The following is a 114,728-nucleotide window of genomic DNA, read 5'->3' as shown; positions in this document are numbered from 1 at the left end:
CGCCGCCTTCTACGAGAAGACGGTCGGCCTCCACATCGAGAACCGCGACGACAAGTCGGTGTATCTGCGCGCCAGCGAGGAGCACCAGCATCACTCGGTGGTGCTGCGCAAGGCGCCGAAGGCGGCCTGCAACCGGCTTGGCTTCAAGGTCGGCAACGACGGCGACCTCGACAAGGCCGCCGCCTTCTTCTCCGAGAACGGCATCGCCTACGCTTTCGTCGACCAGCCGTTCCAGGGCCGCACCCTGCAATTCACCGATCCGTTCGGCTTCCAGATCGAGCTTTACGCTACGATGGAGAAGCGCCCCCATCTCTTGCGGCGCTACGATCTCTACAAGGGCTGCCATCCGCAGCGGCTCGACCATTTCAACGTGTTCGCCGCCGAGGTGCAGGACACAGTCGATTTCTACGCCCGGCTCGGCTTCCGCCTCACCGAATATGCCGAGGAGGACGGCGACAACGGCCGCATCGCAGCCGCCTGGATGCACCGCAAGGGCAATGTCCACGACTTCGCCATCACCAACGGCCGCGGCCCGCGCCTGCACCACATCGCCTATTGGGTACCGACCGCGATGAACATCGTGCATCTCTGCGACGTGATGGCCTCCTCCGGCTACCTCAAGAACATCGAGCGCGGCCCTGGCCGGCACGGCATCTCCAACGCCTTCTTCCTGTACATCCGCGATCCCGACGGCCACCGCATCGAGCTCTACACCAGCGATTATTTCACCGGCGATCACGACCATGAGCCGCTGCGCTGGTCGCTGCGCGATCCGCGCCGCCAGACGCTGTGGGGCGCGCCGGCGCCGCGCTCCTGGTTCGAGGAAGGCTCGACCTTCGCCGGCCAAGCGGTGCGCGAGCCGCGCTTCGTCGCCGACGTGCTGGTCGCGGACTAGTGCGCGCCTTCCTCCTCACGTCGTCCCTGCTTTCGCACTAGCGTGTCTACACGGTTTTGGGGCGCGACAGATTGACTCGGTGCAGCAAGAAGTGGCGTCTCTGCAGCATGTTGTATGATTCTCTCACTGGCGCTTTGATTCGAAGGAGCGCCAGCGATGCAGCCGGATTTGTCTTTGGGTGAGTTCGGGGACGTTCGTCTCGACAAAAGGGGGCGACGCTTCTCCGGGCTATGCTTTGCACGCGCAGCGTCTGCTTGCGCCAGATGGCCCGGGGCGATTGGGCTGCCAATATGGCGTTCTGGCGGTTTGTGAACAACCCCCAAGTCACGATCGATAAATTGATTGAGGGCTGGAGCACGCAGACGCGGACTGCGGTCAGCGGGCGTCATGTGCTGGCGATCCAGGATACGAGCGAGGTCAAGTTCCAGACCCAGGCGGGACGGCGGCGCGGGCTGGGCAAAGTCGGCAAGGGCAATGCTCGCGGCGTGCTGTTGCATGCGATGATGGCGGTGGATGCCGACAGCGGGGTCTGTCTTGGCCTTACTGGCGGCAACGTTTGGACGCGCAAAGGCAAGGTAAAAATCCCGCATGAGCGGCGCGCCTTGGCCGACAAGGAGTCGGCGCGCTGGGTGACGGCCGCCGAGCAAGGCCGCGACGTCCTGGCAGATGCCCGCATGATCACCGTCGTCAACGACCGCGAGGGGGATTTCTTTGCTCACTGGGCGCTGACGCCAGCTGAGAATGTCCATCTTCTGTCGCGTGCCATGCACGACCATGCGCTGGTCGATGGCGACACACTTTATCAGGCGGTCGAGCGGAGCCGCTTCTGCGACAACGCGGTGATCGATCTGCCGCAGCGAATGGATCGGCGCGGCCGGCAGGCCCATCTCTCGATGCGCTTCGGAACCGTCGTGCTCAAGCGGCCGCAGAGGCCCGGCGTCACCGACTTGGCGGAGGGCATCAAACTCAGCTTCGTAGAAGTGGTCGAGTTGCATCCGCCGAGAGGTGCGGAGCCCATTCGCTGGCTGCTCCTGACCACTCATCCGGTCGCCACCGCTAAAGACGCCTGGCAGATCGTCTCCTGGTACCGCCAGCGCTGGATCATTGAGCAACTCTTTCGCTCGCTGAAGAGCCAGGGTTTGCGCATCGAGGATAGTCAGATCGAGAGCGCCGAAGGCCTGATCAAGCTCGTGGCGGTCGCCACCAGAGCGGCATGTATCGTCATTCAACTCGTTCAGGCCCGCAACAGTGGCGAAGAATTGCCGGCTGAATTTGTCTTCACCGCAGAAGAGATCGAGACGCTCAGGGCCATCAACAAAACCATGAAAGGTCGCACCGAGCTTCAGAAAAACCACCATCGCCCCAACACCCTTGCTTGGGCGGCATGGATCATCGCAAAACTCGGCGGATGGACCGGCTACGCCTCCCACCGTCCACCTGGACCAATCACCTTCCACACCGGAATGGCCCGCTTCCAAATCCTCGCAAATGGCCCGACAAACGTGTAGATGCACTAGTGCTTTCGCAGGGACGACACCAATTATGGGACTACTAATGCCCTCTCCTCGCCTCGCCACCTATTCCTTCAACGGCGCCACCAGCTATGGCGTCGTCACCGACACCGGCATCGTCGACCTCTCGTCGCGCTTCGCCAAGGACTATCCGACGCTGCGCGAGGCGATCGCCGCCGGCGCGCTGAGCAGGCTCGTGGAGGATGCCGCCAGGCGCGCGCCCGACCATGCGCTCGACGCAGTCGACTGGCAACCGCCGATCCCGGCGCCGGAAAAGATCATCTGCATCGGCGTCAACTACCCGGACCGCAATGCCGAATACAAGGACGGCTCGGACGCGCCGAAATACCCGAGCATGTTCCTGCGGGTGCCGCGCTCCTTCGTCGGCCACAACACGCCGGTGGTGCGGCCGCGCATCTCGCCGCAGCTCGACTATGAGGGCGAGCTGGTCCTGGTGATCGGCAAGGCCGGCCGGGACATTGCGGAGAGCGCCGCGCTCGATCACATCGCCGCGGTCACGCTCTGCAATGAAGGCACCATCCGCGACTGGGTGCGGCACGCCAAGTTCAACGTCACCCAGGGCAAGAACTTCGATTCCACCGGCAGCCTCGGCCCGTGGATCGTGCCCTACACCGGTGAAGCGCAGATCGCCGATATCCGCCTGACCACGCGGGTGAACGGCGAGACCCGCCAGGACGACCGCACCTCGCGCTTGATCTTCGGCTTCCGCTACCTCATCAACTACATCTCGACCTTCACGACGCTGGTTCCCGGCGACATCATCGTCACGGGCACCCCGACCGGTGCAGGTGCGCGGTTCGATCCGCCGCGCTATCTGAAGCCCGGCGATGTCGTCGAGGTCGAGGCCGAAGGCGTCGGCATCCTGCGCAACAGCGTCGTCGACGAAGCCACCTAACCTCACCAGCAAAGTGGACAGTGCCATGACCTCAACATCCGGCGGCGAAGCGATCGTCAACGGCCTCGTCGCCCACGGCGTCGACACCGTGTTCGGCCTGCCCGGCGCGCAGATCTATGGCCTGTTCGATGCCTTCCACCAGGCCCAGCTCAAGGTGATCGGCGCCCGGCATGAGCAGGCCTGCGGCTACATGGCGTTCGGCTATGCGCGCTCCAGCGGCAAGCCCGGCGTGTTCAGCGTGGTGCCCGGCCCGGGCGTGCTCAACGCCTCGGCGGCGCTGCTCACCGCATTCGGCTGCAACGAGCCGGTGCTGTGCCTGACCGGTCAGGTGCCGACGCAGTTCCTCGGCAAGGGCCGCGGTCATCTGCACGAGATGCCGGACCAGCTCGCGACGCTGCGCACCTTCGTGAAATGGGCCGACCGGATCGAATACCCTGATAACGCCCCCGCGCTGGTGTCGCGCGCGTTCCAGGAGATGCTGTCGGGCCGGCGCGGCCCGGCCTCGCTGGAGATGCCGTGGGACGTGTTCACCCAGCGCACCCAGGTCGCAGCCGTCAAGCCGTTCGATCCGTTGCCGGCACCGCAGCCCGATGCGGACCGCATCAAGGCCGCCGCCGACCTGATCGCCGGCAGCAAGGCGCCGATGATCTTCGTCGGCAGCGGCGCCATCGAGGCGCGCGAGGAGATCCTCGAATTGGCCGAGATGATCGACGCGCCTGTCGTCGCCTTCCGCAGCGGCCGCGGCATCGTCTCCAACGCGCATGAACTCGGGCTCACCATGGCTTCGGCCTACAAGCTCTGGCCGAAGACCGACCTGATGATCGGCATCGGCACGCGCCTCGAGCTGCCGACGATGTCGCGCTGGCCCTACCAGCCCGCCGGACTGAAATGCGTGCGCATCGACATCGATCCGGTCGAGCTGCGGCGCTGGCCGGCCGATGCCGGCGTGATCGCGGACGCCAAGGCCGGCACCGCCGATCTCGCCGCCGCTGTGCGCAAGGTGGGCTACCGCAGGACCTCCGGCCGCCGCGCCGCGATCCGCGAGGCGACGGCCGCGACCGAGCAGGAGATCCAGCGCATCCAGCCGCAGATGGCCTATCTGAAGATCCTGCGCGAGGTGCTGCCGGCGAGCGCCATTGTCACCGACGAGCTGTCGCAGGTCGGTTTCGCCTCCTGGTACGGCTTTCCGATCTACGAGCCGCGGACCTTCGTTACCTCGGGCTATCAGGGCACGCTCGGCTCGGGTTTCCCGACCGCGCTTGGCGCCAAGGTCGCCAATCCGGACAAGCCGGTGGTCGCGATCACTGGCGACGGCGGCTTCATGTTCGGCGTGCAGGAGCTTGCCACCGCCGTGCAGTTCAAGATCGCCGTGGTGACGCTGGTGTTCAACAACAACGCCTATGGCAATGTCCGCCGCGACCAGCGCGAGCGCTTCGACGGCCGCGTCGTCGCCTCCGACCTGGTGAATCCGGATTTCGTGAAGCTTGCAGAATCCTTCGGCGTCGGCGCCGCGCGGGTCACCTCGCCGGATCACTTCCGCCCCGTGCTGGAGAAGGCGCTGGCCGACGGCGGGCCTTACGTGATCTCGGTGGAAGTGCCGACGGATTCGGAAGTCTCGCCCTGGGCGTTCATCCATCCGGCGCGGAATAACTAAGCCAAACGCTCGTCATTCCGGGGCGATGCGCAGCATCGAACCCGGAATCTCGAGATTCCGGGTTCGTTTCGCGCCACGGGAATGACGACGCTAAGCGCTCTTCACCCCGTGTTGCAGCCGTGACGCGGCGATCACGAGCAGGCCGGCGCCGGCGACCGACCAGCAGGCGACCGGCGCCCAATGCACCAGCGGCGCATAGTCCGGCATCTTCTGCAGGCCGCCCGCGACCGCCGCCATCCGCGCAAAGGTCGCAAGCGCCAGCGCCGAGAACACGAGGCCGGTGACCTTGCCTTCCGCGCCGGTCTCCCCGATCGCGAGCGCCGCGGACACCGCGCTCATCAGCATGCAGCCCCAAGCGGCCCCCGCCATGAATTGCGCCACGATCAGGACGTTGAGACTGCCGGCGATCTCGGCGGCGATGATCGCAAAGGCACCGAGCAGTCCCGCCGCGCCCATCACGATCAGGCCGCCGCGATGCTTGACGACGATGCTTGCCGGAAACATCGCGATGTTGAAGCCGATCCAGAATACCGGCATCAGCCATTGCAGCTCGTCCGCCTTGGCAAAGCGCAAATAGAACGGCGCGCTGTTGATGTTGAAGTGCAGCTGGTAGCCGAGCGACAGCAGCACCATCGATCCGATCAGGAACATCGGCACCGCCCCGAGCCGCTTCGCCGGGGGCGCCAGCCGCGCCGGCTGCGCCTCTGCCGCGATGCGGCGCTCGACGCCTGAGAAGGCGAGCGCGGTCAGTAGCAGCACCGCGCCTGACAGCACGAACGGCAGCCGTGCATCCTGGTTGCGCAGCACGACGCCAAGATAGGGCGAGACCGCGCCCGCGATGCCATAACCCAGCATCGCCAGCGCCGCGAGGAACGGCACCGAGGGTTGCGCGCGATACTTGCTGAGCAGCGTCAGCGGCGGCGCCCGCAAGGCCGACGACGTCACGGCCCAGATCACGATCAGCACGATCAGCCAGACCCTCGCGCCCGGCCCGGTGCCGGCGACGTAAGGCAATGCGACGAAGGCGGCGCAGGAGATCGCGGCAAGGATACCGACAAACAAGCCAAGGCGGCCGACCAGGCTCGAGATCCTGTCGGCGGCCATGCCCATCGCCGTGTCGGTGACGGTGAAGATGCCTTGATCCATCATCAGGATCAGGATCACGGTCGACGGCGCGATGCCGACATCGGCGCACAGCTTCGGCAGATAGATCAGATAAGTGGTCCAGCCCAGCGTGAAGACGAGCTGCAGCACGGCGAGATAGACGCCGGTACGGTTGACGGCGCGGTCGGCCTTGGTGGTCATCCGCCAAGTCTAGACCACCCGGCGGTTCAGCGCACCTTGCGGAAGGTCAAATTGATGCGCTGGCGGCCGAGCACGCTGTGCTCGCCATCTGCGAGCGGTGCCACGCCGTGATAAAATAGCCGTGACGAGCCGCCCCACACCGCAACGTCGCCATGTTCGAGTCGATAGCGGCGCGGCGTGTCGCTGCGCTGCAGGCCGCCGAACAGGAAGATCGCCGGCAGCCCGAGCGAGATCGACACGATCGGTGCGCGGTAGTCGAGCTCGTCCTTGTCCTGATGCAGCGACAGTTTTGCGCCGGGGACGTAGCGATTGATCAGGCAGGCCTCAGGCGCGAAGCCGTTGAAGCCGGCTTCATCAGCGGCGTCGGCGGCGAGCCTGCGCAACACCTCCGGCATTTCAGGCCAGGGTTGTCCCGAGACGGGATCGATCGGATCATAGCGATAGCCGCTGGGATCGGAGACCCAGCCGACGCTGCCGCAATTGGTCATCGCGACCGACATGCGGTGGCCGCCCGGCGTGATCAGATGCCGGAACGGCGCCTGCTTGACGATGGCACGCAAGGCCGGGATCAGCTCGGCCTCGAACGGCCGGACAAAGCCGCGCAACAGCACCGCGCCATCCGCGATCGTCTCGCGCGATGGCCGGGCATCGCCAATGGTCTCGAACAGATCGGTGGCCACGCCTCTCTCGCACTCACTTCGCGTCGTGGAAGATCACACCAACGGTGTGGCGATGGCCGGAGCGAATCCTGCTGACGCCGTGGCGCAGATTGACACGATACGGTCCGCGCGTCCCCTGCACCGGTCGATGATGCACGGCAAAGGCCACCGCATCGCCCTTGGTGAGCGGCACCACCTCGGGCCGCGACTGCATCCGCGGCCGCTGCTCGGTCAGCACGAATTCGCCACCCGTAAAATCGCGCCCGGGCTGCGACAGCAGGATCGCGACCTGGATCGGGAACACGTGCTCGCCATAGAGATCCTGGTGCAGGCAGTTGTAGTCGCCCTCGCCATATTGCAGCAGCAGCGGCGTCGGCCGCGTCTGTCCGGCGTCATGGCAACGCTTCAGGAACGCCGCATGCGACGGAGGATTTCGGATATCGATCCCCATCGTCTCGTTCCAGCGATTGGCTGTCGCGGTCAGCCGCGTATAGAGCGCCGGCCGCAGCTCCGCGATCAAATCCGGCAGCGGATAGGAGAAATACTTGTACTCGCCGCGACCGAAGCCGTGACGGCCCATCACGATCCGGCTACGGAACTGGCTGTCGTCGGGATACAGCGCGGCGATGGCATCGCATTCCTCAGGCGTCAGCAGGCTGTTGAGGACGGCGCATCCCTGCCCATCGAGATCGGTCGTGATCCGGTCCCAGTCGAGCCCGTCGACGCGGGCCGGGATGCCGGTGGGTGGACGGGTGATGGTTTTGGCTGTTGCTGTCACGGGACGGAATCTGGCCCCTGATTGCGGCCCGCGCCACCCGATTTCTGACAGAAAGATGCAGAGAACGTCACCACAATTACGGTGTCGTCCCGGCGAAAGCCGGGACCCATAGCCACCGTCGTCAGTTGTTGAGATCGGTGGGGCCACAGCGTGCCAACCACAACACTCTGTGGTTATGGGTCCCGGCTTTCGCCGGGACGACGCACGTGGAGAAAGCGTCGGTCATCTCCCTCACAACAACAACGCGGCGAGCAATCAGCCCCTCACCGGCAGCGTCACCACATCGTAGCCGTGGCTGATCTTCCGCTTCAGCACCGGGTCTTCCAGCTCGAACTCGAACCGGCTGGCCGGGCGGATGCCGCCCTTGGCCGCGAAGGTGCCGCCGAACATGGCGCAGCCGTCGGGCAGCGCACCTTGGTCGAAGCCGCGCGCGATCAGGTCCTTCACCGGCAGCATGTGATCGAGCGTGCCTTCCTGGTAGAGCACGCGCTGGCCGCCGATCACGGCCCAGGAACGCAGCACCAGCTGGTCCCAGTGGCCGATCACGTCCTCGAGTTCCCACAGCTCCGATGCCATCGGCTTGTCGCACATCTGCTTCGACACCGTGACGCTGTAGCTCTCGACCTTGCGGTCGGTGTGGTCGGAGCCGCAGCCGACGAAAATGCGGCCCTGCCAGCCGATCAGCACGAACTCGACCTCGCCGCTCGAGTCCTCTCCGCAGACTTCGATGGCATCGGCGAAGGTGAGCCGGCGCGCCGAGCAACGGTAGTAGATCGGCGTGGTCGCGGGCCGTGCGATGCCGAGCGCCTCGAGCTCGGCGATGTGCTTGTCGCGCGCCACCGGATCGCGGCCGGTCCAGCCGGCGATCACGGCCTGCCTGATTTCCAGTGTGAGCGGAGTGGCGACGCCCTTGTCGTCGACATTGAAGGTGAGATCAAACACGGATCACGGTCTCCATTCCGGCAGCGAGCTCGAAAATGCGCCGATCCGAACCGCCCGCGGCGGCGAGCATCAGGCCGACCGGCGCCTCGCCCTCGTGATGCGCGGGCAGCGAGATCGCGCAGCCGTCGAGCACATTGATCAGCGTGCAATTGCGCAGCGCGCGCAAATTCTCGGTGGCGAACGCCTTGTCGTCGGCGAGGCTGGCGATCGTAGGCGGCAGGTTCGCCGTGGTCGGCAGCACCATCGCATCATAGGGCGCGATCCGCTTCTCGGTACGGGCGATGAAGGAGCGGCGTGCGTTGAGCAGATCGATGTAGTCGGCGGCCGGAAAGCCCTCGCCGCGCTGGATGCGCACGGCGACGCGCGGATCGTAGATGTCGCCCTTGCTGGCCAGCAGGAAGCGATGCCAGGCATAGCTTTCGGCGGCGGCAAAGCCGCCCTTGACGTTCATGACGCCGACATCGAGCAATTCGGGCACCTCGATCCGCTCGATCAAGGCGCCTGCGCGCGACAACGAAGCAAGCGCGCGCTCGAAGGTTTTTGCGACGGCATCGTCGAGGTCGTCGAGCGCGACCGTGGTCGGCACCGCGAGCCGCATGCCCTTCACCGGGCGCGACGTGATCGGCGTCACCGGTTGATCCGCCAGCACCGCGTCGAGCGCGGCGCAGCAGGCCACCGAATTGGCCAGCGGGCCGTAGCTGTCGAGCGTGAACGACAGCGGCACGCCGCCATCGAGCGGAATCCGGCGTTGCGTCGGCTTGTAGCCGACGATGCCGTTGAAGGCGGCGGGAATCCGGCACGAGCCGCCGGTATCGGTACCGAGCGCGCCGAACGCCATGCCGTCCGCGATCGAGACCGCCGCCCCCGAGGACGAGCCGCCCGGCACGTGGCCGGCGCTCCGGTTCCAGGCGCTCTTCGGCGTGCCGTAATGCGGATTGATGCCGATGCCGGAATAGGCGAACTCGGTCATGTTGGTGCGGCCGATCACGATGAAGCCGGCGCGCTTGAGCCGCGCCACGACAGGTGCATCGGCATCCGCCGGCGCGGAATCCTCCAGCGCGCGCGAGCCCGCCCGCGTCACCTGCCCCTTGATGTCGAAAAGGTCCTTGATCGAAACCGGAATGCCGGCAAATGGCGACGGCGCGGCATTGGCCTTGCGCAGCCGGTCCATGGCGTCGGCGGCCTCCAGCGCGGCGTCGCGGTCGACATGGATGAAGGTGCGTTGGCCCTCGCCTGAGGGATCAGCGATTTTGGCGATGCACTGCTCGACGAGCTTGCGGGCAGAGGTCGCGCCGCCGGCGAGATCGGCGGCCAGGGAGGCGAGTGTCGGATTCTTGGGCATGGCTTTCACTTCACGGCTTGCACTTCATGGCTTGCAGTTGATTGTCGCGCGAACCGAGGCCGATTTCCAGCCCGCCGGCGCCTCACCTCGCATCACTTCAGCCCGAAATAGGCGCGGTGCAGCTCTTCATTGCCGCTCATCTCGGCAACCGTGCCGGAGAAGCGGATCCGCCCGCCTTCCAGCACGAATACGCGGGTGGCAATCTCGAGAAAACCGATATTTTGCTCCGCGATCAAGAGTGCCAGTCCGCGGCCCTGCAGGCTCGACAAGGCGCGCAGCACCTCCTTGACGAACAGCGGCGACAGCCCGGCCGAGGGCTCGTCCATCACCAGCAGCTTCGGCTCGGCCGACAGCGCCTTGGCGATGCCGAGCATCTTTCGCTGACCGCCGGACAGGCTGGACGCGGGATCGCGGCGCTTGTCGCGCAGCACCGGGAACAGGCCGTACAGTTCGTCGACCCGCGCCCCCGGATTGGCATGGCCCAGCGCCTGCGCGCCGACGCGGATATTTTCCTCGATCGACAGGTCGGGAAACACCGCAAGCTCCGACATGTAGGTCATGCCGCGCTTCATGCGGTCCGACGAGCGCATCCTGGTGATGTCCTCACCGCCGAGCTTGATGTGGCCGCTGCGGGCCTCGATCAGGCCGACCAGCGACTTCAGGAACGTGGTCTTGCCCGCGCCGTTGGCGCCGAGCAGCAGCACGGTCTCGCCGGGGCGGACGTCGAGATCGACGCCCCACAGCACCTGCATGGTGCCGTAGCCGGCATCGACGCCCCTCGTGTCCAGAAGCGACACCGCATCAGTGGGCATGCTCGCCTCCCAAAAATACCTCGATCACCTGCGGCTCGCGTACCGCGGTCGCCAGCGTGCCCTCGAAGATCTCCTTGCCCGCATTGAGCACGATGACGCGGTCGGTGATCTGTTCGATGAAGCCCATCAGATGCTCGACCACGATGATCGCCATGCCGGTCGCGGCCAAGGCCTTGATGCGGCCGGCGATCCAGTCGAGCTCCGCCGGGTTGAGGCCGGCCGCGAGTTCGTCGAGCAGCAGCAGCCGCGGCCGCGTGGCGAGCGCACGGGTCAGATCGAGCATCTTCTGCTGCGCGCTGTTGAGATCGGCGGCCGGACGGTCGGCGACCTCCTTCAGCCTGAAATCCTCGAGCAGTTCGGCAATCGACGGCGCACCGGTCGCGCCGCCATAGGCCAGCGCCACCTGGATGTTCTCGCGTACCGTGAGCGACAGGAACGGCTTCGGCACCTGGAAGGTGCGGTTGATGCCGCGGTGAACGAGCTTGTGCGAGGCGACGCCGCCGGCGGACGCGCCGTCGAACACGATCTCGCCGCCATCTGGCGCATAGAGACCGGAGATCACATTGATCGCCGTGGTCTTGCCGGAGCCGTTCGGGCCGACCAAACCGAGGATCTCGCCCGGCACGACGTGAAAGCTGAGGCCGTCGAGCGCGTGGAAACCGCCGAAGCGCTTGACCAGCTTCGAGACCTTGAGGATCGGGTTTTTCTCAGGGGACATGCCACCCCCTGCGGGTTGCCAGCGACACCAGTCCAGAGGGCAGGAACAGCACCAGGCCCATGATCAGGAGACCATAGATCAGCTGGAAATATTGCGGCGTGGTGAAGCCGATCAGATTGTAGATGCCGTAGAGAATCAGCACGCCGACGATCGGTCCGGTGATGGTGGCAACGCCGCCGAACAGCGCGAACACGATCGCGAAGATGCTGAACTCGCCGGAGAACACGTTGTCCGGATAGAACACCGAGACGTACCAGGCATAGATGCCGCCGGCGAGGCCGGCGACCAGCGCCGAGGCGAGCCAGGCAATCACCCGCATCTTCACGATATTGACGCCGGCCATCGAGGCCGACACCGCATCCTCGCGCACGGCCTGCAGCGCCAGCCCGAACGGCGAGTTCTTCAGATAGACCACCGCACCGACCGTCAGCGCCATCACGACGACCGCGGCATAGTACGCATGGGTCGGGTTGAACGTGCCGGTGAGCGACACGCCGTAGGGACCCTTGGTGATCCCCTCCAGCGCCGGGTTGGCGACGAAGTGCAGCACCGCGAGCGAGGCCGCGAGATTGGCGATCGCGAAATACGCACCCGACAGCCGCAGCAGCGGTGTCAGCAACAGGCCGAGCGCCACCGCCACGACGCCGCCGACCAGCACCGCCAGCGGCGCCGGTGTATGCAGATGCATCACCATGATGGCGAAGCCATAGGCGCCGGCGCCGAAGAAGCCGACATAGCCGAACGGCAGATAGCCGGTGAAGCCATAGATGATGTTCACGCCTTGCGCGAGGATCAGGAAGATCACGAAGTTGAACAGCAGCAGATGGTTTTGATACACGCCGGGCAGCAGTGCGAACACCACCACCAGCGGCGCCAGGATGAACAGCAGGTGTTTCGAGGCGTTATGCAACGCGCACCCGCCTTCCGAGCAGACCGCTCGGACGCAACAACAGGATCACGATCAACAACACATAGGGCAGCAAGTCGGCCCAGGAACTGAGATAGGTCTGCACCAGCATGTAGCAGAGACCGTAGACGACACCGCCGAGCGCGGTGCCGAGCGGATTGCCGAGCGAACCCAGCACGACGATCGCAAACGACGTCACGGTCGCGTCGGCGCCGAACGCCGGCGTCACCGAGCCGAACATGAAGGGCGCGAACACGCCGGCGACCGCCGCGATGCCGAGTCCGATGCCGAACGCCGCCGCCGAGACGCGATCGACGTCGATGCCGGTCGCCAAGGCCTCGTCGCGCCGTGACATCACCGCGCGGGTCAGGGTACCGAGCCTTGTGTGGTAGAGATAGAGGTAGACCAGCGCGATCGCGATCAGACTGGTGATGGCCGCGATCACCCACGGCGCGGGAAAGCCCTGGCCGAAGATCTGGATCGGCCCTGCGCCGCCCGCCTTGCCGCCGAACCATTTCACCTTGATGGTCGTGAACACGGTGCCGAGCAGCCGGCTCTGGATCGAGCGCTCGCTGGTGCCGGCGAAGATCGTGGTGACGGCCTCGATCACCTGCGACAGGCCGAAGAACAGGATGATCGACAGCATTTCCGGATTGGCCGAGCCCTGCAGCCGCGGCACCAGCACCCAGTATAGCAGCACGCCCACCAGCACGAACACTACGAAGGCCAGGGGCACCGCGAACAGCGGGTCGATGCCGGCGATGCCGACCACGCCGAGCGCGATGAAGGCGCCCAGCATCAGGATGTCGCCATGCGCAAGGTTGACGATGCGCATGACGCCGAACACGAGATTGAGACCGATGCCGACCAGGCTGAAATACAGCCCGAACAGCACGCCGGCAACGAGCGCATAGGTCATGCTACCGCTCGCCGCCGACGGTTACGCCTGCCGCACCCACCTGCATCACGGCGCCGGGTAGATCGGCTTGCCGGTGGCGGTCTCGTGCGGATAGATCGAGACGAACTTGATGTGATCGTGCTCGTCGACCGTGAGCTGGCCGAGCGGCGTGAGTTCGCCGATCTGGCCGCCGGTCTCATCCAGCGCGAAGGTGCCGTCCAGCGTCTTGAGCTGGCCGCTGAGCGAGAACACCGCGCGGCGCAGCTCCATCTGGTCGAGGCTGGTCGCTACCGACAGCGTCTTCTCGATCACCAGCGCCGTGGTGTAGCCGGCCACCGCGTTGAAGCCGAACTCCATCTTGCCGTCGTTGTACTTTTTGGTCCAGGCGGCGCGGAAATCCTTCATGTTCATCCCGAAATTGACGGGATAGTCCAATTCGGACGGCGGCACATAGGTCCAGATGTGCTCGAGACCCTTGGCGCCGACGTTCTTCTCGAGCAACTCGGTCTCGAGGCCGGCATAGATCGCGAACAGCATCTTGAACTTGGTGCCGACGTCCTGGACGTTGCGCAGGAAGGCGATGTCGTTCGGCGCATAGCCGAAATGGATCACCGCGTCGGGATTGGCGTTGCTGATGTTGTTGATGATGACGTTGTAGTTGGTGGTCTCGGTCGGAACGCCCTGGTCATAGACGATCTCGATCGGCGCGCCGGACTCCTTGACGAACTTGCGGAACGCGTTGGCCTGGGTGCCGGTGAACTCGTTGGTCGAATAGAGGATCGCGACCTTCTTGATGCCGAGGCCAGGACCGTCATGGCTGATGAAGTCGGCGACCGGCTTCGGCCACACCGTCGACACCGGATCGGCCATCAGCGCGATGTAGGGATTGTCCTTCGAGAAGAAGCTCGCGCCGGTGCCGGTCTGGTCGAACAGGAACATCTTGTGATCGCGCGCGATCGCAACCGCGGGCGCCGTCAGCACCGATCCGGAATCGGCGACCAGGAGATCGACCTTATCCTGGGTGACGAGCTGATTATAAAGCGTCGAGGCGGTCGCGGTGTTGCTCTGGTCGTCATAGGAGACGAGCTTGATCGGGATCTTCTTGTCGAACGCCTTCACGAAGACGCCGCCCTCGGCGTTCTTCTGCTCGACCCACAATTTCAGCGAGCTGTAGACCGGCATCGAGATCGAGGCGTAGCGCCCCGAGGATGCGTAGAGCGTGCCGATCTTGATCTCCAACGGTGCGTCGGCGGCCATCGCCTGCGTGGCGAATGCGAGGCTGGCAGCGAGTGCCGCGCCGATGATCCTCAGCATCATATGTTCCTCCCGGCTATCTTGAACGTGTCTTGGACGTATCTTGGACGCGGCCCTTCTACGCGCCGGATCGGAGCGACACAAGCAGCGCGGCCTTAGCAATTGTGCGAGGGGCGGAATATGCGGCATGCGCGGGACACAGGCCGCTGCGCGGAGCATGGATGGACCGTTGACGGGCCTTGGTTCAATGTCGCATCAAGACTGTAACGATTTCGGGAGGAGACATCAGACATGGCCGAGCCCGCGCGCGCGAAACCAAAGCCGACACCGGAGACCCAGCATTTCTGGGATGGCACCAAGGCTGGCGAGCTGCGCCTGCAGCGCTGCGATGCCTGCGCCAATGTCTACTTTCCGCCGCGGCCGTTCTGCCCCTCCTGCGCCTCGCGCAAGGTCTCGATCTTCAAGGCCAGCGGCAAGGGCAAGCTCTACAGCTACGTCATCAACCACCGTCCCGCAGCGCCCGGCTTCACGCCGCCTTATGCGATCGCGGTCGTCGAGCTCGACGAGGGCCCGCGCATGATGAGCAACATCATCGATTGTCCGCAGACGCCGGAAGCGCTCGAGCTCGACATGCGGCTCGAGGTCGCCTTCGAGGCGCTCGACGACAAGATCACCCTTCCCTTGTTCCGTCCGGCAAAGGGGTAATGTGATGCGCAGGAACCAGGTTGCCGTCGTCGGTGCGGCCGAAACCACCGAACTCGGCGTCATCCCGAACATTTCGCAGATCCAGCTGCACGCGGACGCGGCGCTGAATGCGATCGCGGACGCCGGCCTGAAGCTATGCGACATCGACGGCTTCGCTACTGCGGTCGAGACCCCGCAGCAGATGGCGCACTATCTCGGCATCACGCCGACCTGGGTCGACGGCACCTCGGTCGGCGGCTGCTCCTTCATGCTGCATGTCCGCCACGCCGCTGCGGCGATCGAGGCCGGCCTGTGCAAGACCGTTCTGATCACGCATGCCGAAAGCGGCAAGTCGATGATCGGCAAGCAGCCGCGCTTCACGCCGGCCGACAGCCTCAACGGCCAGTTCGAGGCGCCGTTCGGCGTCTACGGGCCGCCGAGCATGTTTCCGATTCCCGTGCTGCGGTTCATGAAGACCCACGGCATCACGCATGAGCAGCTCGCGATGGTCGCGGTGGTGCAGCGCGAATGGGCGGGGAAGAACCCGCGCGCGACCATGAAGGACCCGATCACCGTCGCCGACGTCCTGAACTCGCGGATGATCGCCTATCCGTTCCGGCTGCTGCAATGCTGCCTCGTCACCGACGGCGGCGGCGCGCTGATCCTCACCTCGGCCGACCGCGCCAAGGATTTCCCGAACAAGCCGGTCTACATCCTCGGCACCGGCGAGAGCGTGGAAACGCCGATGGTCAGCCAAATGAAGACGTTCGACTCATCGCGCGCCTTCAAAGTGGCAGGGCCGCTGGCCTTCAAGGAGGCCGGCATCACCCACAAGGACGTCGATCATCTGATGATCTACGATGCATTCGCGCATCTGCCGCTCTACGGCCTCGGCGACCTCGGCTTCATGCCGTATGAGGAGACCGGCAAGTTCATCGCCGACGGCAACACCCGCCCCGGCGGCAAGCTGCCGCTCAACACCAATGGCGGCGGCCTCAGCTACATGCACTCCGGCATGTACGGCATGTACGCGCTGCAGGAGAGCGTGCGGCAGATGCGCGGTATCGCGCCGGCGCAGGTGCCGAACGCAAAGATCTCGGTCTGCCACGGCGTCGGCGGCATGTTCGCCGCAAGTGGCACGATCATCTTTACGAACGAGAAGTAACAACTCCGTCGTTCCGGGGCGCGCGAAGCGCGAACCCGGAACCTCGAGATTCCGGGTCTGGTGCTTCGCACCATCCCGGAATGACGGAGAGCAAACCAGGAGAACCGACATGGCAAAATCACTGCAGGATAAAGTCATCATCGTCACCGGCGCGGGGCGCGGCATCGGCCGCGAAATCGCGCTGCTCTGCGCGGCGGAAGGCGCCAAGGTCGTGGTCAACGATCCCGGCGGCGCCGCCGATGGCGCCGGCACGAGTGCCGCGCCCGCCGAGGAGGTGGTCGAGGAGATCAAGAAGCGCGGCGGCACCGCGGTCGCCAATTTCGAGTCGGTGGCGGAAGCCATTCCCGCCAGCAAGATCGTGAAGACCGCGACCGATCATTTCGGCCGGCTCGACGGCGTCGTCAACAATGCCGGCATCCTGCGCGACATGATCTTCCACAAGATGAGCGTGGAAGCGTTCGAGGCCGTCATCAAGGTGCATCTGATGGGCTCGTTCTATGTCAGCCACGCCGCGGCGCGGATCTATCGCGAGCAGGAGTCGGGCTCCTTCGTGCACTTCACCTCGACCTCCGGCCTGATCGGCAATTACGGCCAGGCCAACTACGCCGCCGCCAAGCTCGGCATCGTCGGCCTGTCGAAATCGATTGCGCTCGACATGGGCCGCTTCAACGTGCGCTCGAACTGCGTGTCGCCGTTCGCCTGGACCCGCATGATCGGCACCATCCCGACCGAGACCGACGCCGAGAAGGCGCGTGTCGAGAAGATCAAGCAGATGGGCCCGGAGAAGATCGCGCCGGTCTGCGCCTATCTGCTCTCGGACGCGGCCAAGGACGTCACCGGACAGATCTTCGGCGTGCGCATGAACGAGATCTTCCTGTTCGGCCAGCATCGTCCGGTGCGCTCGGTGCATCGCGGCGAAGGCTGGACGCCCGAGACCGTTGCCGAACACGGCATGCCGGCGCTGAAGGGATCGTTCGCCAAGCTCGACCGCTCGGCCGACGTCTTCACCTGGGATCCGATCTGAACTTGATCTGATCCTCCGATCCGATCTGACAGTTTTATGAAATCGTCGCCTCCGCGAACTCCGCGCGCAATCGCGCTAGGCGGGGGCGACACACTCTTTGGTTGTTTCATCATGGCGTGCCCGCATTGTGCCAGAATTGCGGGGGTATGGTCGTCCTCCCGATAACAAAAAAGCCTGGGAGGACTTTCGTGACAAATCCAAGCAACATTCAGAAACACGAGGGCGACGGTGCGAAGGCGTTCGACCGTCGGACAATCTTGCGCGGTGCAACCGCGCTTGCTGCAACCGCGATGGCCGCATCCGATGCCGCAGCGCGCGACTTCGGCCCCAACGCGGAGCCGCAGCGCTATCCCGATCCAGACATCGTCGTGATCGACGACAAGCGCTTCAAGGCCAAGGTCGGCAACACCGCGATCAAGCGGCTCTACACCGGCTGCCTGTGGGCGGAAGGCCCGGCCTGGAACGCGCAGGGCCAGTATCTGGTCTGGAGCGATATCCCGGCCAACCGGCAGTTGCGCTATCTCGACGATGACGGCCACATCTCCGAGCAATTCCACAAGCCGTCAAACGAGGCCAACGGCTCGACCTTCGATTTCGAGGGCCGCCAGATCACCGCCGAGCGCACCCGGCTGGTGCGCTACGAGCACGACGGAACCGTCACGCCCTTGGCGGAGCAGGCCAATGGCAAGCAGCTCAACGGGCCGAACGACATGGTCGTGCATCCCAACGACAAGTCGATCTGGTTCACCGATCCCGGCTATGGCGCGATCTCGATCTATGAGGGCCAACTGGCCAACACGGGATCGAAGCAGCCCTACCAGAAGGAAGCCGTGTATCGCATCGATGCTGCGACCGGTCAGATCACCAAGGTTGCCGACGAGCCGTTCAAGCCGAACGGCATCGCCTTCAGCCACGACTACAAGAAGGTCTATGTCTGCGACACCGGCATCACGCACTATCCGAATGCCAAGAACATCGTCTGGCAGTACGACCTCAACGGCGACAAGCTCTCCAACCCGCGCACGCTGATCGACATGACGCTGGACGGCAAGTCAGGCTTCCCGGACGGCCTGCGTGTCGACGTCGACGGCAATATCTGGGTCGGCGCCGGCTGGGTCGGACCGGGCTACGACGGCGTGCAAGTGTTTGCGCCCGACGGCCAGCGGATCGGCCAGATCCTGCTGCCGGAGACCTGCGCCAACCTCACCTTCGGCGGCAAGAAGCGCAACCGCCTGTTCATGACGGCAAGCCAGTCGCTCTACGCGGTCTATGTCGAGACGAAGGGCGCGCACAACTGTTGACCTAACCGTCGTCCCGGCGAAGGCCGGGACCCATTACCACTGTAGTTGGTTGTTGAAGAAAGCTGGGGCCCACATCGTTCACGACACTCCCGGTCGTGGTTATGGGTCCCGGCCTTCGCCGGGACGACAGCTAGCTAGCCGCTATTCCTCAGCCCCGCCGAAATCCCGTTGATCGTGATCTGAATCCCGCGCAGCACCTGCTCGTCCGGGTTCTGCGCGCGATACTCCTTCAACAGCTCGACCTGCACGTGATTGAGCGGATCCATGTACGGGAAGCGGTTGCGGATGCCGCGCTCCAGCAGCGGGTTGCCCTGCAGCAGCCGGTCATGCCCCATGATGTCGAGCAGCGTCTCGATCGACAGGTGCCATTCGCGGCGGATCTGGCCGAAAATCTTCTCGCGCAACGCGACGTCAGGCACCAGCTCGGCATAGCGCGAGGCGATCGCGATCGAGCTCTTCGCCAGCACCATATCCATGTTGGAGAGCAGCGTGCGGAAGAACGGCCATTCCCGATAGAGCTCCTGCAGGAACGCCATGCCCTGCTCCGGATGCTCTGATATCCAGCTCTCGACCGCGCTGCCGAAACCATACCATCCCGGCAGCATCAGCCGGCATTGCGCCCAGGAGAACACCCACGGAATGGCGCGCAGGTCCTCGATCTCGCGGGTCTTCTTGCGCGAGGCCGGGCGGCTGCCGATGTTCAGCGTCGCGATCTCGTTGATGACGGTCGAGCCCCAGAAATAATCGGCGAAGCCTTCGGTCTCATAGACAAGGCCGCGATAGGCCTTGAAGGCGAGCGCGGAAATCTCCTCCATCGCCTTGAGATATTCGGGGCGCGGCGCGCTCTGCCGAGGCTGCAGCAGACTGGTTTCCAGCGTCGCCGCGGCGAGGATTTCCAGATTGCTGCGGCCGACCTCGGCATTGGAATATTTCGACGAGATGATCTCGCCCTGCTCCGTGATGCGGATCTGGCCGTTCACGGCGCCGCCGGGCTGCGCGATGATCGCGTCATAGCTCGGGCCGCCGCCGCGGCCGACCGAACCGCCGCGGCCGTGGAACAGGCGCAGCCGCACGCCGTGGCGCTCGAACACCTCGACGAGGCCGATCTCTGCCTTGTAGAGCTCCCAACCCGAGGTGACGAAGCCGCCATCCTTGTTGCTGTCGGAATAGCCGAGCATCACCTCCTGCACGCTGCCGAGACTGTCGACCAGCTTGCGATAGTCGTGCAGCACCAGCATGCGGTCCATGATGCCGCTGGAGGCCTGCAGATCCTCGATGGTTTCGAACAGCGGCACGATGTTGACGGCGCTGCGGCCGGACGGGTTGACGAGCCCGACCTCCTTCAGCAACACCGCGACCTCAAGCATGTCGGACATGCCCTGGCACATCGAGATGATGCATTGAGAGATCACCTCCGGCCCGAACCTGGCGTGCGCCTCGGCCGCGGCTCGGAACACGGCGAGCTCGCTCTGGGTCTCCTCGGAATATTTCACGAAGGGCGAGGCCAGCGGCCGCGCATTGCGCAGCTCGCCGAGCAGCAGGCTGACGCGGGCGTCCTCGCCGAGCGCCAAATAGGACATCCCCGGATTGGCGGTGTCGAACAGTTCGGCGATGGTGCGCTCGTGCACCGCCGAGTTCTGGCGGATGTCGAGTCGCGCCAGATGGAAGCCGAAGCAATCCACCGCCCGCCGCAACAGCCGCAGCCGGCCGCGCGCGATCACGCTGGAATTGTTCGCAATCAGCGAGCGGTTGAGCACGTCGAGATCGGCCTGGAATTCCCTGGCGCGCGCATAGGGCTCGGCCTTGCCGACCGGCGGCCGCGTGGTCTCGACCTCGAGCCGGGAGGCTGTCGCCGCAAGTCTCGCATAGATGCCCGATACGGCCAGACGATACGGCTCGCCGCTGCGATGCGGTGAGGTGTCGGGCGAACGCTCGGCGAGGCTCCGCAGCTCGTCCGAGACGTCGGCGAGATGCGCCGCCAGCGACAATTCGGCGCCAAGCGCATGCAGCTCCTCGAGGTAGAAGTTGAGCGCCTGGCTCGACTGCAGGCGCAGCGTGCCGCGCATCACCTCCGCGGTGACAAAGGGATTGCCGTCGCGGTCGCCGCCGATCCAGCTTCCCATCCTGAGGAAGGAAGCGAGTTCGCCGGCCTCGCCGCCCTCCTTGTTCAGGCGGTCCTCCAGCGCGCAATGCAGCCGCGGCACCTCCTGCAGGAAGGTGTAGTCGTAGAACGACAGGCCGTTGGCGACCTCGTCGAGGACGGTCAATTTGGTCCGGCGCAGCAGATTGGTCTGCCACAACGTCACCACGGCGCGGCGAAGCTGCTCGTCGCTGGCCTCGCTCTCGTCCGGCGTCATCTGCAGCCGCTCGCGGCGGTCGAGCAGATCGGCGATCTCCATCTCGCGGTCCATCGTGCTCTTGCGGCGGACCTCGGTCGGATGCGCGGTCAATACCGGGCTGACCAGTGCACTCTTGAAGAAGCTGCGCAAATCGGCCGGGCTGATGCCGGCCTGACGGGCATGCACCAGCGTCTGTTCCAGCGTGCTCGGCCGCGGCGCCCCGCTCGGGCCGCGGCTGCGCATCTGGCGGATGTTGTTCTGGTCCTCGGCGATGTTGGCGAGGTGGGAGAAATAGCTGAAGGCGCGGACGATCCGCAGCGTCTCGGCAATCGACATGCCGTCGAGGATGCTCTCCAGCTCCCGCCGCGCCAGCTTGTCCTCGTCGCGATGGAAGCGAACCGAGGTCTGGCGGATGCGCTCGACCAAGTCGAATGCATCGGCCCCTTCCTGGTCGCGCACGGTGTCGCCGAGAACGCGCCCCAGCAGGCGGATGTCGTTCCGGAGCCGCGCATCCTCCTCCTGCGCAGTCGCTTCCAGAAGGCTGGCCTCTGCGGCACGTTTGGCGCGGATTTCCGTCTCGGGCGGCATGGTCTGGGGAGGCATTACCTGGGGAGACATGGCTCGGCTACTCCGGAGGCTGCCCGGCTCCTCCCGAGTGTGCGCTTTTTTTGCCGCAGCGCAAGATGAACTTGGTGGCGGTGCACACACACCAATGTCGTCCCGGCGAAAGCTGGGACCCATCACCACCGGCGGCTGCGGTCGAAGCAAGCTGGGGCTACTGCAGCGCGCAACACGGAGATTGGTGGTTATGGGTCCCGGGTCGCGCGGAGCCTGTCATCAGGCGGCGCTTCGCGCCGACCCGTTGGCTTGCCCGGGACGACGGCGAGTTTTGTGGGGCTAGATCCTCCGCCCCGCCCGCTCCCAATAGGGATCGCGCAGCCGGCGCTTGAAGATTTTTCCGGAATCCTCGCGCGGCAGGCTGGTCTGGATCTCGATGTGCTTGGGCACCTTGTAATCGGCGAGCGCGGTCTTCAGCTGGGCGCGGACGGAGGCGATGTCGAGCGCGACGCCGGGCTGCGGCTCGACCACCGCCATCAGCGCCTCGCCGAACTCGGCATCGGGAATGCCGAACACCGCGCAGTCGTGCACGCCGGGGACGGCATGCAGCACCGCCTCGATCTCGGCCGGATAGATGTTGACGCCGCCCGAGATCACCATGTCGCGCTTGCGATCGCAGATGAAGACGTAGCCGTCGGCATCGATATAGCCGACGTCGCCCGAGGTGATGAATCCCTGCCGGTCGATCTCGGCGCGCTTCTCGGCCTTGTTGTGATAGGTGAAATCGGGATTGCCCTTGATCCGCGAATAGATCTCGCCGATCTGGCCCTGCGGCACCTCCTTGCCGTCGTCGCCGATGAAGCGCAGCTCGGCGCCGGGCGAGATCTTTCCGACCGTGCCGGGCTTCTTCAGCGCGTCCTCGGAATTGGCGAAGGTCACCGCGCCTGACTCGGTCGAGCCATAGAATTCATAGATCACCGGCCCCCACCATTCGATCATGGCGCGCTTGACGTCGGGCGGACAGGGCGCGGCGGCATGGATGATGTGACGCAGCGATGACATGTCGTACTTGCGGCGCACCTCCTCGGGCAGCTTCATCAGGCGGATGAACATCGTCGGCACCATGAAGATGGTGTCGATCCGCTCGCGCGCGATCAACTGCAGAAACTCCTCCGCGTCGAAGCGCGGCATGAGCACCAGCGCGCCGCCGAGCTTGCCCGAGCGCAAGCCGAAGGAATTCGGCGCGGAATGGTAGAGCGGTCCGGGCAGGATCGCGCGTGCACCGGGCTTCAGGCCGTAGATCATCGCGCGCATTGCTTCCGCATTGGCGGTCTGCTCCGGCGTCGGCGCGAAGCGGCGCACGCCCTTCGGATGGCCTGTGGTGCCCGAGGTGTAGATCATGTTCTGCGGCTGCGGCACTACCGGGCCGTCATAGCGCGGGAATTGCGCCAGCCAGGCTTCGAAATTGATCGCGAAATCCGGTGTCGCCAGATGATCGGGATTGATCTTGTAGTTGGCGAGGATTTCCGGTGGCGTCGGCACGCTGAGCACGATGACGCCGGGCGGGATCGCGCCGCGCAGCGGATGCAGCATGTCGGCATGACCGATCAAGACGCGCGTGCCGGAATCCGTCAGCACATAGTTGATCTCCTCCGGCTTGAAGTGCCAGTTGATCGGCACGCCATAGGCGCCGAGCCGCATCGCGGCATAGGCAGCCTCGATGAAGGCGATGTCGTTGCGCATCAGCATGCAGACGCTGTCGCCCGGCTTGACGCCGAGCTCGTTGAGGCCGCTGGCAATACGGTCGGCGCGCTCGGCCACTGCAGCGTGATCGCGCCGGCGACCGCCGCTGACGATGCCGAGGAAGGGCTGGGACGTTTCCATTGTCGTTGTCCGATCTTTCGTCGGGTTAAATGTCATTCCGGGGCGCGCAGAGCGCGAACGCGGAATCTCGAGATTCTCCGGTGCGCAATTGCGCACCATGGTTCGATGCTGCGCACCGCTGCGGAATGACTGCGGTCGTTACCCCGCATCCACAAACCTTGGCGCGCGCTTCTCCAGATTGGCGCGCACGGATTCGGTCTGGTTCGGGCTGCCGAGCAATTTCTGCTGCTCGACCGATTCCGCGAGCAGCGCGGCCGCCGGGTCGACCGACAGATTGTTGAGCACGCGCTTGGCGGCACGGATCGCATCCGGGCTCTTGCCGGCGATCTCGCGCGCGACTTCGAGCGCCGCGGCGCGCGGGTCGTCGCAGACGCGGGTGGCAAGGCCGTAACTTTGGGCCTCCTGCGCCGAGAAGATGCGACCGGTATAGGTGAGCTCGCGCAGGATGTCGTCGCGCACGAGGCTCGCCAGAATCGGCGTGCCCGCCATGTCGGGCACAAGACCCCATTTGATTTCCATGATCGACATCCGTGCATCCTGCGAGAGGAAGCGCATGTCGGCGCCGAGCGCGAGCTGGAAGCCGCCGCCGAACGCGACACCGTGAACCGCTGCGATCACGGGCACCGGAAGCTGGCGCCAGCCCCAGACCGCCTGCTGCGGGAAATTGGCCTTGCCGTGGGTGCGGACGGTGAGATCGCGCTTCTCGCCGCCCGGCACTCCGTTACCGCCATCCTTCATGGCGGCGAAACGGCCCATGTCGAGCCCGGCGCAGAACGCCCGGCCCTCGCCGGACAGCACCACCACCCGAACGGCTTTTTCCCTGGAAAGCCGGTCGGTTGCGGCCACCAATGCCTCGAACATCGCGGCGTCGAGCGCGTTCATCTTGTCCGCCCGCACCAGGCGGACATCGGCGATACCGTCCGAAATCGATATCGAAACGCGATCTTCCATTGAAATCTCCTCCGCTGTTCCTTGTTGGCGCTTTACAGAAAGGCCGTTGTCCGCTTTTAGTCAATCGACCAATTAACTGACAACCCCCGTGGAGGAAACGATGTTCTCTGATCAGCTTCTTGCCGGGCGGCGCATACTGGTAACCGGTGGTGGCACCGGCCTCGGCAAGTCCATGGCCTCGCGGTTCCTGCAGCTCGGGGCCGAGGTGCATATCTGCGGCCGCCGCAAGAGCGTGTGCGACGAAACCGCCACCGAGCTGATGGCCGAGCATGGCGGGCGCGTGGTCAGCCACGGCGTCGATATCCGCAACGCCATGGCGGTCGACGAGATGATCGAGGCGATCTGGACCACCAGCGGCCCCCTCACCGATCTCATCAACAACGCCGCCGGCAATTTCATCTCGCGCTCGGAAGAATTGTCGCCGCGCGGCTTCGATGCGGTCGCCAATATCGTGATGCACGGCACCTTCTACGTGACGCACGCGGTGGGCCGGCGCTGGATCGCCGGCGGCCATCGCGGCAACGTGGTGTCGATCACCGTGACCTGGGTGCGCAACGGCTCGCCCTATGTGGTGCCGTCGGCCATGAGCAAGTCGGCGATCCACGCCATGACCATGTCGCTTGCGATCGAATGGGGCCGTCACGGCATCCGCCTCAACACCATCGCGCCCGGCGAGATCCCGACCGAGGGCATGAGCAAGCGCATCAAGCCCGGCGACGAGGCCGGTGCGCGCACCAAGGCGATGAACCCGATGGGCCGCGTCGGCACCATGGAGGAATTGCAGAACCTCGCGGTGTTCCTGATCTCCGGCGGCTGCGACTGGATCAACGGCGAGACCATCGCCATGGACGGCGCGCAGGCGCTCGCGATGGGCGGTAATTTCTATCAGCTCCGCGACTGGAGCGACGACGACTGGACCAAGGCGCGCGAGTCGATCAAGGCGCAGAACGAGAAGGATCGCGCGGCGCGGGGCTGAGGCCCGCGCTTGCTCCTCAATCACTACTGTCGTCCCTGCGAAAGTGTTTGGTCCCGTATGATTGGCGAGGGCCCGCATTGGGGCCTGGTAGCGGAGGCATTTGAGCCTGGTTCGATTGTAGTCGTGGACGAATTTGGCGATGAAGGTGTCTCGATCGGCGTGATCGATGAAGGTCCGCCGGGCGCTGCCACGCTTTGTTTCGCGGCCAATGGCTTCGGCGATGCGCCGGTTGAAACGTTCGACGAGGCCGTTGGTCTGCGGATGGTAGGGCTTGGTCAGGCGATGCTGGATGGCGCACTGTCGGCAGAGTTGATCAAAGGGGTGGTCGCCGGAAGGCTTCCCGGGCGGCTTGTTCTTCTTGTCGACGGCGAAGCGGTCGGTGAACTCGGCACCGTTGTCGGTGAGGATAGTGTGAACCTGGTGCGGAAAATCAGCCAGGAAGCGCTTAAGGAAACCGGTCGCGGTCGCTCCGTCCCGCTTGGAATGGACCTCGACAAAGACGTAGCGGGTGGCTCGGTCGATGGCGACAAAGGCATAGCTAGTGCGGCGCTGCAGTGCCGGCAGATACTTCACGTCGATATGGATGAAGCCGATACTGGCATTCTCGAAGACGCCGGCTTTGGGCTTGTCAGGCTTGGCAAGCCGGCTGATGCCATTGCGCTGCAGGCAGCGGTGAATAGCACTACGGGACAGCTTGGCGTTGATGCATCGCCGCATCACCTCAACGATGTCGTCCAGCGGCAATTGGAGCGACGTCCGCAGTTCGCAAACGGCCCTTTCTTCAACCGCGGAGAGGCTGGTCGTGAGGTTCTTCGGCCGGTGCGAGCGGTCTTCGACCGTCGTGCGGCTGCGCCAGCGATAAATCGTGGTCTCGCTGACCCCCAGTTCGGCCGCCAACTGAGCGACCGACTTCCGGCTGCGCTGGATGTAGGCACGTGTCTTCGGCGTCGTCGTGGCGTTCGCGTGCAAGCTCAGTTCCATGACACGAGGCGCTCCCTAACAAAGGCCACGCCTCGTTCTACACCGATTCCATCCAACCAATCTGCAGGGACCAAACACGAAAGCAGGGCCCATAACCACCGCTGCGCGTTGTCGAGCTCGCTGTGGCTCCAGCGTCGCGCCACATACAGATTCGTGGTTATGGGTCCCCTGAGTTCACAAACGAAGTGCAACACTTCCTTGAGGAGGTGTTGCCATGGGGCGGACTTACAAGCAGCTCTCTCTGGACGACCGATGCGAGATTGCCTGCCTATCGGCCAATGGCAGCTCGGTCCGGCAAATCGCGGCAGCTCTGGATCGCTCGCCATCAACGATCTCTCGGGAACTGAGGCGCAATCGGGGGAGCCAGGTCGGCTACAAGCCGAGCTATGCCCAGCACCAGATGCGAGCGCGGCGCTGGACGGGCGGACGCCTCGAACGGGAGCCCGGCCTGCGCCGCGCGGTGTTGCAACGCCTTCGCTGCGGCTGGTCGCCCGAGCAGGTCGCTGGCCGGCTGGCCCGCGAGTACGGGCGCAAGGTGATCTCCCACGAGACCATCTACCGCTTCATCTATCGCCAACTCAGGCGCACCACGGACTTCAACTGGCGGCGCTATCTGCCGCGCGCCAAGAGCAAGCGCGGCTGCCGCGGCAAGCGGGGCGGCAGCCCCGCAAGCTTCATCGAAGGCCGTGTATCCCTGGCAAATCGGCCGCTCGAAGCGGCCGACCGCAGCGTGCCCGGACACTGGGAGGCCGACCTGATGATGTTCTCGAAATACGGTCAGGCCGTGCTGACCGTGCATGAGCGCACCTCGCGGCTGTTGCTCGGCATCCGCCTTGCCAGCAAGGTCGCGCGCGGTGTCGCCCGCCATCTCGTGGGCTTCTTCGCGCCCCTTCCACAAGAGCTGCGCCAGAGCGTTACCTTCGACAACGGCACCGAGTTCGCCGCTCACCTGGCGCTGCACCGCCTCTCGATCGCGACCTTCTTCTGCGATCCCCATGCCCCTGGCAGAAGGGTGGCATCGAGAACGCCATCGGCAGGATGCGCCGCTTTATTCCCCGCAAGACGGATCTCGTAACCCTCTCGACCGCCAGATTCCGCCAGTTCATCGCCGCCTACAACAACACCCCGCGCAAATGCCTTGACTACCGCACGCCTGCCGAGTCCTTTGCTCAAGTGTTGCACTTCGAATGTGAATCCACCTCCCGGCCTTCGCCGGGACGACGATGTTGAAACAGCGCGGCCAATTCCTCCGTATTGTTTTTCCCGCGCGATGCCGCCACACTCCGTGCAACCAAAACAAGACGTCACGGGGGAACATGTCCGACGCGCAGAAACTAACCAATCTTGCCGACATGGTGCGCGAGCGCGCCAAGAGCCGCGGCGACGCGCTGGCCTATGAATTCGAGGGACGGCAAACCAGCTTCGCCGGGTTCGACATCAAGACCAACCGCGTCGCCAACGCGCTGATCGCGATGGGCGTCGAGAAGGGTGAGCGCATCGCCTATCTCGGCAAGAACAGTGACTTCTATTTCGAGCTGTTGATGGGCGCGATGAAGGCCGGTGTGGTGATGGCGCCGGTGAACTGGCGCCTTGCAGGCCCCGAAGTCGCCTTCATCGTCGACGACTGCAAGGCCCCCGTCCTGTTCGTCGGCCCCGAATTCATCACGCAGGCGCGCAACATCCGCGACAAGCTGCCGAGCGTTCGCACCATCATCACGACCGAGGGCGGCGCGCCGGAATGGCCCGCCTTCGTCGCCTGGCGCGATGCGCAGGGCGGCGACGACCCGCGCGTTGCGATCGAGCCGAAGGACATCGCGATCCAGCTCTACACCTCGGGCACGACGGGCAAGCCGAAAGGCGCGATGCTGTCACACGCCAACTTCCTCAACCTCGTGCAAAGCGGCAACGAGGCCGAGAAGCCGGAATGGAACCGCTGGACCACCGACGACGTTTCGCTGGTCGCGATGCCGATCTTCCACATCGGCGGCTCCGGCTGGGGCGTGATGGGGCTCTATCACGGCGCCCGCGGCGTGATCGCGCGCGAGTTCGACCCGACCAAGGTGCTCGACTTCTTCGAGCAGTCCGGCATCACAAAGCTGTTCATGGTGCCGGCCGCGATGCAGTTCGTGGTGCGGCAGCCGCGCGCGCGGCAGGTCGACTTCTCCCGCCTGAAATACATGCTCTATGGCGCCTCCCCGATTCCGGCGGCACTGCTGAAGGAGTGCATCGAAGTCTTCAAATGCGGCTTCGTGCAGATGTACGGCATGACCGAGACCACCGGTACCATCGTCGCGCTGCCGCCGGAGGACCATATCGAAGGGCTCGATCGCATGCGCTCCGCCGGCAAGGCGTTGCCCGGCATCGAGCTTGCGATTCTCGATCCGGACGGCAAGCCGCTGCCGCCGGGCGAAGTCGGCGAAATCGCCACCCGCTCCGGCTCCAACATGGCCGGCTACTGGAATCTGCCCGAGGCCACCGCGCGCACCATCGACAGCGACGGCTGGCTGCGCACCGGCGACGCCGGCTACATGGACAAGGACGGCTATCTCTACATCCACGACCGCATCAAGGACATGATCATCTCCGGGGGCGAGAATATCTATCCGGCCGAGGTCGAGAGCGCGCTGTGCGACCATCCGGACGTGGCGGAAGCGGCCGTGATCGGCATCCCCGACGACAAATGGGGCGAGGCGGTGAAGGCCGTGGTGGTGATGAAGCCGGGCAAGAGCGCGACCGCGACCGACATCATCAACTTCACCCGCGAGCGGATCGCCGGCTACAAGACGCCGAAATCGGTCGACTTCATCCCGGCACTGCCGCGCAACCCGTCGGGCAAGATCCTGCGGCGGAGCCTGCGTGAACCTTACTGGGCGGGCAAGGACCGGCAGGTGAACTAGCGGTCTCTGTCGTCCCGGCCAAGCGAAGCGCGAGCCGGACCCATAACCATCGTTGTTCATTGTCTGTCGACGCTGGGGCCACATCTCGTTCAACCAATAGCCGACTGTGGTTATGGGTCCCTGCTTTCGCCTGCTTTCGCAGGGACGACGGTGGAGGGAGTGTCGCACTTCACTTCTTCCCCGTCCTCTCCCGCAAGACGCGCCACCGCTCCTGCGCCTCTTTCGGCCAGACCTCTTTCCGATCGTAATACTCGGCGAACACTTTCGCGCCCGGCGGGAACGTCACCCAGGGCTGCTTCGACGAGGTGAAGATGTGAGCATCCGGCGGGCACTGGCTCGGATCATCCAGCGTGCCGACGCGGACGAAGCGTACCGCCGGTCCCGCGCCTGGATAGTTGCTCCACACCGCGACCTTGCAGATGGGGCAACGCGCGATCTTCTGTCCCTTGCCGCTCGCCGAGGGCGTGTCGACGATCTCGGGCTCGGCCGCGATATGCTCGACCCGCTCGGCCTCGTACAACGCGTTGAGCGCGTGCACGGTGCCGGTCTCGCGCTGGCACCAGGTGCAGTGGCAGGCGTGCACGATCAGCGGCCTGCCGGTCAGGCGGTAGCGGACGTTTCTGCAGGTGCATCCACCTTCCATGCTCATGCCGCCTCCTCTGCGTTAGTGCTTGCCGGCTCCCATGTAGCCGAACAGGAAGCCCGCCACTTTGCGCTTCTGGATCTCCTCGCTGCCTTCCGTGATGCGATAGCGGCGGTGATGGCGGTAGATGTGCTCGAACGGCTTGTGGCGCGAATAGCCCATGCCGCCATGCACCTGCATCGCGCGGTCGGCGGCTTCGCAGCACAGACGGTTTGCCCAGAAATTGCACATCGAGACCCGGTCGGACAGCGTGTGCTCGACCTGCGCCTGGGTCAGTTGATCCATCTCCCAGGCGGTCTTGCGGATCAACAGCCGCAGCATCTCGGCCTGGGTCGCGAGCTCGACCAGCGGCCACTGGATCGCCTGGTTCTCGGCCAGCGCCTTGCCGAACGGCTTGCGCTCGCGAGCATATTTCACGGTCTCATTGATGCAGTACACCGCAGCGCCGAGCGAGCTCGCCGCCTGGCGGATGCGGTTCTCGTGCACGAAGCATTGCGCCAGCGACAGGCCGCGGCCGACCTCGCCGAACTGCGCATCCTCCGGCACGAACACATCGGTGAAGCTGACCCGCGGATGGTCGGTCGGCATGTTGAAGGTCCACATATACTCTTCGACCTTCACCCCCGCCGATTTCGCCGGCACCAGGAAGCAGCTGATGCCGCGCGCGTCGCCGTCATTGCCCGAGGTGCGGGCAAACAGCGCGCAGTGCGTGGCGACATGCATGCCTGTCGTCCACATCTTCTCGCCGTTGATGATCCAGCCCTTGACGTTGTCGCGCGTGGCCTGAACCGCTTTGGTTTCCATATGGGTGGCGTCCGAGCCGTGCTCGGGCTCGGTCAGACCGAACGTGATGCGGTACTTGCCGGTGATCGAGCCGTCGATCATCGCCTTCTGCTCGTCGGTTCCGTAGCGGTCGAGCATGGTCACGATCGGCAGATTGCCGACGATCGAGTGTTCGTTCTGCAGGTCGTTGTGCAAACCGAGACCCTTTGAGGCAAAATGTTCGCGGATCACGGCCATCCACAGGTTGGAGCCGTCCTTGCCGCCATAGCGCTTCGGGATCGCGAAGCGCAGATGGCCGGCGGCATCGGCCAGGTTCTTGGCCTTGCGCAGCAAGAGCTCCCATTCATGGCGCGGCAGGCCGCCCTTGTCGAAATCGGTGCGCGCCCATTCACGGCGATGGTCGAAGAAGCGGATGTTGTCGTCAGCCTCTTCCAGCGGCTTGATCTCGCGTTCGATGAAGCGATCGAGCTCAGCGAGATAGGCTGTCAGGTCAGCCGGCAAGTTGAAATCCAAGGCGGTCTCTCCCGGAAATATTGTTGATTCTGATTTTGCGTCTAGACGCTGTCGCGCATCCGCGTTCGGATCGATTAAGGTGAGAAGCCTGTCGCCAAGTCAAGCAGGCGAGCGAGGCTTGCACGCGCGGTCGCCTTGCGTAATTGGATGGCACGGAACGACGCGCAGGCGCTAGGATATCAGCAATATTCTTCGCCGCAGAAAATCGACGGGAGCAAACATGGATCTGAAATTCTCCAAGGTGACGCGCAGGGGTCCCATCACCATCGTGACGCTGTCGCGGCCCGAGGTCTACAACGCGCTGCATATCGACGCGCATTTCGAGCTCAACAAGGTGTTCGACGAGTTCTCCGCCGATCCCGAGCAGTGGGTCGCGATCGTCACCGGCGCCGGCGACAAGGCGTTCTGCGCCGGCAACGACCTGAAATGGCAGGCTGCCGGAGGCAAGCGCGGCTGGGACAAGGGCGGCTTCGCCGGCCTGACCACCCGCTTCGACTGCGACAAGCCGATCATCGCCGCAGTCAACGGCGTCGCGATGGGCGGCGGCTTCGAGATCGCATTGGCCTGCGATCTGATCATCGCTTCCGAGAATGCGACCTTCGCCCTGCCCGAGCCGCGCGTCGGCCTCGCTGCGCTGGCCGGCGGCCTGCACCGGCTGCCGCGCCAGATCGGGCTGAAGCGCGCCATGGGCATGATCCTGACCGCCCGCCATGTCAGCGCCAAGGAAGGCCTCGAACTCGGCTTCGTCAACGAGGTGGTGCCGCAGGGCGAGGCGCTGGCAGCCGCCGAGCGCTGGGCCGAGACCATCACCAAGAACTCGCCGATGTCGATCCGCGCCTCCAAGCAGGCGATCCAGAAGGGTCTCGAAGTCTCGCTCGAGCAGGCACTGGCCGAGCAGCGCGACTATCCGGCGGTGAAGGCGATGGCCGCCTCGCAGGATTACATCGAGGGCCCGAAGGCGTTTTCAGAGAAGCGCCCGCCGAAGTGGCTGGGGCGGTAGCACGTCCCTTCTGTCATTCCGGGGCGATGCGAAGCATCGAACCCGGAATCTCGAGATTCCGGGTCTGGTGCTGACGCACCATCCCGGAATGACGGCAATCCTGTCATGACGACGTGGGATGGGTAGAGCGTAGCGAAACCCATCGAGGCTTGGCGCGTGGTCCTGATGGGTTTCGCTTCGCTCTACCCATCCTACTTTCCGAGCTCCCGCTTGTAGGACGCGTAGTTCGGCTGGTCGACGGCGAGCTTGTCCATCGTGGTCTGCCAGAGATGCTCCGATAGCCCCGGCGTTTTCAGATCGACCTCGCCACCTGCGATCTTCCCCGACAGCACGCGGTTCAGCTCCATCAGCGTCCCGTCGGTGCCCAGCAATTGCTTCAGCCGCGCGGCCTCGGTCGCATCGCCGGCCTCGGCGAGCGCGAGCTGCCGCGTCACCAGGTCGAGCGCGTTGATGCCGACGCGCAGCTTGAAGCCGTTGTGCCCCTTGATCGCGGGCGCGATCTCGCTGCGCAGGAAGTCGGCGACGGCCTTGATCAGTTCGGTGGGTGTCGGTTCGTCCTGCATGTCACTTGCTCTCTTTCTTGCGCATGATCGATTCCGAAGACCGGTCTCCACGTTTCGGGATCATGCGCGCGGCGCCAGCAACCGCAGCAGATCGATCTCGGTCTCCGACGCGCGCCGCCCGATCATCGCGCGCTCCATCGAGTGATCCGGGCCGCTTCGGAAGCGCTGCATCATGCCGCAACACATCACGCCCCAGCGCAGCGTGCCCATCACTTCCCAGAACATCACGCGCTCGGGGTCGGCCCTGCGGCCGGCTTCCTCATAGCCCGCGAACAAATCTTCGCGCGTGCCGAAACCGCCGACCGGCTTGTCGATCTCGCCGAAGCGCCATGAGTTGACGCAGATCCATCCGAGATCCTCCATCGGATCGCCGGTATGCGCGAGCTCCCAGTCGAGCACCGCGCGCACCCCATCGGGACCGATGATCAGATTACCGTGGCGGAAATCGCCATGCACCAGCGTCGTCTCCGACGACGGACCGGGATCGTGATCGCGCAGCCAGCGCAGCGCCAATTCGAACACCGGCCGCGGCCAGTTGAAGCTGTGATACTCGCGGGAGAGATCCTCGATCTCCCTGGTCGCGGTCAGGCTGCGCAGCTTCGGCAGCTTGGCCTTCGGCAGGCCATGGATGCCGGCGATGACGCGGCCGAGCTGGCGGGCGAGAATCGGCCGCGCGCCGGCAAATCCCTCGTCGCGCAAAATTTTCCGCGCGATGGTCTCGCCTTCGACCCGCGCCATGATGAAGCCGCGGCCAAGGCCGTCCTCCGGCCTCAAGACATGCATCACCTTCGGCGACGGCAGGCCCGCGTCATGCGCGAGCTGCATCAGCGTCGCCTCGGCATCGAGGCCGGCGGCGCGGCCCGGCGCGGCACCGTAGCCCGGCGGCGCGCGGCGCAGGATCGCGCCGACAGTGCCGTTCGGGTGCACGATGTCGAACGACCAGGTCTCCTGGCTGGCGCCGCCGGAGAGTTTTGCGGCGCCGGTGACGCCGGTTGCGCCTGGATGAAACGAGGCGACGCAGCGGGTGAGCTCGGTCTCGATCATTTGCCCTTGAACTTCGCCGGCCGCTTCTCGAGGAATGCGGTGACACCTTCCTTGAAATCCTCGGCGCTACCGGCAAGGCGCTGCGACTCGAATTCCAGATTGAGCTGATCCTCGAGGGTATTTTCCGGGCTGTCCCAATAGAGCTTGCGGATCAGCGACAACGCCACCGTCGGGCCGTTGGCGAGATCGTGCGCGAGCTTCATGGTTTCTTCCATCAGCGCGGCGTCGTCATAGACGCGGTTGACGAGACCCCACTCCAGCGCCTTCTCGGCCGGCAGCCGCTCGCCGAGCAGCGACAGCTCGACCGAGCGCGCCTTGCCGATCAGCCGGGGCAACAGCCAGGTCGAGCCGCAATCCGGCACCAGGCCGATGCGGCGGAACGCCTGCAGGAAATAGGACGAGCGCGCGCACAGGATGAGGTCGCCCATCAGGGCGAAGCTCATGCCGGCGCCGGCGGCCGGACCGTTCACCGCCGTCACGATCGGACAGTGCAGCTTACGCAATCGGCGCAGGAACGGATGGAACGCGGTCTCCAGCGCCGCGCCGGCATTGCTCTTGCCGGGCTTCTGCTGGTTGCGGCCCTGCAGATTGGCGCCGGTGCAGAAGGCGCGGCCCGCGCCCGTGATCACCAGGCAGCGCACCTCATCGCGCCTGTCGTCGATCGCATCGAGCGCTTCTGCAAGCCCGCCCAGCATGTCGATCGAAACCGCGTTCATGACTTCCTGGTGGTCGAGCCTCAGGATCGCGACCGATCCGTCGAAGTCGAGCGTGACGTGCTTGAACTGCATGGTTTCCTCTTCACGTTGTTTCGGCGGCGGGTACCGCGGTAGGTCGATGCTTCGACCCATATTTGATTTTTGTGCCGGGCTTGTCCATGGTCGGCGGCAAGCCCATCCGTGAACGCGTGATTAGCGCGCACCAAACCAAATGGAAACCCCAATGAGTGGCATCTTCGATCTCACCGGCCGCGTCGCTGTCATCACCGGCGGCAACGGCGGCATCGGCCTCGGCATCGCGCAGGCGCTGAACGCCGCCGGCTGCAACGTCTCGATCTGGGGCCGCAACGCGGAAAAAAACGCCAACGCCGCGGCCTCGATGAAGGCCGGCCCCGGCAAGGTCGCGACGCAATTCTGCGACGTCAGCGATCCCGGCTCGGTCAAGACCGCGATGAAGGCAACCCTGGACACCTTCGGCCGCGTCGACGGCTGCTTCGCCAACGCCGGCATCGGCGGCGGCGGACGTAGAGCCTTCATCGACCGCACCGAGGAGGAATGGCGCAAGATGTTCGCGACCAATCTCGACGGCGTGTTTCACGTATTCCAGGCTGCGGCACGCCACATGACCGACCGCGCCGAGGCCGGCGACAAGTTCGGCCGGCTGGTCGCCACCTCGAGCCTCGCCTCGCTGTTCGGCACCGCGCGCAATGAGCACTATGCCGGCACCAAGGCGGCGCTGAACGCGCTGTGCCGCGCACTCGGCGTCGAGCTCGCGCGCCACGGCGTCACGGCGAACGCGATCCTGCCCGGCTGGATCAAGAGCGACATGACCGCCGGCATCATGGCCAACGACAAGTTCGTCGCCAATGTGATGCCGCGCATCCCCCTGCGCCGCTTCGGCGAGCCGAGCGATTTCGGCGGCATCGCCGTCTACATCATGAGCAAGGCGTCGTCCTATCATACGGCGGATTGTTTTGTGATCGACGGCGGGTACACGGCGTTCTAGCCCGGCTCTTGCCGCATCAACGCCGTCGTCCTGGCGAAGGCCGGGACCCATACGCCGCGGCGGATGTTGTGAACGGGACTCGTCGTACCAGCATCGCACCACAAATGACATCGGTAGTTATGGGTCCCGGCCTTCAACGGGACGACGCTGAATATGTGGCGCGCGGTTGAGTCATACATCCGCACTCTCGCGGCGCAGTTGCGCGGCGTGGAATGACGGCCGGAGAGCGACGGATAGAACAACGCGCGACGCAGCGTCGCTTCCGTCGCGGCAAAACTGCTGCTAGCGTTTGAGCCGCAAGGGACGCAATGAGGCGGCTTTTAACAAGCAGGGAGGATATTTCAGATGTTTTCACACGTGATGGTTGGCACCAACGATCTGGACAAGGCCAAGGCGTTCTATGATGCGCTGCTCGGCACGCTCGATGTCCGGCCGGCCCGGGTTGACGGTCACCGCATCATGTACCTCACCAAGGCCGGCATTTTCATGGTGTCCAAGCCGATCAACGGCGAACCGGCGACGCATGCCAATGGCGGCACGATCGGCTTTGCCTGCTCTTCGCCGGAGCAGGTCCATGCCTGGCACGCGGCCGGCGTCGCCAATGGCGGCAAGCCTTGCGAGGACCCGCCGGGCGTACGGGAAGGTTCTGGCGTGAAGCTCTATCTTGCCTATCTGCGCGACCTCGACGGCAACAAGATCTGCGCGATGCACCGGATGAGCTAACCGGCGTCCGCCGGAATCTTTCACGCTGCACGCGGCGGCGTTCAAACAACGTTTGAAACGCCGTCGCTAAATTCCGCGATGCGGTAGAGGTGATCGGAAAATCGGTACTCGCGCTTGGCGTCGCACGCGTCTATTGTCCGCCGCGAAACGCGCCTTCGCGAGGGAGAAAAGACAGTGAAACATGCCTATGTGCCGCGCACCACGAACTACACGCTCAGTCCGGGCGACGAGCTCAATGACCTGCGCATGTCGGACAAGGTCCGCCCGCTCTACGACCATGTGAAGCAGTTCATCCGCGACACGGTCGACCCGATGTCGGTCGAGTTCTATCGCGCCGGCGAGAAGAAGACCAACCGCTGGAGCTTCACGGACGAGCAGCTCGCGATCCTGCAGAAGGCCAAGGACAAGGCCAAGGAAGTCGGCCTCTGGAACTTCTTCCTGCCCGATGCAGAAACCGGCGAAGGCCTCAACAACCTCGACTACGCCTACATCGCCGCCGAGCTCGGGAAGAGCCCGCTGGCCTCCGAGACCATGAACTGCTCGGCGCCCGACACCGGCAACATGGAGGTGCTGGAGCGCGTCGGCACCAAGGCGCAGAAGGAGAAGTGGCTGAAGCCGCTGCTCAATGGCGAGATCCGCTCGGCCTATGCGATGACCGAGCCGAACGTCGCCTCCTCCGACGCCAAGAACATCTCGACCACCGCAAAGCTCGTCGGCGACGAGTGGGTGATCAACGGCGAGAAGTATTACATCTCCGGCGCCGGCGATCCGCGCTGCAAGATCATGATTGTGATGGTGAAGACCAATCCCGATGCCGCGCCGAGCAAGCAGCAGTCGCAGATCCTGGTGCCGATCGACACCCCCGGCGTCGAGATCCTCGGGCCCATGCATGTGTTCGGCCACGACCACGCGCCGCGCGGCCACATGCATCTGCGCTTCAACAATTGCAAGGTGCCGAAGGAAAACATGCTGCTCGGCGAAGGCCGCGGCTTCGAGATCTCGCAGGTCCGCCTCGGACCGGGCCGCATCCATCACTGCATGCGCACCATCGGCAAGGCCGAGAAGGCGCTCGACATGATGGTGCAGCGCGGCCTGACCCGCGAGGCCTTCGGCAAGAAGATCGCCCATCTCGGCGGCAACATGCAGATCATCGCCCAGGCGCGTTGCGAGATCGAGGCGATGCGGCTGATGGTGCTGAAGGCGGCCAAGGCGATGGACGTACTCGGCAACAAGGAAGCCCGGGTCTGGGTTTCGATGGTCAAGGCCATGGTGCCCGAACGCGCCTGCAAGGTGATCGACCAGGCGATCCAGATGCACGGCGCCACCGGCATCTCGCAGTGGTCGCCGCTCGGCGAAATGTACCAGGACGTCCGCCATCTCCGCTTCGCCGACGGTCCGGACGAGGTGCACTGGATGGTGGTCGGCCGCCACGAACTGAGCATGCCGTAGTCGCTTCTTCTCCTTCTCCCCGCTCTTGTGGGGAGAAGGCCGGGATGAGGGGCTGCCTCCGCAAGCACGGTGAGAGATAGTCTCGCGGAGAATCCCCCTCACCCGGATCGCATCTGACGATGCGATCCGACCTCTCCCCGCAGGCGGGGCGAGGTAAGGGAAGAGCGCTCCAAGGAACAAAAACAAACAAGCAAGTCTGCAAGGCGGGTTCGCGCGAGCGTAACCCGCCTTTTGCTTTGCGGTCCGCTCGCGGCGGGTTACCCTTCGCTAACCCGCCCTACGAACTTCCGGACATCCCATGGAATATTCCCCAAGCGACCTCACCCAGCGCGAACGCTACAAGGTGCTGACCTCCTTCGTGCTGCCGCGGCCGATCGCCTGGGTGACGAGCACGAGCGCGGACGGCGTGGTCAATGCGGCGCCGTTCTCGTTCTTCAATGTGTTCTGCGAGGATCCGCCGCTCTGCATGTTCGCGGTCAACCGCAGGCCCGACGGCCGCGAGAAGGACACCCTGGTCAACATCCAGCGTCTCGGCGAATTCGTGGTCAACCTGACCGACGAGCCGCTGGCGCGCGCGATGCATGAGACCTCCGGCGACTTCCCGCCCGAGATCGGCGAGCCCGATTATCTCGGCCTCAAGCTCGCGCCCTCAAGCAAGATCGCAGTCCCTCGCCTCGCCCAGGCGCCGTTCGCGATGGAGTGCAAGACCTGGAAGCTGATCGACGTCAATGGCGACCGCCAGCTGATCATGGGCGAAGGCATCCATTTCCACATTCGCGACGAATTGTGGGACCGCGAGGCGATGCGCGTCCACATGGAGCGCTACCACCCGATCGGCCGCATGTTCGCCGACCGCTACTGCCGCACCGACGACCGCGTGGTGTTTCCCGCGGCCGAGGGCACAAAGAAATAGAGGATCAGACAATGAGCGAAACATTCCGCGACAACGAAGCGCAGAGCCGGTTCGAGCTCGCCGTCGACGGCTCAACCGCTTTCGTGCTCTACCGAAAGACGCCGGACACGATCACGCTTGTGCACACCGAGGTGCCGCCGGAGCTTGGCGGCCGCGGGATCGGCTCCAAGCTCGCACGCGCCACGCTCGACGCCGTCCGCGCGCAGGGCATCAAGCTCGTCGTGAAATGCGAATTCATCCAGGGCTTCATGAAGAAGCATCCGGAGTATGACGATCTGTTGGGGTGATCGCAGGGCGGGTTGGCAAAGCTGTCATTTCGTCATGGCCGGGCTTGTCCCGGCCATGACGCGTTTCGTCACGACGCCACCGGCTCGCCGATCTTGTCCTGCGTCTTCGTTTCGAAATCGCTGGCGTCGTGGCGCTCATGGAGCTGGCTCGACGGCTCGCCCCAGGTGCGGTTGACCATGCGTCCGCGCTTCACCGCGGGCCGTGCCGCGATCGCATCGGTCCAGCGCTGCACGTTCTTGTAGTCCTGCACCGAGAGGAATTCGCCGCCGCCGTAAAGCAGACCCTTGGCGAGGCTGCCGTACCAGGGCCACACCGCCATGTCGGCGATGGTGTAGACATCGCCCGAGAGATACTCGTTGTCGGCGAGCCGGCGGTCGAGCACGTCGAGCTGGCGCTTCACCTCCATCGCGAAGCGGTCGATGGCGTATTCGATCTTGGTCGGCGCATAGGCGTAGAAATGGCCGAAGCCGCCGCCGAGATAGGGCGCGGCGCCCATCTGCCAGAACAGCCAGGAGAAGGTTTCGGCGCGGGTCTTGACGTCGGTCGGCAGGAACGCGCCGAACTTTTCCGCGAGGTACACCAGGATCGAGCCCGACTCGAACACCCTGATCGGCTCCTTTCCGCTGCGGTCCATCAGCGCCGGGATCTTCGAGTTCGGATTGACCGCGACGAAGCCGCTGCCGAACTGGTTGCCGTCGATCTTGATCAGCCAGGCGTCGTATTCCGCGCCCTTGTGACCCGCCGCCAGCAGCTCTTCCAGCATCACGGTGACCTTGACGCCGTTCGGCGTCGCCAGCGAGTAGAGTTGCAGCGGATGGCGGCCGACCGGCAGTTCCTTGTCGTGGGTGGGACCGGCGATCGGCCGGTTGATGCTGGCGAAGCGCCCACCGCTCTCCTTGTTCCAGGTCCAGACTTTCGGCGGCTCGTAGGCAGGAATGTCATTCACGTCGTTGGCTCCCGATTCATGTTCTTGCCAGGTGGCGCGGCGGCGCCGTACCCATCCCCATGTCCGCACTAGATGGTGCGCGGGCTGCGCTTTGCCCACCCCGCGGATCGCATTTTCTATCCAGCGGAATGCGCTGCGAGGGATGCAGCCGGAGCAGCGCCTGCACGCAAGATCGCCGTGGCCGAAACCCGCTTGGCTTCGCGGACCGTGATGCGCTAGCGTTGCAGCGGCTGACGCCAACAAGCACAAGAAGCAGCCGCCGGGAGAGAACCAGTCCATGAAATCACCGATCTGCGATATGCTGGGGATAGACTTCCCCCTGCTCGCTTTCAGCCATTGCCGCGACGTGGTGGCGGCGGTCAGCCGCGCCGGCGGCTTCGGCGTGCTAGGCGCGACCGCGCATTCGCCAGAGACGCTGGAGCAGGAGTTGACGTGGATCGACGCGCATGTCGACGGCAAGCCTTATGGCATCGACGTGCTGATCCCGGAAAACATCTCGACCGCGGGCGAGAAGAACGTCACCTGGAAGAGCCTCGAGGCGCGGGTCTCGCAGGAGCATCGCGACTTCACCCGCAATCTCTTGAAGAAATACGACATCGAGCTGACCAGCCGGAACGTCGCCGACAACCAGCCGCAGCCGTTCGACGCCGAGACCGCGCTGCAACTGCTCGAGGTCTCGTTCCGGCATCCGATCCGGCTGATCGCGAATGCGCTCGGCGTACCGCCGAAGGCGATGATCGAGATGGGGCGCAAGCACGGCGTGCCGGTGGCGGCGTTGGTCGGCTCCAAGGAGCACGCGCTGCGCCAGGTCGCGGCCGGTGTCGATATCCTGGTCGCGCAGGGCACCGAGGCCGGCGGCCATTGCGGCGAGGTCTCGACCATGGTGCTGGTGCCGGAGGTGATCAAGGCGGTCAAAAAGATCCGCGACGTGCCGGTGCTCGCCGCCGGCGGCATCATGACCGGCAGCCAGATGGCGGCCTGCATGGCGATGGGCGCGGCCGGCGCCTGGACCGGCTCGGTGTGGCTGGCCACGGTGGAATCGGAGACCTCGGAGATCTTCCGCGAGAAGATGATCGCGGCCTCCTCGCGCGACGCGGTGCGCTCCAAGGGCCGCACCGGCAAGCCGGCGCGGCAGCTCCGCTCGGTCTGGACCGACGCCTGGGACCGCGCGCCGGAGAGCCCCGGCGCGCTGCCGATGCCGCTGCAAAGCATCATCAGCCGCGACGCCTTCAACGCGATCGACCGCGCCGCAGCTGGTGGTAACGAGAAGGCCCGCGATCTCGTCAGCTATTTCGTCGGCCAAGGCGTCGGCCTGATCGACAGCGTCAAATCCGCCGGCGCCGTGGTGCAGGAGTTCAAGGAAGAGTTCGTCGAAGCTGTCGAGCACATGAACGCGCTGGTGGCGGAGTGACGATCCCTCCCCGCCGTCATTGCGAGGAGCGAAGCGACGAAGCAATCCACCTTTCCCCGTGTCGGAACATGGATTGCTTCGCTTCGCTCGCAATGACGCCCATAACAACCATCGAGCCCAAGACTGCAGAGTGAACCAACAAGAATGTCGAACAGCATCCCCGAAGACCGCATTCCCGTCATCGTCGGCGTCGGCGAAATTGTCGATCGTCCGAAGGACATCGCCGCCGGCCTCGAGCCGCTCACGCTGCTTGAGGAGGCGCTGAAGCGCGCCGAGGCGGACAGCGGCGCCAGGCTGCTGTCCGACGTGCAGTCGCTCGACGTCGTCAACTTCCTGAGCTGGCGCTACCGTGATCCCGAGAAGCAGCTCGCCGCACGGCTCGGCATTCAGCCTTCGCATCTCTATTACGGCCCGGTCGGCGGCGAGAGTCCGATCCGCTATCTGCACGAGGCTGCGCAACGCATTGCGCGCGGCGAATGCAGCGTCGCCGCGGTCTGTGGCGCGGAGGCGCAGTCGACGGCGACCAAGGCGCAGCGTGCCGGCGTGGAGCTGCCGTGGACGCCGTTCGCGCACGACGTGGAGGAGCCGAAGCGCGGCGCCGCGTTCCAGAAGCCGATGGCCGTGAGCCTCGGCGTGTTCAGGCCGATCACGGTCTATCCGCTCTATGAATCCGCAACATCGGCGCATTGGGGCCAGACGCCGCGCGACGCGCTGAAGGAATCGGGCGAGCTATGGTCGACCTATGCGCGCGTCGCGGCCGACAATCCGAACTCGTGGCTGAAGAAGACGTTCACCGGCGACGAGATCACCACGGCCACGCCCGACAACCGGATGATCGCCTGGCCGTATACAAAGCTGATGGTGGCGAACCCGACGGTGAACATGGGCGGCGCGCTGATCCTGACCAGCCTCGCGAAGGCGCGCGCGGCCGGCGTGCCGGAGGACAAGCTGATCTATCCGCTCGGCGGCGCCTCGGCGGAAGAGCCGCGCGACTATCTGATCCGCGATCAGTTCGTCGAAAGCCACGCGCAGACCGCGGTGCTGAAGGCGGTGATGGATCTCGTCGGCGGCGATGGCAAGAAGTTCGACGCGATCGAGCTCTATAGCTGCTTCCCCTGTGTACCCAAGATGGCGCGCCGGACGCTCGGCCTCGGTGCCGACGTGCAGCCGACCGTGACGGGTGGTCTGACGTTCTTCGGCGCGCCGCTCAACACCTACATGACGCACTCGGCCTGCGCGATGGTGCGCAAGCTCCGAAGCGGCGGCACGCTCGGCCTGCTCTATGGCCAGGGCGGCTTCGTCACCAAGCATCATGGCCTCGTGCTGTCGCGCGCGGCGCCGAACGTCGCGCTCAAGCAGGACACGTCCGTGCAGGCGGAGGCCGACCGCAACAGGCGCAACGTGCCCGACTTCACCGCCGAGGCTGCGGGAAAGGGCAAGATCGAGGCCTTCACCGTGATCTATCGCGCCAATGGCGAAGTCGAGCATGGCGTCACCATGCTGCGCACCGAGGACGGCCGGCGCACGCTCGGCCGCATCCCGGCGAGCGACACGGCGACGCTGGCCTATCTGCAGGACATGGACCGCACGCCGGTCGGTACCACCGGCGACATCGTCACCGCCGGCGATGGCATGCTGGAATGGCGGGTGGGCTGACAATTCCTACCACGCCGCAAAATCCGCCGTCATCCTGAGGTGCGAGCGGAGCGAGCCTCGAAGGATGGGCTGCGAACACCGTCGTGATCCCATCCTTCGAGGCGCGCAAGGGCGCGCACCTCAGGATGACGGCAGAGCAAGCGGCTTGAGGTGAGAGGCAGGAACGAGCTTACCTGTCCTCCCCTACCCCTTCACGTCCTGCTTTTCGGATGCCGTGGTCGGCTTGCCCTTGGCGCCGGCACCAGTGACGCGGACATGGTCGCCGTCGGCGAGGCCGTCCGGCGGGGCGGTGATGATGCGATCGTCGGGCGCGAGGCCGGTGGCGATCTCGATCTCCTTGCCGAGGTCGCGGCCAATCTTCACGGTCTTGAACAGCACCTTGTCGTCAGGACCGACGGTTGCGACCCGCAGGCCACTGCTGTTGAAGATCAGCGCGCTGGCGGGAATGCTGAGCGGCGTGGATTCGCGCTGCAGATTGAGCTTCACGCTGGCATAGCTGCCCGGCATCAATTCGCCGGAGGAGTTGTCGAGCCCGAGTTGCATCCGCGTCGTGCCGGAGGCGATATCGACCGCCTGCGAGGAGGCTTCCACCGTCGCCTGGAAGGTGCGGTTCGGGTAATCCGGCAGCGCCAGCGTCGCCTTGGCGCCGATCTTGATCGCCGGGACGTAGTTCTGCGGCACGTTGACATAGACGCGCAGCTTGGTGATGTCCGAGATCGTGAACATCGCCGGGCCCGAGTTGCCGCCGGCGTTGATCAGCGCGCCGACGTCGGTGTCGCGCGAGGTCACCACGCCGTCGAACGGCGCCGTGATCTTCTTGTATCCGGCGAGCGCTTCCAGCCGCTCGACATTGGCCTGGCCGGCCTTGACCGCACCGTTCTTGTTGGAAAGGTCGGCGGTGCGCTCGTCGATCTCCTGGGCGGAGACGAAGTTCGAGGCCACCAGCGTCTTGCGCCGGTTCAACGTGGCCTCGGAGAGCTTGGCCGAGGCCTGGGCGCTGGCGAGATCGGCGCGCGCCTGCAGCAATTGCTGGTCGAGGTCGGGCGCCTCGATCTCGGCGATCACCTGGCCGGCCTTGACGCGGGCGCCGATGTCGGCGTCCCAGTTCTTGAGATAGCCGGACACCCGGGCATAGATCGGCGCGCGGGAATAGGCCTCGAGCCGGCCCGGCAGGTCGATCGTGGGGCTCAGCGCCTTGGCATTGGGCAGCGCCACCGCGACGGTCGGAATGGCCTGGTCGTCGGTCCATTCCTTCAGCCGGGTGTCCTGTTCCTCACGGGCGCGGATCCCGGTGCCGACGATCAGGCCCGCCCCTACCAGGGCCACCACGCCGAAGATGCCCAGCTTCCGGCGTGAGACCGGGGGGCGCTTTTCAGTGGGCGGCATGCGGAATCTCCGATGAGGCGGCGGCTTTGGCGCCTTGCTTCTTGTGTACCATACTGAATACCACGGGAACAAACATCAGCGTCGCGAAGGTGGCGAAGATCAGGCCGCCGATCACGGCCCGGCCCAACGGCGCGTTCTGCTCGCCGCCCTCGCCCAGCCCCAGCGCCATCGGCGCCATGCCGATGATCATGGCAAGCGCGGTCATCAGCACCGGGCGGAACCGGACGAAGCCGGCTTCCAGGGCCGCCGCGACGGGATCGCCGAGTTCCTCATAGCGCTCGCGGGCGAAGCTGATCACGAGCACGCTGTTGGCCGTCGCCACACCCATGCACATGATGGCGCCGGTGAGCGCCGGAACCGACAGCGTGGTCTCCGTCGTGAACAGCATCCAGACAATGCCGGCGAGCGCAGCGGGCAGCGCCGTGATGATCACGAACGGGTCCGACCAGGACTGGAAGTTCACGACGATCAGGAAGTAGATCAGCACGACGGCGCCGAGCAGGCCGAACAAGAGGCCGGTGAAGGCCGAATTCATGGTCTGCACCTGGCCGAGCAGCACCACGGACGAGCCCTTCGGCACCTCCTTGGCAGTGTCGGCGATCAGCTTGCGCACGTCGGTCGCGACGCCGCCGAGATCCCGGCCTTGCGTCGTGGCGTAGATCTGCACCAGCGACTGGATGTCATATTGCGACACCACCGCACTCGAGGTCGCGCGCTTGATGTCGGCGATGCCGCCGAGGATCGGTGCCTGGGTGTTGCCGGTCGCGGTGATCGGCAGGGTCTGCAGCGCGCTCAGCGAGTCGATCTGGTATTGCGGCGTCTGCATCACGATCGAATACGACACGCCGTTATCGGGATTGAGATAATAGGTCGGCGCCACCTGCGAGGAGCCGGCGAGGTTGACCACCAGCGAGTTGGTGACGTCGCGCTCGGTCAGGCCGACATATTGTGCGCGGGTGCGGTCGACATCGATGTTGAAGGTCGGGTTGTTCGGCGACTGCTGGATCCGCGCATCGGCGATGCCGGGGATGCGCTTGATCCCGGCCAGCAGCTTGTTGGCATAGGCGAAGTTGGCCTCGAGATTGGCGCCGCGGATCTGCAGGTCGATCGGCGCCGGCGCGCCGAAGTTCAGGATCTGGCTGACGATGTCGGCCGGCAGGAACGCGAAGCTGGTGCCCGGGAACAGCCGCGGCAATTGCTCACGCAGTGCGCGGACATGCTGTTCGGTCGGCTTGTGGCCTTCCTTGAGGCGTATCTGGATGTCGCCGTCCTGCGGACCGATCACGCCGGTGTTGTTGTAGGTCATGTTGATGCCGGAGATCGGCATGCCGATGTTGTCGGTCATGGTCTCGATCTCGCCGGGCACCAGCTTGCGGATCGCCTTCTGGATGTCGGCGAGCTGGTTGGCGGTCTCCTCGACGCGGGTGCCGACCTGGGTGCGGACATGCATCAGGATGTTGCCGGCGTCGACCGACGGGAAGAAGTTGCGCCCGAGGAACGGCACCAAGAGGAACGACGCGGCGACGACTGCGAGAAAGCAGCTCACGAACACCGTGCGATGACCGAGCGCCATCGCGAGCAGGCCACGATAGCCGCTGCGGATGCGCTCGAACCGCGCCTCGAAGCCGCGCTGGAACCAGACCAAAGGATTGCGCGACTTCGGCGGCGCGCCCTCATGATGCACATGCGCCTGCAGCAGATAGTTCGCCATGGTCGGCACCAGGGTGCGCGACAGGATGAACGACCAGATCATCGCGAACATCACCGCTTCGGCCATCGGCACGAACAGGAAGCGCGCCACGCCGGTGAGGAAGAACATCGGCACGAACACGATGCAGATACAGAGCAGCGAGACGAAGGCCGGCGTCACGATCTGGTTGGCGCCGTCGAGGATCGACTGCTCGACCGGCTTGCCCTGCTCGAGGTGATAATTGATGTTCTCGATCGTCACCGTGGCGTCGTCGACCAGGATGCCGACCGCGAGCGCGAGGCCGCCGAGCGTCATGATGTTCAGCGTCTCGCCGATCAGGGACAGCATGATGATAGCGCCGAGCACCGACAGCGGGATCGACACCGCGATGATGACGGTCGAGCGCCAGCTGCCGAGGAACAAGAGGATCATGATGCTGGTGAGCAGCGCGGCGATCACGCCCTCGAACGCGACGCCGGTGATCGCGCCGCGGACGAACACCGACTGGTCGCCGATGAAGCCGATCTTCAGCGCGTCCGGCATCTGGTCCTTGACCTCGATCACCTTCTGCTTGATGCCGGAGATGATATCGAGCGTCGAGGTGGCGCCGGCCTTCAGCACCATCATCAAGACCGAGCGGTTGCCGTCGACATGGACGATGTTGGTTTGCGGCGGATTGCCGTCGCGGACCGACGCGACGTCACGCACATAGACCATCGCGCCGTTGACCTGCTTGATCGGCAGGTCGCCGAGCTCCTCGAGCCGCAGCGGCGAGTTGTTGAGGTTGATGGTGTATTCGAAATTGCCGATCTTCTGCGTGCCGACCGGCGTGATCAGGTTCTGCGCGGCGAGCGCATTGGCGACGTCCTGACCCGACAGGCCGCGCGCCTGCAGCGCGGTCGAATTGAGATCGATCTGGACCTGGCGCTGCTTGCCGCCGAACGGATACGGGATCGCCGCACCAGGCACCGTGACCAGCGGCGTGCGCAGCTGGTTGATGCCGATATCGGCGAGGTTCTGCTCGGTCAGTCCCTCGCCCGACAGCGCGACCTGGATGATCGGAACCGTCGAGGCGCTGTAGTTCAGGATCAGCGGCGGCGTCGCGCCCGGCGGCATCTGCTTGAGCAGGGTTTGCGAGATCGCGGTGACCTGCGCATTGGCGGTGCGGATGTCGACGTTGGGCTGGAAGAAGATCTTGATGATGCCGACGCCGTTATAGGAATTGGCGACGATGTGCTCGATGTCGTTGACGGTCGTGGTCAGCGCGCGCTGGAACGGCGTGGTGATGCGGCCGGACATCTGGTCCGGCGGCAGGCCGGTGTACTGCCAGACCACGCCGATCACGGGGATGCGGATGTCTGGGAAGATGTCGGTCGGCGTGCGCAACGCCGCCAGCGGTCCGATAATCAACAGCAGGATCGCGAGCACGACGAAAGTATATGGCCGGCTCAGCGCGATACGGACCAGTGCGATCATAAAACAAGCGTTCCCGAAATGAAGCCCGCCCAGGCAGAGGAATCGACATTGCAAAAGCCGTTCCGTAGCGGCCGATTTACCCGATGCCGGGCAAAACGCCAACCCGCGGAGCCGCGGCGGCTTTCACTTCCTCGGCATAGTGCGTGAGGCTGCGCGCTCCGAGCGACCATGCCGGGCGCAGTGCCGCCGATCGCGTGCGGATCATCGTCAAAAAGAGACGGCTCTGCTGCGAATGCGAGCCGGCCGAGGATGCTATTTCGGCCGACGCGAGGTTAACGCATCGCTGCTCTGCGAAAATGTAAAACGTGGTGGGCCGGGTCAGCCCACCACGTCGGCATCGGTTAGGCGAAGGATGGCGGCCGCCCGAGCGGCGCCGCCGGATCAGGCGGCGCGGACGGCGTCGAGGAACTTGCTGACCTCGAGCTTGAGGCGGCTGCTGTCGCCCGAGAGCGATTGGGCCGCCGACAGCACCTGGCTCGACGCCGAGCCGGTCTCGTTGGCGCCATGCTGGACGTCGGTGATGTTGGCCGAGACCTGCTGGGTGCCCTGCGCCGCCTGTTGCACGTTGCGGGAGATTTCCTGCGTCGCCGCGCCCTGCTCTTCGACCGCGGCCGCAATGGTGGACGAGATTTCCGACAGCCGTTCGATGGTCGAGGAGATTTCCTTGATCGCGCCGACCGACTCCTGGGTCGCGGTCTGGATGCCGGCGATCTGCTGGCCGATCTCGCCGGTCGCCTTGGCGGTCTGCTCGGCCAGCGCCTTCACCTCGGACGCCACCACGGCGAAGCCGCGGCCGGCGTCGCCGGCGCGTGCCGCCTCGATGGTGGCGTTCAGCGCCAGCAAATTGGTTTGGCCGGCAATGGTGTTGATCAGCTCGACGACGTCGCCGATCCGCGCGGCGGCCTTCGACAGCTCGCTGACGCGATCGTTGGTGGTGCGCGCCTGGCCGACGGCATCGCCGGCCATCCGTGCCGACTCCTGCACCTGGCGGCTGATCTCGGTCACCGACGACGACAGCTCCTCGGTCGCCGACGCCACCGACTGGACATTGGTCGAGGCCTCCTCGGACGCCGCGGCAACCGAGGTGGTCAGCTCCTGCGAACGCCGGGCGGTCGACGACAGCGTGCCGGCGGAGGCTTCGAGCTGGGTCGAGGCCGACGACACGGTCTGCACGATCTCGCCGATCATCTGTTCGAAATTGCGGGTGATGGTGTCGACCCGGCGGCCGCGCTCGATCTTGGCTTCGGCGTCGGCAGCCGCGGCTTCATCGGCCGCCTTCTTGGCGACCAGGGCTTCCTTGAACACCTGCAGCGTATCGGCCATCGCGCCGATCTCGGTCTTCTCGCCCTGATGCGGGACGTTTGCGGTCAGGTCGCCGCGGCCCAGCGCCTGCATCGGGCTCACGATCGAGGCGATGCCGGCCGAGACGTCGCGGATCATCAGGAAGCTGACGCCGACGCCGACGATGATGGCGGCGCCAAGGATCATCGCAAGCAGCATGACGGCCGACGCGTAGCTGTTTGCCGCCTCCTGCGCCGCCTTGTCGGCGCCGGCATTGTTGAGCTCGATGTCCTTGCGCAGGATCTCGTCGGCCTCGAGGCCGATCTTGTTGACGGTCTTGGCGTTCAGCTCATGCGCATCGTGCGGGGCCTTGCCGACATCCCTGCGCGACAGCGCCATCACCTCCTCGGTTCCCTTCTTGTAACGGGTCCAGGCATCGACCCATTGATCGTAGAGCGCGCGCTCCGCGGGGGTCGCGATCAGTGGCTCGTAGATCGCGCGGACCTTGAGGTTGGCGTCGACCACCGAGGTCAGGGTCTTCTCCTGCGCGAGCTTGTCCTCCAGCGTCTCGGACAGCATGTGCTCGCGGATCACGTTGCGATAGGTGATGACGCCGGCGCGCAGATCGCCGAGCGCACGCACGCTCGGCAGCCAGCTCGTCGTGATGTCGACAGTGTTGGCGTTGATCGACCGTAAATTCACGACCGCGAGCAGGCCCATGCCCGTCATCGCGACAAGCAGGAACGCAACCACGGCAATAATCTTGGCGCGGATCGAGAATTTGGCGAACATCGTGGGGGTCTCTTGATATCGGGCTCGCGAAGCCCGATCGAATGGCTGGGGGCGTGGCGGGACGCCGCAGACATCAAAGCCAGCCCCCCTCCTTAAGTAGGGTTAATTTGGTTCCCCGTTGAACTACGGAGGCGCTCTTCGACACCGTGGCATGATGCGCGCCAGCCGCATCAAGGCATCAACACGAGCGCATCCGAGAAAAACTCCGGCCCGCCGAAATTGCCTGATTTCAGGGCAAGCACCATCTCGCCTCTCCCGGCGCCGACCGCTCGCAGAACCGGCACGCCGGCGGCGATTTCCGCACCGACCAGGAATCCAGGAATGCGCAGGCGATCGACCACGGCGCCCGAAGTTTCACCACCGGCGACCACCAGCCTGTGCACGCCCGACTGCACCAGACCATCCGCGATGTCGGCCATCGCCTGCTCGATGGCATGCCCGGCTGCATCGCGACCGTGACGGGATTGCACAGCTGCCACCTGATCCGGGGTCGAGCTGCTCGCAATCAGGATTGGCCCCGCCCCGAGCCGGTCTCTGGCCCAGGCGAGCGCACGCTGCGTTTCGTCCTTGCCGGCGACCACCTGCTCGGGATCGAGGTGCAGGACCGGCATCACTTTCTCGGCGTTTGCGATCTGGCGCAGGGTCGCCTGCGAGCAACTGCCGGCAAGGCACGCCGCCGGGCCGCCGACCGGCGTCGCCAGCATCGCATCCGCGCTGTCCGGTTTGGCCTTGCTCGCGGCGACCAGCGCCCGCGCCAGGCCAAGCCCGATCCCGGAAGCGCCGACTGAAAGACGGTGATCCAGCGCGACCTGCCCGATGGTCTCGAGGTCGCGGTCGAACACCGCATCGACGATGGTGGCGCCGATGCCGCTTTGCGTGAGCTCGGCGAGCTTTGCCCGGACGGCGTCCGCGCCACGGCTCAGCGTCGCCAGATCGACCAGGCCGACCTTGGTCGTGCTTTGCCGCGCCAGCACGCGAACCAGATTGGAATCATGCATCGGGTTGAGCGGGTGGTCCTTCAGCGGACTCTCGTTCAGCGGCACCGAGCCGACGAACAGATTGCCCTGGTAGACGGTGCGGCCGGTCTCCGGGAATGCCGGAGTCACCAGCACGATGGCATCCCTGGAATCGGCGCGCAGCGCGTCCATCACGGGGCCGATGTTGCCGGCATCGGTTGAATCGAAGGTCGAGCAGATCTTGAACAGGATATGTTTGGCACCGCGGCCGCGCAGCCAGGCCTCCGCTGCGCGCGAACGCGTCACGGCGAGGCCGGCCTCGATCGAACGGCTCTTCAGCGACACCACGACGGCGTCGACCTCGGGCAGCGCGAGATCGTCGGCAGGCACGCCGATGGTCTGCACCGTGCGCAGGCCGGCGCGGGTCAGCGTGTTGGCGAGGTCGGAGGCGCCGGTATAGTCGTCGGCGATGCAACCGAGAGACAGTTTTCCGGCTCGCGTCACGGCTTCACTCCGGCATAGGGCTTGAACCAGGCGAGACCGTCGGTGGTCTTGCCGCGCGGATTGTACTCGCAGCCGACGAAGCCGCCGTAGCCGAGCCGGTCGAGCTCGCCGAACAGGAACGGATAGTTCAGCTCCTCGCCGTCGGGCTCGTTGCGCGAGGGGATCGACGCGATCTGGACGTGGCCGATGATCGGCATCATTTCACGCAGCCGCATGGTGACGTCGCCATGGATGATCTGGCAGTGGTAGATGTCGAACTGCAGCTTCAGGTTCGCGATACCAAGCTCGTTGATCAGATCGCGCGCGAAGATGAAGTCGTTGAGGAAGTAGCCGGGCACGTTGCGCGGATTGATCGGCTCGATCACGACGTCGAGGCCGTGCGGCGCGAAGAACTCTGCGGCATGGGCGACCGATTTGCGAAACGCGGCGACCGCCCTGGCATCGCTGCGGTCGGCTATTCCCGCCATCAGATGCACCCGCTTGACGCCGGTCGCCTGCACATAGGGCAGCGCGGTCTTCAGGCTTTGCTGGAGGTCGGCGAAACGGTCCGGCAGCGCGGCAAACCCCTTCTCGCCGGCGTTCCAGTCGCCCGGCGGCAGGTTGAACAGCGCCTGCGTCAGCCCATTGCCATTCAGCCGCTTGCCGACCTCCTCGGCCGGATGGTCGTAAGGAAACAGGAACTCGACCGCGGTGAAGCCCGCCTTCGCGGCCGCCTCGAAGCGGTCGAGGAACGGGACCTCGTTGAACATCATGGTGAGGTTGGCGGCAAAACGGGGCATTGCAGGATCCTCTTATTTCTCGCCTGGAAGCTTGGTGCCGGTAACCTGCGCATACATCCGCGCCACCGACGCATCGTCGTCGCGGCCCATGCCGGCGGCCGCGGTCATCAGGAACATCTGCAAGGCCGCGGCCGAGACCGGCACCGGGAAGCGTGCATTGCGCGCCATGTCCTGGATGATGCCGAGGTCCTTCACAAAAATTTCGACGGCGCTGCGCGGCGCATAGTCGCCGTCGAGCACATGCGGCATGCGGTTCTCGAACATCCAGGAATTGCCGGCGGAGGCGGTGATCACCTCATAGACCTTGCGGATGTCGAGCCCCTGCTTGGCGGCGAAGGCGATCGCCTCGGAGGCGGCCGCGATATGCACGCCGGCCAGCAGCTGGTTGATCATCTTGAACGCGGCGCCCTGCCCCGCGGCATCGCCGAGCTCGTAGAGCTTTGCCGCCATCGCATCCAGCGCCGGCCGCGCCTTCGCAAATGCCGCGGCGCTGCCGGAGGCGAGAATCGTCAATTCGCCCTGCGCCGCGCGCTGCGCGCCGCCGGAGATCGGGGCATCGAGATAGTGCCGGCCGGTCGCCTCGAGCTGCTTTGCGAGGCGCCGCGCGATATCAGGGTCCATGGTCGCCGAGGAGATGAAGACCGCGTCCTTGGCCAAGGTCTCGGCGACGCCGTCCTTGCCGAACAGGATCCCTTCAGTCTGCGCCGCGTTGACGACGACGCTGACGACAATGTCGGCATCCCGGGCCGCCTCGGCCGGCGACTTGGCGCCCTTGCCGCCGTCGGCGACGAAGCGCGCCACCGCATCGGCCGTGACGTCGCAGCCGGTCACCTCGAAACCGGCCCGCCTGAGTGAGGTCGCCATGCCGTATCCCATCGAGCCCAGCCCGATGACGGCGACACGTGATGTTGCGGAACTGGACATTTGGCGATCCCTGAACATTTTTAGTTGTTTGAGCATGACCTTTTCGGAAAACCGGCTGCCACTTTGCGCTAGCGCGGCCTTCCGGGCCCGGTTCATGCTCGTTGCTGCTTGCCTATCACGGCTTGGCCGCGCTGCCAAAGCATGAGACAAAGCGGAAAACGGATAGCGCCAAAGATGGCGCGGCGAGCGAAACCGGATGAGCGAAACAAAGCTTCGTGAGGACATCTGCCGCTTCGGCCGCTCGCTGTTCGAGCGCGGCCTGACGCCGGGCTCCTCGGGCAATATCAGCGTCCGGCTCGCGGACGGCGGCTGGCTGGTGACGCCGACCAACGCCTCGCTCGGCTTCCTCGATCCGGCGAAAATGTCACGGCTCGACGGCAACGGCCGGCTCGTCTCCGGCGACGCCCCGACCAAGGAAGTGCCGCTGCACACCGCGCTCTACCAGACGCGCGCCTCCGCCGGCGCCGTGGTGCACCTGCACTCGACCCATTCGGTCGCGCTCTCGATGCTGCCCGAGATCGACCCGCGCGCCGCGCTGCCGGCGATGACCGCCTATTACGTCATGAAGTGCGGCCAGACCGCGCTGGTGCCCTATTATCGCCCCGGCGATCCGGCCGTTGCCGACGCGATCCGGGGACTGGCCGGGAAATATTCATCGGTGCTGCTCGCCAATCATGGGCCCGTCGTGTCGGGCGATACGCTGGAAACGGCGGTGTTCGCGACCGAGGAACTGGAGGAAACCGCAAAGCTCTATCTGCTGCTGCGCGGCCTGAACCCGCGCTATTTGTCGCCCGACCAGGTGGCGGATTTGACCAGGACGTTCGGGCTCGTGCTGCCGGATCACCCTCACTAGATCAAGCGGAGGATCGATATGCGGAAGACAGTCATGATGAGGTTCACAGGCTTGGCGTTAGCGATTCCGTTCGCCGTCGGCCTTGCGGCGTCGGACGGACGGACCGAAGAGACCTTGCAAGGCATGCTGGCAACCCAGCTGCGCGCGCAAGGCTATGCCTGCGACAAGCCGCTCAAGGCCGAGCGGGACGACAAGCTCTCGAAGCCCGACAACGAGGCCTGGACGCTGACCTGCAGCAACGCGACCTATCGCGTCAGCCGCGTGCCGGACCTCGCCGCCAAGGTCGAGAAGATCGACGAGAGCAAGTAGGCTGCGTGGGCTGGATCAGTAGCCCGCATGAGCGCAGCGATATGCGGGACGCCCCGGATGTCGCTGCGCTCATCCGGGCTACGGGCTGGATTGCGCGCACCGCATGCACTGGCGTCATCCCCGCGCAAAGGCAAAACCTTTGTCGCTGGAGGTACGAGCGTGGAGATATTCCGTCGCTACAGCCCCAGATACGCCTTGCGCACGTCGGGATTGCCGCTGATCTCGGCGGCGGTGCCCTGCATCAGCACGCGGCCGGTCTGCAGGATGTAGGCGCGGTCGGCGATCTCGAGGCACTCGGCCATGCGCTGCTCGACGATCAGGACCGTCATGCCGGCGTCGCGGATGCGCTTCACGGCCTGGAAGATCTCGTCGACCAGTTTCGGCATGATGCCCTGCGACGGTTCGTCGAGCATCAGAAGCCGCGGCCGCGTCATCAGCGCGCGGCCGATCGCAAGCATCTGCTGCTCGCCGCCGGACAGCGTCTCGGCGCGCTGGTCGAGCCGTTCGCCAAGCCGCGGGAACAGCTTGAACACCAGATCGAGCGGCGCGTCGCGGTCAGACTGACTGCGGTAGAGATAGCTGCCGAGGCGCAAATTGTCGCGCACCGACAGCCGCGGAAACAGCCGGCGGTTCTCCGGCACGTAAGCGATGCCGCTTGACGTGATGACGTGCTGCGGCTGGCCGTCGATGCGCTTGCCGTCGAAGGTGACGGTGCCTGCGCGCGGCCGCTCGGCGCCGGCGATCGATTTCAGCAGCGTCGACTTGCCCGCGCCGTTGGCGCCGGCGACGCAGACGATCTCGCCCTTGGTGACGTCGATCGACACCGAGGAGATCGCGACCAGGCCCTGATAGGCGGTGGTGACTTCACGCACCGACAGCATGACGATCCCCGAGATAGGCAGAAATGACTTCCGGATTGCGGACGACCTCAGTCGGCTTGCCCTCGACCAGCACCTTGCCGAGATTCAGCACGATGGCGCGATCGACCAGCGGCATCACGATCTCCATCACATGCTCGACCATCAGCACGGTGATGCCGGCGGCGCGGACCTTCCGCACCAGCTCGACGCCGGTCTGCGCCTCGACCGGCGTCAGCCCGGTGAGGACTTCGTCGAGCAGCAGCAGCTTCGGCTCGGTCGCGAGCGCGCGGGCCACCTCGAGCCGGCGCTTCTCCGACGGCACGAGGTCGGCGGCGAGCTTGTCGGCGCGCGCGGCAAGGCCGCAGAACTCCAGCACCTCGTAGGCCTTCTGCCGCGCGATGCGCATCTTGGTGTTGCGGATCAGCGCGCCGACGATGACGTTGTCGATCACGGTCATGGTCTCAAAACTCTTGACGACCTGGAAGGTACGCCCGACGCCGCGCTGGCAGCGTTCCGCCGCCGGCAGCTTGGTCACGTCCTCGCCGTCGAAGATGATCGAGCCTTGGGTCGGCGGCAGCACGCCCGCGATCAGGTTGAACAGCGTCGACTTGCCGGCGCCGTTGGGGCCGATCAGGCCGACGATCTCGCCGCGCCCGACCGAGATCGAGACATCGCTGTTGGCGACGAGGCCGCCGAAGCGCTGCCATACTCCGCGCGTTTCCAGCAGCGCCGTCATCGTGCAGCTCCCTTGCGCAGGGAGAACACGCTGACCAGGCCGCGCGGCAGCGCCAGCGAGATCACGACGATCAGCGTGCCGTAGACGATGAGGTCGACGCCGCGCCCGGAGCCGCCGATGAACGAGCGCGTCAGCTCGGTGAGCGGGATCAGGATGACCGCGCCCAGCACCGGGCCCCACAAGGTGCCGATGCCGCCAAGCACCGCAGGCAGCGCCATCAGCAGCGAGAACTGGAAGCCCATCACACTTTCAGGATCGATGTAGGAGACGAACTGGGCGTAGAAGCTGCCGCCGACCGCAACGAGGAAGGCCGAGACCGCCGCCGCGCCCATCTTGGAATTGAACACGACCACGCCGAGGCTTTCGGCCGCATCGGGATTGTCCTTCACCGCGCGCCACCAGTAGCCCCATTTGGAATCCTCCAGCCACCAGGTGACGAACCAGGCGATGCAGGCCAGCGCCAGCGCGAAATAGAAGTAAGGCAGCTTCGAGCGGGTGAACTGGAATTTCAGCCAGCTGTCGCCGCGCACCGGGATGTCGATGCCGAGCGCGGCGCCGGCCCAATCCCAGTTCTGGATCAACAGCAGCGCGATCTCGGCGATCACGATGGTCGCGATCACGAAATAATGCCCGCGCAGGCGGAAGCAGGGGTAGCCGAGCGCCATCGCGATCAATGCTGAGATCGCCCCGCCCGCCAGCATGCCGAACCACGGCAGCACGCCGAACTTGGTGAACAGCAGCGCGGTGGTATAGGCGCCGAGCCCGAAATACAGCGCATGGCCGAGCGAGATCTGCCCGCAATAGCCGGACAGGATGTTCCAGCTCTGCGACAGCGCCGCATACATCAGCGTCAGCACCATGATGTTCTGGACGTAGACGTCCTTGACGAACAGCGGCACCAGCGCGGCGATCACCGCGAGGCAGGCCGCCACGATCAGGTCACGCCTGCGGCGTTGGGCGAACTGGGTGTCCATCACATCGATCCGAACAGGCCACGCGGGCGGATGAAGACGACCAGCAGGTAAACGGCATAGATGCCGACCGATTTCAGCGACGGCGGCAGGATCAGCGCGGTGGTCGCTTCCACCAGGCCGACGATGATGCCGCCGGCAAAGGCGCCGAATACGCTGCCGAAGCCGCCGAGCGCCACGGTGACGTAGGCGATCAGGGCGAACGACGCGCCCACGTCGGGGTAGACGTAGAAGAAGATCGCCATGATGGCGCCGGCGAGGCCGACCAGCGCCGCACCAAGGCCCCAGCCGAGCGCGAACACGCGGTTCTTGTCAATGCCGACCAGCGCCACCGCGCCGGCGTCTTCGCGCGTCGCCTCGAGCGCGCGGCCGAAATCGGTGCGATTGATGAAGAAGTAGAGCGCGACGAAGGCCGCGATCGAGAGCATCGCGCCGATCAGCTGCGGCTCCGGCAGATAGATGCCGGCGATCGACACCGTCTTGCCGCCGACCCAGGAGTTGGTGATGCTGCGATAGTCTGGTGTGAAGAAGAACTGGGCGAGGCCCCGCATCACGATCGCGAGCCCGAAGGTCGAGAAGATCTGCACCATGCCGGCATTGGCCTTGGCGCGCATCGCGAAGCGGACGATCAACAGATAGACCACCGCACCGAACACGAACAGTGCCGCGGCGACCAGCGGCGCCGAGAGCAAGGGATCGATCGCGAAGAACGCGAACAGGAAGAAGGTCGCGTACATCGCGATCATCAGGAACTCGCCGTGCGCGAAATTCACGACGTCCATCAATCCGAAGATCAATGCGAGGCCTGCGGCGATCAGTCCGTAGAGCAGCCCCATCAACAGGCCGCTCGCCAAACTCTGGATAATGGTCTCGGCTGTCACCGTCGACGCTCCATGTTCCGACCATTGTCTTTAGCCCCCGTCATTGCGAGGAGCGAAGCGACGAAGCAATCCATGCTTCCTTTTCGCGGAGACGTGGATTGCTTCGCTTCGCTCGCAATGACGGAACATGCGAGACTCTGAATGATGTCTTCGGCTGTCACCGCCGTTTGCCCCCTCAATAGCGTTTTCGAGCGAAGTGGATACCGGTTCGCGCCAGGAAAACGCGTCGCAACAAGAATCCAGAGCTCCGTTCCGATACGATCGGAACGGACGCTCTGGCGCCCGACCGATCAGCTGTTCATCGGCCAGATCGCCTCGGAGACGGCGGCCTGTTCCGGGAAGATCGTCACGAAGTTCTTCGCGGAGTACTGCAACAGCACCGGATCGGCGAAGTTGTTCTGCCCCATCTCGTCGAACTTGACGCGCCGCCACGGCATGATGGTCTGATCGCCCGGCATGTCGGTGGCGACCAGCGCCTCGCGGATCTTCTCGCCGTCGGTCGACTTGGCGCGGTTGATGGCGTCCGCCATCACGATCAGGCCCATGAACTGGCGCGACGAATAGTCGTTGAAGTCCTTGCCGGACTTCGCGCGGTACATCTCGTTGATCAGACCGACCATCGGACGCTTCTGCGCCAGGTCGAGCGAGAAGCTGCCGCGCGAGATCACGCCCTCGAGCTTGTCGCCGACCGCGTCATAGGTCGCCTTTTCCGAGAAGCCGGCGTCCTGCGCCATGATGTTCTTCGGCTTGTAGCCGAGCTCGGCCATGGTCTTCACCAGGAGGATCGCGTCGGTGGTGTAGCTCGACGGCATCAGCACGTCGGCATTCGCCGCCTTGAGCTGCTGCACCTCCGCGGTCAGCGACGGCGAGTTGGCGCGGTACTTGATGTCGGCCACGATCTTGTAGCCGCGCTCGCCGGCGAGCTTGGTCTGCGCGTTCGCCGAATCGGTGCCGAAGATGGTGTCTTCGTGGAACAGCGCCAGCGTCTCGATCTTCTGGCCCTTCTTCTTCATCGCATCGAAGAAGTCGAACATCGCGGTCGAGAACATCTCGTCATGCGGCGAGGCGCGGAAATAGTATTTCAGGCCGCGGCGATGCAGGCTCGGCGAGGAATTGTCCGCCGAGAGGAACGGAACGCCGTAGCGCTCGCAGATCTGGCTGACGGTGACGGCGACCGCGCTCTGATAGGTGCCGATCACGGCGCAGACCTTCTCCTGCGTGATCAGGCGCTCGGCTTCGGCGCGGCCCTTTTGCGGATCGGCCTGGTGGTCGGCGAACACGAGCTTGACCTTGGCGCCGCCGAGGCCGGACAGGCCCTCGCCCTTGGCGAGCGGCAATGCGAAGTCATAGTTCTTGTTGATGATGTCTGCCGCGGTCTCGAACGCGCGCTGCGCATCGACGCCGATCTGGGCGCTGGCGCCCGAGAGCGGATAGATCACGCCGATTGCCACTTCACTGGTCTGCGCGCGCGCGGCCATCGGACCGAGCACAGCAGCGGCAGTGGCACCCAGCAACACGTTACGGCGAGAGATCGTCATCGAAATTTCCCCTTGGTCAGCTTGTTATTATCGATGTGACGCTTGTAGCGCGCAGTAAAGCCTCAATGAATTGCACGAATTGCCTATTCAGAGCACAGCGAGCTGCTTGTTCCTGAGATCGGTCACCAGCATCAGGCCCGGCGAATGCGTGATCGCGAACGGCAGCTTCGCACTTGCGATCACCGATTGCGGCGTGACGCCACAGGCCCAGAACACCGGGATCTCGTCATCGGCGACCGGTACCGCATCGCCGTAATCGGGCTTGGCGATATCCTTGATGCCGATCGCATGCGGATGGCCGAGATGGACCGGCGCGCCATGCACCGACGGGAAGCGCGAGGTGATCTGCACCGCGCGGATCGCATCCGCCGGCTTGAACGGGCGCATCGACACCACCATGGGTCCCGCGAACGGTCCCGACGGGCTGCAGGCGATATTGGTGCGGTACATTGGCACACGCAGATTGCGTTCAATGTGACGGATCGGCAGGCCCTCATCCAGCAGCGCCTCCTCGAACGAGTAGGAGCAGCCGAGCACGAAGGTGACGAGATCGTCGCGCCAGTATTTGGTGATGTCGGTCGGCTCGTCCGCCACCTCGCCGTCGCGCCAGACCCGGTAGCGCGGCACGTCGGTGCGGATGTCGAGGTCGAGGCCAAGCGAGGGAATGCGGGGATCGCCGACGTCGGACATGCCGATGATCGGGCACGGCTTCGGATTGAGCTGGCAGAAGCGGTGGAAGGCGCCGGCGAGCTTTTCCGGCAGGATCGCGAGATTGCCCTGGACGAAACCGTTGGCGAGACCGGCTGTGGTGGCCGAGGCCACGCCGTCACGGCAGGCGCGGCGCGCTTCGACGCTCGCCAGCACTGGCTCCCCCTGAGATCGCTGCACTGCCGCAAAAACAGTCATGGGATTCTCCTGCCCATAATCTCGACAAGGACAAACCAACACCAAGCGTGATATAATGTCTAATCGTCCTTTCTAATCAAAATCGATAAAGTAGATTTATCGATCGGGAAAATGCTTCCAATGACGGACTTCCGCTCGATCGAGACATTTCTCTGGGTCGTTAAGCTCGGCAGCTTCCGCGGCGCCGCCCAGCGGCTCAACACCACCCAGCCGGCGATCTCCCAGCGCATTGCCCAGCTCGAGCGCGAAATGGGCGTCAAGCTGCTCAACCGCGACCACCGGGTGGCCTCGCCGACCCCGAGTGGACGGCTGATGATGATCTATGCCGAGAAGCTGATCGGCCTGCGTTCGGAGATGATGGCCGAGGTCGGCGACCGTTCCGCGATGCGCGGCGCGCTGCGGCTCGGTGTCGCGGAGACCATCGTGCACACCTGGCTGCCGCGCCTCGTCAAAAGCGTCAACGAGGTCTACCCGAACCTGTCGCTCGAGATCGAGGTCGACATCACGCCCAATTTGACGCAACGGCTGCTGGCGCAGGAGATCGAGCTCGCCTTCGTGCTTGGACCGGTCTCGGCGTCCGGCGCGCACAACCACGTGCTGTGCGATTACCCGATCGGTTTCCTGGCGAGCCCGGCGCTCGGCCTCGGCGACGGCCCGGTGGCGCGGCAGGACCTGGCGCGGTTTCCGATCATCACCTTTCCGCGGAAGACCCAGCCCTACGAGACCGTGCGCGCGCTGTTCAACGCCCCCGATCTGCCGCCGATCCGGCTGCACGCCTCGACCTCGCTCGCGACCGTGATCCACATGGCCAATGAAGGGCTTGGCATCGCGGTGATCCCGGCGGCGATCGTCGAGAACGAGCTTGCCGACGGGCGCTTGCTGCTGCTCGATACCGACCTCAAGCTGCCGCCCCTCACCTTCACCGCGAGCTGGCTCGCCTCGCCCGATGCGGTCGCCATCGAGCGCGTCGCCAATCTCGCCAGGCAGATCGCGCAGACGAGCGTGGCGGTTGACGGCGCGAGAGTGGCGCGTCATTGAACGATTGCCGGATAATCGAACGTCATTCCGGGATGGTCCGAAGGACCAGACCCGGAATCTCGAGATTCCGGGTTCGATGCTGACGCATCGCCCGGAATGACGAAAATAAAAATGGACTGACGACATGAGCCGAGCCGCCACCAACCTGCAGATCGATTCCGCCCGCCTCTGGGGCACCATCCACGAAACCGCGCAGTTCGGTGCAACGCCCAAGGGCGGTGTGCGGCGGCTGACCTTGAGCGCCGAAGACAAGCAGGTGCGCGACTGGTTCCGCAAGGCATGCGCGGACGCCGGCCTCGAGGTGCAGGTCGACGCGCTCGGCTCGATGTTCGGGTTGAGGAAAGGACGGGACATGTCGAAGCCGCCGATCGGCGTCGGCTCACATCTCGACACCCAGCCGACCGGCGGCAAATATGACGGCGTGCTCGGCACGCTGGCGGCGCTCGAAATGGTGCGCACGCTGAACGATGCCGGGATCGAGACCGAGCTGCCGATCTGCATCTGCAACTGGACCAATGAGGAAGGCTCGCGCTTTGCGCCGGCGATGATGGCCTCGGCCGCCTATGTCGGCGATTTCACCACAGACGACATCCTAGCGCGCAAGGACGCCGAGGGCGTCACGGTGGCGCAGGCGCTGGACACGATCGGTTATCGCGGCGACGCCCCGGTCGGCCGCCAGAAGTTCACCAGCTTCGTCGAGCTGCATATCGAGCAGGGTCCGATCCTGGAGGCCGAGAACAAGACCATCGGCGTGGTCGATTCCGGCCAGGGCGTGTTGTGGTACGACGGCAAGATCACCGGCTTCGAGAGCCACGCCGGCTCGACCCCGATGCCGCTGCGCCGCGATGCGCTGGCGACGCTGTCCGAGATCGTTCTGGCGATGGAGAGCATCGCGAAGAAGCACGGCCCGAAGGCGGTCGGCACCATCGGCGAGGCCGTGATCGCCGCGCCCTCGCGCAACGTCATCCCCGGCGAGATCACCTTCACGGTGGATTGCCGCAGCGCCGACGCTGGGATCATGGATGCGCTGGATCGCGACCTGCGTGCCGCTGTGAGCGAGATCGCAGCAAAGCGCAAGGTCGAGGTGCAGCTTGATCTCGTCTGGCGCAAGGCGCCGACGCACTTCGATCCGAAGCTGGTCGACGCGGTCGAGAACGCCGCCAAGCAGCTTGGCTATTCGCACCGCCGCATCACCTCGGGCGCCGGCCACGACGCCTGCAACCTCAACACGGTGATGCCGGCAGCAATGGTGTTCGTGCCCTGCAAGGACGGCATCAGCCATAATGAGCTGGAAGATGCCAAGCAGACAGATTGCGCCGCCGGCGCCAACGTCCTGATGCATACGGTGCTGGCGCTCGCCGGCGTCGCGTCCTGATCTTCCTTTCTCCTCATCGGATGGAGGCTTTCGTGCGCGCAGTGTTTGTCGACGCCAATGAATCGCTTGCTGTCATCACGGAACGCCTGGAAAAGCCCGGCGATCCCAGGATGCGGATCAACCGCAACCCGGACATCAAGTCCGAGGACTATCCCGCGGTGCTCGACGGCGCCGAGATCGCGGTGGTCGACCACACCGCGCTGCCGACCGATGTAGCGAAGAAGTGCGCCGGCCTGAAGCACGTCGTGTTCCTCGGCACCGGCGCGCGCAGCTACATGAACCCGGAAGAGCTCGCCGAGCTCGGCATTTCCGTGCACCTGATCAAGGGCTATGGCGACACCGCGGTCGCGGAATCGGCGATCGCGCTAATGTGGTCGTCGGCGCGCGTGATCGCGCAGATGGACCGCGAGATGCGCGCCGGCAACTGGCTGCGCGAGGACGGCATGCAGCTCACCGGCAAGACGCTCGGCCTGGTCGGCTTCGGCGGCATCGCCGCCGAGGTCGCCCGCATCGCGCTCGGCAGCGGCATGAAGGTGATCGCCTGGAACCGGTCGCCCAAGAGCCATCCGGGCGTCGAATTCGTCGATCTCGACACCGTGCTCGCGATCAGCGACGTGGTCTCGATCCATCTGCTGCTGAACGACGAGACCCGCGGCCTGATCACGCGCGACAAGATCGCGAAGATGAAAAAGGGCGTGGTGCTGATCAACACCGCGCGCGGCGCGATCGTCGACGAGCTGGCGATGATCGATGCGCTCAATTCGGGCCACATCCGCCACGCCGGCCTCGACGTCTACAACATCGAGCCGCTGCCGAAGGATCACCCGCTGACCAGGATCCCGAACGTGACGCTGTCGGCGCACTCCGCCTTCCGCACGCCCGAGGCGAGCGAGAATTTGATCCACGCGGCGTGGGAGCACTGCCGAAGGATCGTGAAGGGGTAATTTCACCGTCGTCCCGGCCAAGCCAACGGGTCGGCGCAAAGCGCCGCCCGATGACAAGCTCCGCGCGAGCCGGGACCCATAACCATCACTGCCCATTGTCACGAAGGCTGGGGGCACAGCGAGCCCCAACAACGAGACCCTGTGGTTATGGGTCCCTGCTTTCGCATGGACGACAGTGGCCGTAGGGTGGCTAACCCGCCCTACGCAGATTGCGAAGCAATCAATAACGACGTCGTCCTGGACAAGCGAGCGTAGCGAGCGCGATCCAAGACCCATTACCACCGGCCTGCGTCATCGCGCAGGGCGGTGGTCAGACCCAGCAACACAACAAGCACTCGGGGTAATGGGTCCTGGCTTTCGCCAGGACGACCCCGTGCTTGACGGCGCAGCCTAATCCACCATCTCCGCGACGGCCTTGCCGCATGCCGTGGTGTCGGCATTGCCGCCGAGATCGCGCGTGCGCAGCGTGCGTTCGCCGAGCGTGCGCTCGATCGCGCCGACGATCGCAGCCGCCGCCTGCTTCTCGCCGAGATGCTCCAGCATCATCGCGCCCGACCAGATCATGCCGATCGGGTTGGCAATGCCCTGCCCGGCGATGTCAGGCGCCGAGCCATGGACCGGCTCGAACACCGAGGGGAAGTCGCCTTCCGGATTGATGTTGCCCGACGGCGCGATGCCGATCGTGCCGGTGCAGGCCGGGCCGAGATCGGAGAGGATGTCCCCGAACAGGTTGGAGCCGACCACGACGTCGAACCAGTCCGGATGCAGCACGAAGTTCGCGGTCAGGATGTCGATGTGGTATTTGTCCCACTTCACGCCGGGATATTTCTTGGCCATCGCCTCCACGCGCTCGTCCCAATAGGGCATGGTGATGGAGATGCCGTTCGACTTGGTCGCCGAGGTCAGATGCTTCTTCGGCCGCGACTGCGCCAGATCGAACGCAAATTTCAGGATGCGGTCGACGCCGGTGCGGGTCATCACGGTTTGCTGGGTGACGAATTCGCGGTCGGTGTCCGGGAACATGCGGCCGCCGACGGACGAGTATTCGCCCTCGGTGTTCTCGCGCACCACCCAGAAATCGATGTCGCCGGGCTTGCGGTTCGCCAGCGGCGACGGCACGCCGGGCATCAGCCGCACCGGGCGCAAATTGACGTACTGGTCGAACTCGCGGCGGAATTTTATGAGCGATCCCCACAACGAGATATGGTCGGGTATTTTCGCCGGCCAGCCGACCGCGCCGAAATAGATCGCATCATGCTTGCCGATCTGGTTCTTCCAGTCGGCCGGCATCATCTCGCCGTGCTTCTCGTAATAGTCGTAGGAAGCGAAGTCGAAATGGTCGAACTTCACGTCGACGCCGTGCTTCTTGGCCGCCGCCTCGATGACGCGCAGGCCCTCCGGCATCACTTCCTTGCCGATGCCGTCGCCGGGAATGACCGCAATCCGATACTGCTTCTTTGCGCTGCTCATCGAGAACACCCTTGTGATTTGCCCGGCCGGCAATGCCGCCTATTCTGATGGTCCTGCAATGGACCAAACTTTGCGCGAGCGCAACGCTGCAGTGCAGTGTTGAAGGCGGCGCGACCCTGCCCCACCAAATTCGCCGACACCCACTCCTCATACCAAGCGAGACATCCCATGGATCTGCATCTGCGCGGCAAGCGTGTCCTGATCACCGGCGCCTCCAAGGGCATTGGCGCGGCCGCCGCCGAAGCCTTTGCCGAGGAAGGCGCCAACCTCCTGCTCGCCGCCCGCAACGGCGACCAGCTCAAGGCGCTCGCCGAGCGGCTGCGCTCCGCGCACCAGATATCTGCCGCGACCAGCGTGGTGGATCTGCGCAAGTCCGAGGATCTCGCGCGCCTCGCCGGGGAGGCCGCCGACATCGATATCCTTGTCAACAATGCTGGCGATATCCCCGGCGGCTCGATCGACAAGATCGACGAGGCGACCTGGCGGCATGCGTGGGAGCTCAAGGTGTTCGGTTACGTCAATCTGACGCGCGCGATCTACGCCCAGATGAAGGCGCGCGGCGGAGGCGTGATCGTCAATGACATCGGCGCGGCCGGCGAGAAGTTCGACGCCAATTACATCTGCGGCAGCGCCGGCAATGCCGCGCTGATGGCGTTCACCCGCGCGCTCGGCGGCAAGAGCCTCGCCGACAATATCCGCGTCGTCGGCATCAATCCCGGCCCGGTCGGGACCGACCGCCACGTCACGCTGCTCAAGACCCGCGCCAAGAACCAGTTCGGCGACGAGAACCGCTACAAGGAATTCCAGAAGGGCCTGCCGCTCGGCCGGCCCGCACATGCACGCGAGATCGGCGACCTGATGGCGTTCCTCGCCTCCGACCGCGCGGGCTATACGTCGGGCGTGATCTACACGGTGGATGGCGGGCTGACGTCGGGATGGGGTTAGAAATCGCCCCTTCGCTTGTACCGCCGTCATCCTGAGGAGCCGCGCGTAGCGCGGCGTCTCGAAGGATGGGCCACGGGCTGCGCCATCCTTCGAGGCTCGCCGAAGAGGCTCGCACCTCAGGACGACGCCGTCCGCTCGAACAGCTGCCGGATCAGCGTCGTGATGCGGCCCTGCGGCGCCAGCATCTGGTTCATGATAGAGAAATGATCGGCGCCGGCGATCTCCTCATAGGTCACCGGCAAGCCGTAGCGGGCGCGATGGCCGGCGAAATCGGCGGTCTGCTTGCGCAGCAGCGGCAATTCGGCGCTGCCGACTACCAGCGACAGCGGCTTTGCCGTGCCGCCCTCCGCCATCATCGGCGAGTTGCGCCGCGACGCCGCTTCGTCGAGCCTCAGCTTTTCGTTGAGGTAGGAATGCCTGATCGGCTCGAGGTCGTAGATGCCCGAGATCGCCATGCCGGCCCGGACATGGCCGTTCGACAGCGCCATCGATGTCAGATGTCCGCCGGCCGACCAGCCCGACACCACGATGCCCTCGGCAGCGGCCCCGAGCGCGGGCAACTGCCCGGCCAGAAAGTCGATGCCGGCATGGATCTCGGCGACGATGTCGTCGAGCGTCGCATCCGGCGCCAGCGTATAGCCGATCAGCGCGACATTGATGCCGTGGACCATCGGCCCCTCGGCGAAGGTCGTGAACACTTCCTTGGCACGGGTCTGCCAATAGCCGCCGTGGATGAACAGCAGCGTCGGCGCGCCGTCGCGAACTTTCAGGAAGTCGATCCGGTTGCGCTCGCGCGAGCCGTATCTGAGGTCGAGACGGCCGGCGTGCTTTTGCCGCAGTGCCGCCGAGCGTTGCTCCCAGCCGGCGGCGATCTCGGCGCTGCCCTTGACGGCAACGCCGTTGTTCAAGCCGAGGTCACGCTCCTGCTGGCTCATCGCGCGCCAGTCCAGCGCGGAAAACAACGCTGCCATCCCTGTCCCTTCGGTTCTCGTCGCATTGCCACGACGGCAGGAAATGTTCTACAGCACAAGCAAACAGAAGGCATAGGAGCAACGGCGCATGGCTGATCAGGGCTTGGTGAAGGAAACGGCGTGTGCCGTCGTCGAGAAGCTGAAGGCCGGTGACGTTACGCCGCTCGATCTGCTCGACGTGCTGGAGACGCGCATCGCCGAGGTGGACGGCAAGGTCAACGCACTGCCGACGCTGTGCTTCGACCGCGCCCGCACCCACGCCAAGGCCCTGATGCAGAAACCGGTCAGCGAGCGCGGCCTGCTCGCGGGCCTTCCGGTTCCGATCAAGGACCTCACCGCCGTCTCCGGCGTGCTGACCACGCTGGGCTCGCCGATCTTCAAGGACAACGTCCCGGCGAAGTCGGACATCCTGGTCGAGCGTCTCGAAGAGAATGGCGGCGTGATCTACGCCAAGTCGAACACGCCGGAATTCGGCGCCGGCGCCAACACCTTCAACGAGGTGTTCGGCCCGACCCGCAATCCCTGGGACACATCGCGCTCGGCCGCCGGCTCCTCCGGCGGCGCCGCGGCGGCACTTGCGAGCGGCACCGCGTGGCTGGCGCACGGCTCCGACATGGGCGGCAGCCTGCGCAACCCGGCGAGCTTCTGCGGCATCGTCGGCCTCCGGCCGTCGATCGGCCGCGTCGCGCAGACGCCGAAATTCGGCGTCGACCGCACGCTCGGCCAGCAGGGACCGATGGCACGCAATGTCGAGGACCTCGCGCTGCTGCTCGACGCGATGAGCGGCGAGCATGCCGCCGATCCGCTGTCGCTGCCCGCACTCCCGACGTCGTTCCTGTCGGCGGCGCGGTCAGGCAGCAGGCCGAAGCGCATCGCCTATTCGCCCGATCTCGGCATCACGCCGGTCGATCCCGAGGTCAAGGCGGTGACCCGCAAGGCGGCGGAGCGGTTCGCGGCAGCCGGTGCGATCGTCGAGGAGGCGCATCCCGATTTCAGCGAAGCCCATGAATGCTTCCACGTGCTGCGCGCGTTCGATTTCGCAATCAGCAAGGCCGAACTGCTGCGCACCAAACGCGATCTGCTGAAGCCCGAGGTGATCTGGAACATCGAGGAAGGGTTGAAGCTCACGGTCGAGAAGCTCGAACGCGCCGAGGCGCAGCGCGTCGCGATGACGGCGCGTACGCTCGAATTCTTCGACAAGTACGACCTGCTGCTGGCGCCCGCGACCATCGTGGCGCCGTTCCCGGTCGAGAACCGCTATGTCGCCGAATGCGACGGCAAGAAGTTCGACAACTACGTCGAATGGCTCGGCATCGTCTACGCGATCACGCTGGCCTGCTGCCCGGCGCTGTCGCTGCCCTGCGGCTTCACCGGCTCGGGCCTGCCGGTCGGCCTGCAGATGGTCGCAAAGCCGCGCGCCGAGGCGCAGCTGCTGGCCGGCGCGAAAGTGCTGGAGGACATTCTGGGCGTGCGCGGCACCACGCCGATCGATCCGCGGCCGCCGCGATCCTGACCCTTATGGTGGAGAGGCGGGCGATACCCTCCACTTCGTCATTGCGAGCGAAGCGAAGCAATCTGTCACCGAGCGCGCAGAACGATGGATTGCTTCGTCGCTTCAGCGCAAAATTGCTCTGCAATTTTGTCGCGAGCTCCTCGCAATGACGGGGCTATCTATCTCTATGGCACGAAGGATAGGCTGCAGACGATCTGCCCTACGCCTTATCCTCCGTCGCCTGCAGCGCCACAGTGAGTGCCGCCTTGGTCTGCTCGACGATTTCGTCCAGCAACTCCTCGCGGCTGATCTGCGCGGACTCGCCGGTCAGCAGGCCCTGCTCGGCGAGCATCACGATGCCGTGCAGCCCGGCCCAGATCTTCAGCGCCTGCCGCTCGCGCAAGAGCCCGACCGCCGGCGCCTCGAACGACTCGATCAGCAGTGCCAGCGTTTCCATCGCCGCGGTGTGCAGCTCGCTGCCCTTGGGCGCGCAGGCCATGGTGCGCGACGCGAACATCAGCCGGTAGATGCCGTGGCGCTCGAGCCCGAAGGCGAGCGCGGCCTGGGCAAAGCGCGACAGCTTCGAGCCCTTGCTCGACTGCTCGATCGCCTCGCGCATGATCACGTTGAACTGCCGGAATGCTTCCGCGGTCACCGCCTCCAGCAGCGCCTCGCGGTCGGCGAAATGCCGGTACGGCGCCGGCTGCGAGACGCCGAGCTGCTTGGCCAGCGCCTTGATGCTGATCGCCTCGGGACCACCGAGCTCGACCTCGCGTAACGCGGCCTGGATCAGGGCTTCGCGGAGGTCGCCATGGTGGTAGGTTTTGAACGGCTTACGAACGATTTGTCCCATTGCGGCTATGATCGCTGAATTTTCGCTTGACGCGCAAGCGCGACGATAATGTAATATACTATAACTTGGCGATCCGGTTAAGAGGGCCGGCCGCCCAAGCAAGCCAAGAGCTTGCCTAAACAAGAATTTGCCTAAACAAGGCTTGCATAAACCGGAATGAGGAACCCGGCGCAACCCACAATGCGCCAGAGCCGAGGGAGGTGCTTGCATGTCCAAGCTCAGAATCCGCATCGACCAGGACAAGTGCCAGGGTCACGCCCGCTGCAAATCACTCGCCCCCGAACTGTTCGAGCTCGACGAATACGGCAACGCCCATGAGGTCGGCGACGGGACGGTCCCGGCCGGGCTCGAGGACAAGGCCTGGCTCGCGCAGACCAATTGCCCGGAAATCGCGATCGAAGTCACCGAGGAATGACGGCCAGCCGGGGACGGCCGTGCGCCGCCCGTTGAGCCAACCAGCGTTTGATCGAACGAGAAGGAAACGAGCTGATGTCCGATTCCCCGTCCGCAAGCTATCTGCCCGAACATCCCCGGGTCTCCGACTGGGTCCATGATTTCGACCATACCGATCCGGTCTGGACCGACGACCCGTTCCCGATCTGGGAGACGCTGCGCGCGGCTTCGCCCGTCGTGCATACCGAGCGCTTCCTCGGCTGCTACATGCCGACCACCTATCAGGCGGTGAAGGAGATCGCCTACGACACCGAGCACTTCTCCTCGCGCCGCGTCATCGTGCGCGACATCCGCCCCGAGATCACCGCTCGCGCGCCGCCGATCACCTCCGATCCGCCGGAGCACAAGCCCGCCAAGCAGGTGCTGCTGCCGCCGTTCACGCCGGACGCGATGAAGCGGCTGGAGCCGCGGGTGCGCGCGATCTGCAACGAGCTGATCGACGAATTCATCGCCGATGGCCATTGCGACGCCGCCGCGCGCTACACCAAGCACATCCCGGTGCGCGCCATCGCCCATATGCTGGGAATTCCCGAGAAGGACGGCGACCTGTTCATCAAATGGATCCACCAGATCCTCGAGCTCGGCATCAAGAACGAAGACGAGCTGATGAACGGCGTGCGCGAGATGACCGGCTACTTCGTGGCCCATCTCGAGCAGCGCAAGCTCGAGCCGGGCGACGATCTGATCTCGCAGCTGCTGCGGGCCAAGGGCCCCGGCGGCCAGCCGCTCACCGACGAGCATGTGCTCGGCTCGCTGCGGCTGCTCTTGATCGCCGGCATCGACACCACCTGGAGCGCGATCGGCTCCTCGCTCTGGCACCTCGCCAAGACGCCGGCCGATCGCGAGCGCCTGATTGCGGAGCCGGCGCTGATCCCGACCGCGATCGAGGAATTCCTGCGCGCGTATTCGCCGGTGACGATGGCGCGCGAGGTGATGAAGGAGACCACGATCTCCGGCTGCCCTGTGAAGGCAGGCAACATGGTGCTGCTGTCCTTCCCCGCCGCCAATCGCGATCCCGCCATGTTCCCCGATGCCGACAAGGTGGTGATCGACCGCAAGGAGAACCGCCACGCCGCCTTCGGCCTCGGCATCCACCGCTGCGTCGGTTCCAACCTTGCGCGGATGGAGATGCAGGTCGCGATCGAGGAATGGCTGAAGCGAATCCCTGATTTCCGGCTCGATCCGGCCGGCAAGGTCACCTGGTCGGAAGGCACGGTGCGCGGCCCGCGTCAACTGCCCGTTCTGTTCGGCAGCAACGCCTGAGGAACCCGACAGCGGTTACATCGCGTCACCCAATGAGGTAGCTTGCCCCGGAATCGAACCGACGAGTCCGGGAGCAATGCCATGACCCAACAAACCGCTCAGCCCGCGAGCGATCATCTCGACATCCACGATGTCGAGCGGCGGGTGAAGGCGATCTTCATCGGCTCGGTCGGCAATCTCGTCGAGTGGTACGATTTTTACGCCTACACGGCGTTTGCGCTGTATTTCGCGCCGGCGTTCTTCCCGCACAGCGACCCGGTGGTGCAGCAGCTCAATGCGGCCGTGCTGTTTGCCGCGACCTTCCTCATGCGCCCGCTCGGCGGCTGGCTGTTCGGCTTCATCGCCGACCGCTATGGCCGGCGGCTGTCATTAACCCTCTCGGTGGTCTGCATGTGCTTCGGCTCGCTGATCATCGCGGTGACGCCGACCTATGCCTCGATCGGCATCGCGGCCCCGGCGATCCTGGCGCTGGCCCGCGTGATCGAGGGCCTGAGCCTCGGCGGCGAATATGGCGCCAGCGCCACCTATCTCAGCGAGGTCGCCGATCCCAAGCACCGCGGCTTCTATTCCAGTTTCCAGTACGTCACGCTGATCGGCGGCCAGCTCACCGCGATCATCGTGCTGCTGTTGCTGCAAAAGGTGTTCCTGACGCCCGACGAGCTGAAGGCCTGGGGCTGGCGGATTCCGTTCGTGATCGGCGCCATGCTCGCGATCGTCGCGGCGGTGATGCGCCGCAGCCTGCATGAGACCGAGGCCTTCGAGGAGGCCAAGAAGGTTTCCAAACCGACCGGCTCGATCGTCGGCTTGTTGAACTATCCGCGCGAATTGCTGCTGGTGGTCGGCCTCACCGCCGGCGGCACCGCGGCGTTCTATACCTTCACCACCTACATGCAGACCTTCGTGAAGCTGTCGGTCGGCCTCACCGAGGACCAGACCACCTTCGTGATCTTCGGCTCGCTGATCTTCGCGACCATCCTGCAACCGATCTATGGCGGGCTCTCCGATAAGATCGGCCGCAAGCCGCTGCTGATCTTCTTCGGCATCGCCGGCACGCTCGGCACGATCCCGATCCTGACCGCGCTGAAGGATACCAAGTCGCCGTTCATGGCCTTCCTTCTGATCTGCGGCGCCTGGATCTTCGTCGCCGGCTACACCTCGATCAACGCGATCGTGAAGGCCGAGCTGTTTCCAACCAACGTCCGCGCGCTCGGCGTCGGCCTGCCCTACGCCATCACGGTGTCGATCTTCGGCGGCACCGCGCCGGCGGTCGCGCTCTATTTCAAGAGCATCGGGCATGAGGACTGGTTCTACTACTATCTCAGCGGCATGATCTTCCTGTCGCTGCTGATCTATTCGACGATGCGCGATACCAAGCGCGACTCCGCGATGCACCGCCACGAATGATCGCACGACGCCATGACCGACGATAACGAACCGCCCGAGAGCAAGCTGACGCGCAGCAAGCAGCGCTGGGCACGCGAAGGCAAATTCCTCACCGGCAAGGTCGCCCGGCCGGAGGAGCAGCGCCTGCCGCCGGGCCAGCATCTGACGGCGGATTGGCCGGTGCTCGATCTCGGGCTGATGCCGAACATCTCCCAGGAGCGCTGGCGGCTCGACGTCTACGGCGCGGTCGAGCAGACCATCTACTGGACCTGGCAGCAGTTCATGGCGCAGCCGTAAACGCAATTCGTCTCCGACATCCACTGCGTCACGACCTGGTCGCGCTACGACAACCAGTGGGAAGGGCTCGCCACAAGCGACCTGCTCGCCGCCTGCCAGCCGCGCGAGGACGCGCGCTTCGTCGCGCTGCATTCCTATGACGGCTATACGACCAACCTGCCGCTCGAAGACTTTGCCGCCGAGGACGCCCTGCTCGCCCATAGCTGGTCGGGCAAGCCGCTGGAGCAGGAGCATGGCGGCCCGGTGCGGCTCGTGGTGCCCCACCTCTATTTCTGGAAGAGCGCGAAGTGGCTGCAGCGCATCGAATTCCTCACCGAGGACGCGCCCGGCTTCTGGGAGGTGCGCGGTTATCACAATCGCGGTGATCCCTGGGCCGAACAGCGCTATTCTGGCGACTGACACACCAACAGAATGATGGAGCCTGCCCGTGCCGCACGAACGCTTTCAATTCACCGGTGTTGGCGGCCATCAGCTGGCCGCCGCGCTTGACACGCCCGACGGGCCGATCAAGGCCTATGCGCTGTTCGCGCACTGCTTCACCTGCGGCAAGGACGTGCTGGCCGCAAAGCGCATCGCGGTCGCGCTCGCGGCCAAGGGCATCGCCACGCTGCGCTTCGACTTCACCGGTCTGGGCTCCAGCGAGGGCGAGTTCGCCAACTCGACCTTCTCGTCGAACGTCGCCGATCTCGTCCGCGCCGCCGACCATCTGCGCGAGATGCGCACAGCACCCGCGATCCTGATCGGCCACAGCCTGGGCGGCGCCGCGATCCTCGCCGCCGCGGGTCAAATCCCCGAAGCCAAGGCGGTCGCGACCATCGCCGCGCCGTCAGATCCCGTCCATGTCACGCATTTCTTCAGGGACCGGATCGAGGACATTCGCACGCAGGGCGAAGGCGAAGTCTCGCTCGCGGGCCGCCCGTTCCGCATCAAGCGCGAATTCCTCGACGACGTCGCCGAGCAGAAGTTGATGGCGCAGGTGAAGCAGCTGCACAAGGCGCTGCTGATCATGCATTCGCCGACCGACGACACCGTCGGCATCGACAACGCCACGCATATCTTCAGCGCCGCCAGGCACCCCAAGAGCTTCGTCTCGCTGGCCGAGGCCGACCATCTCTTGAGCGGCAAACAGGATGCCGCCTACGTCGCCGACGTGATCGGCGCCTGGGCCGAACGCTATATCGATATCGCGCCGCAACCGGCGGCAGATACCGGCAGTGCGCCGCGCAATGTCGTGGTACAGGAGACCCGCGCCGGCAAGTTTCAGCAGATTGTCACGGCAGGCCCGCATCGCATGCTGGCCGACGAGCCGGTCGCGGTCGGCGGCCAGGATTCCGGCCCCGGGCCGTACGACTTCGTGCTGGCCGGGCTAGGCGCCTGCACCTCGATGACGATGCGGATGTATGCCGACCGCAAGTCGCTGCCGCTCGATCGCGTCACCGTAACGCTGACGCACAGCAAGATCTACGCGAAGGATTGCGAGGAGTGCGAGACGCGCGAAGGCATGCTCGACCAGATCGACCGCGTCATCAGGATCGAGGGCGAACTCGACGCCGACCAGCGCAAGCGGCTGATGGAGATCGCCGATAAGTGCCCGGTGCACAAGACGCTGACGTCGGAGGTACGGATCGTCACCAAGGCCGCGGAGTAAGCCTGCGACACAGCGAGACGGGCCGCGCCGTAGCAGCATCTGGGCGGCGTCCCTCTCCCGCACGGGGGCCGTCGCAGGGGCGTGCTGAAAAATATCGAAAACAACCCCATGCAAAGGTGCCGGCGGCCGCCGGCGCTCGAAGGTAACGTCGGGCAACTCAGGGATATTCTTCCATTATTCCGAAATCGTGCGAACGCCCCTCTATCCACGCGTCGCGCGCTTGCCGGTCAGGCAGTTCGCCATGATCCGCACCGCGGCGCCGATCTCGTTCTCGCGCCAGGCGGCGAAGCCGAGCAACAGGCCGTGGTCGCGCGGCCGCTCCAGCGCGAGGCTCGACAGTGCGCGCACCTCGACGCCGGCGACCACCAGGCGCGTCACAGCATCCCGGTCCGCACGGCCATCCTTGAAACGGGCAATCAGCTGCATGCCGCCCGGCGGCACCTCGGCGGTGAGCACCTCGCCGAGCTGCCGCGCCAGCGCCGCCGCGAGGTGGTCGCGGCGCGCGCGATAGATCCGCCGCATCCGCCTGACATGCGCCAGGAAATACCCGTCGGCCATGAAGCCGGCCAGCGCCTCCTGGACATGCACGGAGGCGATCAGCCCGAGATGGCGTTGCGCGATCTCCATCGTCCGCGCCAGTGATGGCGGCACCACCAGATAGCCGATGCGGATATCGGCGGTCATCGCCTTGGCGAAGGTGCCGAGATAGAGCACGCGTCCCTCGCGATCGAGCCCCTGCAGCGCCGGCATCGGGCGGCTGTCATAGTGAAACTCGCCGTCGTAATCGTCCTCGACGATCCAGGTCTTGCCGGGCTCGGCGGAAGCCAACAGCTCGGTGCGGCGCGCGACCGGCATCACGCGCCCTGTGGGGTGCTGATGTGACGGCGTCGCGAAGATGAGCTTCGGCGCGCGCGTCGCGCGCATCCGCATCATGCCCCATTGATCGAGCCTGGCACCGACGACGTTTGCACCGGCGGCACGAAACGCCGCCGCCGCACCGGGATAGCCGGGATCCTCGGTCCAGACCGCATCGCCGGCGACGATGGCGGTCGCGGCGATCAACGTCAGCGCCGCCTGCGCCGTCGGCAGCATCAGGATCTGATCGGCCTCGGCGCGCACGCCGCGGCTGACTTCGAGATAATCGCGCAAGGCTTCGCGCAGGCTCGGCCGGTTGACCACGGTCTGGTCATTGAGGCGGCGGCGCAATGCGCTGCGACGCAGGCAGCGCGCCCAGATCTCGTGCGGAAACTCCCGTGCATCCGCAAGCCCGGGACGCAGCGGCCGGAAATCGGCCTGGTAGGACAGCGGCCAATCCGTATCGGAGAGCTGCAACGCCCAAGGCGACAGCAGCGGCTTGCGGGCGGCATCACGGCGTGGCGCGGGCAGAGCCTTGGCGAAGCGCGCCTCGATATCGTCGGTCACAACCGGCCGCCGCCGCGCCGCGACCCGCAGATACCCTTCGGCGACGAGCTGCTCATAGGCATGCGTCACGGTGTTGCGCGCCACGTCGAGCTCGGCCGCAAGGCTGCGGCTCGATGGCAGCATGGCGCCGCTCCTGATCCGGCCGCTCGCCATCAGCTCGCGCAGCTGCTGGGTCAACTGCGCGGCCAGCCCGGCATCGTCCGATCGCTTCAGCGCGAGCAATTCGGCGAGGATCAATCTGGCTCCACTGTTCTACCAAATCTGGCTCTTTCGAGAGAGCCAGCATGATCCTATTCACAAGCGGTATTGCCTGCAAGGATCCTGCCGTGAACCAGTCACTCTCCCCCGCCAAGGCCGCCGCCCTGTTCATCGTCGTGGTGCTGGCCTGGGGCATCAACTGGTCGGTCACGAAATCGCTGGTCGAGGCGGTGCCGCCGCTGTGGACCGCATCGATCCGCAGCTGGGTCGCCCTGATCGCGCTGCTGGTGATCCTGCGCGCCAGCGGCAATTTGATCATTCCGCGGATCGCCGATGTCCCGGTCGTGCTCAGCGTGGCGCTGCTGCACATGACGTTTTTCTCGACGCTGGTCGCCGCCGGCCTGCGCTATCTCCCGGCCAGCAAGGGCGTCGTGCTCGGCTACACCACGCCGCTCTGGGTCGCGCTTGCCGCGGCCGCCGCGCGCACCGAACGGCTCGGGACGCTCAAGCTTGTCGGCGTCGCGCTGGGACTCGCCGGGCTCGGCGTGATCCTCAACCCGGCGTCGCTGGACTGGAGCAATCTGCATGTCCTCGCCGGCGCCGGCATGATCATCATCGCCGCGATCTGCTGGGCCGCGAACATCATCTATATCCGCTCGCACCGCTGGATCGCGACGCCGCTGCAATTGCTGCTGTGGCAGGTGCTGGTCGCGACGCTGGTGCTGACGATGTCGGCGCTCGTCACCGAAGGCGTGCCCGAGGTGAAATGGTCGCCACACCTCCTGCTGCTGTTCCTCTATTCCGGCTTCATCGGTACGGCGTTGGCCTATTGGGCGATGTCCATGGTCAACAAGAGCCTGCCGGCACTGACCACCTCGCTCGGCACCACGGCGACGCCGATCGTCGGTATCGTGACCGCAGCCCTCTTGCTCGGCGAGCCGATCGATCTCTCGCTGGCGATTGCCGCGGCCCTGATCGTCGGTGGGATCGCGCTGAGCTCGCTCGCGGATGCGCCGTCGCGTGCGTAATTAGGACCTGTGCTCATAGATTCGTCACGTCCGCTTCGGTCTCGGAAGCTGACGTCGAAACCGACGCGCTGCATGTCGGCCTTGGGCCACAAGCGGTCCTCAACAGGACGAATGTCGCGCAGCCGGCTTCCCTTTGTAAGCCATTTCACACAGTAGCGAAGCGCCGCCCATTATGATTACTTGAGGGACTGCCCCCAAAACGGGAGGTCGAGATGCCAACGTCATCTCACCTTTTGCGATGGTCGACCGAGATGCTGCCGGAGCGCGTGCGGTTCTCCACGTTCCGTGAGGAGTTTGCGCGGCTGAACCTCGCGTTGGACGTGATAGACCACAGCGGTGGCCGCCCACGTATCGACGTCACCTGCTTGTCGCTCGGTGCGGTTGGCGTTTGTAGCCTTGTCACGACGCCGGTGGCGTTTATTCGTCACAAACACCACCTCAAGGATAGCCGTGAGCAATTCGGACTGAACCTCGTCGAGGCTGGACCGGTCCAATTTGCAAATGCTGGCCAAGAGTATGGCTATGACGTCGGCTCCGCTTGTTTGGTCGATCGGGGAAGGACGCTGCGAGTATTTGGGCCGCGTGGGGGGAGCGTCAAATTCGTAACCGTGCAGGCTGCCGCCCTTAGGTCTCTGGTGGCCAACCCGGAAGACCTATCAGGTCGGCCAGTGCGTTCCGGACCGGCGCTGAGACTTCTCAACCGCTACCTGCGGTCGCTCGCATCCTTCAAAGAACCTCCGTCATCAGAGCTAGCCGCCACCGTCGGCGTACATCTCCTCGATCTTGTCGCCGCGACGCTCGGGCCGACCGACCAAGCAACAGACATCATTACGGAGCGCGGTGTGAAGGCAGCAAGGCTGCAGGCGATCCTAGCGGAAGTCGCGAGACGCTACAGCGATCCCAATTTCGATTTGAACAAGGTCGCTGGGGCGATCGGCATGTCGCGGCGATACGTGCAAAAATTGCTCGAGGAGGGGACCGGAAAGTCTTTCACCGAGCATCTTGCAGGACGCCGGCTCGAGCGTGCCTTCGCGATGTTGACTGACCCGCACCACCTGCATTTGGCCATCATCGACATCGCGTATGCAGTCGGCTTTGGTGACGTTTCTAATTTCAATCGCACGTTCCGCCGGCACTTCGGCGAGACGCCCTCAGGTGTGCGCGCCGCATCGACCATGCGGGAGCAGAAGTGATCCTGCGGCTCCTTACCAGTGCGCCGACGATGCCGCAGAATGCGAGTATTTGCGGGCTTCGCGAACACCCTTTCCTTAACATCATCGCCAAGAGGCGCATACCGACATCGCAGGGAATGAGCGCTAGACATGCAGACCGTCAGCTTAGGGCTAGCAGGCAACATCGAAATGAATTAGGCCGCCAACTGAGGCGGCCTAGTCAAGGAACCAAAGTTGGTGGTCACTTCTCAACTTCCACGATGTATCGCCGTATCGTTTTCGCGGTTTTCGCGCCCTCAGGTGCAAGGTCCTTCCAGACCTTGGACTGGAAAAATGCTATGGCGGCATCTGCGCTATCCCACTCGGTCATGGCCACACTGATTGGAGCAGGCCCGCCCTCCGCGTGGAAAACTCTGCCTTTCAAAGTCCCCATTGAGCGGCCACCGGCCTCGGCCAGTGCCCTTCTCGCTGCCTCGATATAAGCGGGCGAAACAGTTGCACCAGCAATTGGTTCGATCTCACCGATACTGTAGGCCTTCAGCTTGGTTTGAGCGTGCAAACCTTGGAACGCGAACCCGCCGATTGCGATGCCGCTGAGCAGTGACAATGCCATCAAGTATTGAGTTCTCATGATTTCCTCCAGCTTGCCGATAACCGGCCGGGCGAGAGTAGGGTGAGAGGCAGCCGCACTCAACTTCGATAAAAGCGCGAGGGACTTCCGGTTACCCTCGAAGAGCCAACCTCTCGGGAGTCATGCAGACCATCAGCTTAGGGCCATCCCGGACTCATGCGTGCGATGACCATCCTACTCGATCACCTCGTCGGCATTGGCAGGCAACGCACGAGAATGATGAGCCGGAGCACGCTGCGGTGGTGAGATTGAATGCAAAGACATCTCAACGTATTGGCTCGATCCATTGGGCGCGCGACGGCCCCGGCTCAAAGGGATCACCGAAGTACTGGGTTTCACGAACGACCTTCCCGCCTCTGAATTCCATGATGCTCACCGTGTAAGATGGCAAGCCGTCGTATGTAAGGACAAATTCAGTAACCCAAAGGTCGGCAGCGCCGAGTATGCGTCGCACCGTAAAGCGCTTCTTGTTCGGCTGCGCAAAACGAGACGCTTGAATATTGCGTCGACCGCGGATTCTCTCCCCGGATTGAGGGTACTCAAGCACGGCATCATCACGGTAAATCTCATGCTCCGCCTCGAAGTCATTTGCATCTGAGGCTGCCCAGTGATGATCCAAAGCCGCTCGAATGGTTTGATCTTCATTCATTCTCTTCCCTCGCGTCGCAATGCTGCATATTATCTCCAAAACGGAGCATCGGCACGAACGGAATGTCTGCTGAGGGGCCATAAGCCGCCGATAACTACCGAACCGGGCAACTTCCGCTTTATGACGGGAAGCCGACGGTTATGAGTACACGCCTAGGCCGTCGCAAGCGGCCTGACCCGCAAGCTCCCGCGCAGGCCGGCGCCGGTGCCGAGCATGATGCCGGCGATCGCGATGAGGGACGACAGCGAGAGCGTCGACAGCCCAGTCAGCCCCTGCCCGACCGAGCAGCCGAACGCCATCACGCCGCCCGCGCCCATCAACGCGGCGCCGCTCGCCGAGCGCAGCATATGCTGCGGCGACCGGTAGCCTTCGAGCTGGAAGCGCCCGGTGGCGATGGCCGTGATCAGGCTGCCGGCGAACACGCCGAACACGGTGACGATGCCGAAATTGAGCGTCGAGCCGGTCGACAGCATGACGTATTGCAGGGCGTCGGCGATCGGCGCGATGAAGGTCAGCGACGTCACCGGCACCGGATTGAAATCATCGGCGCCGAGATAGCCGGTCGCGTACCAGCCCCCCGCCACCAGCAGGCCGACGATCAGGCCGGCCGCGATCTGGCCCGGTGACTTGCGGAATGGCGCATGGGCAAAGGCGAAAATAATCAAGAGGGCTGCGAGAACCGAGGCCGCCACCATCCGCGCCGGCACCGCGCCGAGGCCGATGTCCGCCAATAGCGCCGGCACCGAATTGGCTGACACTGTGGCCTGTGACGCCTGCACCATCGCGATCCGCGCCGGGGCGATCAGGCCCTTCAGCGTCATCTCGGCGAAAATGCCGAGCACGATCACGACCACGAAGGAGCGCAGATTGCCGCGCCCGAGCAGCACCAGCGCCCGCGAGCCGCAGCCATTCGACAGCACCATGCCGTAGCCGAACAGGAGCCCGCCGAGGAACATCACCGGCGCCGAGAAGGACGGTTGCAGATAGATCGACTTGCCGAGATCGACGAGGCCTGCCGCCGCCAACAGCTGCGAGGCCGCGATCGCGACGCCCATCGCCAGCGCATAGGTGCGCGCCAGGCGGCCGTCGCCCTCCGCCCACCAGCCGCGCAGGCCGCTCATCATGCAGAAGCCGCTGAGCAGCGCGACCGAGCCATAGATGAGGCCGATGGTCAGGGCGGCAATGATGACGATCGTGGCGGGGTCCATAATAGTCCTTCAATTACGTTCGTCATTGCGAGCCAACCGGTCGGCGCGTAGCGCCGCCGGATGACAGGCTCCGCGAAGCAATCCATACTATCACGCTGGAGAGAAATGGATTGCTTCGTCGCTTCGCTCCTCGCAATGACGGTGAACTAGGGTCGCAAAATCACGCGGTCGCGCGACGAGCCTGCCACGGCAACAAACGCCGCCTTGGCCTGTTCCAGCGGGTAGATCGCGCTCGGCTTGATCGGGAATGGCTTCAGATGTCCGCCGGCAAAGCCCGGCGCGAGCTCGCGCAACACCTCGCCGGTCGCAACCGACGACAGCGCAAGCGTGTCGATGCCGACATAGGTGTGCTGGCCGCGGTAGAATTCGAGGATGTTGAACTGCACGATGCGGTCGACCGCCGCGATCAGGATCTGGCGGCCGCGCAGCGCCAGCGACTTGTGCGCGGCCTGGAAATAGGGATCGCCGACCGTGTTGTAGACGATGTTGGCGCCCTTGCCGCCGGTCAGCTCGCGCACGCGAGCGGCGACGTCGGTGGTCGAGGCGTCGATCACCTCGACCGGCGAATTGCTGTGGCCTTCATAGGGCTCGCTCTTGCGCACCACGCCGATCACGCGCGCGCCGTGCCAGCTCGCGATCTGCACCGCGGCCTGCCCGACCTTGCCGTTGACGCCCATCACGAGCACGGTCTCGCCCGCCTTCGGCAGGCCGGCGCGGCGCAGGCCCTCCATCGCGGTGACGAAGGGCACGCCGATCCCGGCGGCTTCGTCCCAGGAAATGCCCGCGGGTTTTTCCACCACGGCATCGCGCTCGACCACCAGATGCGTGGCATGGGTGCCGTCGCGGCGGATGCCGAGGTCGCCGGACGAGCCGAACACCTCACGCCCGATGAATTCAGCGGGACCATCGATTACGACACCGGCGTAGTCGCGGCCCGGGGTACGCGGGAATATGGCATAGGGCATCAGCCCGGTCGCGGCCTTGACGTCGGACGGATTGACCGCGGCGGCCCTCACCTCGATGAGCAGATCGTCCGCCGCGCGCGACAACGCAAGGGTCTCGACCGCTGGCGCCACCGCCGCCGCGTTCTCCGCCTTCGTCAGCAGGCGGACGCAGCGCGCGTCGACAGGATGACGGTTTGCTTGCGGGGCCGGCGGCATCAGCGTTCCAGTCTCGGTCATGGAGCGCGCCGCAAGGCACGCGGATGGTGGCGGCCGGATGGCCTCGGGCCATGACTAATCGACTGACCGATCAATTCAAGGGGCTTGTTGCGGCCGGCCGAGTCAGAGCTTCGGCGGCGGGGCCGTGCCCAGGATCGCCTCGATCGACAGGCCGAGCCCGAGCAGCCTTGCATCGCTGCCGACCGGACCGTCGAGCTCGAGCCCAACCGGCAGGCCATCGGACGTCATGCCGGCATAGAGCGACAGCCCGGGAAGGCCAGCATTGCTGCCGGGATCGGTGTTGCGGATCAAGGTGCCGAAGGTCGGCACCTGGGCGCCGCCATTGACCGACATCTCGCCGGATCCGTTGTTTTCGTCGATGACCGGTGCAGGCGCGATCGTGGTCGGAAACAGGATCGCATCCAGCCCGTTGTCCCTGATGTAGGTGGCATAGATCGCCTGCAGCACCGGCCGCTGCACTTTGATTGCATCATCATAGGCGGCACCGAAGGCGTCCGTAGTGATGGCACCGAATGCGCCGACGACATCAGGACTGGCGACGCCGGCCGCGATGTCGGACAGCGTGATCCCTTCAATCCCGGAGGCGGCGAGCCAGGCCGGGATATCGGCGATCGGCTCGTGCAACGCGACCACAAACGACACCTTGCCGTTCTGCTCAAACAGATCGGGCATGTCGACATCGACCAGCACCGCGCCGGCCGCCGAGAGCCGGGCGCAGGCTGCGCGGGCGACGGCTTCGACATCGCGATCGAGGCCGCTCCAGAAACAGGCGGGAATGCCGAGACGCACGCCGCGTAGCGGGATGCTCGTTGCCAGCGGCGTGCCTGTCATCACGGCATCGAGCAGCGCGACATCGGCGACGGTGCGTCCCATCGGGCCGACGGTGTCGCGGGTATGGCTGATCGGAACCACCTGGTTGTCGTCGTGATAACGCCGCTCGGCGCCGCCATCGCCGACTGAAGGCCGAAGGCCCACGGTCCCGGTCAACGCCGCGGGCACGCGGGTCGAGCCGCCGGTGTCCGATCCGAGGCCACAGGTGGCGATGCGCGCGGCGATCGCCGCCGACGTTCCGCCGGACGACCCGCCCGGGATCCGGCTGGTGTCGTATGGATTCCGCACCGGTCCTGCGAACGGTGCGAGATTGGTACTGGTGATGCCGAAGGCAAGCTCGTGCAGATTGGTCTTGCCGATGACGACGGCACCCGCATCGAGCAGCTTTTGCAGCGACGGCGCATTGCGCGCAGGCCGCGCGTGTTGCAGCGCCGGCGTGCCGCCCGATGTCGGCAGTTCTGATGTGTTGATATTGTCCTTCACGACGATCGGAAGCCCGGCCAGCACGCCGGTCCGCGTGCCGGCATCGACCTCGCGCGCCGCGGCCAGCGCGCCGTCGCGGTTCAGCACGATGAAGGCGTTGAGGTGCTTGAGCCGCTCCGCACGATCGAGCGCGGCCTCGACGACACTGACCGCCGTTACCTTGCCGGCGCGGATATCGGCCAGGATCTCCGCAGCGGTCGTTTCATTGGTATCGGCCATACCCTGCGCCCTGTTGAATTGCAGGGATTAGGCTATTCTTTCGGCCGCTTGTCGTAAACACGTTTCGCCTTGCCGAGCGAACGCTCCAGCGTCTCGGGCGCAACGACGCGGACGCGGGTGGAGATGCCGATCGTGTTCTTGATGAAGGCGGAGACCTTCTCGGCGTGTGCAGTCAGCCCCTCGCCGTCCCAGCTCTCCGGCCGGGCTTCGGCGAGCACCGTCATCTCGTCCATGCGGCCCTCACGGGTCAGCTCGATGACAAAGTGACCGCCGCACCAGTCGGTCGCCAGCAGCGCTTCCTCGATCTGGGTCGGGAACACGTTGACGCCGCGCAGGATGATCATGTCGTCGGAGCGGCCGGTCACCTTCTCCATCCGCCGCATGCCGGGCCGCGCCGTGCCGTGCAACAGCCGCGTCAGGTCGCGGGTGCGGTAGCGGATGATCGGAAAGGCTTCCTTAGTCAGCGAGGTGAACACCAACTCGCCCTTCTCGCCGTCGGGCAGCACCTTGCCGGTCAGGGGATCGATCACCTCCGGATAGAAGTGGTCCTCCCAGATGTGCAGGCCGTCCTTGGTCTCCACGCATTCCTGCGCGACGCCGGGACCGATCACCTCCGACAAGCCATAGATGTCGGTGGCGTCCATGTCGAACGCCTGCTCGATCTCGACGCGCATCGCATTGGTCCAGGGCTCGGCGCCGAAGATGCCGAACTTGAGCGACGATTTGCGCGGGTCGAGGCCCTGTCGCTTGAACTCGTCGAGGATCGCCAGCATGTAGCTCGGCGTCACCGTGATGATGTCGGGCTGGAAATCATTGATGAGCTGCACCTGCCGCTCGGTCATGCCGCCCGAGATCGGGATCACCGTGCAACCCAGCCGCTCGGCGCCGTAATGCGCACCGAGGCCGCCGGTGAACAGGCCATAGCCATAGGCGTTGTGCATCAGCATGCCGGTGCGGCCGCCGGCGGCGCGGATCGAGCGCGCCATCACGTCCGCCCAGGTGTCGATATCGGCTTTGGTATAGCCGACCACGATCGGCTTGCCGGTCGTGCCGGAGGACGCATGGACCCGCACCAGCTGCTCGCGCGGCACCGCGAACATGTTGAAGGGATAATTGTCGCGCAGATCCGTCTTCACCGTGAACGGAAATTTGGCGAGATCGGGAAGCTGCCTGAAGTCGGACGGCTGCACGCCGGCGGCATCGAACGCCTTCCTGTAGTGCGCGACATTGTCATAGGCATGCTTGAGCGACCAGGCCAGCCGCCTGGTCTGCAGCGCCATGATCTCGTCGCGCGAGGCGCGCTCGGCCGCATCGAGCTCGGCGTGATAACCGCTGTCCTTGACCTTGAGCTTTGCCGTTGCCATCGACGTTTCCCCTGAAGCCTTTATGCCTTGATGTCCGTGTCGGGCAGCCAGGTGCCCGCTATCACGCGCGAATGCCCGCGGAATTCGGCGATCACGCTGTCGCCGGAGGTCACGCTCACGTCGTAGATTCCCGAGCGGCCATTGCGCGAGATCTCGCGCGCGGTCGCCACCAGGCGGTCGCCAAGCTTGCCGGGCCGGATGAAAGTGACGTTGCCCTGCGCCGCCACCGCGCGATCGTTGCGGCTGTTGCAGGCAAAGGCGAAGGCTGAATCGGCCAGCGTGAAGATGTAGCCGCCATGACAGATGCGCTGGCCGTTGACCATGTGCGGCTGCACCGTCATCGCCATCACCGCCTGCCCTGGCCTGATCTCGACGAGCTCCATGCCGAGGCCCTTGCTGGCGTCGTCTTCCTTCCACATCGCGTCCGCGCAGGCGCGGGCAACGTCCTCGGGCGATAGCGTGGCCTTCACGTTCACATCGAACTCCCTGTGCGCGGGCCCGTTGCGGAGGGCCTCTTGTGCCGAACTTCAATTTCAAGCGCGACGCACGAGGCGTCAACGCTACTTCCGTCATTCCGGGGCGATGCGCAGCAGCGAACCCGGAATGACGACAATCTCAGACGTGGTCGTAGTCGACCACGACCTTCTCAGAGCACGGCTTGGCCTGACAGGTGAGGATGAACCCCGCCTTCAGCTCCCACGGCTCCAGCGAATAATTCAGGTCCATCGGCGCCTCGCCTTCGACCAGCTTGGCGCGGCAGGTCGAGCACATGCCGCCCTTGCAGGCAAACGGCAGGTCCATGCCGGCGCGCAGCGCAGCGTCGAGGATCGACTCGCCGTCGGCCACCGGGACCTCGCGGCGCTTGCCGTCGATGATCAGCCCGGCAATCGCCTTCGGCGGCGCGCCCGCCGGAACGACGACCTTCGCCCGCGGCTTGCCGCCGAATTCCGACACGAAGCGTTCGACATGGATGCGCTCGTCGGCGATGCCGATCTCGCGGCAGGTGGCCTCGATGGTCTCGCTCATCGCGGCCGGACCGCAGACGAAGACGTGATCGACCGTCTCGGCCGGCACCAGCGAGCGCAGCAGCACCCGCACCTTCTCGCCGTCGAGCCGGCCGTGCAGGATCGGAATGTCCTGCTCCTCGCCCGAGATGACGTGGAATACCGAGAGCCGCTGCATGAAGCGGTCCTTCAGCTCCTCCAGCGCCTCGCGGAACATGACGCCCTCAGTCGAACGGTTGCCGTAGAACAGGAAGAAGCGGCTGTCCGGCTCGCGCGCCAGCACGCCCTTGATGATCGAGAGGATCGGCGTGATGCCGCTACCGGCGGCAAAGCCGACATAGGTCCGCGCCTCGCCCGGCGCGTGGGCGACGCCGAAACGCCCGGTCGGCGTCATCACGTCGAGCTCGTCGCCGGTCTTCAATTCCTCGGCCGCCCAGTTCGAGAATGCGCCGCCGTCGACCTTCTTCACCGCGATGCGCAATTCGCCGTCGTCGGGACCGGAGCAGATCGAATAGGAGCGGCGAACCTCCTCGCCGTCCATCGTGGTGCGCAGCGTCAGATACTGACCCGGGGTGAAGCGGTAGTCGCCTTGCAGATCGTCGGGGATCGCAAAGGTCATCGAGATTGCATCCGACGCCTCGCGGCGAAGGTCGCTGACGGACAGGCGGTGGAATCGTGGTGTCGACATGGTCAATGACACTTGAAGTAGTCGAAGGGTTCACGGCAGCTCCTGCAACGCCACAGCGCCTTGCAGGACGTCGAGCCGAATTCGGACAGCAGCTCGGTATCTCCCGAGCCACACTGCGGGCACGCGACCGCCTGCTCGCCGAACAGCGCGCGGCGCGAGGAGCCCGGCAGCGGCGGCGCGATGCCGTATTCCTTCAGCTTGCGGCGGCCGTCCTCGCTCATCCAGTCGGAGGTCCAGGCCGGCGACAGCACCGTGCGGACCTTCGGCCCATGAATGCCTTCACGCGCCAGAGCGAGCTCGATCTCGAGTGCGATCATGTTCATGGCGGGACAGCCGGAATAGGTCGGCGTGATCGCGACCTCGACGTGACCGTCGTGGACCGCGACATCGCGCAGCACGCCGAGATCGGCGATGGTCAGCACCGGGATCTCGGGATCGACCACCTGCGCGGCCGCGCGCCAGGCGCGCCGGCGCAGATCGGCATCGCTGAGCGCAACGGTCACCATGTTGCCCCCGGAAAGGTCCGCTGCATCGATTGCAGCTCGCTGAGGAGATGGCCGAGATGTTCGCTGTGGCTGCCGCTGCGGCCGCCCTGCTGCATCCAATCGCTCTTCGGCAGTGCCAGCGTCGCCTCGTTGATGATGCCGGTGACCGTCTTCAGCCAGCGCGGCTGCAGCGCCGCCGGGTCGATCGCAATGCCGGCATCGATCAGGCCGCGCTCGCCGTCGTCGATCGTGAACATCTCACCGGTATAGGCCCAGAGATCGTCGATCGCGTCCTGGGCGCGGCGATGGCTCTCCTCGGTGCCGTCGCCGAGCCGGACGATCCATTCCGACGAATGCCTGACATGATAGGCGCTCTCCTTCTCCGACTTCGCCGCGATCGCCGCGAGCGTCGGATCGGACGAGGCCATCATCGCGCGCCAGTAGAGATCGGCGAATGCCGCGTAGAAGAATTGCCGCACCATGGTGCGAGCAAAGTCGCCGTTCGGCTGCTCGACCAGCAGCAGGTTGCGGTACTGCCGGACGTCGCGCAGATAGGCGAACTTGTCTTCGTCGTTGCCTCGGCCTTCGACCTTGGCCGCGTAGGTGTAGAGCTCACGAGCCTGGCCGAGCAGGTCGAGGCCCATATTGGCGAGCGCCATGTCCTCTTCCATGGCGGGCGCATGGCCGCACCATTCGGACAGCCGATGGCCGAGGATCAGCGCGTCGTCGGCGCGGCGCAGCGCGTAGAGCACCAGCGGCGTTTCGGAGACTTCGATGTTGGCGGTTGCCATGTTCTCTATTCCACCTGCATCCACTTGCTCGACGTCATCCTGAGGAGCCTGCGCAGCAGGCGTCTCGAAGGATGGCCGCGGTTACGATCGGGCGTCATGGTTCGAGACGGCGCTGCGCGCCTCCTCACCATGACGGGTGAAATTCACATGTGCCCGACTTCGTCGGGGACGTCGTAAAAGGTCGGGTGACGGTAGATCTTGGATTCCGCCGGCTCGAACATCATGCCCTTCTCGGACGGATCGGACGCGGTGATCGCGTTCGAGGGCACCACCCAGATCGACAGCCCCTCGCCGCGGCGGGTGTAGATGTCGCGCGCGGCCTGCAGGGCGAGCGTCGCGTCGGCCGCATGCAGCGAGCCGACATGTTTGTGCGCCAGGCCATTGCGGCTGCGGATGAAGACTTCCCAGAGCGGAACGTTCGGCGTGGCCATCTCGGCGCTCCCTTATTCTGCGGCTTGCGCGAGCTGACGGCTCTTGCGCTTCTCGGCATAGGCCATCGCGGCCTCGCGCACCCAGGCACCCTCCTCATGCGCCTTGCGGCGCGCGGCGAGACGATCGCGGTTGCAGGGGCCGTTGCCTGCCAGCACCTGCTTGAACTCGTCCCAGTCGATCGGGCTGTGCTCCCAGTTGCCGTTTGCGTTCTGCTTCATGCCGGGATCGGGGATCGTCAGGCCCAGGAATTCGGCCTGCGGGACGGTGGCGTCGATGAATTTCTGGCGCAGCTCGTCGTTGGAGAAGCGCTTGATCTTCCATTTGGTCGAGGTGTCGCTGTGCTGGCTGACCTGGTCCGGCGGACCGAACATCATCAGCACCGGCCACCACCAGCGATCGAGCGCGTTCTGCGCCATCGCCTTCTGCTCCGCGGTGCCGCGGCACAGCGTCACCATGATCTCAAAGCCCTGGCGCTGGTGGAACGACTCTTCCTTGCAGACGCGGATCATCGCGCGCGCATAGGGGCCGTAGGAGCAGCGGCACAGCGGGATCTGGTTCATGATCGCGGCGCCGTCGACCAGCCAGCCGATGGTGCCGATGTCGGCCCAGGTCAGCGTCGGATAATTGAAGATCGAGGAATATTTCGCCTTGCCCGAGAGCATCGCATCGACCAGCTCCTCGCGCGAGGTGCCGAGCGTCTCGGCGGCAGCGTAGAGATAGAGGCCGTGGCCGCATTCGTCCTGCACCTTGGCGAGCAGCGCAGCCTTGCGGCGCAGCGACGGCGCGCGGGTGATCCAGTTGCCCTCGGGGAGCATGCCGACGATTTCGGAATGGGCGTGCTGGGAAATCTGCCGCGTCAGCGTCTTGCGGTAGGCGGCGGGCATCCAGTCGTTCGGCTCGATGCGCTCGTCGGCATCGATGCGGGCCTGGAACTGACTGGCACGGGCGACATCCTCGACGCCGCGATCGTCGCCGTCGGATGAGTTGAGCGCCTGCGTGTACATGGCCGACCTCCCAATGTGTTGTTAGGCAGGAATATATAACACGAATTTTCTAATGCAAGAAATTTTTGTAATATGTTCAGACGCCCTCGAAACGGTGCGCCACCGCCCCGTTGGGCTTCGGCAGCGGCCCGTTCTCGTTGGTTGCATGGTCGTCAAGCCATTGTTCCGACGGCGAAAGCAGCCCGCGATAGACCTCGCCGCAGAGTTTTCGCGCCGCCCTGCCCGGCCAATCCTTCGGCAACAGCTGATAAGGCAGCAGCGGATCGCGCAGCACGACGCGGCGGTAATGGTGGATCAAGAGAATGCGCGCGGTGAAGGCGTCGGCGTCGCTCAGCGTCTCGCCGCGGATGATCGAGCCGTGCAGCGGCTCGAACGTCTTCATGAACTTCAGATAGGCGTCCGCGGTGCGGTCGAGCGGCCAGCTTTCGCTGAGTAGCCGGCGGCCGCTGTCATCTTCCGCGGAGACTTCAAGCCGGATCGCGCGCGACGCTTCATCAGGGATCGGAACGCCGGACGGCGCAACCCACACGCCGGGCAGCGGGCTGCCGAAGCCGGCATTCTTCAACGCCTCGCGCGCGGCGTCGCGGTCCTCGGCATTGCCGATCAACAACAGCTCGAAGCGGCCGGTCCAGTCCGACGGCGGCGGATCGTAGATGTGCCGCGTCGCGGTGTCGAAGGTCTGCCGGCCTTTGGCGTTCAGCCGATAAAAACTGTTGCGGCCGACCTTGTTGCGCTCGAGCCAACCATCGGCGGCGAGCCGCGACATCGCGGTGCGCACCACATTGCCGTCGATGTCGAGGAACTTGAAGAATTCCAGCAGCGTGCCGAGCCACACCGAGCCGCCGCGCGGCACGATGGAATCGCCGAACACGGTGATGATGATCGAGCCGGTGCGTGACGGCTCGCGCTTCAGCTGATCGACGATGCGGGCAAGCGGCTGTGACATGCCCAACGCATAGCGCGTTTTGTCGATTCACGACAATGCAGGGTCTTCTCCTTCTCCCCGCGTGCGCAGGGGTGTCCGGGGAATGATTCACTGTGTCGCGGTGCATGCTCGGCAGGACCGAGGCAAATCGGTCTTTTCTGGTTGTCGAGACACAGAGGGCCGAGCATGCGATATCGCGGTAGCATTTTTGGAAGGCTGCTTGAACCGATCAATCGACGGCAGTTTCAGACGGTTGTGGATCGTCTGGACGGGGATGCCTACGACAAGTCGTTCAGGAGCTGGGATCATCTGGTGGCGCTGATCTATGCCCAGCTTAGCGGCAACAGCAGTCTGCGCGGGGTGGTGACTGGCTTCAACGCCAATTCGCAGCATCACTATCACTTGGGAACCGGCAAGCTGTCGCGCTCGACGTTGTCCGATGCCAATGCCCGCCGTCCGATCGGCATTTTCGCGCAAACCTTTGCGGCGCTGTCGGCGATGGCGCGTCGCCAGCTGCGGAGTGAAGGCATGGAGATGGTGCGTCTGATCGACGCCAGTCCGATCCCGCTCGGCAAGGTCTGCAGTTGGGCGACGTGGAACGGCCGCATCCGCGGCATGAAGCTGCATGTCGTCTACGACCCAAGGAGCGATGTCCCGACCTGCGTCGAGATGACGGCCGCGAACGTCAATGACATCGAGATCGGCCGACAGACCCCAATCCAGCCCGCCACCACCTATGTGTTTGACAAGGGCTATTGCCGTTTCGACTGGTGGCAGAAGATCAATGATAGCAAGGCTTTCTTCGTTACCCGGGCGAAGACGAGCATCCGTCTTCGCTCGCTCAGGCATCGCGCCATCCGCAAGCGTAACGGGGATGGCTTCGAAATCCTTGCCGATGACGAGGTGAAGCTCACCAGCAAGGGCGATTCGCGCCTTCCAATCCCGCTCCGCCGCATCAAGATCAGACGCGAGAAAGGCGGCAAGATCACACTCCTGACCAACGACCTTGCCCGTAGCGCCGTCGAGATCGCCGCCCTCTACAAGAGCAGATGGCAAATCGAGCTGCTGTTCCGCTGGATCAAGCAGCATCTCGATATTCGCAAGTTCCTCGGCGCCAACGACAACGCGATCCGCCTTCAGGTGCTCGCTGCGATGATTGCCTACCTGCTGCTGCGCATCGCCGCTCACACCAACTGCATCAAAATGCTCCCGCTCAGGTTCGCCGAACTCGTCGGCCAGCTCCTGCTCACGCGTCGATCCCTCGCTGCCATCGACAAACCTCCGCCCATCAACCCCAGCCGTCGGAAATCAACCATCTCACCTGACCAGATGGAGCTCCGCTATGCCTGAATTTCCCCGGACACCCCTGCGCGTGCGGGGAGAAGCTCGGGATGAGGGGGCTCTCCGCAATCACGGTGCGAGTTGCGCTCGTGGAGACTCCCCTCACCCGGATCGCATTGCGCTGCGCTTCATGCGATCCGGCCTCTCCCCGCAAGCGGGGCGAGGCAAGCAAGTCAGCGATTCGGATCCGGATAAACGATGCTGCGCCAGCCGCTGCGATCGAACGGCGCCCACTCGCCTTCCTTCTGCGCGAGGCGATCGGCGACCGCATAGACCACGGCCGGATGATGACCCATGCCGCAATGGCTGCTCTCGACCTCGATGCTGTCGGTCATCGACGAGGCCTGCTCGCGGCAGCCCTGCCAGGCGCAGACGCCGTCGGTGCGGCTGAAGATCGCGGTGGTCGGCACCGGCGGCGCGCTGGCGAGCGAGCCGCCGAAACGCTGGTCCTCCTCGTCGGCACGACGCCCGCTGGCCATCTCATAGACGCGCCAGGCGTTGGTCGACTTCGGGCCGGCGGCAAACGGGCTGCCGAGCGTGATCACCTGGCGCACGCGCTCCGGCATCATCTTGGCGAGCTGGCGCGCATAGAGGCCGCCGAGGCTCCAGCCGACCACCGAGACCTTGCGGCCGGTGGTTTCATTCATCTCCTGCAGCAGCTCGACCATCCCGTCCTGCACGCCGGCGCGAAGCCCGAGATTGCGGCCCTGGCGCCAGCCGCTGACGGCGTAGCCCTTGCTCCTGAGAAAGTCGCGCAGCGGCCGGGTCGACATGTCGGAAGCGATCAGCCCCGGCAGCACCAGCACCGGATGCCCATCGCCGCGCGGCGCGAGGCTGAGCAGCGGCAATGCACCAAGAAAGGCGCCGAGCTCATGAATGGCGCGGCCTTCCAGAAACATCAGCGTCCTGGACGGCGGGCGTAGCGTCTGCGCAGCAACGGACATTTCAGCTCCTCTTCCGGCAGGACCGCCGGCAATGGGACCAACGAGAATGGTCAACGGGATTGACTCAAACCCGGCGGAATCGTTCCGCAACGCAACAATCTGTCCTGAAAAGCTAGGGAACCGGACACTTTCGTGCAAGCGGTCCGGGTCACACTTGCCACAACTAAAGTGACGTTCGTGCCCAATCGGTCACAGCAGCCGCAGCGTGTATTCCAGGGTGTAAAGCGCAAGGCCGGCAAGCCCGCCGATCAGCGCGCCGTTGAAGCGGATGTATTGCAGATCCTTGCCGACATTGACCTCGATCAGGGAGATCAGCTGCTCCATGTCCCAGCTCTTCATCTGGTCGGCGATGAAGCCGGAGACGCCGCTCTTCTGCTCGGCGACGACGGTGCGCAGGATCGCCACGAGGCCCTGATTGATCTCGCCGCGCAGGTCGGTGTCGCCGTCGAGCGCGTCGCCGGCCTCGACCAACATTCGCGCCAGCTGATGCTGCAGCACCTGCGACTCACCCGAGGCGCTGCGTTCGATGAAGTCCTTGACGTTGGCCCAGATGGTGCGCCCGAGATTGGCAAGCTCGGGCCGCGCCATCAAATCGCGCTTGAGACCATCGATGCGATCGGCGAACGCCTTGTCGCTGCCGAGCCGGTCGACAAAGGACAGCAGCATGCGGTCGAACTCGCCGCGGAACGGATGCTGCGGATCGTTGCGCACTTCCTCGAAGAACTTCGTGGCGGACGCGATGATCCGGTTCACCACGAACTTGTCGGCACGATAGAGCCTGAGCAGCGTCGGCATCTCGGCGCGGACCTTGTCGCGGATCACGGCCATGGTCTCCTGCTGCGTCAGCGTCTGGTGCAGCACGCGCAGGATGTCGTCGAGCAGGCCGCCATGCTTGCCCTCCTGCACGAAGCCGCGCAGCGCGCCGGCCGCAAGCGGCGCGAGGTCGATCGAGAGCACCTGCGTCGTGACGCGGCGGCTGATGAACTGCATCAACCCCGAGCTCTCGGTCGCCGCGAATGCCTCGGGCAGCATCCGCAGCACGAAGCGGGCGAGATCCTCCGAACGTTTGCGGTCGCGCAGCCAGTCGGCGATGAACGAACCGAAATCGATCTCGCGCAGCTTGGCCTCGACCGGCCCGGATTCCAGGAAATTGTTCTCGATGAATTCGCCGAGCTTCTCGGCGATGCGCGCCTGATTGCTCTGGATGATCGCGGTATGCGGGATCGGCAGGCCGAGCGGCCGCTTGAACAAGGCGACGACGGCATACCAGTCGGCGAGCCCGCCGATGGTTGCAGCCTCGGCAAATGCCGCGATGAAGCCGAACGCCGGATGCACCGGCAGCAGCGCCTTCGCTGCGATGAAGATGATGAAGGTTGCCGCCAGCACGCCGGTCGCCAGCCACTTGACACGCCGCAGCTCGGCCGCGCGTTCGACGTCGACTGGCGTTGCGATGAGGGCGGCGGGAAGGGTCATGGGGTTTCGCAGGGGTGACGAACGAAGCATAGCATGGCTCACCGCCGTCATTCCGGGGCGTGCGAAGCACGAACCTCAGGTGCGCAATTGCGCACCGGGGAATCTCGAGATTCCGGATCGCCGCTTCGCGTCGTCCGGAATGACGGTGGACACATGAGCTATGAAGGACACCGCCAAAAAAGAAGGCCCGCAAAATGGCGGGCCTTCGAAAAGGGCAGTTGGTCAGCGCGGCCGCGATCAGGCGGTCTTGCCGTAGACCTTGGCGAAGTTGTCCTGCGCGGTCTTCGCACCATCGGTGACGAGCTTGCCGAGATACTCGGTGGTGGCCTTCGCCCGCGAGACGAACAGTTCGCCACGCGCACGGGCCAGCTCCGACTGGATCTGGGCGGCTTCGCTCAGCGACTTGGCCGACGCGAGCTTGTCGATGCCGGCGAAGAACGCCTCGGCGTCCTGGTAGATCGCCTGCTGGATGTTGCGGCTGATCTTGGCGGCTTCGGTCACCGAACCGGCAACAGCGGACTCGATCACGTTGGTCACCTTCTCCGAGCCGGCATAGGCATCGGCAGCGCGGGTCTTGGCGGCCTCGGCCTGCTTCTTCACGAACTCACGGGCGGCTTCCGGAACTTCCAGGTTCTGCAGCTTGGTGAACGCCTCGGTGACGGGCGCGAAGGCTTCCTTGACGCTGTTCAGCACGGAATTGGTTTCGGTGGTCATTGGGGTCTCTCCATCCTCAGGTTTGAGCTATGGGCTCACCCCGTCCGGTTTGGCCCGGGGCAACGGTGTTATGACACGCCTCATGGTGCGTCGCAACATATATGTTGCAGCGCGATATCACGAACCTGTGAACAGCACGAAGATCCGGCGGAATGCCTAGAGAACCAGCAGGAAACGGTTTCTAATTACCACTGACCGCGTCAGACACCCCGTAAGCCTCCATTTGGGCCCGGACCTGCGCCACGTTGTGCCCGAGCACGACAATGTCGTGGGTCTTGCCCTCGACGTCGCGGACATGGTCGCGCAGCAGGGCCTCAGCCTTGAAGCCGAGGCTCTCGAACAGCGCGATCGCCGCCCGCTGATCGACGGTCATCTGCACCGAGAACTTCTCCAGCCCGGCACCGAGCGCGATGGCGAAGGTCTCCTGCGACAGCGCCCGGCCGACGCCCTGCCCGCGCACGTCGAGCGACACCACCATCCGGATCTCGCCAACATGCGGCGACCAGGAATGCGGATCGCGCACCAGGGTGCCGCAGCCGACCACCTTGCCGTCCTTGATCGCGAGCAGGCTCGTGATGTCGCCGCGCTCGATCTCGTTGATCCAGGCCGACAGCACCTTCGGCTGGCTGATGTTGCGCGGCAGGAACAAGAGATCGTGCGTCGGCAGCTTTTGCGCGAAGGCCAGCACCGCGGCCTCGTGGTCCCGAATCATCAGGCGAAACTCGATGTCGCCCGCCTCGGTCTTGACGCGGCGCGGATAGGAACGTTGTTCGGTCATGTCAATCTCTCTCAAGTCGACCCCTCTTAGGTCGATCTTTTGCTCAGCCAGGAGTCCAGTTTCGGCCACAGCCGCTTGATTGCATTGGCGCCGGCGACCAGCGAGACGTGACCGCCCTTCAGCATCACCTCCTCCTTGTCCTCGGAGCCGATCTTGGTGATCAGATGTTTTGCCGCATCATACGGCACGATGTGGTCGTGCTCGGCGACCGCGTGCAGGATCGGCACCTTGATGTCGGCAAGCTTGGCCGCGCGGCCGCCGACCGTCATGGTGTCGTTGTAGAGCTTGTTGTCCCACATCAGGTCCTTGGTGATGGAGCGGAAATATTCGCCCGCGAGCGGCAGCGTGTCGGTCGCCCAGCGATCGAACATCCGGTACGACTTGACGAACTCGTCGTTCCAGATGTTGTCCCAGAGCTGGATCTGGCCGACGACACGCGCGGCCGGCCGCAACATGTCGAACGATTGCAGGATCAGTTCGGGCGGCATGTTGCCGGTGCTGTCGATCAGGCGGTCGACGTCGAAATAACGACGGTCGGCGAAATTCGAGAACAGCTTCATCTCGCGGAAATCGATCGGCGTGGTGAAGCAGATCAGGTTCTTCATCGGCCCGTCGTTGAAGATCGAGCCGTAGAGCAGCGACAGCACGCCACCGAAGCAATAGCCGATCACCGAGACGTCCTTTTCGCCGGAATCCTGCTGCACGCGGCGGACCGATTCCGGAATGAAGTCGAGGACGTAATCCTCCATGCGCAGCGATTTTTCCTCCGGCTTCGGCGCACTCCAGTCCAGCATGTAGACGTCGAAGCCGCGCCTGAGCAGGAATTCGATGAAGCTCTGCCCCGGCACCAGGTCGAGGATGTAGCCGCGGTTGGTGGTCGCCATCACGATCAGCACCGGCACGCGATAGACTTCGCTGGCCAGCGGCCGGTAGTGATAGAGGTTCATGGTGCCGCGCGAATACAGCACATCTTTCGGCGTCGAGCCGAGCGACGGGCCGGAGCTCGAGAAATACTCGACGCCCTTGATGCTGCGCTGGATCGCGCGCTGCACCTCGGACTGGACCCGCTCGGAGATCGAGGCGAAATCAAAGGGGGTGGGAGCATTCATTTGCTGCCTCCGTCCGCTGGCGGCTGCTTGGTGCGCGGTGGCCGCGGCGTTGCGCCGTGGCCGTCGTCCGGCGCCAGCGAATTGTGGTGCACCTGCTGCAGCAGCGTCTTGATTTCGTTGAGCTGGTTCTCCATCGATTGCAGGCGTTCCGCCATGCCGACGAGCTGGGCGCGGCTCGGCAGGTTCATCGCCAGCAGATATTTCTCCATCAGCTCGCCGAGCTGCTTCTGCGCACCGGCCGCGACGCCGCCGGCCTGGTTCATCGCCTTGGAAAATTCCGGCGAGCTCATGAGCTGGTTGCCGAAGGAATTGAACCCCTTCTCCATCTCGCCAATCATCGTCTGCCAGATCACGGCAGGGTCGTTGCCCTTGTCGGCCATGCGGCGCTCCTCCACACCAATTTCGGGCGCTTGCCGCGCTTCCATTTGTTTCTGCCATACGACACTGTTGCTGCTGATCGGTCAACAGCGCGGCGCGACCGGCGACGCCGAGGCTCTTCTGCGCTGCGTCAATCCGTGGCATAGAGGTTCCTGACCGCGACACCAGCAGGGGACGCCCGTGACCACGCTCGCCCATCAGCCGCCGCAGATCATCCGCGCCAATGGCATCGACATCTGCTACGAGATGTTTGGCGATGCGAATGCCGAGCCGCTGCTCCTGATCATGGGCCTCGGCGCCCAGATGATCCATTGGGACGACGAGTTCTGCCGCCAGCTCGCCGCCCGCGGTTTTCGCGTCATCCGATTCGACAACAGGGATATCGGCAAATCCTCCCGCCTGAGCGGCGGCAAGCGGCTGACCGCGCTCGAACTGCTCAAGCTCCGCTTCCTGAAGATCCCGGTCGCAGCGCCCTACAAGCTGGCCGACATGGCGAGGGACACGATCGGGCTGATGGATGTGCTCGGCATCCGCACCGCGCATCTGGTCGGGGCCTCGATGGGCGGCATGATCGCGCAGGAGGTTGCCATCACCTTCCCCGAACGCGTGCGCTCGCTGACCTCGATCATGTCGACCACGGGCAATCCAAAGATCCCGGGCCCGACCCGCGAGGCGACCGCAGTGCTGATGGCGCCGCCACCGAAGAGCAAGGAAGAGTATTTCGTCCGCTTCGGGCAGACCTGGAAAGTCCTGCGTAACGGCTCGTTCCCTGAAGATGAGGCGCTCGATCCCGAACGCGCGCGGCGCACCTTCGAGCGCGGCCTCAATCCGGAGGGCGTCGGCCGTCAGCTCCGCGCCATCCTCGCCTCCGGCAGCCGCAAGGAGCGCCTGCGCGGCGTCAAGGCGCCGACGTTGGTGATCCACGGCACCATCGATCCGCTGGTGCATCCCGAAGGCGGCAAGGACACCGCGGTCTCGATCCCGGGCGCGAAGCTGGTGATGATCGAGGGCATGGGCCACGCCCTGCCGATTCCGATGTGGCCGCAGATCATCGACGCCATCGACAAGCACGCGCATGGCGCGGCGGCGAAGGCGGCGTGAGGCCAGAGCGTTTTCGAGCGAAGTGGATCCCGGTTCGCGTGAAGAAAACGCCCCAAAGCCAAAATCGAGAGCCCCGTCCCGATTCAATCGGAACGGGGCTCCGGTATCTTCCGGTAACCATGTGAGCCAGGAGTGCGTTCTTCCGGGCGCGGCACGGACGCTGTAGAGAGCGCTATCCACCGCTCAGCCACCGGGAGCAACCAGATGAAGACCATCCTCCGGCCACAGACAGCCGTCGCCGCTCTCCTCCTCGCGCTCGCGTCTTCATCGGCAATGGCGGCTGCCAGCGACGCGCAGCAGGAAGCCAACCGCAAGGCGGTGCTGGCGTTCTACGAGAAGGGGCTGAACCAGAAGGACGCCGACGCGGCGCTCGCCTATGTCGGCAACCGCTATGTGCAGCACAATCCCGGCGCGGCCGACGGCCCCGAAGGCTTCCGCAAGTTCATCGGCTTCCTGCGCGAGAAGTTTCCGAACTCGCACAGCGAGATCAAGCGCTCATTCGTCGACGGCGACTACGTGATCCTGCACGTCCACGCCGTGCGCGAGCCCGGCACCCGCGGCAACGCGATCATCGACATCTTCAAACTCGAGGACGGCAAGATCGTCGAGCACTGGGACGTGGCGCAGCCCATTCCGGAGAATCCCGCCAACAGCAACACGATGTTCTGAGGCATCGTGATGGCTTGTGTTCAGCCACTGGCATGATCAGGCTGGCGAGCGCGCCGGGACGCCCGCTATTGCTTGACCGCGATCCAGATCACGTGGCGGACACCGCGGCCTCGGCCGGTGGCGCGGACGGCAATTTCGTTGACCGCGAACCCCGCCCGGGTGAGCGATTTCGGGAACTTGGCATTCGGACCGGACGACCAGACGGCGAGCACGCCGCCGCGCCGCAACGCGGCGTGTGCGATCTTGAGCCCGGAGACATCATACAGCGCGTCATTGGCCTTGCGGGTGAGACCTTCAGGCCCGTTATCGACGTCGAGCAGGATGGCATCGAAGCCGAGCGGTTGGCGTTCGATCACGCTGGCAACATCCTCCTCCCGGATGCTCACGCGCGGATCGTTCAGGCTGTCGCCGAAGATCTCCGCCATCGGGCCTCGCGCCCAGGCAACGACCGCCGGCACCAGCTCGGCCACCGTGATCCGCGCCTCGGGTCCGAGCACGGCGAGCGCGGCCCGCAGCGTAAAGCCCATGCCAAGGCCGCCGATCAGAAAATGCGGCCGTGCGACCGTCTCGATCTTCTTCGCGGCAAGCGTCGCCAACGCCTCTTCCGAGCCCGACAGGCGGCTGTTCATCAGCTCGTTGGTGCCGAGCATGATCGAAAATTCGCGGCCTCGCCGCATCAGACGCAATTCACCCTCGGTGCCGGGAATGCGCGTGGTATCGATCTTTTCCCATGGAATCATGCGGCGGCTTGTAACATGGCCGGCACCTCTGCCGTAGCCCGAATGAAGCGAAGCGAAATCCGGGGTCTGCCCCGTCCGCATAAGACGCTGTCCCGGATTACGCTTCGCTTCATCCGGGCTACGAAGGCGTGAGCCTACCCACCTGCCCAGACGTCGAGCACGTAGCGGTTCCTGGTGCCCATTTCCTCGATCCAGCACGCGGCGGCGTCAGTGTCGACACCGGTGCGCTCGCGATAGATCGACATCAGGGTCGCCTTGACGTCGGGCTCCATCCTGCCACCGTCGCCGCAGACATAGACGATCGCGCCCTTCTGGATCAGCTCCCAAACCCGGTCCTTCTGCGCGGCAACGAGGTGCTGCACATAGGTCTTCGGGCCATCGGCACGCGAGAAGGCGGTGTGGAGTTCACTGACGCCGTCGGCTGCGAACGCCTTCAGCTCATCCGCATAGATGAAGTCCTGCTCGGGGTGCCGGCAGCCGAAGAACAGCATCGCCGGCCCCAGCGTCGCGCCCTGCGCCTTGCGCGCGGCGCGCTCCTGCAGGAAGCCACGGAACGGTGCGAGCCCGGTGCCCGGCCCGATCATGATGATCGGCACGGCGTTGTCGTCCGGCAGGCGGAAGCCGGCCTTGGTCTCCTTGATGGTGGCGTGGACGGTGTCGCCGGCGCGGCGGCGCGCCAGGTAGTTCGAGCAGACGCCCTTGTAGATGCCGCGGCCGGAACTTGCCGGCGCCTCCACCACGCCCACGGTGACGCTGCAGCGCTGCGCCTCGCCGGCCGGAGACGACGAGATCGAATAATAGCGCGGCGCCAGCAGCGACAGCATTTCGAGATAGAGGTGGAACGGCAGCTCGCAGGCCGGATATTCCTCGAGCAGGTCAAATACCGATTTGCGCTTCGCCAAGACGTCGGCGCGATAGCGCGCGGCCGAGGCATCGTCGTCCCCGACATAGGCCATCAGCTTCGGCTTGGTCACCGGGCAGCGAGTGTGCTCGGCCATGATCTGGATCTGCTTGCGGGTCGCGACCTGCTGCAGCTCGACGAACTCGGTGAGCAGCCGTCCGACCGACACGGCGTTGCCGACCGGCAGTTGCGCGCGGCGGCCTTCCGAGACCTGCAGACGGATCTGGTCGGCCGGCAGGAAGCCGAAGCGGCGCGCAACGGAATCGACCAATGTAGGATCGTTGCGCGGCACCACGCTGAGATGATCGCCGACGCGGTATTTCAGACTGGACGGCAGCTCGACCTCGATATGCCGGGTCGAACGCTCCGACGGATGAGCGCCTGCCTTGGTCTGCAGCTCGCTATTGGCGAGCACCTTCATCGGCACCGCGCCGCCCTGTGTCACGATGGTATTGACCGCACCCTGCGCCACCGGCTCGATCGCGTAGAGCGGTTCGTCCTCGGCGGTGCGGGTGAAATTCCAGTCGATGCCGAATTCCTTGGTCGCGACCTTGGCCGCCTCCGGGAACCATTTCTGGAACTGGCCGTCGAGATCGCTGCGCGCGTCGCCCTCGCCGCGCGGATAGACGGCGCGCGCGCCATGTTTGGTGAGCTGCTCGTCGATGAAGCGCGGCACCGACTGGTAGGTCGCCGCCCAATCGCTGTTGCCGCAGCCGAACACCGCGTAGCGGACCTTGGCGAAGGCATCCTTCGGCAGGTCGCTGTCGAGCCATTTGACGAACTGCGTCGCGTTGTCGGGCGCCGCGCCATTATAGGAGGCGCAGATGATCAGCACGCCGCCCTCCTCCGGCAGCTTGCCCACATAATCGTCCAGCGGACCCAGCCGCGTCGCGAAGCCGTTGATCTCCGACAGATCGGCCATGCGGGTCGCCAGTTCCTCGGCGGAGCCGAGATTGGAGCCGTAGAGCACCAGCATCGGCGTGTTGTGGCCGGGACGCGTGGTCGGCGCGCGCGGAGCCTTCGGCGCGGCCGCAACCGCGCCCGTGCTGCCGGCGAACGCGCCGCGGTCCTTGTCGTCGCGCGGCCGCACCTTGATCCTGAAGCCATCCGGCTTGACGGTCAGCGTCTCCTTCAGATGCATCTGGTAGCGATGCACGTCGATCAGCTTGAAGCGTTGCAGGATCATCCCGATCGCCAGCGCCGCCTCGTGCATGGCAAAGCCGCGGCCGATGCAGGCGCGCTGGCCGTTGCCGAACGGCTTCCAGGCATTGATCGGGCGCTTGGCCTCCGCCTCACGGCTGAAATTCTCGGGATCGAACACGTCGGGGTTCGGACCCCAGACGCTGGGATCGCGATGCAGCGCCATCACCAGGATGGTGATGAAGGTGTTCTTCTTCAGCTTGTACTTGCCGCCGATCATCTCATCGTTGAGCGGCGCGATGCCGTAGGCCGGCGCCGGCGGCCACAGCCGCAGCGCCTCCTTCAGGCATTGCGTGATATAGGTGAGTTGGGTCACCTGCTGATAGGTCGGCCGCGCATTGACGTCGGGACCGAGGACGCGATCGACCTCCTCATAGGCCTTCTTCAGCACCTCCGGGTGCTTCAGCAGCGCGTAGATCGTGCACGACAACAGGCCGCTGGTGGTCTCGTGGCCGGCGATCAGGAAGGTGTTGATCTGGTAGCGGATGTTGACGTCGTCGAGCTGCTCGCCGGTGGCGCGGTCGACGCCGGTCATCATCGCCGCCAGCATGTCCTTCTTGTCGTCGGTCGCGGCGGTGCTGCCGCGCCGCTCGGCGATGATCTCGTCGACCATCTTGTTCATGAAGCCGACGTCGTCGGCCAGCGTCTTGCGCCGCTTCTGCATCCACAGACCCTCGAGCGGCAGGCCGCGGGTCATCATGATGGTTTCGAGCGATCGCACCAGCGATTCCACGAACGGGTGGTAGTCGCGGCGGTAGAATGAATTGAAGCGGTAGTCGAAGCCGCAGAGGCCGATGGTGTCGAGGGTGAGCGCCGTCATGTCGTGGACGACCTCGATCTCCTCGTCGGCGTTAAGGCGCTCCCATTTCTTGACCAACTGCTCGGCAATGTCGACCATGCTCGGGTGGTACGACTGCATGGCGCGGTTGCCGAACGGCTGCATCAGGATGTTGTGCGCCTTGCTCCAGTTCGGCTCCTTAGTGTCGGCGGTGAACAGGCCGTCGCCGCCGACCGCACGCACCCGGCGCAGCGAGCCGCGCACCGCCTTGTCGAAGCGCTTCTCGTCGGAGAGCTCGTCGACGAGATCGTGGCCGGACACGATCACGAGCGGCGCGCCCATCATGTCGAGCCAGAAGATCGGTCCGAGCTCCTTGGAGAGCTTGACGAGATGCTGCACCGGCGCGGTCGAGTCCAGCGACAGCATGTTGCCGACCACCGGCTTCGTCGGCGGATGCGGAATCGGACTCAGTCTATTGCCGGACGCCATGTTGAGATTACCCCCTCTAACCTCAGTCATTCCGGGATGGTCCGAAGGACCAGACCCGGAATCTCGAGATTCCGGGTTCGATGCTGCGCATCGCCCCGGAATGACGACGTCATCGTCACCCAAACCGCTTTCTGCGCCATTCGATCAGCTTCGCGCTGACTTCGTCAGGCTTTTCCTGCTGCGTCCAATGGCCGCTGTCCTTGACCAGGTACTTCTCGAGGTCCGGCACCAGCCGCTCCATGCCGTCGGCGGCCGAGGGCGGCAGCACCGCGTCGTTCTCGGCCATGATCATCAGCGACGGCACCCGGACGTGATGGTCCAGCCCGGCCGAGCGCTCCCAGTTGCGGGTGAAATTGCGATACCAGTTGATGCCGCCGGTGAAGCCGGTCTTGGTGAAGGTGTCGACGAACACCTTTTTCTCGTCCGCGGACAGGATCGGCGTGCGCGGATCATGCTTGGCGTCGTAATTCGCGATCATCTGCGGAAACGCCAGGTTGAGCCGCGCCGAGGCGCCGACGCCGGCGATCGGCTGTTCGGGTGGCGCATCCGCCGGACGCGGCACCGGCTTGCGCATGAAGGCGTCGAAGGTCTGCTCGACGCGGCTGCCGAAGATGCGGTCGGGCTCGCGCGCCGGATCCTGGAACTGGACGATGTACATGTGGTCGCCGAAGCGCTGGCGGAACAGCGCGATCGGGTCCATCGGCGCACGATCCCAATGCGGCGTGTTGACGCCGACGACGCCGGCGACCCGCGCAGGATGCCTGAGCGGCATCTGCCAGACGACAAAGCCGCCCCAGTCGTGACCGACGAAGATGGCCTTGTCGATCTTGAGATGGTCGAGCAGGCCGACGAGATCGCCGGTCAGGTGCTCCATGTCGTAGGCCTCGACCGGCTCCGGCCGGTCGGTCGCGCCATAGCCGCGCTGATCCGGCGCAATCACCCGGATGCCGGCCTCGCCCAGCGCCTTGATCTGGTGGCGCCAGGAGAACGCCAGTTCAGGCCAGCCGTGGCACAGCACCACCGGCGGCGTGTCGGTCTTGGGGCCTGCTTCATAAAACCCCATGCGGATGCCGTTCGTCTCGGCGAACTGCAGCGGTGGCATCTCAATCATCGACAGGGATCCTTATTCGGCTGCGCCCTTGATGTCCGCGGGCGGGGGAGCGAACGCCGCCTCGAGGACATCGAACTCGAGCGGCAGCATGTCGCACATCACCTGCACGTGGGGAATGATGTTGGCGCCCACGATGAAGCCGAAATCGAGCTGATCGCGGTAGCTCTGCACGGTGATGTTGAGCGCCACGCCGTGGGTCGAGATCGAAACCGGGAAGATGTGCAGCAGCTCGGCACCGGCCGCATACAGCGTCTGCCGCGGCCCCGGCACGTTCGAGACCGTGATGTTGGTGGCCGGCGGCAGCACGTTGGAGAGGTCGGAGCGGCTGTAGAGCAGCGCCAGGATCTGCACCAGGATCGGCGCGCCCAGCAGCGAGATGTTGGTGACCTGCGGCACCAGGGCGCGCAGCGGATGCGACATCTCCTTGGACTTGGTCGACTGCGCGATGATGGTTTCGAGCCGCTTCCTTGGGTTTTCGATGTCGGTCGCGATCGAGCAGATCATGCCGAACACCTGGTTGTTGGATTCGGCGTTGCCCTCCTCGCGCAGCGAGATCGGAACGCCTGCCGTCAGCGACTTGTTCGGCAGCGCGCCCTGGCTGATCAGATAGCGCCGCACCACGCCGGAGGCGAGCGCCAGCACGACGTCGTTGAGCTTGCCGCCGGACGCCTTCGCCAGTGCCTTGGCCCGCGACAGCGAGATCGAGGTGCCGGCAAAGCTGCGCTCGGACGAGATCGCCTTGTTGAGGATGGTCGGCGGCGAGGACATCGCCTGCAGGCTCTCGCGCGATCTCGGATCGGCGACCTTGGCGACGACGTCGGACAGGCTCTTCATGACCGTCGGCATGGAGCCGGCGAACTTCACCGCGCTCTCGATCTGGAACATGGCGTTGTCGAACAGGATCGAGCCGAGGTCGCTCTTGCCGGAACGCGGCAGCTCCAGGCTCTTCTGCGCGGCGGCGGCCGCCTCGAACGGCTGGGTCCAGAGTTGCTGATAGGCATCGATCAGATTGGCCGCGATGTCGCGCGGTTCCTGCGCGACCTTCTTCGCGCTCGGCGGCTCGATCTCGCGCGGCACCGGCGTCAGGTCGTAGATCATGCTGGTCAGCGCCGCACCGGCGCCGCCGTCGATGCAGGCATGGTGCATCTTGGAATAGAGCCCGATCTCGTTGTCCTTCATGCCCTCGAAGACGTAGAACTCCCAGAGCGGGCGGGCGCGGTTCAACAGCTTGGCGTGCATCCAGCCGACGATGCGCTCCAGTGTCGCGCGATCGCGCGGCGCCGGCAGGCTGGCGCGGAAGATGTGACGGTCGATGTCGAACTGGTCGTCCTCGACCCAGGACGGATGATCGATGTCGAGCGGCGCCTTCTGCAGCCGCGCCTTGAGGATCGGCGCGATGTGCAGCCGCGAGGCGATCATCGCCTTGAACTCCTCGAAGAAGTCGCCCTTGTAGCCGTCGGGCAGGCGGAAGATCGCCATGCTGCCGACATGCATCGGCATTTCCGGCGTTTCCAGATAGAGAAACGATGCGTCCAGCGAGGACAGCTTCTTGGCGTCGCTCATGATCTCCTCCCGAGAGCCTACTTACGCGGGCGCCTTGGGCGGCGCTTCTCGTCGTTTGGTCAGGATAGTGCCTGTTCTGCCGGCCCGTAGGCAATGGCAAAGGGGCCCGAGCGGTCAAAATGCCGGAATTCCCCTTCCGGCTGGGCCAACCGGTCCGCAATCGCCCACAGCGCCGCGGGATTGACGCCGAGGCCGATATGGCTGGCGAAATGCACCTCGATGTTCTTGGCGGTGGCCGACGGCCGCACGCGCGAGGTCCGCCAGTTCACGATGCCATCGGTGCGGGAATAGATCGAGGTCGTCGGCACCGGCATGTCGCCGGCGATCGCGGCGCGGATCTCAGGGATGTCGTCGACAGCTTCGCCGGACAAGAGCTCATAGAGCCGCGTCGCATTGGTGGCGCGGATGTCGTCGGCGAACGGGCTGCCCAGCGTGATGATGGAGCGCACCAGCTCCGGCATCTGCAACGCCAGGTCGCGCGCATAGACGCCGCCGAGGCTCCAGCCGATGATCGAGACCTTGCGCCCGGTCGCCTCATGGACCCGCTTCAGCAGGTCGCGCAGCGCAGCTCGCCTGCTGGAAATCCCGCCGAAATTGCGGCCCATGTTCCAGGCATAGGCGTCGTAGCCGAGCTCCTTGAGATAGCGCCGCATCGGCGCCATCGAAAGGTCGCTGGCAAGGAAGCCCGGCAGCGCCAGCACCGGATGACCATCGCCCTTCGGCGCCTGCATCAGGAGGGGCGACAGCAGCAGGCTCGAATTGAGTTCGAGCACGCCGCGCGCCTCCGCCAGCATCAGGAACAGGCTCGGCGGGCGCAACCGGCGTTCGGTCCCATCAACGCTCCTGTCCATGTCGGTCACTATTTCTTCTTGCTCGTGCCGCCGAAGCCGGCCATCGCCACGAACATGTCCTGGAAGCGTTCGGCGAGCTTGGGATCGAAGGTGAACCAGCTCTGCATCAGCGATTCCGGTGAGATCTTGTCGATGTTCGACGTCATCTGCTGCTGCAGCTTGTCCATCACCGCGGTCTGCATCGGTCCCACATCCGGCAGGCCGAAGAATTGCCGCGCTTCGAGGGGCGTACAATCTATCTCGACGTTGACTTTCATATCCGCCTCCTCAAATGCGCCTTGGCCCGCCACAGTATCGCCGGGACGGGGCGAGTTGCGCAAGCGAGCCGTACCTGCCCCGGGGGGCAGTCGGCCTCAATCATCCGTTATGGTCAACCAAACCGTTTGGAGCGGTTGCTCGAGGCGCGCCGGTGATCATTCCCGTGACCGACAAGCGGCACTCCGAAAGTCGAATGTCACGCGTTCGCGCCAACAGCCTACTCTCCAAGCCGGTTCATTGCGCTGCACCCGCGCGGATGGGTTAACCCTTTGGCAAATCGCGCTTGCGCGGCCGGTAAACTCTGGCAACATGGATCAATAATACCAGCCGGACAAAGCAGCCGGCGGACAAAAACGGGGACGCGGGATTACATGTCGGGACGTTGGAGTTTGTTTGCGGCCACTGTCGCCGCACTCGTCGCCTTTGCTTTGCCGGCATCGGCCCAAACGTTGAAGTATGCGAACCAGGGCGAGTTGAAGTCGCTGGATCCCTACACGCTGAAGGAAACCACGACGATCGCGCACCACGCCCACGTCTACGAAGGCCTCACCGCGCGCGACAAGGACCTCAAGATCATTCCGGCCCTGGCGGAAAGCTGGGAGACGCTGAGCCCGACCAAATGGCGCTTCCATCTGCGCAAGGGCGTGAAATTCCACAATGGCGATCCCTTCACCGCCGACGACGTGCTGTTCTCGGCCGAGCGCGTCCGCGCCAAGGGCTCCAACTTCCTCAGCAACGTCCCGGCCGACGCCAAGTTCAGTAAGGTCGACGACTACACCGTCGACGTAACGCTCGACTCGCCCAATCCCATCCTGATCTCGCAGTGGGATAGCTGGTACATCATGGACAAGAAGTGGAGCGAGGAGAACAACTCGGTTGCACCGACGCCGGCCTCCGCGACCACGCCGAGCTACGCGGCGCTGCACGAGAACGGCACCGGCCCCTTCACGATCGAGAGCCACCAGCCCGGCGTGAAGACCGTGTTCAAGGCGTTTTCCGGCTATTGGCGCAAGCCCGAGCATAATCTCAAGGAGATCATCTTCACCCCGATCGGCTCCGACGCCACCCGCGTTGCCGCGCTGCTCTCGGGCGAAGTCGACGTGATCGAACCGGTTCCGCTGCAGGACATCCAGCGCGTCAATTCCAGCGGCGTCGCCACCGTCATGACCGCGCCGGAGATTCGCACCATCTTCATCGGCATGGATACGGCGCGCGACGAGCTGCTGTATTCCAACGTCAAGGGCAAGAATCCGTTCAAGGACATCCGCGTCCGCGAAGCCTTCTACAAGACGATCGACGTCGATCTGATCAAGACCCGCGTCATGCGCGGCATGTCGACCCCTTCGACGTTGATGATCGCCCCCGAGCTCTATCCGCTGTCGAAGGAATTCACCCGGCCGAAGCTCGATCCTGATGGTGCTAAGAAGCTGCTGGCCGACGCCGGCTATCCGAACGGCTTCGAAGTCACGATGGACTGCCCGAACGACCGCTATGTCAACGACGCCGCGATCTGCCAGGCGGTGGTCGGCATGCTGGCCCGCATCGGCGTCAAGGTGAACCTGCTGGCGCAGCCGAAAGCGCAGTATTTCGCCAAGGTGCTGAAGCCCGGCGGCTACCAGACCTCGTTCTTCATGCTGGGCTGGACGCCCGCGACCTCCGACTCGCACAACGTGCTGCACGACATCCTCGGCTGCCGCGACGATCCGAAGGATGCCACAAGGGGCGAGGCCAATCTCGGCGGCTATTGCAACAAGGAAGTCGACGCGCTCACCGACAAGGTCCTGATCGAGGGCGACACTGCCAAGCGCGACCAGTTGATCAAGCAGGCCTACGACATCGTCATCAAGGATTACGGCTACATTCCGCTGCATCAGCAACCGCTGGTGTGGGGCGTGTCGAAAAAGGTCAAATTGACCCAGCGCGCGGACAACCAGGTGCTGCTCTACTGGGCGACCAAGCAGGGTGAATAGTGGCTTTGGCGAATTGGGTCCCGGAAGCGCAGGCTTCCGGGACCTCGCGTTTTCCGGCCGCGCAAAGCCGCGCGCCGAATGTCAAAGGCAGTGAAAGGTAGAGATGCTGGCTTTCACTCTTCGCCGCTTCCTGCAGGCGATCGGCGTGATGCTCGCCGTGGGCGTGATCGCGTTCGCGATGTTCCGTTTCGCCGGCGACCCGGTGAACCAGATCGTCTCGATCGACACCTCGGCCGCGCAGCGCGCCGAAATCCGGCACTCGCTCGGCCTTGACGATCCCGTGCTGGTGCAGTTCGGCCGCTACTTCATCAATGCGCTGCAGTTCAAGTTCGGCGTGTCCTACCAGTTCCGCCTGCCGGTCTCCTCGCTGCTGGCGGAGCGGCTGCCGGCGACGCTGGAGCTTTCGATCTGCGCCACGCTGTTCGCGATGGTGGCCGGCATCCTGATGGGGGTCTATTCGGCGCTGCGCCGCGACACCGTGCTTGCCAAATTATTCCAGGCGGTATCGCTGATCGGCATTTCGCTGCCGACCTTCCTGATCGGCATCCTCCTGATCTATCTGTTCGCGGTGACGCTGGGCTGGCTGCCCTCCTTCGGCCGCGGCGAGGTGGTGAAGCTCGGCTGGTGGACCACCGGACTGCTGACCGTCTCGGGCCTGAAGGCGCTGATCATGCCGGCGATCACGCTCGGGCTGTTCCAGATGACCCTGATCATGCGGCTGGTGCGCGCCGAAATGCTGGAAGTGCTGCGGACCGACTATATCCGGTTCGCCCGCGCCCGCGGGCTGACCACGCGCGCAATCCATTTCGGCCATGCGCTGAAGAACACCCTGGTTCCGGTCATCACGGTGGCCGGCCTGCAGTTTGGCTCGGTTATTGCTTTCTCGATCATCACCGAAACCGTGTTCCAATGGCCGGGCATGGGACTTCTGTTCGTGCAGGCCGTGCAAAATGTCGATATCCCGATCATGGCCGCATATCTGTTGATGGTCTCGCTGATCTTCGTCACCATCAATCTCGTGGTCGACATCCTCTACACCGTGGTCGATCCGCGCTTGCGCTCGACCGTCGGCCGCGCGGCGTGAGGGCTGACCGATGTCCGATGCCGTCGTCCCCCATCGTTCCCAAGGCCACCAGGCCCCTGCCGGCTGGTTCAGGCGCGCGCTCGACAGCGACATCTTCTATTCGTTCCGTCGCTCCAGGCTGACGATGGTCGCCGCCGTCATTACGCTGCTGTTCTTTCTGCTCGCAATCTTCGCATCATGGCTCGCGGTGCAGAACCCGTTCGACCCGGCACAGCTGCAGCTGATCAACTCGCGGATCGCGCCGCTGTGGACCGCCGACGGCCAGAGCCCGTTCCTGCTCGGCACCGACGAGCAGGGCCGTGACGTGCTCTCGGCGATCCTCTACGGCCTGCGCATCTCGCTTGCGGTCGGCCTGGCCGGCGTGGTCTTTGCCGGCGCGCTCGGCATCGCCCTCGGGCTGATCGCAGGTTATTTCGGCGGCGTGGTGGACACCATGATCATGCGGATCGCCGACGTACAGCTCACCTTCCCCGCGATCCTGATCGCGCTGCTGATCAACGGCGTCGCCAAATCGGTGCTCGGCAGCCGGCTCGACGAGATGAGCACGCTCGGCGTCCTGATCATCGCGATCGGCCTCAGTTTCTGGGTGCAATATGCCCGCACCGTGCGCGGTTCGGTGATGGTCGAGAAGAACAAGGATTACGTGGCCGCGGCGCAGCTGATCGGCCTGCCGGCGCCGAAGATCATGCTGCGGCACGTGCTGCCCAACACGATGGGCCCGATCCTCGTCATCGCCACCATCAACCTCGCGCTCGCGATCATCACCGAGGCGACGCTGTCGTTCCTTGGCGCCGGCATGCCCGACACCATGCCCTCGCTCGGCACCCTGATCCGGATCGGCAACAACTATCTGTTCGCCGGCGAATGGTGGATCGTCGCCTTCCCCGGCATTGCGCTGGCCGGCCTGATCCTCTCCATCAACCTGCTCGGCGACTGGCTGCGCGACGCCCTCAATCCGAAGCTCCGATGACCAAGCCTGTTCTTTCCGTGCGCAATCTCGAGGTGGAATTCGTCACCCGCCGTGCGACCTTGCGCGCCATCAACGGCGTGTCATTCGACATCGCCAAGGGCGAGGTGCTCGGCGTGGTCGGCGAGTCCGGCGCCGGCAAATCGGTCACCGGCCTTGCCGTGATCGGGCTGATCGATCCGCCCGGGCGGATTTCTGGCGGCGAGATCGAGCTCTCGGGCACGCGGATCGACCATCTGCCGCCGGAGGAGATCCGCCGCATCAGGGGCAGGCGGATCGGCATGATCTTCCAGGATCCGCTGACCAGCCTCAATCCGCTCTACCGGATCGGCGACCAGATCATCGAGACCATTCGCACCCACAGCAATCTGAGCGAGAGCGCCGCGCGCAGGCGCGCCATCGATCTGTTGGCCGAAGTGGGCATTCCAGCGCCGGAGAAGCGCATCGACGGCTACCCGCACGAATTCTCCGGCGGCATGCGCCAGCGCGTCGTCATCGCGCTTGCGATCTGCGCCGAGCCCGAACTGATCATCGCCGACGAGCCGACCACCGCGCTCGACGTCTCCGTGCAGGCGCAGATCATCGCGCTGATCAAGCGCCTCGGCCGCGACCACGGCACCGCGGTGATGCTGGTGACCCACGACATGGGCGTGATCGCCGAGACCTGTGACCGCGTTGCGGTGATGTATTCCGGCCGCATCGCCGAGATCGGCCCGGTGCAGGAGGTGGTGCGTAATCCGCTGCATCCCTACGCCAGGGGCCTGATGGGCGCGATCCCGACGCTTGCCGGCGAGGACAAGCGCCTGGTGCAAATCCCCGGCTCGATGCCGCGGCTGTCGGCGATTCCGCCGGGCTGCCCGTTCAATCCGCGCTGCGCGTTTGCCTTCGATCGCTGCCACGTCGAACGCCCCGAGCCGATCCGGCAGGGCACGCAGTTCGTTGCCTGTCATCTGTTCGAGCCGGCGAAGGAGACGGCGGCATGAGCGGAACATTGATCGAGGTCAGGAACCTGCGCCGCGTCTTCGACGTCTCCAAGCCGTGGCTCAACCGCGTGATCGAGGGCGGCCATCTCGAATTCCTGAAAGCCGTCGACGGCGTCTCCTTCGACATCAAGCGCGGCGAGACCTTCGCGCTGGTCGGCGAATCCGGTTCCGGCAAGACGACCGTCGCGCGCATGGTCGTCGGCCTGCTGCCGCCGAGCTCGGGCGAGGTCGTCATCGACGGCGTCTCGATGACCGATCCGCGGCAGGGCCAGGCGCGCCGCCGGCTGCGCCGGCGCATCCAGATGGTTTTCCAGGATCCCTATGCGAGCCTCAATCCGCGCTACCGGGTCGCCGCCATCGTCGCCGAGCCGATCCGCGCTTTCGACCTGATCCAGGGCGAGCGCGACGTCAAGGCCCGGGTCGGCGAATTGCTCTCGCTGGTCGGCCTGCACCCCGACGACGGCCAAAAATTCCCGCACGAATTTTCCGGCGGCCAGCGCCAGCGCATCGCGATCGCCCGCGCGCTGGCATCGGAAGCCGAGTTCATCGTCTGCGATGAGCCGACCTCGGCGCTCGACGTCTCCGTGCAGGCGCAGATCCTCAACCTGATGCGCGACCTGCAGGACAAGTTCGGCCTCACCTATCTCTTCATCAGCCACAATCTCGCGGTCGTCCGCCACATGGCGAGCCGGATCGGCGTGATGTATCTCGGCCGCATCGTCGAGATCGCCGAAGGGCGAGAATTGTTCGAGAACCCGCGGATGCCCTACACGAAGATGCTGCTCGGCGCGGTTCCGGATCTTGCGATGTCCGGCCGGCAGCGTATTCCGGTGAAGGGCGAAATTCCCAACCCGATCGATCCGCCGCCGGGCTGCTCGTTCAACCCACGCTGTCCCCTCGCCTTCGATCTCTGCCGCCAGAAGACGCCGGAACTGATCGACGGCGTCGCCTGCCATGCCGTCAACAGTCCCGCCGTCGTTCCGGCATGATCACGAGGATGGGAGCGGCCATGTGCACCAAGCGGTTGGCATACCAGCCGGCCTGTGATCAAGTGCGGCCGCCAAAGAGGCCCAACAACAAACCGACGAACGGTCAATCGCCATGAGCAACATCAACCCCGATCCGTTCACAACCCGGCCCGAGATCGAAGGCACCTTCGGCGTCGTCACTTCGACGCACTGGATCGCCACCGCGGTTGGCATGGCAACGCTGGAGAAAGGCGGCAACGCCTTTGACGCCGGAGTAGCCACCGCCTTCACGCTACAGGTGGTCGAGCCGCATCTGAACGGCCCCGGCGGCGACGTTCCGATCATCGTGCACGACGTCAAGCGCGGCAAAAGCGAAGTGATCTGCGGCCAGGGCCCGGCGCCGGCGAAGGCAACCATCGCGCATTATCGCAGCGAGGGCCTCGAGATGGTGCCCGGCACCGGCCTGCTTGCGGCCTGCGTGCCCGGCACATTCGAATCCTGGATGCTGCTGCTGCGCGACTACGGCACCTTGAAGCTGCGCGACGTGCTGGAGCCCGCGATCGCCTACGCGCGCGACGGCTATCCGCTGGTCGAGCGTGCATCGGCCACCATCAAGACCGTCGAACAGCTGTTCCGGAAATACTGGACCACATCGGCCGACGTCTATTTGCCAAATGGCGAGGTGCCGAAGCCCGGCACCATCTTCACCAACAAGAAGCTCGCGGAGACGTACGCACGCATCCTGACCGAGGCGGAGAGCGCCGGCGGCGATCGCGTGGCGCAGATCGAGCGCGCGCGGCAAGCCTGGTCGAAGGGCTTCGTCGCCGAGGCGATCGACAAGTTCTGCCGCACCCAGGAGGTGATGGACGTCTCCGGCTCGCCACACCGCGGCGTGCTGTCGGCCGACGACATGGCGCGCTGGCAACCGACCATCGAGGCGCCGCTCACCTACGACTACGGCCGCTACACCGTGCAGAAGGCCGGGGTCTGGAGCCAGGGTCCGGTGATGCTGCAGCAGCTCGCGCTGCTGAAAGGTTTTGAGCTCGACGGGCTCGATCCCGCAGGCCCCGACTTCATCCATTTGCAGATCGAAGCCGCCAAGCTCGCCTATGCCGATCGCGAGACCTTCTACGGCGACCCGAAATTCACCGAGATCCCGATCGAAACGCTGCTGTCCGATGCCTATAACAACGAACGGCGCAAGCTGATCTCAAAAGACAAGGCGTCGCTCGACTTCCGCCCCGGCTCGGTCGAGGGCTTCGGCGGCGTTGTGAAGTTGCGACACGCCGAAGGGCATCGTGAAGCGGTCGGCGCCATGGGCGCGGGCGAGCCGACCGTCGGCCGGTTCGGCGAAGTGCGCGGCGACACCGTGCATTTCGACATCATCGACAAGGCCGGCAACATGATCTCGGCGACGCCGTCCGGCGGCTGGCTGCAGTCCTCGCCGGTGATTCCCGAGATCGGTTTCTGCCTCGGCAGCCGCGCCCAGATGTTCTGGCTCGAGGAGAACCACCCTGCTTCGCTCGCGCCGGGCAAGCGGCCGCGCACCACACTCTCGCCGACCATGGCGCTGCGCGACGGCGAACCGTATCTCTCCTGGGGCTCGCCGGGCGGCGATCAGCAGGACCAGTGGATCACGCAGTTCTTCCTGCGCCATGTCCACGCCAGGCTCAATCTGCAGGAGGCGATCGACGCGCCGGCCTGGCACTCCGAGCATTTCCCGATCTCGTTCTGGCCGCGCACCTCGCGGCCCGGCGTCCTGGTGCTGGAAAACCGCGTGCCGAAATCGACCGTCGACGAATTGAAACGCCGCGGCCATGTGGTCGAGATTGGTCCAGATTGGTCGGAAGGCCGCCTCACCGCGGCCTCGAAGGTCGGTGGCCGCCGCCGCGCCGCCGCCAACCCGCGCGGCATGCAGGGTTACGCCGCAGGCCGCTAGACACGAAGGTTTGAGATGACCTGGTCGATCATCGCCCGTGACAGCGCCACCGGCCAGCTCGGCATCGCCGTCGCGACGCGGTTCTTCGCGGTCGGCGCGCTGGTGCCGCACATCGCACCCGCAATCGGCGCGGTGGCGACGCAGGCGCTGGTCAATCCTTATTACGGCATCGACGGCCTCGCGCTGTTACGCAGCGGCGACAGCCCGCATGAGGTGATCGCGGCGCTGATTGCGCCCGACAGCGGCCGCGAAAGCCGGCAGCTCCACGTCATGGACGTCAGGGGCCGCATCGCGGCGCATTCCGGCAAGGACTGCATCGACTGGTTCGGCCATATCGCCGGCGACGGGTTCTCGATCGCCGGCAACATGCTGGCCGGCCCCGCGGTGCTCGACGAGACCGCGCGCGTTTATGCCGAGAACGAGAAGCTGCCGTTCGCGGAGCGGCTGATCAAGGCGATGTTCGCCGGCGAAGCGGCCGGCGGCGACAAGCGCGGCAAGCAATCGGCGGCTCTTCTGATCCACGGCGCGGAGGAATGGCCATTGCTCGACCTGCGCGTCGACGACCACGCCGATCCCCTGCGCGAGCTGGAGCGGCTGGAGGCCGTCAGCCGCGAGCACTGGGCGCCATTCCGGAGCTTCATGCCGACCCGCGACAACCCGGCCGGAACCAGCGATCGCGCCACCATCGACGCCGGCATCGCGGCGGCAACCACGAGCCGTAAATG

General features: G+C 65.0%; 102 protein-coding genes and 3 pseudogenes (3 of these 105 running past the window's edge). 44 read left to right on the top strand and 61 right to left on the bottom strand.

The features are described from left to right. From hpaD to ACVI1L_RS27245, 4 genes are all read left to right on the top strand, one after another. Nucleotides 1-895: the 3' portion of a 3,4-dihydroxyphenylacetate 2,3-dioxygenase gene (hpaD, locus tag ACVI1L_RS27260; protein ID WP_057015721.1), read on the top strand. 89 nt of this gene lie to the left of the window's left edge; 895 of the gene's 984 nt are visible here — the last part of the coding sequence; the start codon falls outside the window, past its left edge; it ends in the stop codon at nt 893-895. A 263-nt stretch (nt 896-1,158) separates the two neighbouring features. Continuing rightward, on the top strand, nt 1,159-2,403 hold the full coding sequence (locus tag ACVI1L_RS27255; RefSeq protein ID WP_456785505.1) for an IS4 family transposase: 1,245 nt from the start codon (nt 1,159-1,161) through the stop codon (nt 2,401-2,403). 46 nt (nt 2,404-2,449) lie between these two features. Next, nucleotides 2,450-3,322, top strand: coding sequence for a fumarylacetoacetate hydrolase family protein (locus ACVI1L_RS27250; protein ID WP_316397868.1), 873 nt, complete (start codon nt 2,450-2,452; stop codon nt 3,320-3,322). Nucleotides 3,323-3,347: 25 nt separating this feature from the next. Further along, nucleotides 3,348-4,976 (top strand): thiamine pyrophosphate-dependent enzyme, encoded by a 1,629-nt coding sequence (locus ACVI1L_RS27245; protein WP_456784309.1) that lies wholly within the window; start codon nt 3,348-3,350, stop codon nt 4,974-4,976. A 90-nt stretch (nt 4,977-5,066) separates the two neighbouring features. Here ACVI1L_RS27245 and ACVI1L_RS27240 read toward each other — a convergent pair whose 3' ends face one another. The 10 genes from ACVI1L_RS27240 to ACVI1L_RS27195 all read right to left on the bottom strand — a co-directional run bounded on the left by ACVI1L_RS27240 (nt 5,067) and on the right by ACVI1L_RS27195 (nt 14,654). Beyond that, entirely contained in the window at nt 5,067-6,281 is a 1,215-nt protein-coding gene (locus tag ACVI1L_RS27240) for an MFS transporter (protein WP_076832981.1), read from the bottom strand. A 26-nt stretch (nt 6,282-6,307) separates the two neighbouring features. Continuing rightward, on the bottom strand, nt 6,308-6,961 hold the full coding sequence (gene alkB / locus ACVI1L_RS27235; protein ID WP_057015725.1) for a DNA oxidative demethylase AlkB: 654 nt from the start codon (nt 6,959-6,961) through the stop codon (nt 6,308-6,310). 13 nt (nt 6,962-6,974) lie between these two features. Then, nucleotides 6,975-7,718, bottom strand: a complete 744-nt coding sequence (locus ACVI1L_RS27230) for a 2OG-Fe(II) oxygenase (RefSeq protein ID WP_456784308.1) — start codon at nt 7,716-7,718, stop codon at nt 6,975-6,977. A 255-nt stretch (nt 7,719-7,973) separates the two neighbouring features. Further along, nucleotides 7,974-8,660 carry a DUF2848 domain-containing protein gene (locus ACVI1L_RS27225; protein WP_028331749.1) on the bottom strand — a complete coding sequence of 229 codons (687 nt, stop codon included), beginning with the start codon at nt 8,658-8,660 and terminating at the stop codon, nt 7,974-7,976. Next, nucleotides 8,653-10,002: an amidase gene (locus tag ACVI1L_RS27220; RefSeq protein ID WP_076833562.1), complete on the bottom strand. Its 1,350-nt coding sequence runs from the start codon at nt 10,000-10,002 to the stop codon at nt 8,653-8,655. The genes ACVI1L_RS27225 and ACVI1L_RS27220 overlap by 8 nt, the downstream gene beginning before the upstream one ends. Nucleotides 10,003-10,094: 92 nt before the next feature. Further along, the gene (locus tag ACVI1L_RS27215) at nt 10,095-10,814 is read right to left on the bottom strand and encodes an ABC transporter ATP-binding protein (RefSeq protein WP_057015727.1); all 720 of its coding nucleotides are present in this window, start codon (nt 10,812-10,814) and stop codon (nt 10,095-10,097) included. After that, nucleotides 10,804-11,532 (bottom strand): ABC transporter ATP-binding protein, encoded by a 729-nt coding sequence (locus tag ACVI1L_RS27210; RefSeq protein WP_076832970.1) that lies wholly within the window; start codon nt 11,530-11,532, stop codon nt 10,804-10,806. Before ACVI1L_RS27210 ends, ACVI1L_RS27215 begins: the two co-directional genes overlap by 11 nt. Continuing rightward, nucleotides 11,522-12,442 (bottom strand): branched-chain amino acid ABC transporter permease, encoded by a 921-nt coding sequence (locus ACVI1L_RS27205; protein WP_057015729.1) that lies wholly within the window; start codon nt 12,440-12,442, stop codon nt 11,522-11,524. The genes ACVI1L_RS27210 and ACVI1L_RS27205 overlap by 11 nt, the downstream gene beginning before the upstream one ends. Then, on the bottom strand, nt 12,435-13,358 hold the full coding sequence (locus ACVI1L_RS27200) for a branched-chain amino acid ABC transporter permease (RefSeq protein WP_028338731.1): 924 nt from the start codon (nt 13,356-13,358) through the stop codon (nt 12,435-12,437). Before ACVI1L_RS27200 ends, ACVI1L_RS27205 begins: the two co-directional genes overlap by 8 nt. A 45-nt stretch (nt 13,359-13,403) precedes the next feature. Beyond that, a complete protein-coding gene (locus ACVI1L_RS27195) occupies nt 13,404-14,654 on the bottom strand; it encodes an amino acid ABC transporter substrate-binding protein (protein WP_233475624.1) in 1,251 nt (416 codons plus the stop codon). 228 nt (nt 14,655-14,882) lie between these two features. On the opposite strand from ACVI1L_RS27195, the gene ACVI1L_RS27190 reads away from it, so the two are divergent. The 4 genes from ACVI1L_RS27190 to ACVI1L_RS27175 all read left to right on the top strand — a co-directional run bounded on the left by ACVI1L_RS27190 (nt 14,883) and on the right by ACVI1L_RS27175 (nt 18,765). Beyond that, nucleotides 14,883-15,296 carry a Zn-ribbon domain-containing OB-fold protein gene (locus ACVI1L_RS27190; protein ID WP_016841161.1) on the top strand — a complete coding sequence of 138 codons (414 nt, stop codon included), beginning with the start codon at nt 14,883-14,885 and terminating at the stop codon, nt 15,294-15,296. A gap of 4 nt (nt 15,297-15,300) precedes the next feature. Continuing rightward, nucleotides 15,301-16,440, top strand: a complete 1,140-nt coding sequence (locus ACVI1L_RS27185; RefSeq protein ID WP_076833558.1) for a thiolase C-terminal domain-containing protein — start codon at nt 15,301-15,303, stop codon at nt 16,438-16,440. Nucleotides 16,441-16,549: 109 nt separating this feature from the next. Continuing rightward, complete coding sequence (locus tag ACVI1L_RS27180; RefSeq protein WP_141339456.1) at nt 16,550-17,464, top strand: SDR family oxidoreductase; 915 nt, start codon at nt 16,550-16,552, stop codon at nt 17,462-17,464. Nucleotides 17,465-17,652: 188 nt separating this feature from the next. After that, nucleotides 17,653-18,765: an SMP-30/gluconolactonase/LRE family protein gene (locus tag ACVI1L_RS27175; RefSeq protein ID WP_092083305.1), complete on the top strand. Its 1,113-nt coding sequence runs from the start codon at nt 17,653-17,655 to the stop codon at nt 18,763-18,765. 134 nt (nt 18,766-18,899) lie between these two features. Here ACVI1L_RS27175 and ppc read toward each other — a convergent pair whose 3' ends face one another. The 3 genes from ppc to ACVI1L_RS27160 form a co-directional block, all read right to left on the bottom strand. Next, nucleotides 18,900-21,707, bottom strand: a complete 2,808-nt coding sequence (gene ppc / locus ACVI1L_RS27170; protein ID WP_253610066.1) for a phosphoenolpyruvate carboxylase — start codon at nt 21,705-21,707, stop codon at nt 18,900-18,902. Between the two features lie 294 nt (nt 21,708-22,001). After that, nucleotides 22,002-23,546 carry an acyl-CoA synthetase gene (locus ACVI1L_RS27165; protein WP_456784307.1) on the bottom strand — a complete coding sequence of 515 codons (1,545 nt, stop codon included), beginning with the start codon at nt 23,544-23,546 and terminating at the stop codon, nt 22,002-22,004. Between the two features lie 138 nt (nt 23,547-23,684). Beyond that, on the bottom strand, nt 23,685-24,497 hold the full coding sequence (locus ACVI1L_RS27160) for a crotonase/enoyl-CoA hydratase family protein (RefSeq protein WP_456784306.1): 813 nt from the start codon (nt 24,495-24,497) through the stop codon (nt 23,685-23,687). A 100-nt stretch (nt 24,498-24,597) separates the two neighbouring features. Here ACVI1L_RS27160 and ACVI1L_RS27155 point away from each other — a divergent pair, with 100 nt between their 5' ends. After that, nucleotides 24,598-25,473 carry an SDR family oxidoreductase gene (locus ACVI1L_RS27155; protein ID WP_018270548.1) on the top strand — a complete coding sequence of 292 codons (876 nt, stop codon included), beginning with the start codon at nt 24,598-24,600 and terminating at the stop codon, nt 25,471-25,473. A gap of 81 nt (nt 25,474-25,554) precedes the next feature. Here ACVI1L_RS27155 and ACVI1L_RS27150 read toward each other — a convergent pair. Continuing rightward, a pseudogene (locus ACVI1L_RS27150) lies at nt 25,555-26,454 on the bottom strand (IS481 family transposase); the annotation flags it as partial. 214 nt (nt 26,455-26,668) lie between these two features. Between ACVI1L_RS27150 and ACVI1L_RS27145 the strand changes: the two are divergent. Both ACVI1L_RS27145 and ACVI1L_RS27140 read left to right on the top strand, forming a co-directional pair. Continuing rightward, nucleotides 26,669-27,684 (top strand): annotated as a pseudogene (locus tag ACVI1L_RS27145) (IS30 family transposase). A gap of 86 nt (nt 27,685-27,770) precedes the next feature. After that, entirely contained in the window at nt 27,771-29,351 is a 1,581-nt protein-coding gene (locus tag ACVI1L_RS27140; RefSeq protein WP_456784305.1) for a fatty acid--CoA ligase, read from the top strand. Nucleotides 29,352-29,520: 169 nt separating this feature from the next. Here ACVI1L_RS27140 and ACVI1L_RS27135 read toward each other — a convergent pair whose 3' ends face one another. Further along, on the bottom strand, nt 29,521-30,000 hold the full coding sequence (locus ACVI1L_RS27135; protein ID WP_057015736.1) for a GFA family protein: 480 nt from the start codon (nt 29,998-30,000) through the stop codon (nt 29,521-29,523). 15 nt (nt 30,001-30,015) lie between these two features. After that, the gene (locus tag ACVI1L_RS27130) at nt 30,016-31,290 is read right to left on the bottom strand and encodes an acyl-CoA dehydrogenase family protein (RefSeq protein ID WP_456784304.1); all 1,275 of its coding nucleotides are present in this window, start codon (nt 31,288-31,290) and stop codon (nt 30,016-30,018) included. A 220-nt stretch (nt 31,291-31,510) separates the two neighbouring features. Between ACVI1L_RS27130 and ACVI1L_RS27125 the strand changes: the two genes are divergently transcribed. Next, complete coding sequence (locus ACVI1L_RS27125) at nt 31,511-32,290, top strand: enoyl-CoA hydratase-related protein (protein ID WP_076827202.1); 780 nt, start codon at nt 31,511-31,513, stop codon at nt 32,288-32,290. 191 nt (nt 32,291-32,481) lie between these two features. Here ACVI1L_RS27125 and ACVI1L_RS27120 read toward each other — a convergent pair whose 3' ends face one another. Genes ACVI1L_RS27120 through ACVI1L_RS27110 form a run of 3 tightly spaced genes read right to left on the bottom strand, consistent with a single transcriptional unit; the run spans nt 32,482 to nt 34,685 of the window. Then, the gene (locus ACVI1L_RS27120) at nt 32,482-32,853 is read right to left on the bottom strand and encodes a DUF6285 domain-containing protein (RefSeq protein ID WP_229189420.1); all 372 of its coding nucleotides are present in this window, start codon (nt 32,851-32,853) and stop codon (nt 32,482-32,484) included. A gap of 60 nt (nt 32,854-32,913) precedes the next feature. After that, complete coding sequence (locus tag ACVI1L_RS27115; protein WP_057015739.1) at nt 32,914-33,897, bottom strand: phosphotransferase family protein; 984 nt, start codon at nt 33,895-33,897, stop codon at nt 32,914-32,916. Beyond that, nucleotides 33,894-34,685 (bottom strand): enoyl-CoA hydratase/isomerase, encoded by a 792-nt coding sequence (locus tag ACVI1L_RS27110; protein WP_057015740.1) that lies wholly within the window; start codon nt 34,683-34,685, stop codon nt 33,894-33,896. Before ACVI1L_RS27110 ends, ACVI1L_RS27115 begins: the two co-directional genes overlap by 4 nt. 151 nt (nt 34,686-34,836) lie before the next feature. On the opposite strand from ACVI1L_RS27110, the gene ACVI1L_RS27105 reads away from it, so the two are divergent. The 5 genes from ACVI1L_RS27105 (at nt 34,837) to ACVI1L_RS27085 (ending at nt 38,991) form a co-directional block, all read left to right on the top strand. Continuing rightward, entirely contained in the window at nt 34,837-35,619 is a 783-nt protein-coding gene (locus tag ACVI1L_RS27105) for an SDR family NAD(P)-dependent oxidoreductase (protein ID WP_016845858.1), read from the top strand. Nucleotides 35,620-35,964: 345 nt separating this feature from the next. Beyond that, nucleotides 35,965-36,342 carry a VOC family protein gene (locus ACVI1L_RS27100; RefSeq protein WP_057015741.1) on the top strand — a complete coding sequence of 126 codons (378 nt, stop codon included), beginning with the start codon at nt 35,965-35,967 and terminating at the stop codon, nt 36,340-36,342. 174 nt (nt 36,343-36,516) lie between these two features. Continuing rightward, nucleotides 36,517-37,791, top strand: a complete 1,275-nt coding sequence (locus tag ACVI1L_RS27095) for an acyl-CoA dehydrogenase family protein (protein WP_076827195.1) — start codon at nt 36,517-36,519, stop codon at nt 37,789-37,791. Between the two features lie 298 nt (nt 37,792-38,089). Then, nucleotides 38,090-38,704, top strand: a complete 615-nt coding sequence (locus tag ACVI1L_RS27090) for a flavin reductase family protein (protein ID WP_057015743.1) — start codon at nt 38,090-38,092, stop codon at nt 38,702-38,704. A gap of 11 nt (nt 38,705-38,715) precedes the next feature. Beyond that, nucleotides 38,716-38,991, top strand: coding sequence for a GNAT family N-acetyltransferase (locus tag ACVI1L_RS27085; protein ID WP_456784303.1), 276 nt, complete (start codon nt 38,716-38,718; stop codon nt 38,989-38,991). A 68-nt stretch (nt 38,992-39,059) separates the two neighbouring features. Here the strand turns inward: ACVI1L_RS27085 and yghU are convergent, their stop codons facing one another. Further along, nucleotides 39,060-39,938, bottom strand: coding sequence for a glutathione-dependent disulfide-bond oxidoreductase (yghU, locus tag ACVI1L_RS27080; RefSeq protein ID WP_057015744.1), 879 nt, complete (start codon nt 39,936-39,938; stop codon nt 39,060-39,062). Between the two features lie 277 nt (nt 39,939-40,215). Between yghU and ACVI1L_RS27075 the strand changes: the two genes are divergently transcribed. Further along, nucleotides 40,216-41,349 (top strand): nitronate monooxygenase, encoded by a 1,134-nt coding sequence (locus ACVI1L_RS27075; protein ID WP_141339434.1) that lies wholly within the window; start codon nt 40,216-40,218, stop codon nt 41,347-41,349. Between the two features lie 144 nt (nt 41,350-41,493). Next, nucleotides 41,494-43,005, top strand: a complete 1,512-nt coding sequence (locus tag ACVI1L_RS27070; RefSeq protein WP_316397843.1) for an acetyl-CoA acetyltransferase — start codon at nt 41,494-41,496, stop codon at nt 43,003-43,005. 183 nt (nt 43,006-43,188) lie between these two features. Here the strand turns inward: ACVI1L_RS27070 and ACVI1L_RS27065 are convergent, their stop codons facing one another. From ACVI1L_RS27065 to ltnD, 6 genes are all read right to left on the bottom strand, one after another. Next, nucleotides 43,189-44,391, bottom strand: a complete 1,203-nt coding sequence (locus ACVI1L_RS27065) for an efflux RND transporter periplasmic adaptor subunit (protein WP_456784302.1) — start codon at nt 44,389-44,391, stop codon at nt 43,189-43,191. Further along, the gene (locus tag ACVI1L_RS27060; protein ID WP_168857530.1) at nt 44,378-47,557 is read right to left on the bottom strand and encodes an efflux RND transporter permease subunit; all 3,180 of its coding nucleotides are present in this window, start codon (nt 47,555-47,557) and stop codon (nt 44,378-44,380) included. Before ACVI1L_RS27060 ends, ACVI1L_RS27065 begins: the two co-directional genes overlap by 14 nt. Before the next feature lie 381 nt (nt 47,558-47,938). Continuing rightward, nucleotides 47,939-49,630: a methyl-accepting chemotaxis protein gene (locus ACVI1L_RS27055; RefSeq protein ID WP_057017651.1), complete on the bottom strand. Its 1,692-nt coding sequence runs from the start codon at nt 49,628-49,630 to the stop codon at nt 47,939-47,941. Nucleotides 49,631-49,800: 170 nt separating this feature from the next. Beyond that, entirely contained in the window at nt 49,801-51,090 is a 1,290-nt protein-coding gene (gene otnK, locus ACVI1L_RS27050) for a 3-oxo-tetronate kinase (protein ID WP_057017650.1), read from the bottom strand. Further along, complete coding sequence (gene otnI / locus ACVI1L_RS27045; RefSeq protein WP_057017649.1) at nt 51,087-51,869, bottom strand: 2-oxo-tetronate isomerase; 783 nt, start codon at nt 51,867-51,869, stop codon at nt 51,087-51,089. Before otnI ends, otnK begins: the two co-directional genes overlap by 4 nt. 12 nt (nt 51,870-51,881) lie before the next feature. Next, a complete protein-coding gene (gene ltnD / locus ACVI1L_RS27040) occupies nt 51,882-52,889 on the bottom strand; it encodes an L-threonate dehydrogenase (protein ID WP_256520680.1) in 1,008 nt (335 codons plus the stop codon). A gap of 100 nt (nt 52,890-52,989) precedes the next feature. Here ltnD and otnC point away from each other — a divergent pair, with 100 nt between their 5' ends. Next, complete coding sequence (otnC, locus tag ACVI1L_RS27035; RefSeq protein WP_057017647.1) at nt 52,990-53,646, top strand: 3-oxo-tetronate 4-phosphate decarboxylase; 657 nt, start codon at nt 52,990-52,992, stop codon at nt 53,644-53,646. 33 nt (nt 53,647-53,679) lie between these two features. Beyond that, nucleotides 53,680-53,955: a hypothetical protein gene (locus tag ACVI1L_RS27030; RefSeq protein ID WP_057017646.1), complete on the top strand. Its 276-nt coding sequence runs from the start codon at nt 53,680-53,682 to the stop codon at nt 53,953-53,955. Nucleotides 53,956-54,131: 176 nt separating this feature from the next. Here the strand turns inward: ACVI1L_RS27030 and ACVI1L_RS27025 are convergent, their stop codons facing one another. The 6 genes from ACVI1L_RS27025 to ACVI1L_RS27000 form a co-directional block, all read right to left on the bottom strand. Further along, nucleotides 54,132-54,836, bottom strand: coding sequence for an ABC transporter ATP-binding protein (locus ACVI1L_RS27025; RefSeq protein WP_018270525.1), 705 nt, complete (start codon nt 54,834-54,836; stop codon nt 54,132-54,134). Continuing rightward, nucleotides 54,820-55,551 carry an ABC transporter ATP-binding protein gene (locus ACVI1L_RS27020; protein WP_016842862.1) on the bottom strand — a complete coding sequence of 244 codons (732 nt, stop codon included), beginning with the start codon at nt 55,549-55,551 and terminating at the stop codon, nt 54,820-54,822. Before ACVI1L_RS27020 ends, ACVI1L_RS27025 begins: the two co-directional genes overlap by 17 nt. Next, nucleotides 55,548-56,525: a branched-chain amino acid ABC transporter permease gene (locus tag ACVI1L_RS27015; RefSeq protein WP_016842863.1), complete on the bottom strand. Its 978-nt coding sequence runs from the start codon at nt 56,523-56,525 to the stop codon at nt 55,548-55,550. The genes ACVI1L_RS27020 and ACVI1L_RS27015 overlap by 4 nt, the downstream gene beginning before the upstream one ends. Then, nucleotides 56,525-57,403, bottom strand: coding sequence for a branched-chain amino acid ABC transporter permease (locus ACVI1L_RS27010; RefSeq protein WP_456784301.1), 879 nt, complete (start codon nt 57,401-57,403; stop codon nt 56,525-56,527). Before ACVI1L_RS27010 ends, ACVI1L_RS27015 begins: the two co-directional genes overlap by 1 nt. A gap of 290 nt (nt 57,404-57,693) precedes the next feature. Continuing rightward, nucleotides 57,694-58,941 (bottom strand): ABC transporter substrate-binding protein, encoded by a 1,248-nt coding sequence (locus ACVI1L_RS27005; protein WP_456784300.1) that lies wholly within the window; start codon nt 58,939-58,941, stop codon nt 57,694-57,696. A gap of 87 nt (nt 58,942-59,028) precedes the next feature. Then, nucleotides 59,029-59,847, bottom strand: coding sequence for a putative hydro-lyase (locus tag ACVI1L_RS27000; RefSeq protein WP_225648510.1), 819 nt, complete (start codon nt 59,845-59,847; stop codon nt 59,029-59,031). Between the two features lie 120 nt (nt 59,848-59,967). On the opposite strand from ACVI1L_RS27000, the gene ACVI1L_RS26995 reads away from it, so the two are divergent. The 3 genes from ACVI1L_RS26995 (at nt 59,968) to ACVI1L_RS26985 (ending at nt 63,204) form a co-directional block, all read left to right on the top strand. After that, the gene (locus ACVI1L_RS26995) at nt 59,968-60,885 is read left to right on the top strand and encodes a LysR family transcriptional regulator (protein ID WP_057017643.1); all 918 of its coding nucleotides are present in this window, start codon (nt 59,968-59,970) and stop codon (nt 60,883-60,885) included. 124 nt (nt 60,886-61,009) lie between these two features. After that, on the top strand, nt 61,010-62,260 hold the full coding sequence (locus tag ACVI1L_RS26990; protein WP_456784299.1) for an allantoate amidohydrolase: 1,251 nt from the start codon (nt 61,010-61,012) through the stop codon (nt 62,258-62,260). A gap of 32 nt (nt 62,261-62,292) precedes the next feature. Beyond that, nucleotides 62,293-63,204 carry an NAD(P)-dependent oxidoreductase gene (locus tag ACVI1L_RS26985; protein WP_456784298.1) on the top strand — a complete coding sequence of 304 codons (912 nt, stop codon included), beginning with the start codon at nt 62,293-62,295 and terminating at the stop codon, nt 63,202-63,204. Nucleotides 63,205-63,594: 390 nt separating this feature from the next. Here ACVI1L_RS26985 and ACVI1L_RS26980 read toward each other — a convergent pair whose 3' ends face one another. Beyond that, on the bottom strand, nt 63,595-64,674 hold the full coding sequence (locus tag ACVI1L_RS26980) for a tartrate dehydrogenase (RefSeq protein ID WP_057017663.1): 1,080 nt from the start codon (nt 64,672-64,674) through the stop codon (nt 63,595-63,597). Nucleotides 64,675-64,842: 168 nt separating this feature from the next. On the opposite strand from ACVI1L_RS26980, the gene ACVI1L_RS26975 reads away from it, so the two are divergent. Continuing rightward, nucleotides 64,843-65,619 carry an SDR family oxidoreductase gene (locus ACVI1L_RS26975; protein ID WP_057017642.1) on the top strand — a complete coding sequence of 259 codons (777 nt, stop codon included), beginning with the start codon at nt 64,843-64,845 and terminating at the stop codon, nt 65,617-65,619. Nucleotides 65,620-65,735: 116 nt separating this feature from the next. On the opposite strand, the gene ACVI1L_RS26970 is transcribed toward ACVI1L_RS26975, so the two are convergent. Next, complete coding sequence (locus ACVI1L_RS26970) at nt 65,736-66,590, bottom strand: alpha/beta hydrolase (RefSeq protein WP_229190443.1); 855 nt, start codon at nt 66,588-66,590, stop codon at nt 65,736-65,738. A gap of 88 nt (nt 66,591-66,678) precedes the next feature. On the opposite strand from ACVI1L_RS26970, the gene ACVI1L_RS26965 reads away from it, so the two are divergent. Next, complete coding sequence (locus tag ACVI1L_RS26965; protein WP_456784297.1) at nt 66,679-68,103, top strand: amidase; 1,425 nt, start codon at nt 66,679-66,681, stop codon at nt 68,101-68,103. Nucleotides 68,104-68,302: 199 nt separating this feature from the next. Here the strand turns inward: ACVI1L_RS26965 and ACVI1L_RS26960 are convergent, their stop codons facing one another. Next, nucleotides 68,303-68,935: a TetR/AcrR family transcriptional regulator gene (locus ACVI1L_RS26960; RefSeq protein WP_076827173.1), complete on the bottom strand. Its 633-nt coding sequence runs from the start codon at nt 68,933-68,935 to the stop codon at nt 68,303-68,305. 208 nt (nt 68,936-69,143) lie between these two features. On the opposite strand from ACVI1L_RS26960, the gene ACVI1L_RS26955 reads away from it, so the two are divergent. The 5 genes and pseudogenes from ACVI1L_RS26955 (at nt 69,144) to ACVI1L_RS26935 (ending at nt 73,979) form a co-directional block, all read left to right on the top strand. Continuing rightward, nucleotides 69,144-69,350: a ferredoxin gene (locus tag ACVI1L_RS26955; protein WP_456784296.1), complete on the top strand. Its 207-nt coding sequence runs from the start codon at nt 69,144-69,146 to the stop codon at nt 69,348-69,350. A 74-nt stretch (nt 69,351-69,424) separates the two neighbouring features. Next, nucleotides 69,425-70,651, top strand: a complete 1,227-nt coding sequence (locus ACVI1L_RS26950) for a cytochrome P450 (RefSeq protein WP_456784295.1) — start codon at nt 69,425-69,427, stop codon at nt 70,649-70,651. An 81-nt stretch (nt 70,652-70,732) separates the two neighbouring features. Continuing rightward, nucleotides 70,733-72,055 carry an MFS transporter gene (locus tag ACVI1L_RS26945; protein ID WP_456784294.1) on the top strand — a complete coding sequence of 441 codons (1,323 nt, stop codon included), beginning with the start codon at nt 70,733-70,735 and terminating at the stop codon, nt 72,053-72,055. A 12-nt stretch (nt 72,056-72,067) separates the two neighbouring features. Next, nucleotides 72,068-72,730 (top strand): annotated as a pseudogene (locus ACVI1L_RS26940) (sulfite oxidase-like oxidoreductase). Nucleotides 72,731-72,758: 28 nt separating this feature from the next. Next, a complete protein-coding gene (locus tag ACVI1L_RS26935) occupies nt 72,759-73,979 on the top strand; it encodes a bifunctional alpha/beta hydrolase/OsmC family protein (protein ID WP_456784293.1) in 1,221 nt (406 codons plus the stop codon). Nucleotides 73,980-74,180: 201 nt separating this feature from the next. Here the strand turns inward: ACVI1L_RS26935 and pdxR are convergent, their stop codons facing one another. Continuing rightward, the gene (gene pdxR / locus ACVI1L_RS26930) at nt 74,181-75,638 is read right to left on the bottom strand and encodes a MocR-like pyridoxine biosynthesis transcription factor PdxR (protein WP_456784292.1); all 1,458 of its coding nucleotides are present in this window, start codon (nt 75,636-75,638) and stop codon (nt 74,181-74,183) included. A gap of 47 nt (nt 75,639-75,685) precedes the next feature. Here pdxR and ACVI1L_RS26925 point away from each other — a divergent pair, with 47 nt between their 5' ends. After that, a complete protein-coding gene (locus tag ACVI1L_RS26925) occupies nt 75,686-76,627 on the top strand; it encodes a DMT family transporter (RefSeq protein ID WP_076827162.1) in 942 nt (313 codons plus the stop codon). 212 nt (nt 76,628-76,839) lie between these two features. Beyond that, nucleotides 76,840-77,820, top strand: coding sequence for an AraC family transcriptional regulator (locus ACVI1L_RS26920; RefSeq protein WP_456784291.1), 981 nt, complete (start codon nt 76,840-76,842; stop codon nt 77,818-77,820). A gap of 220 nt (nt 77,821-78,040) precedes the next feature. On the opposite strand, the gene ACVI1L_RS26915 is transcribed toward ACVI1L_RS26920, so the two are convergent. From ACVI1L_RS26915 to paaX, 13 genes are all read right to left on the bottom strand, one after another. After that, a complete protein-coding gene (locus tag ACVI1L_RS26915) occupies nt 78,041-78,430 on the bottom strand; it encodes a DUF1330 domain-containing protein (protein WP_229190439.1) in 390 nt (129 codons plus the stop codon). 265 nt (nt 78,431-78,695) lie between these two features. After that, nucleotides 78,696-79,079 carry a nuclear transport factor 2 family protein gene (locus ACVI1L_RS26910; protein WP_057017631.1) on the bottom strand — a complete coding sequence of 128 codons (384 nt, stop codon included), beginning with the start codon at nt 79,077-79,079 and terminating at the stop codon, nt 78,696-78,698. Nucleotides 79,080-79,231: 152 nt separating this feature from the next. Then, on the bottom strand, nt 79,232-80,287 hold the full coding sequence (locus ACVI1L_RS26905; RefSeq protein WP_057017630.1) for a YeeE/YedE family protein: 1,056 nt from the start codon (nt 80,285-80,287) through the stop codon (nt 79,232-79,234). 146 nt (nt 80,288-80,433) lie between these two features. Further along, nucleotides 80,434-81,468: a quinone oxidoreductase family protein gene (locus tag ACVI1L_RS26900; protein ID WP_410469807.1), complete on the bottom strand. Its 1,035-nt coding sequence runs from the start codon at nt 81,466-81,468 to the stop codon at nt 80,434-80,436. Between the two features lie 102 nt (nt 81,469-81,570). Next, the gene (gene iaaH / locus ACVI1L_RS26895; protein WP_057017629.1) at nt 81,571-83,001 is read right to left on the bottom strand and encodes an indoleacetamide hydrolase; all 1,431 of its coding nucleotides are present in this window, start codon (nt 82,999-83,001) and stop codon (nt 81,571-81,573) included. Nucleotides 83,002-83,033: 32 nt separating this feature from the next. Beyond that, the gene (gene paaK, locus ACVI1L_RS26890) at nt 83,034-84,365 is read right to left on the bottom strand and encodes a phenylacetate--CoA ligase PaaK (RefSeq protein ID WP_456784290.1); all 1,332 of its coding nucleotides are present in this window, start codon (nt 84,363-84,365) and stop codon (nt 83,034-83,036) included. Nucleotides 84,366-84,385: 20 nt separating this feature from the next. Beyond that, entirely contained in the window at nt 84,386-84,841 is a 456-nt protein-coding gene (gene paaI, locus ACVI1L_RS26885; RefSeq protein ID WP_057017660.1) for a hydroxyphenylacetyl-CoA thioesterase PaaI, read from the bottom strand. 139 nt (nt 84,842-84,980) lie between these two features. Further along, nucleotides 84,981-86,057, bottom strand: coding sequence for a 1,2-phenylacetyl-CoA epoxidase subunit PaaE (paaE, locus tag ACVI1L_RS26880; RefSeq protein ID WP_057017627.1), 1,077 nt, complete (start codon nt 86,055-86,057; stop codon nt 84,981-84,983). 2 nt (nt 86,058-86,059) lie between these two features. Continuing rightward, a complete protein-coding gene (paaD, locus tag ACVI1L_RS26875) occupies nt 86,060-86,563 on the bottom strand; it encodes a 1,2-phenylacetyl-CoA epoxidase subunit PaaD (protein WP_456784289.1) in 504 nt (167 codons plus the stop codon). Next, complete coding sequence (gene paaC, locus ACVI1L_RS26870; protein ID WP_253587437.1) at nt 86,557-87,333, bottom strand: 1,2-phenylacetyl-CoA epoxidase subunit PaaC; 777 nt, start codon at nt 87,331-87,333, stop codon at nt 86,557-86,559. The genes paaD and paaC overlap by 7 nt, the downstream gene beginning before the upstream one ends. 143 nt (nt 87,334-87,476) lie before the next feature. After that, nucleotides 87,477-87,764: a 1,2-phenylacetyl-CoA epoxidase subunit PaaB gene (gene paaB, locus ACVI1L_RS26865; protein ID WP_016842890.1), complete on the bottom strand. Its 288-nt coding sequence runs from the start codon at nt 87,762-87,764 to the stop codon at nt 87,477-87,479. A 12-nt stretch (nt 87,765-87,776) separates the two neighbouring features. Then, nucleotides 87,777-88,769 carry a 1,2-phenylacetyl-CoA epoxidase subunit PaaA gene (gene paaA / locus ACVI1L_RS26860; protein ID WP_076827150.1) on the bottom strand — a complete coding sequence of 331 codons (993 nt, stop codon included), beginning with the start codon at nt 88,767-88,769 and terminating at the stop codon, nt 87,777-87,779. Between the two features lie 76 nt (nt 88,770-88,845). Beyond that, nucleotides 88,846-89,715 carry a phenylacetic acid degradation operon negative regulatory protein PaaX gene (gene paaX / locus ACVI1L_RS26855; RefSeq protein ID WP_456784288.1) on the bottom strand — a complete coding sequence of 290 codons (870 nt, stop codon included), beginning with the start codon at nt 89,713-89,715 and terminating at the stop codon, nt 88,846-88,848. 165 nt (nt 89,716-89,880) lie between these two features. Between paaX and ACVI1L_RS26850 the strand changes: the two genes are divergently transcribed. After that, nucleotides 89,881-91,044, top strand: a complete 1,164-nt coding sequence (locus tag ACVI1L_RS26850; protein WP_057015126.1) for an IS4 family transposase — start codon at nt 89,881-89,883, stop codon at nt 91,042-91,044. 164 nt (nt 91,045-91,208) lie between these two features. Here the strand turns inward: ACVI1L_RS26850 and ACVI1L_RS26845 are convergent, their stop codons facing one another. The 6 genes from ACVI1L_RS26845 to ACVI1L_RS26820 form a co-directional block, all read right to left on the bottom strand. Continuing rightward, complete coding sequence (locus ACVI1L_RS26845) at nt 91,209-91,979, bottom strand: esterase/lipase family protein (RefSeq protein WP_076827146.1); 771 nt, start codon at nt 91,977-91,979, stop codon at nt 91,209-91,211. Nucleotides 91,980-92,168: 189 nt separating this feature from the next. After that, nucleotides 92,169-93,452 (bottom strand): DUF445 domain-containing protein, encoded by a 1,284-nt coding sequence (locus ACVI1L_RS26840; protein WP_456784287.1) that lies wholly within the window; start codon nt 93,450-93,452, stop codon nt 92,169-92,171. A 237-nt stretch (nt 93,453-93,689) separates the two neighbouring features. Further along, nucleotides 93,690-94,166 (bottom strand): phasin, encoded by a 477-nt coding sequence (locus ACVI1L_RS26835; protein ID WP_028331816.1) that lies wholly within the window; start codon nt 94,164-94,166, stop codon nt 93,690-93,692. Nucleotides 94,167-94,347: 181 nt separating this feature from the next. Further along, a complete protein-coding gene (locus ACVI1L_RS26830; RefSeq protein ID WP_038383826.1) occupies nt 94,348-94,944 on the bottom strand; it encodes a GNAT family N-acetyltransferase in 597 nt (198 codons plus the stop codon). 26 nt (nt 94,945-94,970) lie between these two features. After that, nucleotides 94,971-96,053: a PHA/PHB synthase family protein gene (locus tag ACVI1L_RS26825; RefSeq protein ID WP_057017619.1), complete on the bottom strand. Its 1,083-nt coding sequence runs from the start codon at nt 96,051-96,053 to the stop codon at nt 94,971-94,973. Next, nucleotides 96,050-96,433: a hypothetical protein gene (locus ACVI1L_RS26820; protein WP_456784286.1), complete on the bottom strand. Its 384-nt coding sequence runs from the start codon at nt 96,431-96,433 to the stop codon at nt 96,050-96,052. Before ACVI1L_RS26820 ends, ACVI1L_RS26825 begins: the two co-directional genes overlap by 4 nt. Before the next feature lie 178 nt (nt 96,434-96,611). Here ACVI1L_RS26820 and ACVI1L_RS26815 point away from each other — a divergent pair, with 178 nt between their 5' ends. Together ACVI1L_RS26815 and ACVI1L_RS26810 are read left to right on the top strand one after the other, a co-directional pair. Further along, nucleotides 96,612-97,532 carry an alpha/beta fold hydrolase gene (locus tag ACVI1L_RS26815; RefSeq protein WP_253587440.1) on the top strand — a complete coding sequence of 307 codons (921 nt, stop codon included), beginning with the start codon at nt 96,612-96,614 and terminating at the stop codon, nt 97,530-97,532. Between the two features lie 204 nt (nt 97,533-97,736). Further along, a complete protein-coding gene (locus tag ACVI1L_RS26810; protein ID WP_456784285.1) occupies nt 97,737-98,201 on the top strand; it encodes a nuclear transport factor 2 family protein in 465 nt (154 codons plus the stop codon). A gap of 65 nt (nt 98,202-98,266) precedes the next feature. Here the strand turns inward: ACVI1L_RS26810 and ACVI1L_RS26805 are convergent, their stop codons facing one another. From ACVI1L_RS26805 to ACVI1L_RS26780, 6 genes are all read right to left on the bottom strand, one after another. Beyond that, nucleotides 98,267-98,941, bottom strand: a complete 675-nt coding sequence (locus ACVI1L_RS26805) for a spermidine synthase (protein ID WP_456784284.1) — start codon at nt 98,939-98,941, stop codon at nt 98,267-98,269. A 134-nt stretch (nt 98,942-99,075) separates the two neighbouring features. After that, nucleotides 99,076-102,309 carry a bifunctional cytochrome P450/NADPH--P450 reductase gene (locus ACVI1L_RS26800; RefSeq protein WP_456785615.1) on the bottom strand — a complete coding sequence of 1,078 codons (3,234 nt, stop codon included), beginning with the start codon at nt 102,307-102,309 and terminating at the stop codon, nt 99,076-99,078. 115 nt (nt 102,310-102,424) lie between these two features. Beyond that, nucleotides 102,425-103,420: an alpha/beta fold hydrolase gene (locus ACVI1L_RS26795; protein WP_141340839.1), complete on the bottom strand. Its 996-nt coding sequence runs from the start codon at nt 103,418-103,420 to the stop codon at nt 102,425-102,427. A 12-nt stretch (nt 103,421-103,432) separates the two neighbouring features. Next, nucleotides 103,433-104,983: a WS/DGAT/MGAT family O-acyltransferase gene (locus tag ACVI1L_RS26790; protein WP_057017615.1), complete on the bottom strand. Its 1,551-nt coding sequence runs from the start codon at nt 104,981-104,983 to the stop codon at nt 103,433-103,435. Nucleotides 104,984-105,042: 59 nt separating this feature from the next. Beyond that, nucleotides 105,043-105,834 (bottom strand): esterase/lipase family protein, encoded by a 792-nt coding sequence (locus ACVI1L_RS26785; protein ID WP_456784283.1) that lies wholly within the window; start codon nt 105,832-105,834, stop codon nt 105,043-105,045. A gap of 8 nt (nt 105,835-105,842) precedes the next feature. Beyond that, a complete protein-coding gene (locus ACVI1L_RS26780; RefSeq protein ID WP_057017614.1) occupies nt 105,843-106,091 on the bottom strand; it encodes a DUF6489 family protein in 249 nt (82 codons plus the stop codon). 372 nt (nt 106,092-106,463) lie between these two features. On the opposite strand from ACVI1L_RS26780, the gene ACVI1L_RS26775 reads away from it, so the two are divergent. After that, nucleotides 106,464-108,062 (top strand): ABC transporter substrate-binding protein, encoded by a 1,599-nt coding sequence (locus tag ACVI1L_RS26775; RefSeq protein ID WP_456784282.1) that lies wholly within the window; start codon nt 106,464-106,466, stop codon nt 108,060-108,062. 103 nt (nt 108,063-108,165) lie between these two features. Continuing rightward, nucleotides 108,166-109,146, top strand: a complete 981-nt coding sequence (locus ACVI1L_RS26770) for an ABC transporter permease (protein WP_028331828.1) — start codon at nt 108,166-108,168, stop codon at nt 109,144-109,146. Between the two features lie 10 nt (nt 109,147-109,156). Beyond that, entirely contained in the window at nt 109,157-110,116 is a 960-nt protein-coding gene (locus tag ACVI1L_RS26765) for an ABC transporter permease (RefSeq protein ID WP_456784281.1), read from the top strand. Beyond that, nucleotides 110,113-111,096 (top strand): ABC transporter ATP-binding protein, encoded by a 984-nt coding sequence (locus ACVI1L_RS26760; RefSeq protein ID WP_141340834.1) that lies wholly within the window; start codon nt 110,113-110,115, stop codon nt 111,094-111,096. Before ACVI1L_RS26765 ends, ACVI1L_RS26760 begins: the two co-directional genes overlap by 4 nt. Beyond that, nucleotides 111,093-112,085 (top strand): ABC transporter ATP-binding protein, encoded by a 993-nt coding sequence (locus ACVI1L_RS26755; RefSeq protein ID WP_076827127.1) that lies wholly within the window; start codon nt 111,093-111,095, stop codon nt 112,083-112,085. The genes ACVI1L_RS26760 and ACVI1L_RS26755 overlap by 4 nt, the downstream gene beginning before the upstream one ends. A 112-nt stretch (nt 112,086-112,197) precedes the next feature. Further along, nucleotides 112,198-114,003 (top strand): gamma-glutamyltransferase family protein, encoded by a 1,806-nt coding sequence (locus tag ACVI1L_RS26750; RefSeq protein WP_456784280.1) that lies wholly within the window; start codon nt 112,198-112,200, stop codon nt 114,001-114,003. A 15-nt stretch (nt 114,004-114,018) separates the two neighbouring features. Continuing rightward, nucleotides 114,019-114,728, top strand: partial view of a DUF1028 domain-containing protein gene (locus ACVI1L_RS26745; protein WP_456784279.1) — the 5' portion only. The gene runs 1 nt beyond the window's last position; 710 of the gene's 711 nt are visible here — the first part of the coding sequence; its start codon is at nt 114,019-114,021; its stop codon straddles the right edge of the window (only 2 of its three bases are visible, at nt 114,727-114,728). Beyond that, on the top strand, nt 114,726-114,728 hold the 5' end (the start) of the coding sequence (locus ACVI1L_RS26740) for an ABC transporter ATP-binding protein (RefSeq protein WP_456784278.1). Its footprint extends 987 nt past the window's final position; the window shows 3 of its 990 coding nt (coding positions 1-3); the start codon lies at nt 114,726-114,728; its stop codon lies beyond the right edge, outside the window. Before ACVI1L_RS26745 ends, ACVI1L_RS26740 begins: the two co-directional genes overlap by 4 nt.

The sequence above is a fragment of the Bradyrhizobium sp. USDA 4516 genome, from assembly GCF_054055915.1.
The sequence above is the reverse complement of the archived record's forward strand: the minus strand, read 5'-3'. Positions and strand labels throughout refer to the sequence as shown.

Bases quoted from the DNA above. Each gene is read 5' to 3' on its own strand.
- ACVI1L_RS27255 (WP_456785505.1), top strand. From the start codon at position 1,159: ATGGCCCGGGGCGATTGGGCTGCCAATATGGCGTTCTGGCGGTTTGTG.
- ACVI1L_RS27250 (WP_316397868.1), top strand. From the start codon at position 2,450: ATGCCCTCTCCTCGCCTCGCCACCTATTCCTTCAACGGCGCCACCAGC.
- ACVI1L_RS27245 (WP_456784309.1), top strand. From the start codon at position 3,348: ATGACCTCAACATCCGGCGGCGAAGCGATCGTCAACGGCCTCGTCGCC.
- ACVI1L_RS27240 (WP_076832981.1), bottom strand. From the start codon at position 6,281: ATGACCACCAAGGCCGACCGCGCCGTCAACCGTACCGGCGTCTATCTC.
- ACVI1L_RS27220 (WP_076833562.1), bottom strand. From the start codon at position 10,002: ATGCCCAAGAATCCGACACTCGCCTCCCTGGCCGCCGATCTCGCCGGC.
- ACVI1L_RS27215 (WP_057015727.1), bottom strand. From the start codon at position 10,814: ATGCCCACTGATGCGGTGTCGCTTCTGGACACGAGGGGCGTCGATGCC.
- ACVI1L_RS27210 (WP_076832970.1), bottom strand. From the start codon at position 11,532: ATGTCCCCTGAGAAAAACCCGATCCTCAAGGTCTCGAAGCTGGTCAAG.
- ACVI1L_RS27200 (WP_028338731.1), bottom strand. From the start codon at position 13,358: ATGACCTATGCGCTCGTTGCCGGCGTGCTGTTCGGGCTGTATTTCAGC.
- ACVI1L_RS27195 (WP_233475624.1), bottom strand. From the start codon at position 14,654: ATGATGCTGAGGATCATCGGCGCGGCACTCGCTGCCAGCCTCGCATTC.
- ACVI1L_RS27190 (WP_016841161.1), top strand. From the start codon at position 14,883: ATGGCCGAGCCCGCGCGCGCGAAACCAAAGCCGACACCGGAGACCCAG.
- ACVI1L_RS27185 (WP_076833558.1), top strand. From the start codon at position 15,301: ATGCGCAGGAACCAGGTTGCCGTCGTCGGTGCGGCCGAAACCACCGAA.
- ACVI1L_RS27180 (WP_141339456.1), top strand. From the start codon at position 16,550: ATGGCAAAATCACTGCAGGATAAAGTCATCATCGTCACCGGCGCGGGG.
- ppc (WP_253610066.1), bottom strand. From the start codon at position 21,707: ATGCCTCCCCAGACCATGCCGCCCGAGACGGAAATCCGCGCCAAACGT.
- ACVI1L_RS27165 (WP_456784307.1), bottom strand. From the start codon at position 23,546: ATGGAAACGTCCCAGCCCTTCCTCGGCATCGTCAGCGGCGGTCGCCGG.
- ACVI1L_RS27160 (WP_456784306.1), bottom strand. From the start codon at position 24,497: ATGGAAGATCGCGTTTCGATATCGATTTCGGACGGTATCGCCGATGTC.
- ACVI1L_RS27155 (WP_018270548.1), top strand. From the start codon at position 24,598: ATGTTCTCTGATCAGCTTCTTGCCGGGCGGCGCATACTGGTAACCGGT.
- ACVI1L_RS27140 (WP_456784305.1), top strand. From the start codon at position 27,771: ATGTCCGACGCGCAGAAACTAACCAATCTTGCCGACATGGTGCGCGAG.
- ACVI1L_RS27135 (WP_057015736.1), bottom strand. From the start codon at position 30,000: ATGAGCATGGAAGGTGGATGCACCTGCAGAAACGTCCGCTACCGCCTG.
- ACVI1L_RS27125 (WP_076827202.1), top strand. From the start codon at position 31,511: ATGGATCTGAAATTCTCCAAGGTGACGCGCAGGGGTCCCATCACCATC.
- ACVI1L_RS27120 (WP_229189420.1), bottom strand. From the start codon at position 32,853: ATGCAGGACGAACCGACACCCACCGAACTGATCAAGGCCGTCGCCGAC.
- ACVI1L_RS27115 (WP_057015739.1), bottom strand. From the start codon at position 33,897: ATGATCGAGACCGAGCTCACCCGCTGCGTCGCCTCGTTTCATCCAGGC.
- ACVI1L_RS27110 (WP_057015740.1), bottom strand. From the start codon at position 34,685: ATGCAGTTCAAGCACGTCACGCTCGACTTCGACGGATCGGTCGCGATC.
- ACVI1L_RS27105 (WP_016845858.1), top strand. From the start codon at position 34,837: ATGAGTGGCATCTTCGATCTCACCGGCCGCGTCGCTGTCATCACCGGC.
- ACVI1L_RS27100 (WP_057015741.1), top strand. From the start codon at position 35,965: ATGTTTTCACACGTGATGGTTGGCACCAACGATCTGGACAAGGCCAAG.
- ACVI1L_RS27090 (WP_057015743.1), top strand. From the start codon at position 38,090: ATGGAATATTCCCCAAGCGACCTCACCCAGCGCGAACGCTACAAGGTG.
- ACVI1L_RS27085 (WP_456784303.1), top strand. From the start codon at position 38,716: ATGAGCGAAACATTCCGCGACAACGAAGCGCAGAGCCGGTTCGAGCTC.
- ACVI1L_RS27075 (WP_141339434.1), top strand. From the start codon at position 40,216: ATGAAATCACCGATCTGCGATATGCTGGGGATAGACTTCCCCCTGCTC.
- ACVI1L_RS27070 (WP_316397843.1), top strand. From the start codon at position 41,494: ATGTCGAACAGCATCCCCGAAGACCGCATTCCCGTCATCGTCGGCGTC.
- ACVI1L_RS27065 (WP_456784302.1), bottom strand. From the start codon at position 44,391: ATGCCGCCCACTGAAAAGCGCCCCCCGGTCTCACGCCGGAAGCTGGGC.
- ACVI1L_RS27060 (WP_168857530.1), bottom strand. From the start codon at position 47,557: ATGATCGCACTGGTCCGTATCGCGCTGAGCCGGCCATATACTTTCGTC.
- ACVI1L_RS27055 (WP_057017651.1), bottom strand. From the start codon at position 49,630: ATGTTCGCCAAATTCTCGATCCGCGCCAAGATTATTGCCGTGGTTGCG.
- otnI (WP_057017649.1), bottom strand. From the start codon at position 51,869: ATGCCCCGTTTTGCCGCCAACCTCACCATGATGTTCAACGAGGTCCCG.
- ltnD (WP_256520680.1), bottom strand. From the start codon at position 52,889: ATGAACCGGGCCCGGAAGGCCGCGCTAGCGCAAAGTGGCAGCCGGTTT.
- otnC (WP_057017647.1), top strand. From the start codon at position 52,990: ATGAGCGAAACAAAGCTTCGTGAGGACATCTGCCGCTTCGGCCGCTCG.
- ACVI1L_RS27030 (WP_057017646.1), top strand. From the start codon at position 53,680: ATGATGAGGTTCACAGGCTTGGCGTTAGCGATTCCGTTCGCCGTCGGC.
- ACVI1L_RS27025 (WP_018270525.1), bottom strand. From the start codon at position 54,836: ATGCTGTCGGTGCGTGAAGTCACCACCGCCTATCAGGGCCTGGTCGCG.
- ACVI1L_RS27020 (WP_016842862.1), bottom strand. From the start codon at position 55,551: ATGACGGCGCTGCTGGAAACGCGCGGAGTATGGCAGCGCTTCGGCGGC.
- ACVI1L_RS27015 (WP_016842863.1), bottom strand. From the start codon at position 56,525: ATGGACACCCAGTTCGCCCAACGCCGCAGGCGTGACCTGATCGTGGCG.
- ACVI1L_RS27005 (WP_456784300.1), bottom strand. From the start codon at position 58,941: ATGACGATCTCTCGCCGTAACGTGTTGCTGGGTGCCACTGCCGCTGCT.
- ACVI1L_RS27000 (WP_225648510.1), bottom strand. From the start codon at position 59,847: ATGACTGTTTTTGCGGCAGTGCAGCGATCTCAGGGGGAGCCAGTGCTG.
- ACVI1L_RS26995 (WP_057017643.1), top strand. From the start codon at position 59,968: ATGACGGACTTCCGCTCGATCGAGACATTTCTCTGGGTCGTTAAGCTC.
- ACVI1L_RS26990 (WP_456784299.1), top strand. From the start codon at position 61,010: ATGAGCCGAGCCGCCACCAACCTGCAGATCGATTCCGCCCGCCTCTGG.
- ACVI1L_RS26980 (WP_057017663.1), bottom strand. From the start codon at position 64,674: ATGAGCAGCGCAAAGAAGCAGTATCGGATTGCGGTCATTCCCGGCGAC.
- ACVI1L_RS26975 (WP_057017642.1), top strand. From the start codon at position 64,843: ATGGATCTGCATCTGCGCGGCAAGCGTGTCCTGATCACCGGCGCCTCC.
- ACVI1L_RS26970 (WP_229190443.1), bottom strand. From the start codon at position 66,590: ATGGCAGCGTTGTTTTCCGCGCTGGACTGGCGCGCGATGAGCCAGCAG.
- ACVI1L_RS26965 (WP_456784297.1), top strand. From the start codon at position 66,679: ATGGCTGATCAGGGCTTGGTGAAGGAAACGGCGTGTGCCGTCGTCGAG.
- ACVI1L_RS26960 (WP_076827173.1), bottom strand. From the start codon at position 68,935: ATGGGACAAATCGTTCGTAAGCCGTTCAAAACCTACCACCATGGCGAC.
- ACVI1L_RS26955 (WP_456784296.1), top strand. From the start codon at position 69,144: ATGTCCAAGCTCAGAATCCGCATCGACCAGGACAAGTGCCAGGGTCAC.
- ACVI1L_RS26950 (WP_456784295.1), top strand. From the start codon at position 69,425: ATGTCCGATTCCCCGTCCGCAAGCTATCTGCCCGAACATCCCCGGGTC.
- ACVI1L_RS26945 (WP_456784294.1), top strand. From the start codon at position 70,733: ATGACCCAACAAACCGCTCAGCCCGCGAGCGATCATCTCGACATCCAC.
- ACVI1L_RS26925 (WP_076827162.1), top strand. From the start codon at position 75,686: ATGATCCTATTCACAAGCGGTATTGCCTGCAAGGATCCTGCCGTGAAC.
- ACVI1L_RS26920 (WP_456784291.1), top strand. From the start codon at position 76,840: ATGCCAACGTCATCTCACCTTTTGCGATGGTCGACCGAGATGCTGCCG.
- ACVI1L_RS26915 (WP_229190439.1), bottom strand. From the start codon at position 78,430: ATGAGAACTCAATACTTGATGGCATTGTCACTGCTCAGCGGCATCGCA.
- ACVI1L_RS26910 (WP_057017631.1), bottom strand. From the start codon at position 79,079: ATGAATGAAGATCAAACCATTCGAGCGGCTTTGGATCATCACTGGGCA.
- ACVI1L_RS26905 (WP_057017630.1), bottom strand. From the start codon at position 80,287: ATGGACCCCGCCACGATCGTCATCATTGCCGCCCTGACCATCGGCCTC.
- ACVI1L_RS26900 (WP_410469807.1), bottom strand. From the start codon at position 81,468: ATGACCGAGACTGGAACGCTGATGCCGCCGGCCCCGCAAGCAAACCGT.
- iaaH (WP_057017629.1), bottom strand. From the start codon at position 83,001: ATGGCCGATACCAATGAAACGACCGCTGCGGAGATCCTGGCCGATATC.
- paaK (WP_456784290.1), bottom strand. From the start codon at position 84,365: ATGGCAACGGCAAAGCTCAAGGTCAAGGACAGCGGTTATCACGCCGAG.
- paaE (WP_057017627.1), bottom strand. From the start codon at position 86,057: ATGTCGACACCACGATTCCACCGCCTGTCCGTCAGCGACCTTCGCCGC.
- paaD (WP_456784289.1), bottom strand. From the start codon at position 86,563: ATGGTGACCGTTGCGCTCAGCGATGCCGATCTGCGCCGGCGCGCCTGG.
- paaC (WP_253587437.1), bottom strand. From the start codon at position 87,333: ATGGCAACCGCCAACATCGAAGTCTCCGAAACGCCGCTGGTGCTCTAC.
- paaB (WP_016842890.1), bottom strand. From the start codon at position 87,764: ATGGCCACGCCGAACGTTCCGCTCTGGGAAGTCTTCATCCGCAGCCGC.
- paaA (WP_076827150.1), bottom strand. From the start codon at position 88,769: ATGTACACGCAGGCGCTCAACTCATCCGACGGCGACGATCGCGGCGTC.
- paaX (WP_456784288.1), bottom strand. From the start codon at position 89,715: ATGTCACAGCCGCTTGCCCGCATCGTCGATCAGCTGAAGCGCGAGCCG.
- ACVI1L_RS26850 (WP_057015126.1), top strand. From the start codon at position 89,881: ATGCGATATCGCGGTAGCATTTTTGGAAGGCTGCTTGAACCGATCAAT.
- ACVI1L_RS26845 (WP_076827146.1), bottom strand. From the start codon at position 91,979: ATGTCCGTTGCTGCGCAGACGCTACGCCCGCCGTCCAGGACGCTGATG.
- ACVI1L_RS26840 (WP_456784287.1), bottom strand. From the start codon at position 93,452: ATGACCCTTCCCGCCGCCCTCATCGCAACGCCAGTCGACGTCGAACGC.
- ACVI1L_RS26835 (WP_028331816.1), bottom strand. From the start codon at position 94,166: ATGACCACCGAAACCAATTCCGTGCTGAACAGCGTCAAGGAAGCCTTC.
- ACVI1L_RS26830 (WP_038383826.1), bottom strand. From the start codon at position 94,944: ATGACCGAACAACGTTCCTATCCGCGCCGCGTCAAGACCGAGGCGGGC.
- ACVI1L_RS26825 (WP_057017619.1), bottom strand. From the start codon at position 96,053: ATGAATGCTCCCACCCCCTTTGATTTCGCCTCGATCTCCGAGCGGGTC.
- ACVI1L_RS26820 (WP_456784286.1), bottom strand. From the start codon at position 96,433: ATGGCCGACAAGGGCAACGACCCTGCCGTGATCTGGCAGACGATGATT.
- ACVI1L_RS26810 (WP_456784285.1), top strand. From the start codon at position 97,737: ATGAAGACCATCCTCCGGCCACAGACAGCCGTCGCCGCTCTCCTCCTC.
- ACVI1L_RS26805 (WP_456784284.1), bottom strand. From the start codon at position 98,941: ATGATTCCATGGGAAAAGATCGATACCACGCGCATTCCCGGCACCGAG.
- ACVI1L_RS26800 (WP_456785615.1), bottom strand. From the start codon at position 102,309: ATGGCGTCCGGCAATAGACTGAGTCCGATTCCGCATCCGCCGACGAAG.
- ACVI1L_RS26795 (WP_141340839.1), bottom strand. From the start codon at position 103,420: ATGATTGAGATGCCACCGCTGCAGTTCGCCGAGACGAACGGCATCCGC.
- ACVI1L_RS26790 (WP_057017615.1), bottom strand. From the start codon at position 104,983: ATGAGCGACGCCAAGAAGCTGTCCTCGCTGGACGCATCGTTTCTCTAT.
- ACVI1L_RS26785 (WP_456784283.1), bottom strand. From the start codon at position 105,834: ATGGACAGGAGCGTTGATGGGACCGAACGCCGGTTGCGCCCGCCGAGC.
- ACVI1L_RS26780 (WP_057017614.1), bottom strand. From the start codon at position 106,091: ATGAAAGTCAACGTCGAGATAGATTGTACGCCCCTCGAAGCGCGGCAA.
- ACVI1L_RS26775 (WP_456784282.1), top strand. From the start codon at position 106,464: ATGTCGGGACGTTGGAGTTTGTTTGCGGCCACTGTCGCCGCACTCGTC.
- ACVI1L_RS26770 (WP_028331828.1), top strand. From the start codon at position 108,166: ATGCTGGCTTTCACTCTTCGCCGCTTCCTGCAGGCGATCGGCGTGATG.
- ACVI1L_RS26765 (WP_456784281.1), top strand. From the start codon at position 109,157: ATGTCCGATGCCGTCGTCCCCCATCGTTCCCAAGGCCACCAGGCCCCT.
- ACVI1L_RS26760 (WP_141340834.1), top strand. From the start codon at position 110,113: ATGACCAAGCCTGTTCTTTCCGTGCGCAATCTCGAGGTGGAATTCGTC.
- ACVI1L_RS26755 (WP_076827127.1), top strand. From the start codon at position 111,093: ATGAGCGGAACATTGATCGAGGTCAGGAACCTGCGCCGCGTCTTCGAC.
- ACVI1L_RS26750 (WP_456784280.1), top strand. From the start codon at position 112,198: ATGAGCAACATCAACCCCGATCCGTTCACAACCCGGCCCGAGATCGAA.